This window comes from Maridesulfovibrio ferrireducens, from assembly GCF_900101105.1.
Classification (GTDB): domain Bacteria; phylum Desulfobacterota; class Desulfovibrionia; order Desulfovibrionales; family Desulfovibrionaceae; genus Maridesulfovibrio; species Maridesulfovibrio ferrireducens.
Genome location: NZ_FNGA01000002.1, coordinates 359,928 through 475,270, shown reverse-complemented (window position 1 = coordinate 475,270; position 115,343 = coordinate 359,928). Strand labels below are relative to the sequence as shown.

The 115,343-nt window shown below is 43.6% G+C and carries 110 protein-coding genes (1 of these 110 only partly in view); 70 read left to right on the top strand and 40 right to left on the bottom strand.

What is annotated here, in order from left to right; genetic code table 11:
* The 23 genes from rpsC to BLT41_RS06835 all read left to right on the top strand — a co-directional run.
* A protein-coding gene (gene rpsC, locus BLT41_RS06945) for a 30S ribosomal protein S3 (RefSeq protein ID WP_092159614.1) crosses the window boundary here: on the top strand, positions 1-318 show its end. It extends 324 nt beyond the left edge of the window; only the last 318 of its 642 coding nucleotides appear in the window; its start codon lies off the left edge, out of view; its stop codon occupies positions 316-318.
* Positions 318-731 carry a 50S ribosomal protein L16 gene (rplP, locus tag BLT41_RS06940; protein ID WP_092159613.1) on the top strand — a complete coding sequence of 138 codons (414 nt, stop codon included), beginning with the start codon at positions 318-320 and terminating at the stop codon, positions 729-731. Before rpsC ends, rplP begins: the two co-directional genes overlap by 1 nt.
* Position 732: 1 nt before the next feature.
* Positions 733-927 (top strand): 50S ribosomal protein L29, encoded by a 195-nt coding sequence (rpmC, locus tag BLT41_RS06935; protein WP_092159612.1) that lies wholly within the window; start codon positions 733-735, stop codon positions 925-927.
* A gap of 3 nt (positions 928-930) precedes the next feature.
* Complete coding sequence (gene rpsQ / locus BLT41_RS06930) at positions 931-1,197, top strand: 30S ribosomal protein S17 (RefSeq protein ID WP_031479671.1); 267 nt, start codon at positions 931-933, stop codon at positions 1,195-1,197.
* An 11-nt stretch (positions 1,198-1,208) separates the two neighbouring features.
* Positions 1,209-1,577 carry a 50S ribosomal protein L14 gene (gene rplN / locus BLT41_RS06925; protein ID WP_092159611.1) on the top strand — a complete coding sequence of 123 codons (369 nt, stop codon included), beginning with the start codon at positions 1,209-1,211 and terminating at the stop codon, positions 1,575-1,577.
* A gap of 30 nt (positions 1,578-1,607) precedes the next feature.
* Entirely contained in the window at positions 1,608-1,925 is a 318-nt protein-coding gene (gene rplX, locus BLT41_RS06920; protein WP_092159610.1) for a 50S ribosomal protein L24, read from the top strand.
* A 9-nt stretch (positions 1,926-1,934) separates the two neighbouring features.
* Complete coding sequence (rplE, locus tag BLT41_RS06915; RefSeq protein WP_092159608.1) at positions 1,935-2,474, top strand: 50S ribosomal protein L5; 540 nt, start codon at positions 1,935-1,937, stop codon at positions 2,472-2,474.
* A gap of 9 nt (positions 2,475-2,483) precedes the next feature.
* Complete coding sequence (locus tag BLT41_RS06910) at positions 2,484-2,669, top strand: type Z 30S ribosomal protein S14 (protein ID WP_084153995.1); 186 nt, start codon at positions 2,484-2,486, stop codon at positions 2,667-2,669.
* Positions 2,670-2,684: 15 nt separating this feature from the next.
* Entirely contained in the window at positions 2,685-3,068 is a 384-nt protein-coding gene (gene rpsH, locus BLT41_RS06905; protein ID WP_092159606.1) for a 30S ribosomal protein S8, read from the top strand.
* A 12-nt stretch (positions 3,069-3,080) separates the two neighbouring features.
* A complete protein-coding gene (gene rplF / locus BLT41_RS06900) occupies positions 3,081-3,617 on the top strand; it encodes a 50S ribosomal protein L6 (RefSeq protein ID WP_092159604.1) in 537 nt (178 codons plus the stop codon).
* 9 nt (positions 3,618-3,626) lie between these two features.
* Positions 3,627-3,986, top strand: coding sequence for a 50S ribosomal protein L18 (rplR, locus tag BLT41_RS06895; RefSeq protein WP_092159602.1), 360 nt, complete (start codon positions 3,627-3,629; stop codon positions 3,984-3,986).
* Between the two features lie 16 nt (positions 3,987-4,002).
* Positions 4,003-4,494: a 30S ribosomal protein S5 gene (rpsE, locus tag BLT41_RS06890; protein WP_092160357.1), complete on the top strand. Its 492-nt coding sequence runs from the start codon at positions 4,003-4,005 to the stop codon at positions 4,492-4,494.
* 10 nt (positions 4,495-4,504) lie between these two features.
* Entirely contained in the window at positions 4,505-4,678 is a 174-nt protein-coding gene (gene rpmD / locus BLT41_RS06885; protein ID WP_092159600.1) for a 50S ribosomal protein L30, read from the top strand.
* Positions 4,675-5,121: a 50S ribosomal protein L15 gene (gene rplO, locus BLT41_RS06880; protein ID WP_092159596.1), complete on the top strand. Its 447-nt coding sequence runs from the start codon at positions 4,675-4,677 to the stop codon at positions 5,119-5,121. Before rpmD ends, rplO begins: the two co-directional genes overlap by 4 nt.
* 2 nt (positions 5,122-5,123) lie before the next feature.
* Positions 5,124-6,434, top strand: a complete 1,311-nt coding sequence (gene secY / locus BLT41_RS06875) for a preprotein translocase subunit SecY (RefSeq protein ID WP_092159594.1) — start codon at positions 5,124-5,126, stop codon at positions 6,432-6,434.
* Between the two features lie 5 nt (positions 6,435-6,439).
* Positions 6,440-7,207 (top strand): type I methionyl aminopeptidase, encoded by a 768-nt coding sequence (map, locus tag BLT41_RS06870; RefSeq protein WP_092159591.1) that lies wholly within the window; start codon positions 6,440-6,442, stop codon positions 7,205-7,207.
* Positions 7,208-7,405: 198 nt separating this feature from the next.
* The gene (gene rpmJ, locus BLT41_RS06865; protein WP_005027799.1) at positions 7,406-7,519 is read left to right on the top strand and encodes a 50S ribosomal protein L36; all 114 of its coding nucleotides are present in this window, start codon (positions 7,406-7,408) and stop codon (positions 7,517-7,519) included.
* A gap of 12 nt (positions 7,520-7,531) precedes the next feature.
* Positions 7,532-7,903, top strand: a complete 372-nt coding sequence (gene rpsM, locus BLT41_RS06860) for a 30S ribosomal protein S13 (RefSeq protein ID WP_092159589.1) — start codon at positions 7,532-7,534, stop codon at positions 7,901-7,903.
* A gap of 85 nt (positions 7,904-7,988) precedes the next feature.
* Positions 7,989-8,378: a 30S ribosomal protein S11 gene (rpsK, locus tag BLT41_RS06855; RefSeq protein WP_092159587.1), complete on the top strand. Its 390-nt coding sequence runs from the start codon at positions 7,989-7,991 to the stop codon at positions 8,376-8,378.
* Positions 8,379-8,397: 19 nt separating this feature from the next.
* The gene (gene rpsD, locus BLT41_RS06850) at positions 8,398-9,024 is read left to right on the top strand and encodes a 30S ribosomal protein S4 (RefSeq protein WP_092159581.1); all 627 of its coding nucleotides are present in this window, start codon (positions 8,398-8,400) and stop codon (positions 9,022-9,024) included.
* A 13-nt stretch (positions 9,025-9,037) separates the two neighbouring features.
* Positions 9,038-10,078 carry a DNA-directed RNA polymerase subunit alpha gene (locus tag BLT41_RS06845; protein ID WP_092159579.1) on the top strand — a complete coding sequence of 347 codons (1,041 nt, stop codon included), beginning with the start codon at positions 9,038-9,040 and terminating at the stop codon, positions 10,076-10,078.
* Positions 10,068-10,484, top strand: a complete 417-nt coding sequence (gene rplQ, locus BLT41_RS06840; RefSeq protein WP_092159573.1) for a 50S ribosomal protein L17 — start codon at positions 10,068-10,070, stop codon at positions 10,482-10,484. The genes BLT41_RS06845 and rplQ overlap by 11 nt, the downstream gene beginning before the upstream one ends.
* A gap of 85 nt (positions 10,485-10,569) precedes the next feature.
* On the top strand, positions 10,570-11,472 hold the full coding sequence (locus BLT41_RS06835; RefSeq protein ID WP_092159571.1) for a selenium metabolism-associated LysR family transcriptional regulator: 903 nt from the start codon (positions 10,570-10,572) through the stop codon (positions 11,470-11,472).
* A 61-nt stretch (positions 11,473-11,533) separates the two neighbouring features.
* On the opposite strand, the gene BLT41_RS06830 is transcribed toward BLT41_RS06835, so the two are convergent.
* Genes BLT41_RS06830 through mqnE form a run of 3 tightly spaced genes read right to left on the bottom strand, consistent with a single transcriptional unit; the run spans position 11,534 to position 14,561 of the window.
* Positions 11,534-12,361: a menaquinone biosynthesis protein gene (locus BLT41_RS06830; protein ID WP_092159570.1), complete on the bottom strand. Its 828-nt coding sequence runs from the start codon at positions 12,359-12,361 to the stop codon at positions 11,534-11,536.
* A complete protein-coding gene (gene mqnC / locus BLT41_RS06825) occupies positions 12,354-13,451 on the bottom strand; it encodes a cyclic dehypoxanthinyl futalosine synthase (RefSeq protein ID WP_092159569.1) in 1,098 nt (365 codons plus the stop codon). The genes BLT41_RS06830 and mqnC overlap by 8 nt, the downstream gene beginning before the upstream one ends.
* Positions 13,452-13,469: 18 nt before the next feature.
* Positions 13,470-14,561 (bottom strand): aminofutalosine synthase MqnE, encoded by a 1,092-nt coding sequence (gene mqnE, locus BLT41_RS06820; protein ID WP_170830330.1) that lies wholly within the window; start codon positions 14,559-14,561, stop codon positions 13,470-13,472.
* Positions 14,562-14,651: 90 nt separating this feature from the next.
* On the opposite strand from mqnE, the gene BLT41_RS06815 reads away from it, so the two are divergent.
* Positions 14,652-15,503, top strand: a complete 852-nt coding sequence (locus tag BLT41_RS06815) for a 1,4-dihydroxy-6-naphtoate synthase (RefSeq protein WP_092159567.1) — start codon at positions 14,652-14,654, stop codon at positions 15,501-15,503.
* Between the two features lie 6 nt (positions 15,504-15,509).
* Here BLT41_RS06815 and BLT41_RS06810 read toward each other — a convergent pair whose 3' ends face one another.
* The 5 genes from BLT41_RS06810 to BLT41_RS06790 all read right to left on the bottom strand — a co-directional run bounded on the left by BLT41_RS06810 (position 15,510) and on the right by BLT41_RS06790 (position 20,287).
* Positions 15,510-16,415: a DMT family transporter gene (locus BLT41_RS06810; protein ID WP_092159566.1), complete on the bottom strand. Its 906-nt coding sequence runs from the start codon at positions 16,413-16,415 to the stop codon at positions 15,510-15,512.
* Between the two features lie 227 nt (positions 16,416-16,642).
* Positions 16,643-18,127 carry a M81 family metallopeptidase gene (locus BLT41_RS06805; protein ID WP_092159565.1) on the bottom strand — a complete coding sequence of 495 codons (1,485 nt, stop codon included), beginning with the start codon at positions 18,125-18,127 and terminating at the stop codon, positions 16,643-16,645.
* 311 nt (positions 18,128-18,438) lie between these two features.
* Complete coding sequence (locus BLT41_RS06800) at positions 18,439-18,696, bottom strand: hypothetical protein (RefSeq protein ID WP_092159564.1); 258 nt, start codon at positions 18,694-18,696, stop codon at positions 18,439-18,441.
* 86 nt (positions 18,697-18,782) lie between these two features.
* Positions 18,783-19,307, bottom strand: coding sequence for a ribosome biogenesis factor YjgA (yjgA, locus tag BLT41_RS06795; RefSeq protein ID WP_092159562.1), 525 nt, complete (start codon positions 19,305-19,307; stop codon positions 18,783-18,785).
* A 98-nt stretch (positions 19,308-19,405) separates the two neighbouring features.
* Positions 19,406-20,287, bottom strand: coding sequence for a DMT family transporter (locus tag BLT41_RS06790; RefSeq protein ID WP_092159561.1), 882 nt, complete (start codon positions 20,285-20,287; stop codon positions 19,406-19,408).
* Positions 20,288-20,738: 451 nt separating this feature from the next.
* Between BLT41_RS06790 and BLT41_RS06785 the strand changes: the two genes are divergently transcribed.
* Entirely contained in the window at positions 20,739-21,221 is a 483-nt protein-coding gene (locus BLT41_RS06785; protein ID WP_092160355.1) for an Lrp/AsnC family transcriptional regulator, read from the top strand.
* A gap of 156 nt (positions 21,222-21,377) precedes the next feature.
* Positions 21,378-24,416, top strand: coding sequence for a proline dehydrogenase family protein (locus BLT41_RS06780; RefSeq protein WP_092159560.1), 3,039 nt, complete (start codon positions 21,378-21,380; stop codon positions 24,414-24,416).
* A 99-nt stretch (positions 24,417-24,515) separates the two neighbouring features.
* Here the strand turns inward: BLT41_RS06780 and BLT41_RS17430 are convergent, their stop codons facing one another.
* Together BLT41_RS17430 and BLT41_RS06770 are read right to left on the bottom strand one after the other, a co-directional pair.
* Positions 24,516-26,477, bottom strand: coding sequence for a methyl-accepting chemotaxis protein (locus BLT41_RS17430; RefSeq protein ID WP_092159559.1), 1,962 nt, complete (start codon positions 26,475-26,477; stop codon positions 24,516-24,518).
* A gap of 223 nt (positions 26,478-26,700) precedes the next feature.
* The gene (locus tag BLT41_RS06770) at positions 26,701-28,662 is read right to left on the bottom strand and encodes a methyl-accepting chemotaxis protein (protein WP_092159557.1); all 1,962 of its coding nucleotides are present in this window, start codon (positions 28,660-28,662) and stop codon (positions 26,701-26,703) included.
* Between the two features lie 219 nt (positions 28,663-28,881).
* On the opposite strand from BLT41_RS06770, the gene BLT41_RS06765 reads away from it, so the two are divergent.
* Genes BLT41_RS06765 through BLT41_RS06750 form a run of 4 tightly spaced genes read left to right on the top strand, consistent with a single transcriptional unit; the run spans position 28,882 to position 32,591 of the window.
* Positions 28,882-29,997, top strand: a complete 1,116-nt coding sequence (locus BLT41_RS06765) for an ABC transporter permease (RefSeq protein WP_092159555.1) — start codon at positions 28,882-28,884, stop codon at positions 29,995-29,997.
* Between the two features lies 1 nt (position 29,998).
* The gene (locus BLT41_RS06760) at positions 29,999-30,796 is read left to right on the top strand and encodes an ABC transporter ATP-binding protein (RefSeq protein WP_092159553.1); all 798 of its coding nucleotides are present in this window, start codon (positions 29,999-30,001) and stop codon (positions 30,794-30,796) included.
* Positions 30,793-31,938: an MlaD family protein gene (locus tag BLT41_RS06755; protein WP_092159551.1), complete on the top strand. Its 1,146-nt coding sequence runs from the start codon at positions 30,793-30,795 to the stop codon at positions 31,936-31,938. The genes BLT41_RS06760 and BLT41_RS06755 overlap by 4 nt, the downstream gene beginning before the upstream one ends.
* Before the next feature lie 11 nt (positions 31,939-31,949).
* The gene (locus tag BLT41_RS06750) at positions 31,950-32,591 is read left to right on the top strand and encodes an ABC-type transport auxiliary lipoprotein family protein (RefSeq protein ID WP_244512211.1); all 642 of its coding nucleotides are present in this window, start codon (positions 31,950-31,952) and stop codon (positions 32,589-32,591) included.
* On the opposite strand, the gene BLT41_RS06745 is transcribed toward BLT41_RS06750, so the two are convergent.
* Positions 32,588-33,757: a sensor domain-containing diguanylate cyclase gene (locus BLT41_RS06745; RefSeq protein ID WP_092159547.1), complete on the bottom strand. Its 1,170-nt coding sequence runs from the start codon at positions 33,755-33,757 to the stop codon at positions 32,588-32,590. The two genes, BLT41_RS06750 and BLT41_RS06745, sit on opposite strands and share 4 nt — an antisense overlap.
* A gap of 231 nt (positions 33,758-33,988) precedes the next feature.
* On the opposite strand from BLT41_RS06745, the gene BLT41_RS06740 reads away from it, so the two are divergent.
* From BLT41_RS06740 to BLT41_RS06725, 4 genes are all read left to right on the top strand, one after another.
* The gene (locus BLT41_RS06740) at positions 33,989-34,591 is read left to right on the top strand and encodes a DUF445 domain-containing protein (RefSeq protein WP_092159538.1); all 603 of its coding nucleotides are present in this window, start codon (positions 33,989-33,991) and stop codon (positions 34,589-34,591) included.
* 107 nt (positions 34,592-34,698) lie between these two features.
* Entirely contained in the window at positions 34,699-35,655 is a 957-nt protein-coding gene (locus BLT41_RS06735) for a tetratricopeptide repeat protein (protein ID WP_244512210.1), read from the top strand.
* Positions 35,656-35,673: 18 nt separating this feature from the next.
* Positions 35,674-36,696 (top strand): hypothetical protein, encoded by a 1,023-nt coding sequence (locus tag BLT41_RS06730; RefSeq protein WP_092159536.1) that lies wholly within the window; start codon positions 35,674-35,676, stop codon positions 36,694-36,696.
* Positions 36,697-36,811: 115 nt separating this feature from the next.
* Complete coding sequence (locus tag BLT41_RS06725; protein ID WP_092159534.1) at positions 36,812-37,633, top strand: sterol desaturase family protein; 822 nt, start codon at positions 36,812-36,814, stop codon at positions 37,631-37,633.
* Positions 37,634-37,769: 136 nt separating this feature from the next.
* Here the strand turns inward: BLT41_RS06725 and rpe are convergent, their stop codons facing one another.
* From rpe to BLT41_RS06640, 17 genes are all read right to left on the bottom strand, one after another.
* Complete coding sequence (rpe, locus tag BLT41_RS06720) at positions 37,770-38,441, bottom strand: ribulose-phosphate 3-epimerase (protein ID WP_092159532.1); 672 nt, start codon at positions 38,439-38,441, stop codon at positions 37,770-37,772.
* Positions 38,441-38,908 (bottom strand): siroheme decarboxylase subunit alpha, encoded by a 468-nt coding sequence (ahbA, locus tag BLT41_RS06715; RefSeq protein ID WP_092159530.1) that lies wholly within the window; start codon positions 38,906-38,908, stop codon positions 38,441-38,443. The genes rpe and ahbA overlap by 1 nt, the downstream gene beginning before the upstream one ends.
* On the bottom strand, positions 38,909-40,078 hold the full coding sequence (gene ahbD / locus BLT41_RS06710; RefSeq protein ID WP_092159526.1) for a heme b synthase: 1,170 nt from the start codon (positions 40,076-40,078) through the stop codon (positions 38,909-38,911).
* Position 40,079: 1 nt separating this feature from the next.
* Positions 40,080-41,063 carry a porphobilinogen synthase gene (gene hemB / locus BLT41_RS06705; RefSeq protein ID WP_092159523.1) on the bottom strand — a complete coding sequence of 328 codons (984 nt, stop codon included), beginning with the start codon at positions 41,061-41,063 and terminating at the stop codon, positions 40,080-40,082.
* 166 nt (positions 41,064-41,229) lie between these two features.
* Entirely contained in the window at positions 41,230-42,414 is a 1,185-nt protein-coding gene (gene ahbC, locus BLT41_RS06700; protein ID WP_092159522.1) for a 12,18-didecarboxysiroheme deacetylase, read from the bottom strand.
* A 333-nt stretch (positions 42,415-42,747) separates the two neighbouring features.
* Positions 42,748-43,896 (bottom strand): OmpA family protein, encoded by a 1,149-nt coding sequence (locus BLT41_RS06695; protein WP_092160351.1) that lies wholly within the window; start codon positions 43,894-43,896, stop codon positions 42,748-42,750.
* A 160-nt stretch (positions 43,897-44,056) separates the two neighbouring features.
* Positions 44,057-44,392, bottom strand: a complete 336-nt coding sequence (locus BLT41_RS06690) for a hypothetical protein (RefSeq protein WP_092159521.1) — start codon at positions 44,390-44,392, stop codon at positions 44,057-44,059.
* Positions 44,393-44,410: 18 nt separating this feature from the next.
* Positions 44,411-45,427 (bottom strand): zinc-ribbon domain-containing protein, encoded by a 1,017-nt coding sequence (locus tag BLT41_RS06685; protein WP_092159520.1) that lies wholly within the window; start codon positions 45,425-45,427, stop codon positions 44,411-44,413.
* A 91-nt stretch (positions 45,428-45,518) separates the two neighbouring features.
* The gene (locus BLT41_RS06680) at positions 45,519-46,709 is read right to left on the bottom strand and encodes a glycosyltransferase (protein WP_092159519.1); all 1,191 of its coding nucleotides are present in this window, start codon (positions 46,707-46,709) and stop codon (positions 45,519-45,521) included.
* Position 46,710: 1 nt separating this feature from the next.
* Positions 46,711-47,799 (bottom strand): glycosyltransferase family 4 protein, encoded by a 1,089-nt coding sequence (locus BLT41_RS06675; protein ID WP_092159518.1) that lies wholly within the window; start codon positions 47,797-47,799, stop codon positions 46,711-46,713.
* A gap of 110 nt (positions 47,800-47,909) precedes the next feature.
* Positions 47,910-48,455: a flagellar export chaperone FliS gene (fliS, locus tag BLT41_RS06670; protein ID WP_092159517.1), complete on the bottom strand. Its 546-nt coding sequence runs from the start codon at positions 48,453-48,455 to the stop codon at positions 47,910-47,912.
* Between the two features lie 122 nt (positions 48,456-48,577).
* Positions 48,578-50,314: a flagellar filament capping protein FliD gene (gene fliD / locus BLT41_RS06665; protein WP_092159515.1), complete on the bottom strand. Its 1,737-nt coding sequence runs from the start codon at positions 50,312-50,314 to the stop codon at positions 48,578-48,580.
* A 197-nt stretch (positions 50,315-50,511) separates the two neighbouring features.
* Positions 50,512-51,393, bottom strand: a complete 882-nt coding sequence (locus BLT41_RS06660) for a flagellin N-terminal helical domain-containing protein (protein ID WP_092159514.1) — start codon at positions 51,391-51,393, stop codon at positions 50,512-50,514.
* A 213-nt stretch (positions 51,394-51,606) separates the two neighbouring features.
* On the bottom strand, positions 51,607-52,416 hold the full coding sequence (tsaB, locus tag BLT41_RS06655) for a tRNA (adenosine(37)-N6)-threonylcarbamoyltransferase complex dimerization subunit type 1 TsaB (RefSeq protein ID WP_092159513.1): 810 nt from the start codon (positions 52,414-52,416) through the stop codon (positions 51,607-51,609).
* Positions 52,417-53,481, bottom strand: coding sequence for an RIP metalloprotease RseP (gene rseP, locus BLT41_RS06650; RefSeq protein WP_092159512.1), 1,065 nt, complete (start codon positions 53,479-53,481; stop codon positions 52,417-52,419).
* 8 nt (positions 53,482-53,489) lie between these two features.
* Positions 53,490-54,692: a 1-deoxy-D-xylulose-5-phosphate reductoisomerase gene (locus BLT41_RS06645; protein WP_092159511.1), complete on the bottom strand. Its 1,203-nt coding sequence runs from the start codon at positions 54,690-54,692 to the stop codon at positions 53,490-53,492.
* Positions 54,693-54,740: 48 nt separating this feature from the next.
* Entirely contained in the window at positions 54,741-55,544 is an 804-nt protein-coding gene (locus BLT41_RS06640; protein ID WP_092159510.1) for a phosphatidate cytidylyltransferase, read from the bottom strand.
* Positions 55,545-56,042: 498 nt separating this feature from the next.
* Between BLT41_RS06640 and BLT41_RS06635 the strand changes: the two genes are divergently transcribed.
* The gene (locus BLT41_RS06635) at positions 56,043-57,779 is read left to right on the top strand and encodes an HD family phosphohydrolase (protein WP_092160349.1); all 1,737 of its coding nucleotides are present in this window, start codon (positions 56,043-56,045) and stop codon (positions 57,777-57,779) included.
* A 9-nt stretch (positions 57,780-57,788) separates the two neighbouring features.
* On the opposite strand, the gene BLT41_RS06630 is transcribed toward BLT41_RS06635, so the two are convergent.
* On the bottom strand, positions 57,789-58,748 hold the full coding sequence (locus BLT41_RS06630; RefSeq protein WP_092159509.1) for an MJ1477/TM1410 family putative glycoside hydrolase: 960 nt from the start codon (positions 58,746-58,748) through the stop codon (positions 57,789-57,791).
* Positions 58,749-59,104: 356 nt separating this feature from the next.
* Between BLT41_RS06630 and BLT41_RS06625 the strand changes: the two genes are divergently transcribed.
* From BLT41_RS06625 to BLT41_RS06575, 11 genes are all read left to right on the top strand, one after another.
* Positions 59,105-59,665 carry a GNA1162 family protein gene (locus BLT41_RS06625; RefSeq protein WP_092159508.1) on the top strand — a complete coding sequence of 187 codons (561 nt, stop codon included), beginning with the start codon at positions 59,105-59,107 and terminating at the stop codon, positions 59,663-59,665.
* Complete coding sequence (locus BLT41_RS06620; protein WP_092159507.1) at positions 59,584-60,504, top strand: glycoside hydrolase family 191 protein; 921 nt, start codon at positions 59,584-59,586, stop codon at positions 60,502-60,504. Before BLT41_RS06625 ends, BLT41_RS06620 begins: the two co-directional genes overlap by 82 nt.
* On the top strand, positions 60,488-62,572 hold the full coding sequence (locus BLT41_RS06615; RefSeq protein ID WP_244512209.1) for a polysaccharide deacetylase family protein: 2,085 nt from the start codon (positions 60,488-60,490) through the stop codon (positions 62,570-62,572). The genes BLT41_RS06620 and BLT41_RS06615 overlap by 17 nt, the downstream gene beginning before the upstream one ends.
* The gene (locus tag BLT41_RS06610) at positions 62,569-65,406 is read left to right on the top strand and encodes a tetratricopeptide repeat protein (RefSeq protein WP_092159505.1); all 2,838 of its coding nucleotides are present in this window, start codon (positions 62,569-62,571) and stop codon (positions 65,404-65,406) included. Before BLT41_RS06615 ends, BLT41_RS06610 begins: the two co-directional genes overlap by 4 nt.
* Before the next feature lie 98 nt (positions 65,407-65,504).
* On the top strand, positions 65,505-67,331 hold the full coding sequence (locus BLT41_RS06605) for an SPOR domain-containing protein (RefSeq protein ID WP_092160347.1): 1,827 nt from the start codon (positions 65,505-65,507) through the stop codon (positions 67,329-67,331).
* A 153-nt stretch (positions 67,332-67,484) separates the two neighbouring features.
* Positions 67,485-68,768, top strand: a complete 1,284-nt coding sequence (locus BLT41_RS06600) for a GAF domain-containing protein (protein ID WP_244512208.1) — start codon at positions 67,485-67,487, stop codon at positions 68,766-68,768.
* A complete protein-coding gene (locus BLT41_RS06595) occupies positions 68,749-69,810 on the top strand; it encodes a HEAT repeat domain-containing protein (protein ID WP_092159503.1) in 1,062 nt (353 codons plus the stop codon). Before BLT41_RS06600 ends, BLT41_RS06595 begins: the two co-directional genes overlap by 20 nt.
* Positions 69,803-71,323: a GT4 family glycosyltransferase PelF gene (pelF, locus tag BLT41_RS06590; RefSeq protein ID WP_092159502.1), complete on the top strand. Its 1,521-nt coding sequence runs from the start codon at positions 69,803-69,805 to the stop codon at positions 71,321-71,323. The genes BLT41_RS06595 and pelF overlap by 8 nt, the downstream gene beginning before the upstream one ends.
* Positions 71,324-71,326: 3 nt before the next feature.
* Positions 71,327-72,697, top strand: coding sequence for an exopolysaccharide Pel transporter PelG (pelG, locus tag BLT41_RS06585; RefSeq protein WP_092159501.1), 1,371 nt, complete (start codon positions 71,327-71,329; stop codon positions 72,695-72,697).
* Between the two features lie 21 nt (positions 72,698-72,718).
* Positions 72,719-73,678 (top strand): NAD-dependent epimerase/dehydratase family protein, encoded by a 960-nt coding sequence (locus BLT41_RS06580; RefSeq protein ID WP_092159499.1) that lies wholly within the window; start codon positions 72,719-72,721, stop codon positions 73,676-73,678.
* Between the two features lie 59 nt (positions 73,679-73,737).
* Entirely contained in the window at positions 73,738-74,814 is a 1,077-nt protein-coding gene (locus BLT41_RS06575; protein WP_092159497.1) for an HDOD domain-containing protein, read from the top strand.
* A gap of 98 nt (positions 74,815-74,912) precedes the next feature.
* Here BLT41_RS06575 and BLT41_RS06570 read toward each other — a convergent pair whose 3' ends face one another.
* The 4 genes from BLT41_RS06570 to BLT41_RS06555 all read right to left on the bottom strand — a co-directional run bounded on the left by BLT41_RS06570 (position 74,913) and on the right by BLT41_RS06555 (position 79,202).
* Positions 74,913-76,295, bottom strand: coding sequence for an MBL fold metallo-hydrolase (locus tag BLT41_RS06570; protein WP_092159496.1), 1,383 nt, complete (start codon positions 76,293-76,295; stop codon positions 74,913-74,915).
* 26 nt (positions 76,296-76,321) lie between these two features.
* Positions 76,322-76,729 carry a desulfoferrodoxin family protein gene (locus BLT41_RS06565; RefSeq protein ID WP_092159495.1) on the bottom strand — a complete coding sequence of 136 codons (408 nt, stop codon included), beginning with the start codon at positions 76,727-76,729 and terminating at the stop codon, positions 76,322-76,324.
* A gap of 166 nt (positions 76,730-76,895) precedes the next feature.
* Positions 76,896-78,551 (bottom strand): alpha-keto acid decarboxylase family protein, encoded by a 1,656-nt coding sequence (locus BLT41_RS06560; RefSeq protein ID WP_092159494.1) that lies wholly within the window; start codon positions 78,549-78,551, stop codon positions 76,896-76,898.
* A gap of 198 nt (positions 78,552-78,749) precedes the next feature.
* Positions 78,750-79,202: a YaiI/YqxD family protein gene (locus BLT41_RS06555; protein ID WP_092159493.1), complete on the bottom strand. Its 453-nt coding sequence runs from the start codon at positions 79,200-79,202 to the stop codon at positions 78,750-78,752.
* A 226-nt stretch (positions 79,203-79,428) separates the two neighbouring features.
* Between BLT41_RS06555 and BLT41_RS06550 the strand changes: the two genes are divergently transcribed.
* From BLT41_RS06550 to BLT41_RS06495, 12 genes are all read left to right on the top strand, one after another.
* Positions 79,429-80,931, top strand: a complete 1,503-nt coding sequence (locus tag BLT41_RS06550) for an ATP-binding protein (RefSeq protein ID WP_092159492.1) — start codon at positions 79,429-79,431, stop codon at positions 80,929-80,931.
* The gene (locus BLT41_RS06545; protein WP_092159491.1) at positions 80,916-82,334 is read left to right on the top strand and encodes a sigma-54-dependent transcriptional regulator; all 1,419 of its coding nucleotides are present in this window, start codon (positions 80,916-80,918) and stop codon (positions 82,332-82,334) included. The genes BLT41_RS06550 and BLT41_RS06545 overlap by 16 nt, the downstream gene beginning before the upstream one ends.
* 234 nt (positions 82,335-82,568) lie before the next feature.
* The gene (locus tag BLT41_RS06540; protein WP_092159490.1) at positions 82,569-82,985 is read left to right on the top strand and encodes a response regulator; all 417 of its coding nucleotides are present in this window, start codon (positions 82,569-82,571) and stop codon (positions 82,983-82,985) included.
* Positions 82,978-84,705 (top strand): sensor histidine kinase, encoded by a 1,728-nt coding sequence (locus BLT41_RS06535; RefSeq protein ID WP_092159489.1) that lies wholly within the window; start codon positions 82,978-82,980, stop codon positions 84,703-84,705. The genes BLT41_RS06540 and BLT41_RS06535 overlap by 8 nt, the downstream gene beginning before the upstream one ends.
* Before the next feature lie 48 nt (positions 84,706-84,753).
* Positions 84,754-85,185, top strand: coding sequence for a response regulator (locus tag BLT41_RS06530; protein WP_092159488.1), 432 nt, complete (start codon positions 84,754-84,756; stop codon positions 85,183-85,185).
* Between the two features lie 11 nt (positions 85,186-85,196).
* A complete protein-coding gene (locus tag BLT41_RS06525; RefSeq protein ID WP_092159487.1) occupies positions 85,197-85,568 on the top strand; it encodes a response regulator in 372 nt (123 codons plus the stop codon).
* Between the two features lie 16 nt (positions 85,569-85,584).
* Positions 85,585-85,995, top strand: a complete 411-nt coding sequence (locus BLT41_RS06520) for a response regulator (RefSeq protein ID WP_092159486.1) — start codon at positions 85,585-85,587, stop codon at positions 85,993-85,995.
* 26 nt (positions 85,996-86,021) lie between these two features.
* The gene (locus BLT41_RS06515; RefSeq protein WP_092159485.1) at positions 86,022-87,281 is read left to right on the top strand and encodes a sulfite exporter TauE/SafE family protein; all 1,260 of its coding nucleotides are present in this window, start codon (positions 86,022-86,024) and stop codon (positions 87,279-87,281) included.
* Between the two features lie 3 nt (positions 87,282-87,284).
* Positions 87,285-87,995, top strand: coding sequence for a hypothetical protein (locus BLT41_RS06510; protein ID WP_092159483.1), 711 nt, complete (start codon positions 87,285-87,287; stop codon positions 87,993-87,995).
* 44 nt (positions 87,996-88,039) lie between these two features.
* Positions 88,040-90,631 (top strand): PEP/pyruvate-binding domain-containing protein, encoded by a 2,592-nt coding sequence (locus BLT41_RS06505; protein ID WP_092159481.1) that lies wholly within the window; start codon positions 88,040-88,042, stop codon positions 90,629-90,631.
* Between the two features lie 36 nt (positions 90,632-90,667).
* Complete coding sequence (locus tag BLT41_RS06500) at positions 90,668-91,087, top strand: response regulator (RefSeq protein ID WP_092159479.1); 420 nt, start codon at positions 90,668-90,670, stop codon at positions 91,085-91,087.
* Positions 91,088-91,098: 11 nt separating this feature from the next.
* The gene (locus BLT41_RS06495) at positions 91,099-92,745 is read left to right on the top strand and encodes a SulP family inorganic anion transporter (protein ID WP_092159477.1); all 1,647 of its coding nucleotides are present in this window, start codon (positions 91,099-91,101) and stop codon (positions 92,743-92,745) included.
* Here BLT41_RS06495 and BLT41_RS06490 read toward each other — a convergent pair.
* From BLT41_RS06490 to BLT41_RS06480, 3 genes are all read right to left on the bottom strand, one after another.
* Positions 92,731-94,287, bottom strand: a complete 1,557-nt coding sequence (locus BLT41_RS06490) for an NAD(P)/FAD-dependent oxidoreductase (protein WP_092159475.1) — start codon at positions 94,285-94,287, stop codon at positions 92,731-92,733. The two genes, BLT41_RS06495 and BLT41_RS06490, sit on opposite strands and share 15 nt — an antisense overlap.
* A 38-nt stretch (positions 94,288-94,325) precedes the next feature.
* Positions 94,326-96,170: a UbiD family decarboxylase gene (locus BLT41_RS06485; RefSeq protein ID WP_092159473.1), complete on the bottom strand. Its 1,845-nt coding sequence runs from the start codon at positions 96,168-96,170 to the stop codon at positions 94,326-94,328.
* A 231-nt stretch (positions 96,171-96,401) separates the two neighbouring features.
* Complete coding sequence (locus BLT41_RS06480) at positions 96,402-96,779, bottom strand: PH domain-containing protein (protein WP_092159471.1); 378 nt, start codon at positions 96,777-96,779, stop codon at positions 96,402-96,404.
* A 138-nt stretch (positions 96,780-96,917) separates the two neighbouring features.
* On the opposite strand from BLT41_RS06480, the gene BLT41_RS06475 reads away from it, so the two are divergent.
* The gene (locus BLT41_RS06475) at positions 96,918-98,837 is read left to right on the top strand and encodes an ATP-binding protein (protein ID WP_092159469.1); all 1,920 of its coding nucleotides are present in this window, start codon (positions 96,918-96,920) and stop codon (positions 98,835-98,837) included.
* Between the two features lie 3 nt (positions 98,838-98,840).
* Positions 98,841-100,271, top strand: coding sequence for a sigma-54-dependent transcriptional regulator (locus BLT41_RS06470; protein ID WP_092159467.1), 1,431 nt, complete (start codon positions 98,841-98,843; stop codon positions 100,269-100,271).
* Between the two features lie 93 nt (positions 100,272-100,364).
* On the opposite strand, the gene BLT41_RS06465 is transcribed toward BLT41_RS06470, so the two are convergent.
* Positions 100,365-101,705 (bottom strand): ABC transporter substrate-binding protein, encoded by a 1,341-nt coding sequence (locus tag BLT41_RS06465; protein ID WP_092159465.1) that lies wholly within the window; start codon positions 101,703-101,705, stop codon positions 100,365-100,367.
* A gap of 19 nt (positions 101,706-101,724) precedes the next feature.
* Positions 101,725-102,189, bottom strand: coding sequence for a DUF1097 domain-containing protein (locus BLT41_RS06460; RefSeq protein ID WP_092159463.1), 465 nt, complete (start codon positions 102,187-102,189; stop codon positions 101,725-101,727).
* Between the two features lie 690 nt (positions 102,190-102,879).
* On the opposite strand from BLT41_RS06460, the gene BLT41_RS06455 reads away from it, so the two are divergent.
* The 10 genes from BLT41_RS06455 (at position 102,880) to BLT41_RS06410 (ending at position 113,128) form a co-directional block, all read left to right on the top strand.
* Positions 102,880-103,671: an IclR family transcriptional regulator gene (locus tag BLT41_RS06455; protein WP_170830329.1), complete on the top strand. Its 792-nt coding sequence runs from the start codon at positions 102,880-102,882 to the stop codon at positions 103,669-103,671.
* Between the two features lie 443 nt (positions 103,672-104,114).
* Complete coding sequence (locus BLT41_RS06450) at positions 104,115-105,179, top strand: pyruvate ferredoxin oxidoreductase (protein WP_092159459.1); 1,065 nt, start codon at positions 104,115-104,117, stop codon at positions 105,177-105,179.
* Between the two features lie 11 nt (positions 105,180-105,190).
* A complete protein-coding gene (locus BLT41_RS06445) occupies positions 105,191-105,952 on the top strand; it encodes a thiamine pyrophosphate-dependent enzyme (protein WP_092159457.1) in 762 nt (253 codons plus the stop codon).
* Positions 105,942-106,493 (top strand): 2-oxoacid:ferredoxin oxidoreductase subunit gamma family protein, encoded by a 552-nt coding sequence (locus BLT41_RS06440; RefSeq protein WP_092159456.1) that lies wholly within the window; start codon positions 105,942-105,944, stop codon positions 106,491-106,493. Before BLT41_RS06445 ends, BLT41_RS06440 begins: the two co-directional genes overlap by 11 nt.
* A gap of 4 nt (positions 106,494-106,497) precedes the next feature.
* On the top strand, positions 106,498-106,719 hold the full coding sequence (locus BLT41_RS06435; RefSeq protein ID WP_092159455.1) for a 4Fe-4S dicluster domain-containing protein: 222 nt from the start codon (positions 106,498-106,500) through the stop codon (positions 106,717-106,719).
* Between the two features lie 24 nt (positions 106,720-106,743).
* Positions 106,744-108,891 carry an acetate--CoA ligase family protein gene (locus BLT41_RS06430; protein WP_092159453.1) on the top strand — a complete coding sequence of 716 codons (2,148 nt, stop codon included), beginning with the start codon at positions 106,744-106,746 and terminating at the stop codon, positions 108,889-108,891.
* Between the two features lie 103 nt (positions 108,892-108,994).
* On the top strand, positions 108,995-110,317 hold the full coding sequence (locus tag BLT41_RS06425; RefSeq protein ID WP_092159452.1) for an NAD(P)/FAD-dependent oxidoreductase: 1,323 nt from the start codon (positions 108,995-108,997) through the stop codon (positions 110,315-110,317).
* A gap of 123 nt (positions 110,318-110,440) precedes the next feature.
* On the top strand, positions 110,441-110,818 hold the full coding sequence (locus tag BLT41_RS06420; RefSeq protein WP_092159451.1) for a Rid family detoxifying hydrolase: 378 nt from the start codon (positions 110,441-110,443) through the stop codon (positions 110,816-110,818).
* Positions 110,819-110,952: 134 nt separating this feature from the next.
* A complete protein-coding gene (locus BLT41_RS06415; protein WP_092159450.1) occupies positions 110,953-111,519 on the top strand; it encodes a UbiX family flavin prenyltransferase in 567 nt (188 codons plus the stop codon).
* A gap of 265 nt (positions 111,520-111,784) precedes the next feature.
* A complete protein-coding gene (locus BLT41_RS06410; protein WP_244512207.1) occupies positions 111,785-113,128 on the top strand; it encodes an MFS transporter in 1,344 nt (447 codons plus the stop codon).
* 278 nt (positions 113,129-113,406) lie between these two features.
* On the opposite strand, the gene map (BLT41_RS06405) is transcribed toward BLT41_RS06410, so the two are convergent.
* Both map (BLT41_RS06405) and BLT41_RS06400 read right to left on the bottom strand, forming a co-directional pair.
* Entirely contained in the window at positions 113,407-114,285 is an 879-nt protein-coding gene (gene map, locus BLT41_RS06405; RefSeq protein ID WP_092159449.1) for a type I methionyl aminopeptidase, read from the bottom strand.
* Positions 114,286-114,616: 331 nt separating this feature from the next.
* A partial coding sequence (locus tag BLT41_RS06400) for an FG-GAP repeat protein (protein WP_211477653.1) occupies positions 114,617-115,343 on the bottom strand: 727 nt, incomplete at its 5' end.

The following is a 115,343-nucleotide window of genomic DNA, read 5'->3' as shown; positions in this document are numbered from 1 at the left end:
GAAACAGACGCGCAGCTCGTTGCAGAGAATATTGCTCAGCAACTCGAACGCCGTGTAGCTTTCCGTCGTGCGATGAAACGTACTGTAGGTCTTGCTCGCAAATTTGGAGCAGAGGGAATCAAGGTTGCATGTGCTGGTCGTTTGGCCGGTGCTGAAATCGCTCGTACTGAATGGTACCGCGATGGCCGCGTTCCTCTTCAGACCCTTAGAGCTGACATTGATTATGGTGTTGCGAGAGCAAGTACCACTTACGGTGTCATCGGCGTTAAGGTCTGGATCTTTAAAGGAGAAATTCTTGACCACGAGGTGAAACAGTAATGCTTTCACCTAAAAAAATGAAATTCCGTAAACGCCAGAAAGGTCGTAACAAGGGTAAAGCTCAGCGTGGTTCCACAATCGCATTTGGTGATATCGCCATTAAGACTTTGGAGCACGGAAAACTGAGTAACAACCAGATTGAAGCCGCACGTATCGCTATTATGCGACACATTAAACGTGGTGGACAAGTCTGGATCAGGATTTTTCCTGATGTGCCAGTTACTGCCAAGCCTGCTGAAGTCAGACAGGGTAAAGGTAAAGGTTCCGTAGTTGGTTGGTGCGCACCAGTCAAACCAGGACGCATTCTTTACGAAGTAAAAGGTGTAGACCTTGCGCTCGCTAAAGAAGCCCTAGTTCGTGCATCTCACAAGCTTTCTGTCAAGACTACTATTGTAGTTAAGGAGGGTTTGTAAAATGAAGACTAAAGAACTACGTGAACTCGATACTGCTGCTCTAACTGAGAAACTTACTGCTTCTAGACTGGAGCTTTTTAATCTCCGCTTCAAGCACGCAACTGCTCAGTTGGAAAATACCCAGAGACTAGTCGAAGTCAAAAAAGACATCGCCAAGATTCAGACACTTCAGCGTGAAAAGGAACTGGGAGCATAAGCCATGGCAGAGCTTAATTTAAAAGGAAACAGGCGTGTGCTTAGCGGTAAAGTCGTCAGCGATAAGGGTGACAAGACTATTGTCGTCCGTGTTGAGACTCTCGTTAAACACCCCTTGTATAAAAAATTCATTCGTCGTCACACCAAATTCATGGCACATGATCCTGCTAATGAATGCGTTATTGGCGATAAAGTACAGATTGTAGAATTCCGTCCCCTTAGCCGGCGCAAAAGGTGGCATTTGGATAAAATTCTGGAAAAAGCAGTTTAGGGGTATACGCCATGATTCAGACAGAATCCAGACTAGACGTAGCAGATAACTCCGGCGCCAAAAAGGTTCTTTGTATAAAAGTCCTTGGGGGCTCAAAGAGACGTTACGCAAGTGTCGGAGACATTATTGTGGTTTCCATTAAGGAAGCTATGCCCCATTCCAAAGTGAAGAAGGGCTCTGTAATGAAAGCAGTCGTAGTACGCACCAAGAAAGAAATTGGTCGTCCTGACGGGTCTTACATCAAGTTTGACAATAACTCTGCCGTTCTTCTGAACAGCTCAATGGAACCAGTAGGGACTCGTATTTTCGGTCCCGTAGCAAGAGAATTGAGGTCAAGCGGCTTCATGAAAATAGTTTCTCTTGCTCCTGAGGTTCTTTAAAATCCTTATCACGAGAGAAGGTTATACGGCATGAACAAGATACATGTTGATGACAAGGTAATGGTCATCGCCGGCAAGGATAAGGGGAAGATCGGCAAGGTCATAAAGATCAACCGCAAAAAGGACACAGTCCTTGTAGAGCAGGTTAATACGGTTTCTAGGCATACTAAGCCTAATCCGTATGCTAATCAGCCCGGCGGTATTGTTGAGAAAGAAGCCCCTCTTCACATCTCCAACATTCAGGTTGTGTGCCCATCGTGCACAAAAGCAACCAGAGTTGGAGTTCGTGAGACCAATGACGGAATTAATGTCCGTTTTTGTAAAAAATGTAACGAAATCATCGACTAGGGTCTTGCGATGACACGTCTCGAAAAAATATATACGGACAAGGTCGCCTCGGTTCTTAACAAAGAATTCGGGTACAAGAGTTCAATGGAGATTCCTTGCATAAAGGCTATATCTCTTAACATTGGACTCGGCGAAGCAAGCCAGAACGCAAAGCTCATTGACGGTGCTGTATCTGAACTTACTGCTCTTGCAGGTCAGAAAGCAGTTGTCACCAGAGCCAAGAAATCCATTGCAGCATTTAAGCTGCGTGAGGGTATGCCAGTAGGCGCCCGTGTGACCCTTCGCAGGGATTACATGTGGGATTTTCTTGATAAACTCGTTAGTTTTGCGCTCCCGCGCGTACGTGACTTCCGCGGAATTCCTGACAAAGGATTCGACGGACGCGGTAACTTCACTCTGGGAATCAAGGAATTAACCATATTTCCTGAAATTCGGCTTGATCAGATCGAGCTTACCAAAGGGATGAATGTGACTATCGTCACCTCCGCTAAAACTGACAAAGAAGGCAAGATGCTCCTAGAGCTTCTTGGTATGCCCTTCAAGAAATAGGAGGTCGGTGTGGCCAGAACAGCGTTAAAAGTTAAGGCTAGACGTAAGCCTAAGTTCAAGGTGCGCGGTTATAATAGATGTCCCATATGCGGACGTCCACGTGCATTCCTGCGGAAATATGGCGTATGCCGTATTTGTTTCAGGGAAAAGGCCCTCGCGGGTGAACTTCCCGGCGTGCGTAAAGCCAGCTGGTAATATAAGGAGTTTGAAATGCCTGTTGTCGATCCAATCGCCGATATGCTGACCCGCATTCGTAATGCGCACGGTGCTTACCATAAGTCCGTGTTCATTCCCGGGTCAAAAATTAAAACCGCAATCGCCGGAATCCTTAAGGATGAAGGTTATATCGTTGACTTCACTACTGAAGACAAAGATATTACCGTGACACTTAAGTATGTTGATGGAAAATCGCTTATTAGCGGTATGAAAAAAATCAGCACACCCGGAAGGCGCGTATTTGTAGGCGTTGAAGATATTCCCAGTGTCCTTAATGGACTCGGGATTTGCATACTTTCCACTTCAAAGGGCGTAGTTGACGGAGTCAAGGCGAAAGACTTGAATGTCGGTGGCGAGCTCTTGTGCGAAATCTGGTAGAGAGGGTTTAAGATGTCCAGAATTGGAAAAAAACCTATTGATATACCTTCTGGTGTAGAAGTTACTGTCGGAGCTGAAGCAGTTTCCGTCAAAGGTCCTAAAGGATCGATTTCTACTCCTATACACCCCATGGTCAGCTATAAAGTAGCTGACGGTGTGGTAGAGGTAATGAGGTCTGGCGAAACTCGCCAGGAATGTGCACAACACGGCCTGCATCGCACACTTCTTTTCAATTGTATTGAAGGAGTCTCTAAAGGCTACTCCAAAACATTGGAAGTCGTAGGTGTCGGTTATAAGGTGTCCGTTCAGGGCAAGAACATCATACTTAACGTAGGATATTCTCACCCTGTACAGTTCCCGCTTCCTGCTGGCATAGAAGCCAAAGCAGAAGGTAGCAAGCTTACCGTCAACGGGATTGATAAACAACTCGTTGGTGAAGTTGCCGCACAAGTTCGTCGTGTACGTCCACCTGAGCCTTACAAAGGCAAAGGTATTAAATACATTGATGAACAGATCAGACGTAAAGCCGGTAAGTCCGGTAAAAAATAGGGTACAGCCATGAAAATGACTAAAGAACAGGCAAGACGTCGTAAAAAAGTACGTATCCGTAAAAAGATTAGTGGTACTGCTTCGCGTCCTCGTCTTGTTGTTTTCCGTTCAAACAAGTACATCTACGCTCAGCTCGTAGATGATCTGATTGGCAAAACCGTGACCGCTTCCTCTTCTTGCGCTCTTGTTAAGGGTGACAATGCTGTGAAGCTCACCTGCAAGACCGCTGAAGCTGTTGGTAAGGATATTGCTGCCAAGGCTAAGGAATTGAATATCGACAAGGTCGTTTTCGACCGCGGCGGATATATCTATCACGGCAGGGTCAAGGCCCTTGCAGACGGCGCTCGTGAGGGTGGCCTGAAATTCTAAACTTATGGGAATCTCCATGGAACAGAATGATCTGGGTCTGATTGAAAAAATCGTTTATCTCAACCGAGTCGCTAAAGTGGTAAAGGGCGGTAGAAGGTTCTCCTTCAGCGCCCTGGTTGTGGTAGGTGACGGTAAAGGTCAAGTCGGTTTTGGACTTGGTAAGGCTAACGAAGTTCCTGAAGCTATTAGAAAAGCTTCAGAAAGAGCACGGAAAGACATGATTTCCGTACCTCTTCTCGACGGAACTCTTCCTTATGAAGTTCTGGGCCGTTATGGTGCCGGACGTGTTATGCTTAAACCCGCTTCAAAGGGTACCGGAATTATTGCCGGTGGTCCTGTCCGTGCGGTGCTTGAAGTTGTAGGCGTTCATGATATCCTTACTAAGGCTATCGGCACCAATAATCCGCATAATGTACTTCGCGCGACTATCGCCGGGCTTGCTTCTCTGCGTAGCGCAGATGAAGTTTCTCTGCTTCGCGGGAAGAAAGTTGTGACTCCCAGAAAGTAGGAGTACTGAAATGCTTAAAGTTAAACTTATTCGCAGCAAGATCGGTTGCAATCCTAAACAGCGCAAGACTCTTGTGGCTATGGGATTGCGTAAGATCAGGCAAGAGAAAAGCTTTGAAGATAACCTCGTTATTCGAGGCATGATCAATAAAGTTTCGCACCTTGTGGAGGTAACAGAATCATGAGGCTGCATGAATTATATCCGTTCCCTGAGGAACGCAAAAATCGCAAACGCGTAGGTCGCGGTGGTGGATCTGGAATGGGGGGAACCTCAGGAAAAGGTCATAAAGGTCAGAACGCACGTTCTGGCGGTGGTGTCCCTGCCTGGTTCGAAGGTGGACAGATGCCTCTAGCTCGCCGCTTGCCTAAACGCGGTTTCAAGAATCCTTTCCGTGAGGAATATGTTGCTTTGAATATTGGAGCAATTCTTGGAGCCTTTGAAGGTAAAACTGAAATCACTCTTCAGGATATTTATGATCGTGGTCTTTGCAAAAAGACAGCTCTCGTAAAAGTTCTTGGAATGGGTGAAGTCAGTGCAGCGATAACTATCGAAGCACACCGTTTCAGCGCGTCTGCAACTGAAAAAATCACCAAGGCCGGCGGAACGGCCACAGCTCTGGAAGGATAATTGTGGCAACTGCTGGAGTTGACAATCTTTCCCGACTGCCGGAACTGAAGAAAAAAATCCTTTGGACTTTTCTTCTTCTGGCTGTCTACCGGGCCGGGATTCATATCCCGGTTCCCGGTGTAGACAGCGCTGCATTGGCCGACTTTTTTGAGAGTGTTTCTAACACTCTCTTCGGCCTTTTTGACATGTTCTCCGGTGGCGGGTTGCGTAATCTGTCTATATTCGCGTTAGGCATCATGCCCTATATCTCCGCGTCTATTATCATCCAACTTCTTAATGTAGTAAGTCCGGACCTTAAAAGACTTAGTCAGGAAGGGGCTCAGGGACGCAAGAAGATTACCCAGTATACCAGGTACGCCACTGTACTCATTACGATAGTGCAGGGGTTTGGAATAGCCATGGGACTGGAAAGTATGGTCAGTCCTACTGGTGCGCCTGTTGTCCTTTATGCTGGATGGACCTTCCGCTTAATAACCATTCTCACTTTAACAGCTGGAACCGTTTTCTTGATGTGGCTCGGTGAACAAATGACCGACCGCGGTATTGGGAACGGTATTTCAATGATCATTTTTGCTGGTATCGTAGCAGGTCTTCCATCTGCTATTTTTAATACCGTTAGATTGATGCAGGCTGGAGAGATTACTCTCTTTCTGCTTATTTTTATCTTAGCATTCATGATCGCGATTTTAGCTTTTATCGTGTTTATGGAACGAGGGCAGCGTAGAATACCGATTCATTACGCTAAGCGTATGATGGGACGAAAAATGATGGGAGGGCAGACTACACATTTGCCTCTTAGAATTAACACTGCCGGTGTTATTCCTCCTATCTTTGCTTCAAGTATTCTGCTCTTTCCTACCACTTTGGCTAGTTTCTCTAATAACGAGTGGCTGTCAAAGATGTCCGCGCATTTTACGCCGGACTCCATAATTTATAACCTTATATTCATCTCCCTGATCATCTTTTTCTGCTACTTCTATACAGCGATCATCTTTGATCCTAAAGGAATTGCAGAAAATATTCAGAAACAGGGTGGCTTTATTCCTGGTATCCGCCCGGGCACAAAAACTCGCGAGTACATCGACCGAGTTCTTGCAAGGATTACTCTTTGGGGTTCCTTGTATGTTGCCGCGATCTGCGTACTTCCCATGTTGTTAATATCTCAGTTCAATGTTCCTTTCTATTTCGGAGGAACCGCACTGTTGATCGTAGTAGGTGTGTCCATGGATTTCATGGGCAAGATAGAATCTTACTTGATTTCACGTCAATATGACGGACTCATGGGCAAAGGAAGCAAGGTTAAGGGCAGGTAGTAGTTTTGAAGAAGTATAGAGGGATATACCTCAAAAATGAAAAAGAGATTGGCCTCATGCGTGAGGCCAATCGTCTTGTTTCTACAATTCTCGATATGTTAAGCGAAGCAGTTAGGCCAGGTATCAGTACTATGGCACTCGAGGAAATTGCTGATAAAGCTTGTGAAAATTTTGGGGTAGTACCCGCCTTTAAGGGGTATCACGGTTTTCCTTTTGCTTTGTGTTGTTCCGTCAATGAGGAAATTGTTCATGGGTTTCCATCCAACGAGCGAATCCTTAATGAAGGCGATATCGTCAGCATTGATATGGGTGTTGTGTACAAAGGTTTTTACGGAGACTCTGCACGCACTTATCCCGTAGGTTCAGTTCCTGCTACCACTCAGATGTTACTTGACGTGACTCGTGAGTCGCTTATGAAAGGGATTGAACAAGCGCATCCCGGGAATAATCTTTATGATGTTTCCCGTGCGATTCAAGAATATGCAGAGTCATTTGGATATGGAATTGTTCGAAGGTTCGTTGGGCACGGCATTGGCCGTAATTTGCATGAGAAGCCCGAGGTTCCGAATTTTGTTCCTGCCGGATTACCTGGTGTGAATCTCAGAACTGGAATGGTTATAGCCATCGAACCGATGGTTACAGCTGGTACATATGAGGTAGAAGTTCTATCTGATAAGTGGACAGCTGTTACTAAGGACAGGAAGCTGTCCGCCCATTTTGAGCACACAATTGCCATTACATCAGATGGCCCGATTATATTGAGCCTGTCTTAATTTTAGATAATTTCCTGTCAGGGCTTGATTTTTGTAGAATAGTTCTGTATAAATCTTTTTTTTGAATTTTCGTGGCAACGGAAGACTTAAGCATGGACTCAACTGCCTTTTAGCCGGGTGGTTTTGAGACATCATTGGCCCACAGTCGGCTAGCTCCCGATTGGTTAAACTGTTAAACTGCATTATTTGGAGACGGTCATGAAAGTAAGACCATCTGTTAAGAAGATTTGTCCCAAATGCAAAGTAATCAGACGCAAAGGTGTTCTTCGGGTGATATGTGAAAACCCAAGACACAAACAGCGTCAAGGATAGAGAGGTATAACTGTGGCTCGTATCGCTGGAGTAGACCTTCCGAAAAATAAGCGTTTGGATATTGCGTTGACTTACATCTTTGGTGTAGGTCGCACTACCGCACTCAAGATTCTTGATACCGCTGGTATCGACTGGATGTTGAAAACTGATGACCTTAGTGGTGATCAAGTCAACACCATTCGTAAAGAACTTGAAGATAACTATAAAGTTGAAGGTGACCTCCGTCGCAATCAAGTTGCTGATATTAAGCGCTTGATGGACATCGGTAGTTACCGTGGACTCCGCCATCGTCGCGGACTGCCCGTACGCGGTCAGAGCTCCAAAACCAACGCAAGGACTCGTAAGGGTCCACGTCGCTCAGTAATGAGTAGGAAGAAGAAGTAAATAAGACCAATCCGCAGTTTTGGGACCCGGCTTTATCAGGTCTTCGTTCTGCTGGTATAAATTCAACTCATCTGGAGAGAATGGTATGGCTAGACCTCGCCGTTCCGGCAAGAAAAAAGAAAAAAAGAATGTTCCTGTGGGCCTCGCTCACGTTAAAGCAACATTCAATAATACTATAATTACCTTCACTGATTTAAAAGGTAACGTAATCAGTTGGGCTACTTCCGGCGCATCCGGTTTTAAAGGATCTAGAAAATCTACTCCTTTTGCTGCACAGATTGCTGCAGAAACCGCCGCTAGAAAAGCTCAAGACCAGGGTATGCGTACCGTGGGAATCTTTGTAAAAGGCCCCGGTTCCGGTCGTGAGGCTGCTATGCGCGCCATCGGTAACATCGGTATGAAGGTTAACTTCATTCGCGATATCACGCCCATACCGCACAACGGCTGTCGTCCGCCGAAGCGCCGCAGGGTCTAACGTTCGCAGGAGAAAAACCTTGGCTAGATATACAAAAGCAAAATGCAGACTCTGCCGCAGAGAAGGCGAAAAGCTCTTCATCAAAGGCGACCGCTGCTTTACTGATAAGTGTTCATATGAACGTCGTCCCTATGCGCCTGGTATTGCTGGACGCATGAGAAAGAAAATGAGTGACTACGCAATTCAGCTTCGTGAGAAGCAGAAAGTGCGTCGCATGTACGGTATCCTTGAAGGTCAGTTCCGCGGTTATTTTAAGCGCGCTGATTCCATGAAGGGTGTAACCGGTGCGAATCTTCTCATTATTCTTGAAAGTCGCCTTGACAACACTATTTACCGTTTGGGATTTGCCAACTCTCGCAATCAGGCTCGCCAGCTTGTTAGACACGGCATCTTCAATAAAAATGGAAGGCGTGTAGACATTCCTTCCATGCAGGTAAAGCCCGGTGATGTTATTGAAGTTCGCGAAGAATCCCGTAAAATTCCGGTAATTCTCGAAGCTCAAGAAGTTATTGCTCGTCGTGGATGTCCTGAATGGCTCCAGTCCGACGGTGCAGCCTTTAAGGGTGAAGTAAAAGCGATGCCGACTAGGGAAGACATACAGTTCCCTATCAACGAACAGCTGATTGTCGAGCTGTACTCCAAATAAGAAGGATTAGTGCATGCTTATTCAAGACGGTGACAAACTCATCAACACACGCAACTGGGCCGAGCTTGTCAAGCCGGAACAGCTCGTGCGCGATTCCAAGTCCAACGAGCTATATGGCAAGTTCATTTGTGAACCCTTGGAGCGTGGATTTGGCACAACCATAGGTAACTCCCTTCGACGGGTACTCCTGTCTTCTATGCAGGGAGCAGCTGTGGTTGCTGTTAAGATCGAAGGCGTCCAGCACGAATTCACCACCATTGAAGGTGTGATGGAAGATGTCACTGAAGTCGTGCTGAACATCAAACAGATTAGATTCGCAATGACTACTGATGAACCCCAGTTCTTAACCCTTGCGGTTAATAAGCAGGGTGTCGTCACCGCAGCTGATATTCAGGAAAACCAGAACGTCAAAGTCCTCAATCCTGAGCAGACTATTGCGACTCTCTCTGAGAAAATGGTACTCGATATGACTTTCGAGATCCGTATGGGTAAGGGATACGTTCCTGCCGATATGCATGAGGGTTTTGTAAACGAAATTGGTCACATTCAGACTGATTCAAGCTTCTCTCCTATCCGTAAGGTTGCTTACAGTGTAGAGCAGGCTCGTGTCGGACAAATGACCAACTACGACAAGCTCGTACTTGAAGTCTTTACCGATGGTTCCGTCACTCCTGAAGATGCTGTCGCTTATAGCGCCAAAATTCTTAAGGAGCAGCTCTCCGTCTTCATCAATTTTGATGAAATGGGCTCTGAACAAGAAGAGTCTAAGGAAAGCGACCTCGACCTGAACCCGAATCTGTTCAAAAGTATCGATGAACTTGAATTGTCCGTTCGTGCGACTAACTGTCTCAAGGCTGCTAACATTCGTATTGTTGGTGAACTTGTACAGCGTACAGAACAGGCCATGCTTAAGACCAAGAACTTTGGACGTAAGTCTCTTGATGAAATCCGTAGAGTTCTTGACAGTATGGAACTTAAGTTCGGGATGCCCTTAGAGGATTTCGACAAAAAGCATCAGGAATGGCTGAAGAGGAAAGAGAAAAATGAGGCATAATAAATCCGGAAGAAAGCTCAACAGAACAGCTTCTCATAGAAAAGCCATGTTCCGTAACATGGTCCGCTCTCTGTTGACTTACGAACATATCCGTACCACCGAGCCAAAGGCGAAAGAACTGAGAAGTTTTGCTGACAAGCTGATAACTCTAGCTCTTCGTGATGACCTTCACTCAAGACGTCTTGCTTACAAGACTCTCGAGAACCATGGTCTCGTACAGAGGCTTTTTGATGAAATCGGCCCCCGCTTTATCGGCGGAGGCGGTGGTTACACCCGTATTATCAAGCTCGCTGAACCACGTAAGGGCGATTGCGCTCCTATGGTGATCATCGAACTTACAAAACGTGCTGAAGCTCCTGTAGCTGCGGCGACTGAGACTCCTGCTGAGGAAACTCAGGAAGCATAAATTATGCTACTTTAAAAGGGGCGGAATTAATTCCGCCCCTTTTTTTTAATCGAATGTATAGATATTTCTGATGCGAGGTATTGGGATGGACTTACGAAGACTGGAAGCTTTTTGTAAAGTTTACGAATTGAAAAGTTTTTCTAAAGCGGGACGAGAGCTTTATCTTTCGCAGCCTACTATCAGTGCGCATATTTCTACTCTTGAAGAAGAGTTAGGAGTGCAGCTCTTTGACAGACTCGGCAGATCTATTATGTCAACTCAGGCCGGAGAGGTGCTTTATCGAAACGCCAAAGATATTTATGAATTAATCGGGAAAGCTCATTCTGAGATAAATTTACTTCGTGATAAAGTTGTAGGTGATTTAGATATCGGCGGGAGTACGATTCCTTCGCATTATCTTCTGCCTGGAATTTTGTATGATTATTGTAAAAGATTTCCAGATGTACGAGTTCATATGTCGGTTGGCGATACTTCCGAAATTTTACAGAAGATCCGCTCCGGGGATTTGATTCTCGGCATTGTCGGAGCTACCAGCGATTCTCCGAACGTAGAGTTTATTCCTATCATGAGAGATGAGCTGGTAATTGTTGCGCCGCCGGTTCTCGTTAAGAATTATGAAGGTATCGTAGATATCCAGCAATTGGCCGAGTTACCTTGGGTTATGCGCGAAGGTGGATCTGGAACTCGTAAAGCTCTTGAACAGGGTCTTGCTGAGCTAGGTACGAATGTTCGCGACCTGAATGTAACTGTATGGGTTGAGTCCACTCAGGCTGTGGTACAATGTGTTAAAGCGGGACTTGGTATTAGTGTTACATCACGTCTAGCCGCTCAGTCTTTGATAGACTCAGGTGAATTGGTACATATTAGCGATCTTCCACTTAATCTTGAGCGCAGTTTTTATCTCGCTCATCTTAAAGGGAGAGAGTTTTTCCCTGCCGTTCGTTATTTCATTGAGCATGTTAAGAGCAATTCTTTCGACTTCAAATAGAACTTGGTCAATAAAAAAGAGCCGGAGTGTTGTTTAACATCTCCGGCTCTTTTAGTTTTTATTATATTTTAATAAAATTAAGTTCAGGAACTTGTGAGATTTGTCCTTTTTTTTGCAAATATTTTGCGAAAACTTTAAGACCTTCAATTTCTTTTTCCTTCAAATTATAGACAAGTCCTTCAAAGTAAGACTTCATTTCATCAGGCGAAAGAATACTTTTTTCTGCTGTAATTTCTGACATGCGGTCAATATTAGACTGTCCCCATTCTTTACCCTTTATTAAAGTGCGGACGGCCTCTTTTATCTCTGGTTTATCAGCCACATCTTTACGAACAAGCCAGACTCCGAAAATAAAGGGCAGTCCGGTCCATTCCCGCCAAGCTTCACCCAGATCCAATTTGTAAGGATAGTCTTCGTGATGGCGAAGGTTTAGAGCTTCATCGCCGATTGCAAGGATAGCCTCGGGTCTTTCTCCTGCCTCAAGAAGTTCTGTTGCATTGCCTGTTTCATATTGGGGATTTACAGGAATATACTCAGTCAATAAAATTTCAAGCAGGGCTGCCGAGGTATGAGTCTGCGAACTAACTAGAATTTTACATCCTTTCATCTCTGCAATGGGCTTGCGGCTGATTAGCAAAACGGATTGTACTGGCCCGCAACTTCCTATTGCGATGTCGGGAACAAGTTCATACTGTTCAGCGTGGCGTAAATACTCAATTGAAGATGTTGATGAAATATGAAGCAATCCTTCCGCCATCAGCTTATTAAGTTGCGCAGGAGGTCCATAGAAAAAATTAAAATTATTTTCAATCAACTTGGATTCAAGTGGGTAATAGATTGGCAGTACATTTAAATATGAAATCCTGCCGACCTTAATTTCTTCAAACATTACGGCTCTCCATCAATGTGTAATCCATGCTTCGCTGCTTTGGAATGAACCCGGCTTTTGTTATAAGATCAGCTATTTCATTTTCGGACAGTCTGAAACTTACTCCTGCTGCTTTGACAACATTTTCTTCAATCATCGTTGATCCGAAATCGTTGCCACCATAACTCAATGCAAGCTGAGAAATTTTAGGTCCCATTGTGACCCACGATACCTGCACGTTGTCAAAGTTATCGAGCACAATTCTAGAGACAGCTAACAAGCGTAGATATTCAACGCTGGTCATTCTGCGGGCATTTGGAATATTTGTATTGTCGGGCTGGAAAGTCCAAGGAATAAAAGCTGTAAATCCGCTGGTGCGATCCTGTACTTCACGAAGGGCTAAAAGATGCTTTATCCTGTCAGCAGGTTGTTCCTCGTGTCCGAACATCATGGTCGCAGTGGTTCTGATTCCCATGTTATGGGCTGTTTCCATCACGCCAAGCCATTGTTCGGTTGTGCACTTGTTGGGTGCAATTCTGCTTCTCACTTCGTCTACAAGTATTTCCGCTCCGCCGCCGGGAATGGAAGCAAGTCCAGCGTCAATGAGTCTCCTAAGTACTTCTTTTACAGAAATACCTTCAAGTTCACTGAAATAAACTATTTCAGGAGGTGAGAATGCATGTATATGAATCGGATAATTATCTTTTATAAACCGGAGCATGTCTTCGTAATAAGTAAGAGGCAAGTCCGGATTATGTCCACCCTGCATGAGAATTTGTGTGCCGCCAAGATCAACAGTTTCCTGAAGTTTTTGTGCGAGCTCTTCTCTACTGATGACAAAACCGCCATCTTGACCGGGGGCCACGTAAAATGCGCAAAATTTGCAACCGCATGAGCAAATATTTGAGTAGTTTATATTTCTATCAACAACGTAGGTGACATTCAGATCAGGATGTTTAGCCATTCTGATTTGATTCGCTAAGCTGGCTAAATCGAATAAGTCCGCTTTTTCAAGCAGCGTCATTGCTTCATCAAAATTTATGCGTTCACCCGCTGAAACTTTAGCTCCGATTTCGAGTACTTCAGCCGGACTTTGAGTAAGATTTGTCATATTAAATATCCTTTTAACTCAGGAAATTTCATTAAAAGCAGCATCGCGTTCAACCGGGGTAAAACCGCAGCCGATAATCATTTCTTCTAATTCTTTTCTGCCCAGAACTTGCTCTGATGTTGCTCCGGCCATATGCCCGATTTTTTCTTCGACAACTGTTCCGTCAAAATCATCAGCTCCATAATGAAGAGCAACCTGAGCCTGTTTAACAGTGAGCATCACCCAGTAGGCTTTTATGTGCGGGATGTTGTCCAGCATCAATCTGCTTATGGCGATTGTTTTCAGTTCGTCGATTCCGGTCAGCGGGTTGTCAATTTTCAGTTTGCTGTTTTCAGTAAGAAACGGAAGCGGGATGAAACAATTGAAACCGCCAGTGGCATCCTGTTGCTTGCGGAGTTGGTCGAGGTGATCGAGGCGGTTTTCTATTGATTCGACATGCCCGAAAAGCATTGTGCAGTTAGTAGTGTATCCCAGAGAATGAGCTTCCCCATGAATTTTAAGCCAACTGTCACCGTCTATCTTTTTGGGACATATTTTATTGCGTGTTTCAGGTTCGAAAATTTCAGCGCCTCCACCGGGAAGCATTTCAACTCCGACAGCACGCAGTCTTTCAAGTGTTTCGATTGTAGAAATTCCGTCTATTTTTGCAAGATGGGCAATTTCCACTGCTGTGAAACATTTTAATGTTGCCTGTGGAAATTCTTTTTTAATCGCAGTGAAAGTATCTTCAAAAAATGAAAGAGGGATGTCGGGGTGGCAGCCTCCGACCACATGAATTTCACGCGGAGCAACTGGCGCGCTACGTAACTTTTCAAGGATATCTTCTTTAGAGAGCTGGAATGATCCTTCCTCGCCGCGTTCACGGGCGTAAGCACAGAACTTACAGCCGTTAATACAAATGTTTGTATAGTTGATATGGCGATTGAGAACATAGAAAGTTTTGTTTCCATGCATTCTGCGTCTGACTATTGATGCAAGAGCACCCAGTGCTGTCAAATCCGCGCAATCATAAAGGGTGTGACCATCTTCTATAGAGAGTCTGTCACCAGCCAGAACTTTCTCCAGAATGGAGCCGAGTCCTACATTATCAAAATATTTTTTTGAAATCATAAGTTCACCTTTGTTGAACCGTAAATAAAAGTCGGTTCGAACCATGTCAATACTGGATTTCCAATCAATAAAAATATAAAACTCATTTCCATGAGTAAAATACTAAAAATGGGCTATTCACCATGCCCTAACGATACGTTTATATTTCACGCCCTCGCAAGCGGAGCGATCAATATTGAACCTTACACATTAAACATTACTCTCGCGGATGTAGAGGAGTTGAATTCTCTGGCCCGCGCAGGGCGGATGGATATTTGTAAAGTTTCAGTTCATGCGGCCGCGCATATTTTGAATGACTATATTCTCCTGCGAGCTGGCGGTGCCATGGGCAGAGGAGTCGGTCCGCTTTTACTGACTCAGGAACCTTGCACTATAGAGGCCCTTAATGGCAAGCGTATCGCAATACCCGGACGACATACGACTGCAAATTTATTGTTTAATCTGATGTGCCGCGAAGCCGGAATACAGGTTGAAACGGTTGAAAAGGTTTTTGATGAAATTATGCCCGCGATTGTTTCGGGTGAAGTTGACGGCGGAGTGGTTATTCACGAAGGGCGATTCACGTTTAAGGGGCTTGGTTTGTCAAAGGTCGCCGACCTCGGCAAGTGGTGGGAGGATTATTCAGGTCTTCCGATTCCACTCGGTTGTATCGCGATAAAAAGATCTCTCGGAAGCGAGGTCGCCTCCTTAATAAATTCCGCAATACGTAGAAGTTTGACGTTATCATACGTAGACCCGGATCAGTCGTGGCCCTACATCAAAGAACATGCTCAGGAAATGGATGATGATGTGGTCAGTGAGCATATTGATACTTTCGTGACCGATTACAGCATGGATGTCGGAGAAGAAGGGGAGAAGGCTGTTTCCAGACTTCTCCTTGAAGCTGCTCAAATGGATTCGATTGAACTCCCTGCCGGTCCTTTTTTTATTGAGGAAGAATAAATCTGATTATATTAGTTCTGATTTTTTGCGGCTGCGATTATCCTGACTGAGTATTACACCGCACATGACCAGTCCTGCTGCGATGAACTGCATGGTGTTTAATTTTTCGTCCAGTATTGTCCAGCCCATAATCAGGGTAAAAACCGGAATCAGATTAACGTATGCTGTAGTCTGATTCGCAGGTAACCGGCTCATTCCGTAGTTATACAAGCCGTACGCGCCGAGGGTGATACCAATTCCTAGGTATATAATGGAAAAGGTTGCAGCGGGATGAAACGTTGTCGGCATAACAGTTGTCGGCAGTGCTAAAAGGGGAAGATAAAAGATCGCCCCCATAAAAGCTTGGAACGCGGTGATAAAAAGAGCTGAATAGTGGGCTGTCATTTTTTTTAAAATGGTCATGTAGCCGACTGCGCAGCACATCGCTAAAAATTCTAGGAAATTACCCAGCATAGGGTCGGGGGATGCTTCGGTGGAACTGCCGTAAATAGAAAGCCAGATTCCTCCGATTACAGCCATCACGAAACCTATGAGAGTTTTTCTGCTTAGCTTTTCGCCTAGAATAAACCTTGCCGACACAGCCATAAGCAGCGGAAGAGTAGCCACGATCATTCCGGCTTGTGAAGCGGAAGTGTATATCATGGCGTGGCTTTCGAAGACGAAGTACATACATGGCTCACAAAATGCCATGACGAGCAGCCATTTTAGATCGCCCTTTTGAAATTTTTGTTTTCTAAAGGTTGGGATAAAAAAGACAAAACATAGTGAAGCCAGAATCATTCTTCCAAAAATTACAATCATTGGATCGTAAACGGCCAAAGCTATTTTTAGGACTACAAAGGAACTTGCCCATAAAAAAACAGCAATGACAAGGGCTACTACAGGTAGATATTTTGAATCAGAGACAGACATTTTATTTCTCGTAATGGCGATTATTTTACACGGTGTAAGTGAAAAATGAACATTGGGTTGATTTCAGGAAAAAGGGAGTATTTCGCAGATCCGTATTGCGTGGCTGATAGAATTGTGTTGCTCGGATAAATGGAATAGAGATTGTTATTTTGTTTGTCAATGGATTGCTAAGTATGAATTGCTACATGAAAAATGGTCATTAATTGATTGTTTAATTTCGCGTGAAATCATATTTCAAACTGATCGAGTGGGAAAATAGGTCTTGGTACATTGCGATAGGGCAATCGGTCATATCGTGGGGTGCAAAGTGCTCCACTGTCACAGATTATTATTTGTCCAGCAATCGGTTCGAACGCAGCGCGGAAGTGTTGCATCGACTTTAGAGCTATAACCTTCTTGTGTTGCGGATCAATATCAAAGGCTTTAAACTGTTGCAAATCAAGTATTTGTCCGGGGATGGTAACCACCAATATTTCAATACCGCCGACACGGATAACTGCACTGGGGCCGAAACTGCCGCGGAGTCCATGGATCATGGGACCGTCGCCAATAAAGTGTCCGTCGCTCAGAAAAAGGAGTTCGGCCTCAACTGCAAGCGGACCGCCACCGAAATCAGGATCGGTCTTGCCACCAAGTTCAATCTGAACATATTCTCCAACAACTGCTGCCTGCAACGTCTGCACGACGTCTCCATCTACTATGGGAGCAAAACATCCATTGGTCACACCCGCATTGAGCAATTCACGTAATAAATCCGTTGAATCGCCATAGCCTCCGGCTCCGGGATTATCCGCATAGTCGGCAATGACCAACGGCCCTTTGTCGGAATCATAGGCCGCGGCAATTGCGGCTGCTTCTGTCACGTCGAGATAGTCGTTGAGAACTTCAAAGCGCCGGTTCCAGATGTCATCTGCGATGGTTTCGGCGAATGCCGTGTGCGTGGCAAAATCTCCTTGTCCGGTCACCAACACTGTTGGGCCAACTTCTCTGACATCAGCACTGGCAAATCCGGCATTGATGCTTACGGCGAAAACATCCGCCTGTTCTTCATAATTTTGTGCTGCGGCAATGCGCTCGATCATCGGACCGATATCTGTTCGTCCTCCATTGATTTCTTCGAGCATAAGTCGACTGACGCGGATTGTACGTGGTTTGATTTCGCCCGCCATAGTCCGCTGGAGAATTTCGCCAGCTTGCTGACCGATATCACGCATATCGATGTGCGGGTATGTTTTGTATGACACAATGATGTCAGCCAATTCACATATCTGTTTACCGACATTTGCATGTGGATCCAGAGTGATGGCTATCGGCATCTTATTCCCCACCAGACTGCGGATACGCCGAAGCAGTTCACCTTCGCCATCTTCGCAGAAATCAAGCCCCATTGCTCCATGTAGACCGAGAAGCAATCCGTCATATTGATGGTTTTCGATATTGGAAAGAATCGGCTCACACAGCCAGTCAAAAGCTTTGCGCCTGATTTTACCGCTAGGTCCGGCAGCGGCACTGATAACATGAGTGACCTGCCAATCATGCGCACGGCCTATATCAAGAAAGCCAGCAAGCGTTGTGTTTTCTGCCCCTCTCTCAGCAACAGCAGCGTCACCCATTAGCGCATAGCGGGCCATGAAGGCTCGTTTCCCGGTTTTGTGGAGGCTAAACGAATTGGTTTCATGAGAAATTTCGGCAGTCATGACATTGAAAGTCATCAGGCAAATCCTTGCATAAAAAGTAGAGGGTAAAAAAAATATTCAAAAATGGGGAGTTGGTACTTGCCATTAAGTGTCGGAAAATACTCGGTTCATGATATTTCCTGTGGAATAATGCAATTACTTTTTTTCATCCTGGTGAGCAGGGCTGTTTTTTTATAGAGAGTCAGTGTGATATTTAATTATCTGCAACAAAATTTGAGCGGTTTAAGCCTGATTTTAAGCGTCGGCAAATATTCGGTTTAAAAAACAAGAAAACCCCGGAAGAATTTCTTCTTCCGGGGTTTTAGTAATTTTAAAGAAGATTCAGACTATTTGCACCATGCAAGCAGGTTGAACGGGGTATATTTGTTATCGGGATTTTCTGCGTAACGGCAGCCGAGGTTTGAGTCCTCGCGTTTGTTAATGATGTCTGAATCAGAACCCACAAAAAATGAACATTTGTTATTATTACAGACAACAATAACTCCCCATCCTGATTCAGGAGGAGCAATCCACGGGGAAAGAGGTTCGTTGCAATGAGGGCAATTTCTTTCTTCTAATTCTACACCGCTATAAATATAAGTCATGGCCTGTCTCCTTGGTATATACAAAAACAGATTGATGATGTGAATTAATTCACAACAAGCATAAGATAGTGATCGTTACGAGAACGTCAAGAGGCTGATTCAATTACTTCGCGTAAAGCCTTGAAAAGAGCTTTGGAAGATTTGGGAGGTTTTCCTGCCTCTATTTCTTTTTTAGCATTTCTGGCAAGTTGCGCGATTCTTTGTCTTTCGGCATGTGGATGAAGTTCCATAATCTCATCAAGCGTTGTCTGATCGCCTTCGAGCAGTTTTTCTCTCCACTTTTCAAGTTGATGAAACCTCATGTTCTTTTCACTGTTACCGAATTCGAGGTCGTTCAGAAAATCGATTACGGGTTGCGTTTCAATTTCGCGCATCAGTTTGCCGAGATACTGAGTCTGACGTCTTTTTGCTTCGTGCGCTGTGATGGCTTTGGCAGTCAGGACTTCATCAATGAAGTATTTAGGGAGTTCCGATTTTTTTATTGCTTCAGTACCTACTTTCATCAACTGTTCGGCCAGTTTTTGTAACTTAGTCATATCCCTTTTTTTCTGGGAGCGACTGGGTCCTGAATATTCCTCTTCGTCATCGTATAAATCTTCGGTGTTATGCATAATTTTGTTGTTTTGTAGTTATGGATAATCATAATAAAATGATGTTTTAGAAAAAAGGCATCATCTACTTTTTTACGAAGAACCACAAGCTAAGAAATTTAGCTTCGATTAGTGAGCCAAACCCCGGAAATAGTAAGAGTACCGCCAATAATCAGTGACATCCCAATTTGCTCATCAAGAATAATAGCTCCGAGAAGGATGGCGGTGATCGGTACCAGATTGATAAAAATACCTGTTTTTGACGGACCTATTTTACCGATAGCTTCACAATACCAACTGAAAGCCAGACTTGTACCGAGAAAAGCAAGAAACAGGAGGCAGCCCAGGTCCAGTAATGACATGACCTTAACTTCAGCAATCAGGCCGTGTGAAAAAGCCGGAATCGAGAGCATCATGGCTCCGAATAAACATGACCAGAATACTGCGTTGAGCGGGGAAACTCTTTTCATTACGGGCTTTCCAGCCAAAGAATAAGCCGTCCAGCTGAAAACACAGCCGATAATACAGAGATCTCCGAAGCTGATTCCTTTAGTCAGAATAGCAAGAGGGTTTCCATCTCCGACAACGGTACTTACCCCGATAAGAGCAATTAGAAATCCGGCCGCTTTTGACAGAGTGAATTTTTCTTTAAATATGATGGCGGAGCCGATGGCTATTACTGTCGGGACAGCCGCAATAATCAGGGCGGCTCGCCCGGCTGTAACAGTTTGAAGTCCGGTAAAGAACATTATGTTGTATAGAGCGACTCCGGTTATACCCAGAAATATTAATGGAAGTACGTCTTCTTTGTTGCACTTTGGAGTTTTTCCGGTTGCTCTGCATACGAGTATGAACATAAAAAATGTTGCGAATAGGAAGCGGAGAAAAGCCGCCGAATAAGGAGTCATATCTCCGGCGAGAATTCTTCCGGCAATCCATGTTCCGCCCCAGAATATAACAGATGCGATCAGTTTGAGATAAAGAATGCTGGATGATGACATTTATTTTTAGTGCTCTCTTTAAGTAGTTTGAGGGAGACAAGGTCTGTAGCTTTTTAGATTTAAAGAAGAATTATTTTGTTGAATGAAATGTGTCAAGGAAATGTATATGTGATTTGTACGAAAATGCTGGAGTTCTTGGTAATACTGTTTTACGAATATTATGCTGTAAATACTTCCAATTGACTTCCAAAAGTTCTAATGATTATCAAGATTAGGGTTTTTTTAGTGGATTATTGTGTATAGTGGTTATTGTGCATTCATGATTTTTCACTCTTAAGATGAATGTTTAGTTGCTGATTTGTGTTCTTTACTTTATTGACGTTGAAATATCTTGGTCTGATTTATGTTCTTAAAAAACAGGGTTTAGCTAAACTTTAGTCTGTTTAGAGTGGTGTGTGGCGTCTTTTATCTTGACAAAATCTTTAAAATTGAATTTTATTCGTATAAACACATGAGTAAGAGAAAGATTGACGAAACTGACAGAAGAATTCTGACAATACTTCAGAATAGTGGAAGGATTTCTAATGCCGATATCGCAAGAAAAGTCGGAATGGCACCTTCTGCTGTACTTGAACGAGTGCGCAAGCTGGAAAGCAAGGGCATACTTGTCGGATATGAAGCCATTGTGGACCCTAAATCTGTAGGCAGATCGCTTACAGCTTTCATTTATGTTAACGCAAGTGAAGGGGTAGGGGCTACAAAGACCGGCGCAGAATTAGCCAATGTTCCTGGAGTATTGGAAGTTCATTATTGCGCAGGGCGGGACAGTTATCTGATTAAGGTCCGGTGCGAAGATACTGACGGCTTGGCTATCATGCTTGGCATTATCGGGCGCATTGAAACCGTAAGAGATACTAATTCCACCATCGTTTTAAATACGATTAAGGAATCCCGTGCTATTCCTCTGGGCGAGGATATTGGTGATGGTTTTTAGCAGGCCGGAGAAATCTTCTGCCGAAATTTCGTAGCATAGTTTGAATTGGAGATGTGAACGCTCCAGTTCTTGAAAGCCGCGAAACTTCGGTATGATTTTTAATCAGTCTGCGAAAAGTTTTTCAAAGACTAACATTAAAAATCATGGAGAAGATTTATGAGTGTAGAAATCTCTACCCTTGACCCTCAGGTTATTGAGCGCGGTAAAGTCTTTTTTAAATCCATTTCAGGCGAAGCTCCATCCGTTTTTAATAAAGGGTGGTGGACTGGCAAGGTTATGGACTGGGCTATGAAGAATGAAGACTTCAAAGTTCAGATGTTTCGCTTTGTCGATGTTCTGCCCTACCTGAACACCTCAGAATCTCTTTCAAGACATATTGAAGAGTATTTTGCCGCAGACGATAGTAACATCCCGGATGTTTTGAAATGGGGCGCTACTAAAACCGGATTCGGCGGCGGACTTGTTGCAAAGGTTTTGAACAAAACCATCCGTTCAAATATTGAAGGTATGGCTCGTCAGTTCATTATCGGACAGAAGGCTAAAGAGGCTGTAAAAGGAATTCGCAAGCTGCGTAAAGACGGTTTTGCTTTTGTTCTGGATCTTCTCGGCGAGGCTACCGTCAGTCAGGAAGAGGCTCAGGCTTATCTTGATGGATATCTTGAAGTTCTTGATGCCCTTGAGGGTGAATATAAAAAATGGGACGCTCTTGATGCTTCCGGCGATCTGGACTGGGGAAGTGCTCCTAAAATTAACGTAGCAGTAAAACCTTCTGCCTTTTATTCACAGTCCAAGCCTGTTGACCTTGAAGGGACAGTGCAGGGAATGATAAAAAGCATCGAGCCTGTCTATCAGAAAGTAATGGGTATGAACGGGTTCATGTGCATTGATATGGAAGCTCTTAAGTATAAAGAACCTACCATTGAAATGTATAAAAGGCTTAGAAAGAAATATCCTGAATATCAGCATCTCGGAATAGTTTTTCAGGCTTACCTTAAGTGCGTTGACCATGATGTCAAAGACTTGATCGATTGGGCTCGGGAAGAAAATCTACCCATATCTATCCGTCTGGTTAAAGGCGCTTACTGGGATTATGAAACAGTCATTGCCAAGCAGAATGATTGGGAAGTCCCGGTGTGGACTCATAAGCCGGAGTCCGACATGGCTTTTGAACGCGTTTCCAAAATGATTCTTGAAAATCATGATATCTGTCATTTCGCCTGTGCTTCTCATAATATCCGTTCCATTTCAGCTATAATGGAAATGGCCAGTAAGATGAATGTTCCAGATGAAAGATATGAATTTCAGGTGCTTTACGGAATGGCTGAGCCTGTTCGTAAAGGACTTAGAAATGTTGCTAAGCGCGTTCGTTTATATTGCCCGTATGGTGATCTGATTCCCGGAATGGCTTATCTTGTTCGCCGTTTACTTGAAAACACAGCCAACGAATCTTTCTTGAAACAGACCTTTGCTGATGAAGCAGACATAAGTGTTCTTCTCAAGAATCCTGAACTGACTCTTGAGAGTGAACTGGCGAATAAACCTGTTGCCAAACCAGACAAAAGAATTCGCTATAAAGGCGTTGACGGAGAACTTGAACCGTTCTCTAATTTCCCTCCTTCAGATTTTACCGAAAAAGAACAGCGCGACGCATTTCCTGTTGCGATGAGTAATATCCGCAAGGAATTCGGTAAGCAGTATCCTCTTTATATTAACGGACAGGATGTTGTTACCGGAGACACTCTTGATTCTTATAACCCTGCGGACCCTTCCGAGATTATCGGAACAGTTTGTCAGGCCGGAGTTGCCGAGGTTGATAAGGCTGTCGGCGTAGCTAAAGAGGCTTATATCGACTGGCGCAACGTTGAACCGAGAGTGCGTGCTCAATACTTGTTGAAGGCTGCTGCATATTGCAAAGAGAATATTAATGATCTGTGCGCCATGCAGGTTCTTGAAGTTGGCAAGCAATGGGAGCAGGCTCAGGCGGATGTAGGTGAGGCTATCGATTTCATGGAATACTATGCCCGTGAAACTATCCGCCTCGGTGAGCCTAGACGTATGGGGAATTCACCCGGTGAATACAGTCAGTATTTTTATCAGGGCAAAGGCGTTGCCGCCGTTATTGCTCCTTGGAATTTCCCTCTGGCAATCAGCGTCGGAATGGTTTCAGCCGCCATTGTCTGCGGTTGTCCGGTTGTCTATAAGCCTGCGGGAATTGCTTCTGCAGTAGGGCACGGACTTGTTGATATGTTTAAAGCTGCCGGCCTGCCGGATGGTGTATTCAACTACATTCCCGGTCGCGGGTCAGTAATGGGAGATCATCTTGTAGATCATCCTGATATAGCTGTAATAGCCTTCACAGGATCAATGGAAGTAGGTCTGAGGATTCAGGAACGAGCTGCAAAAGTTCATCCCGGACAGGAACACTGTAAAAAAGTTATCGCTGAGATGGGCGGCAAGAATGCAATCATTATTGATGATGATGCTGATCTTGATGAAGCCGTGCTCGGAGTGCTTTATGCTTCTTTCGGATTCCAGGGGCAGAAATGTTCAGCATGTTCCCGCGTAATTGTGCTTGATTCCATCTACGACAGATTTGTTCATCGTTTGAAGGAAGCCGCTGAATCCGTTAAGCTTGGACCGGCCGAAGATCCTTCAAATTATATGGGACCAGTTGTCGATAAGGCTGCACAGAAGAATGTACTTAATTACGGTAAAATTGCTGAAGAGGAAGGAAAGGTTCTTGTTAAGCTTGAAGCTCCCGCTGAATACACATCAAAGGGCGGATGCTATACTCCTCTTCTGATAGTAGAAGGAATAACGAAAAATCATCGCATCGCGCAGGAAGAAGTCTTCGGACCAGTACTTGTTGTTATGCGGGCAGCGGACTTCTCCGAGGCCGTAGACATTGCTAACTCAACACGATTCGCGTTGACCGGAGCAGTTTACTCCAGAAGCCCTAAAAATCTTGAATATGCCTCCAAAGAATTCAGAGTCGGTAACTTATACCTGAACAAACCAAGCGTTGGCGCTCTTGTTGAAAGACACGCCTTCGGTGGATTTAAAATGTCAGGTGTCGGATCAAAATCCGGTGGCCCTGACTACTTGTTACAGTTCATGGACCCACGGTTAGTTTGTGAAAATACCATGCGCCGCGGATTTGCTCCAATTTCTGAAGACGATGATTGGGTAGCATAAAGAGTACTGGTTGATTAGAGAATATTGAAAAGGGGACTGCTTTTGCAGTCCCCTTTTTTTGTGAGTGATGTGTGGGTAAATCTTACAGAATAAGATTCTTTAGCTGTTGCAATTATTAAGTTTTCCTATCAACGAGTGGAGAGATCCTGCAAGAGATTTAATGCTGTTAACAGTATGAATTGATTTATCAACGCTTTCTGATGTTTCAGAAGAGATGGTGTTGATCTCCATGGTTGCTACGTTTATCTGTTCGCAGGCTGCGGACTGTTCTTCTGTTGCGGTTGCAATAGAACGAACCTGGTCAGCGGATTCATTAACGATATCCACAATCGCTTTGAGAGATTGCCCTGCATCTGTGGCAAGTACAGAGCATTGTCTTACAGATTCTTCAGTTGCTTCCATTATAGAAATACTCGAAGCTGTGCCGGTTTGGATGCGGGAAATTGCACTACCGACTTCCTGCGTGGCAGTCATCGTCTTTTCAGCAAGTTTGCGCACTTCATCTGCAACGACAGCAAAACCTCGTCCCGCATCACCTGCACGGGCTGCTTCAATTGCGGCATTTAATGCCAGCAGGTTGGTCTGGTCGGCAATATCAGAAATAACTCCCATAATTTGACCTATTGCTTCCGCTTGGTGGCTGTGTTCAGCAAGGGCATTTTTTAAAGAAGCTGTGTGATCCTGAACTTCATCTGTGGAGGTTACAACCTGTTCTACAATTGTAAAGCCTTCGTCCGCTTTTTGGCTGGCTTCCTCTGTTCCGTTCGATGCGCTTGCTGAATTGCTTGCAACTTCTAAGATTGTGGCATTCATTTGCTCGATAGCTGTAGCTGTTTCATGGGTGCGGTCTTTTTGATTGTCGGCACCTGTTTTTATTTCACGGCTCTGTTCGGATAGTTCTTCGGTCGCTGTATTCAGATCAACAGTAATAGTCTCAATTTCTCCTGAAATTATTGACATTTTATCAATCAGAGATGTTGCGTATTCTTTTTCTTTATGTGCTTCCAGCATGGACTGCTCAGCTTTTTCGGCTTGTGCATTAGCTTCGACACTTTTTTGCTGAGCTTCCTTCATGCTCAGTTCGAGCTTCACAATCATTTGGGCCATGGTGAAACGAAGCGATTCAAGTTCTCCTGTAAGCTCCATTTCGCTACAGGCTTTATAGTTGCCTTCACTTACTTCTAGGGCGCATCTTTCAAGTGCATTAAGAGGTTTAAGGATTGATTTTATAATAAGTGTTATCACAAGGAGTAGTAAAAGAGTTGTCGCAATTTCAACACTTATTATAATTGTTGAGATTAGACTTTGTTGACTTTCAAGAAATGCGCTAGCCTCAGTTGCCAGTCTTTTTAGAATCGGCTCCATTTGGCGTGCTATTTGAATAAATTTAACGTCATCTTTTTTAATTTTTATTGTAAGACGGGCATATTCATCCATGTTGCTTTGATATTCATCGAGATGCTGTAATAATTCTTGTTTTCTTTCTGCTGTAAAATATGATCCGTTTATCTTAGAAACCAGATCAGACATAATTGATTTAAAGTTTTCAAGTTGTTCGACTTCTCCCCACATCATGAAATTCTTTTCATAGCGGCGCAGCATGTTAATGGAGGCTTTAAATGAATTGCCTTCTTCAAGTAAGTCTTTTTCAACATTGCGGATTGCATCACGCAGTTTACCTTGTACTCCCTCTTTATGTGTCAATCCAAGGCTTATATAATCTTTTGATATTTGAGCGAAGGCAGACATGTAGACTGAAGAGTGTTTTATTCCTTCGGTTGCAATTTTTTGCAAATTGGGATCGTCAATTTTTTTTAGATACCCTACCATGACTTCGGAATTTGAATTCATTCTATCAAGGTACAGAGTCTTTTTGCGCATTAGAAAATTCTTTTCCTGTCTGCGGGTTTGCAGCAAATAAATATCTGCGTTAACTGCATTTTCTTCAAGAATCATAGCCTCATTAATTAATTTTTCTCCAACATAATTAATTGTGAAGATTGTTATTAATCCTAAGATTGCTAATAAACCTATGAGCCATAATTTTATTCTAATTGTCATCAATTATTCCCTCTTGCTATGCAATTGGCGATTCAGATGTCAGGAGAATAAAATACAAGCTGTTAAACTTCAATACTAATAATATAATAATGTCACTTAGAGTTAGAAAAAGTATAGTTGATGGTTGGGTTTTAATTTACTTGTTAAATAAGTGGGGTAGATTCATAAAAAAAGGGGACTGCTTTTGCAGTCCCCTTTTGAGTTAGATGGGTAATGAATGTGTCTATTTTTGACAATTGTTTAATTTTTCAATTAATGAATGAAGGTCAGAGGCCAGCTTTGTGATGTCTTCAACTGCTTCAATAGATTGATCAACACTTGCTGATGTTTCAGTGGAGATGGTGTTGATTTCCATAGTAGAAACATTAATTTGTTCACATGCCGCAGATTGTTCCTCGGCAGCGGTTGCAATAGATTGAACCCGGTCAGCTGATTCGGTTACAAGATCAACGATTGACTTAAGGGCATCTCCTGCTTTAGTGGCCTGTTCAGCACAGACGGTTACAGCAGTTTCAGTCTTTGTCATTATGTTAAGGCTTGAGGTTGTACCGGTTTGAATACCGGTAATTGCTGTGCCGACTTCTTGAGTCGCAACCATGGTTTTTTCTGCAAGCTTGCGGACTTCGTCTGCAACAACCGCAAAGCCACGTCCTGCATCACCCGCGCGAGCAGCTTCAATTGCGGCGTTTAAGGCAAGCAGGTTGGTCTGGTCTGCAATGTCGGAAATAACACTCATGATTTGACCTATAGCGTTAGCTCGTGTGCTTTGCTCTGCCAGTGCATTTTTCAAATCTTTCGTGCGCGCTTGTACTTCTTCGGTGGAGGATACAACTTCTTCTACTATTGCGGAACCTTCCTGTGCTTTATTTGAAGCTTCTATTGTTCCGGTGGAAGCATCGGATGAGTTGCGGGCCACTTCCAGAATGGTGGCGCTCATTTCGTCCACTGCTGTTGCTGTTTCTTGAGTTCTGTCTCTTTGGTTATCAGCTCCGTCTTTAATCCCTTTAGCCTGCATTGAAAGTTCTTCGGCTGCCGAGTTCAGGCTGACTGCGATAGTCGCGGCCTGATCTGAAATTGTAGACATTGTATCAAGCAGAGATGTGGCATATTCTTTTTCCGAATGTGCTTCTTTCATTGCTTTTTTAGCATTTTCAGCCTGATGATCAGCTTCAATGCTTTTTTGGTCAGCTGTGTCCATACTTTGCTTTAATACGACAACCATCTGAGCGATGATATTGCGAAGCGTTTCAAGTTCACCCGTAAGCTTTATCTTTTCGCAGGCTTCATATTTTCCTTCGCTGACATCCCGGGCACATTTTTGCAGCAAGTCAAGCTGGGTGAGAATTGATCTTATAATGAGAGCTATCGTAAGAAGTAGTATAATCGCGGTTACAATCTCAACTCCGAAAATCGTGTATGTGATCTGGCTTTGGCGAGCGTTGAGGAAAGATTCAGCCTCGAGTGCTAATTTTTCAAGGATGGGCTCCATCTTATGAACCGTTTTTCTGAATTTATTTTCGTTACTCTTAATTTTTAGAGACAACTGAGCATAATTATTCATGTCATCCTGATATAAGTTCAGGTGTTTCAGCAACAGTTCTGTGATCTTTGGTGAATAGTCAGATTCATTAATGCGAGTGGTCAGAAGTAATATGTTTGATTTGAATTTATCAAGATATTTGCCATCTTGCCGCATTATGAAATCTTTTTCGTTTCGGCGTAGTTTGTGGACCATGACTTCAAGAGAACTATCCTCTTCGAGGATTACCTTTTCAACAAGATGTATTGTGTCGCGTAGTTGCTTTTGTAATCCGTCATTTTCTGAAAGACCTAATCTTATGTGATCCTCTGTTACTTTTAAAAAACTGTCCACATACATTGAAGAATAATTCAATCCCTCAATAGCAAGTTCATTAAGGCTGGACCCTTTAAGAGCTTCAAGATCAGTCTGCATTGTCTTTGAGCTTTCTTTAAATATAGAAATATATTTTAGATCTTTTCGCATCAGGAAATCTTTTTCTGATCTGCGGCTTTGCAGCATGCTTATTTCAGCGTGGAATGCCTTTTCTTCAATATTCATAGCCTCTTTCATGAGATTTGACCCAACTATGTCTACAACAAAAATAGTGAGTAATCCTAAGATCGCCATTAACCCCATTAACCAGAGTTTTTGTTTGATGGTCATGCCTTGTCCTCTTTAAAAAATTTTATAGATGAAATAAGAGACGCTTAGTAGTAGATGTGAGTTAAAATTGCAATAACTGTGGCGTGATTATGTTTAATTTATAACACAAAAAAATGTTATTCAGTTCTGTAGGATATAGTATTTCACGCTTTCCTTTCCTTCGAGCTCCTGTTAAATAATTAGGTTGATGATTAGAAAAAATTAAACCACGAAGGGTATATGGGGTCAGGTTTCATTAAACTTGAAAAATCAGGTGGCAATATTAAGCTTTCAGGGAGGCTTGATGCTGAGGGTGCAGGTAAAGTCTGGGAACAGGCTCGTTCCGCTGTTTCTTCCGGCGCAAGCTCTGTTGACTGTTCTGATGTTGAATATATGGATGGAGGCGGAGCTTCCCTTTTTATGATGATGGAGGCTGCTTGCCGTGATAGAGGTGTTTCTTTAAACATCAATGGCCTGCACTCTGAATTTACAAAGTTTCTTGAACTTTTTGATGTTGAAAAAGCTTCACCGCCTAAGACTTCCGAGGCTAAAAGAGGCGGCATATACGGCTGGATTTATTCTATAGGAGAATCAGGTCAAATAGTTGCGAAGGATATGAGGCAACAGGTCGAGTTTGCCGGTAATTGCGTACTCGCTTTTTTCGATATAGCTACCGGGCGTCGCCGTTTACGCTGGCCGGATTTTTGGCTGACAGCTGAAAAAGTAGGATCTGACGGACTGCCGATTATTTTGCTGATCGGTTTCTTGATGGGACTGATAATGTCATTTCAATCAGCTGTCTCTCTTCGTCGTTTCGGCGGTGAAATTTTTGTCCCTAACATGCTCGGTCTGGTCATGTTCAGAGAGTTGGGACCTATGGTTACCGCTATTTTACTAGCCGGTAGAACCGGCTCTGCATTTGCTGCTGAAATCGGGACAATGAAGGTAAATGAAGAGCTTGATGCTCTAAGCACAATGGGGCTTAATCCTGTAAGCTTTTTAGTTGTCCCGAGAGTCCTTGCTACAATTTTAGTTACACCGCTTCTCACTTTATTTTTTAATTTTATGAGTCTTGTGGGAGGAGCTTTGGTCATGCTGTCCATGGGCTATCCTCTTGCTACCTTTTGCGGCAGAGTTTTTCAAAATGTGCAGTGGATGGATTTTTCCGGTGGAATGATGAAAGCTTTTGTATTCAGCTTTCTTGTTGCGGGAATAGGGTGTCAACGCGGCCTTGTTACTAAGTCCGGAGCCAGTGCTGTCGGTGATTCCGCTACGAGTGCGGTGGTCAGCGGAATTGTTTTGATCGCTGTTTTTGATGGACTTTTTGCCGTAATATTCTTTATGGCGGGTATTTAAATTGAGCCAGCCATTCAAAAATATAATAGAGGTAGAAAATCTTACCTGTGCATACGGTGAGTTAGTTATAGTAAATGATATTTCATTCGGAGTTCAGAGCGGGGAAATATTTGTTATCCTCGGCGGGTCTGGATGTGGTAAAAGTACAGTGCTGAAGCATCTGATAGGCCTTTTTCCACCGGCACAGGGAAAGATCTTTATTGACGGTGACGATATCGGTTCCGCTCATGGTAGCGACAAGCTTGATATTTTACGCCGTATCGGGGTGATGTATCAAACAGGGGCTTTGTTCGGCTCCATGACATTGCTTGAAAATGTGCGGCTTCCGCTGGAAGAATTTACCTCCATGCCGCTTGATGCCATGAATTATGTTGCCAGAATGAAGCTGTCACTTGTGGGGCTTGAAGGTTCTGCGGAAAAGATGCCATCGGAACTATCCGGGGGAATGATTAAGCGAGGGGCAATTGCCCGCGCAATGGCGCTTGATCCTAAAATTTTATTTCTTGATGAACCGTCAGCGGGTCTTGACCCGATTACATCTGCAGAACTTGATGAATTGATACGCAGTCTTTCGCGCTCGCTGGGGGTTACTTTTGTAATTGTAACTCATGAACTTCAATCAATATTTTCCATAGCGGATAGAATTATAATGCTTGATAAAGGTACAAAAGGCATCATTGCCGAAGGTGATCCCCGTAAGTTGCGGGATGAATCTGATATTCCGCTAGTCCGTAGTTTTTTTCACAGAGAACTGGCTGATAAGACAAGTAATGCAACACCGGTCATGGAGACAATATGAGCCGTAAGACAAATCCCTTCAGATTGGGACTTTTTGTAATAATTGGAACTCTTTTGTTTGTAATTGCACTTGCAATTTTAGGCGCAGGACAAATATTTGAAAAAACAATTAAAATGGAAACCTATATTAATGAGTCAGTCAATGGACTTGAAGTCGGCTCTCCCATAAAATTTCGCGGTGTAAAGATCGGGTCTGTCAGTACTATCGGTTTTGTTACTGATGAATATGTAACAATAAATGAAAGTGAATTAAGATATGTTTATATCCTTGGGGAACTTGACAGTAAGATGTTTAATTCTCTCGAAGGGGAGGATATGATAGAATCTCTGAAAATAGAGGTTCAGCGCGGCCTTCGTGCCCGTCCGGTTTCACTTGGCCTGACCGGTCAGCTATTTCTTGAAATTGACTATGTTAATCCCCAAAGAAATCCGCCACTCCAGATAACTTGGAATCCTGAATACCTTTATGTTCCTTCAGCTCCTTCTATGCTCAGCAGGGTTGAAGGTGCTGTTGCTTCGATCAGTGAAACTCTGGAGGATATTAATCAAGCTCAGATTGCTGAAGCTATTGATGATGTCCGCGCAGTAGCACAAACTGTAAATGGATTTTTAAAGAAATCCGATGCCGCAGAAATCAGCAAAAATCTTACTGGAACATTGGCTCAGGCAGAAAAATTTATTGCTCGTATAAATGTTCTGCTGGCAGATCCTAAAGTTGATCATTTGGTGCCGGATGTTGCTTCTGCTGCACATAAATTAAAAATTATCATGGATTCTACTTCCGGAGATATAATCGGAGCATTGAAAGATATTCGCAAAGCCTCAGCAAGTGCTAAAAATGTAACCGGTGACATGGAAGGTTATCTGGAAAGTCCCGAGGGAAAGAAGACCTTAAGCGATTTGTCAAAGACCCTGAACAATATAGGACAGGCGTCGGATAAAATTAAGGACGCTGCAACCAGATTTGAAGGAACTCTATCACGGGTTAATGTTATGGTTGCAGGACAACAGGGAAACATTGAAGCTATTTTAGACAATGTACGAAGACTGGTAGAAAATTTACGAGAACTTAGCAGTGAAGCCAAACAATATCCTTCCGGAGTTCTTTTCGGAGATCCTCCTAAGAAAGGGCTGGTTAAATAATGGAGTGGACTGTGAAAGATTATATTTCAAAAAAAGCGTTAATACTGTGTTTTGCAGCAAGTCTTTTAATTGTTGCTGTTGCCGGATGTGTAAAACTTGAACGGCCTTCGCTGGATCGTAAATATTATACGTTGTCGGCAGCCCGAAGTGGGCAGAACGTATTTACGAATGGTACAACAAAAAATTTGATTGTCCGTCGTATTAAAGTTTCATCCCGGTATGAAGATAGAGATTTAGTGTATCACGTTTCTGAAAATGTATATGAAGCGGATTATTATAATGCGTTCTTCGTACCTCCTGCATCGATGCTGACACAGGAGCTGAAAGTATGGATGGCTGATTCCGGTATTTTTGCCAATGTACTGGGGCCGGAAAGTATGGGAACCGGCGAGTTCTTGCTGGAGGGTGTAGTTAATTCTATTTATGGGGACATCAGCGGACCTTCGCCGAAGGCTGTAATCAATATGCAATTCTTTATGCTTGATAATTCCAGCCCGGAGATGCCGATAATTTATTCGCGTAGTTTCAATAGGGACGTTGTTGCAAAATCAGCTACCGCATCAGCGCTTGTCGTGGCAATGAATGAAGGTATCACCGATATTTTTAGTGAACTTGAGAAAGATATAGCTAAAGTCGTAAACGTTAAGAATTAGGAAGCAGGGGCGCTACCAGTCTCACATGAAAAGTAGACTCTGTTTTTACCTTTTATTTTAGCCTGATACATGTTGTCATCCGCTCGTTTAAGCATTTTATCAAGACATTCGCCCGGCTCATATTCAGCAACACCTATACTAATGGTTTTATGAACAGGTGCTCCTTCATTAGGGGTGTACTGTTCTTTTTCCATTGCTAAGCGGATTTTTTCGGCTGTAAGTATAGCCTTTTTGCATTCCGTTTCAGGTAAAAGAATAATAAACTCTTCTCCTCCGTATCTAAAGGCTCTGTCTGAGTCGCGGATGGATTGTCGGAGGAGCTTGCCTACACGCTCCAGAACTTCATCTCCTGCGGAATGTCCGTAGGTGTCATTGAAATTTTTAAAGTCGTCTACATCCATTAGCAGGGCGCATAATGGTTTGTTATCGCGCTTGCAACGGTCAAATTCTGCGTGTGCAACGTCTTGTAGGTGTCTGCGGTTGTAAAGTCCGGTCAATTGGTCTGTGATGCTTAGACTTTTGAATCTTTCTTCACTTTCCCGTAACTTGTTTTCCGCTTTTTTCCTTTCAGATATTTCTTTTTTGAGTTTTAAATTTTTATCATCAAGTTCATGAAGCAAGAGGTTAAGTTGTGCAGAGTTGTCTTCCTGCAGTTCTTTAACTTCCATGAGTTCTTCGATAAGTTCTTCTTTACGAAGTTCGCTTTCTTTTTCTTTGGTGATATCTTTAAATATGCATATTGAACTTTTGCATGAATTATTGTCGTCAGTGATGTTTTTGACAGACATATCTACCCAAATTTCGTCATGGTTTTTATGCACCATGGGGAAAATTAAGTTGGTACTATATTCAGAATTTGAAGAAATGGTTTTTATGAAATTAGTTGTATCCAGATCAGAGGATAGCATAATCTGATGAATTGGATTTTTTAAGGATTCTTCTTGTGAAAATCCGGTAATATCATTGAAACTTTTATTAGTGAAAATTATATTGCCGTTCTTATCGAGAACAACAATAGCACACGCGGCGTGTGCAAAAAGTTCTTTAAATTGGGCCTGTTCGCATTCTGGACATTTTTTTGAAATTTTATGTTTGAGTGTTTCATGCTTTTCACGCAGGAGTACCAACTCAGACGAAATCGATTTTAAGTCTAATTCATTGTTCATATCACCCCTCCTAATACCACCCTTCGTATTATTGAGAAGAAACTTACGCTTATTTTTTCACTAATCAAGCTTTTTCTGTTGCTTATAATATAATTAATTAGGGGTTTAGGGAAAAAGTAATATAATTAAAGTGGTTGGTATAACCTTGCACTTTTGTAATTTTTAGACAACTATGTCGACGCACTTTGCAGATAAAGCAAGGCAGTAAAATAGTTAAGGGAATACAATACAATGATTACAATGAAGCTTCTTCTTTCGCCGATTATATGTGCGTTGATCGGTTGGGTCACAAATTTTCTTGCTGTTAAAATGCTTTTTCATCCGTACAAACCGATTAAAATCGGTCCATTTGTTCTTCAGGGGATTTTTCCTAAAAGACAGAAGGAGCTGGCGGAAAGTCTCGGTAAAATGATCGAGCGGGAACTGATATCTCATACTGATATCAAAAACGTTATTCATGATCCTGCTTTTGTTGAAAAACATAAAGGGGTTATTCTTGAATATCTTGATGTCTTTTTTAGAGAAAAACTGACAACTCTTCACCCTATGGTCGGAATGTTTCTGAATGATGAGAATCTTAAGACTGTCAAAGTGATGCTTTCCAAAGAACTTGATGAGATGTTGCCTAAATTGATTGAAACAACGGCTTCGGAACTTGAGTGCTCGCTAGATTTTAAATGTCTGGTTCAGGATAAGGTTGAATGTTTTTCCATGGAACAGCTGGAAGCAATTCTTTTCGGCATAATGAAGAAAGAATTCAGGTTTATAGAGGTTATCGGCGGAGTACTTGGATTTATTATAGGACTTATTCAGGTTGTTATCTTTATTTTGTAAATAATTTTTATAGAAATTTGCTATGCCCATCATTATGAATTATCATTAATGATGGGTTTTTTTATTGGGGGCCGGGGTTAATTGCGAAATGTCCGCAGGAGGTTCTGGTGAAAAAAATTATTTCTGTAGTGCAAGTCATGGTGCTGCTTACGATGGCATCATGTGCTCAGCTTACAGGTCCTTACTACCTTGAACAGGAAAAATACGATCAAGGAATTGCTGTTCTCGGCGAACAACTGAAAGAGAATCCTGAGGATGCTTCTTCAGCATATTATGTCGGGCGGTATTATCTTGCTTTGGAAAAACAGAAACAAGCTCAGCCTTATCTGCAACGCGCAGTCAAACTTGATCCGGAAAATGCCGACTATCATTTCTGGCTTGGGGTAGATTACTGGGCGTTAAAAGATTTTAAAAAAGAACGCGTTGCTTACGGGCGTGCGCTCACTTTAGACCCGAAGCATATTTCAGCAAATCTTTATCTCGGGCACAGTTACCTTGATAAGGGGAAATGGGCTGAAGCTCTGGTTCAGTATGATAAAGTTATTAAGTTGGATAAATATAATCCCGAAGCTTTATATAACCGGGCAGATGCTTTGAAACACTTAGGACAATCCTCTGAAGAAATTACGGCTTGGAAAAAGTTTCTAAAATATTATCCTGATGGAATTTTGGCTATGCGTGCTACCGAAAATCTTAATTTACACGGAGATTTTACCTACCGTAATTTTATTTTAGGTAAGCGTAATGTTACATTAAAAACAATGAAATTTAAGACTGGATCAGCTCGTCTTGATGTTGCCAGTAAAAAATCGCTGCATGTGTTGGCTGCGATGCTTGAATCAAATAAAAAACTTAGTTTTCATATAGTGGCTTATAAGAAAGGAGACGCTGCTTTGGCTAACAAGCGCGCCAAAAGTGTCCGTGATTATATTATGGGAGGCCACCCGCGGTTAGACTCTAAAAGAATGGAGCTGAGTTGGTTCGGTTCTGATGAGCGCATTAAACGGGGAGGCAAAACCTTCTCCATTGATGACTCCGTTCAATTTATTACCGCTGTTCAATAGAACCAATAGGAAATTATTATGAAAAAATTATTTAAAGTAGTCTTTGCCGGTTTTGCCGTGCTGACTCTTTGTGTCTTTTTGGTAGCTCCTTCCGCTTTAGCTCAAGAGGTTACTGCAACGGATGAAGCGGGCACAACTGAAACGACGACTGACGACACGACAACGACTGACGACACGACGACGACTGACGACACGACGACGACTGACGACACGACAACGACTGACGACACGACAACGACTGACGACACGACAACGACGGACGATACGACGACGGATGAAGGAACTGAAGAAGTTTCGGCTCCTTCGTTTTCAAGTCCGGCTCAGGCAGCAAAAGCTGAAGCTTTAGCCGAAGCCGCATCTGCCGCTGCTGCGGAAACAAGTGCCGAAGAAATTGCAGAAGCAGAAGCTGCCGTGGATACAGCCAAGTCCGCTGTTGATGAAGCTCAGGCTGCTGTTGATGAAGCAGTTGCAGCAGAGGATGAAGAAGCCTTGACTGCCGCTGAGGCTGATCTTGCGACTGCACAGGAAGCTCTTGAAGCCGCACAGGGCACCGCTGATAATGCTCTTGCCGGAGCCGCCTCCGTTGATGTTGATACTATTGCTTCCATGCGTGCTTCCGGTATGGGATGGGGCGTAATTGCTCAGGAGCTGGGAGTTCATCCAAGTACTTTGGGTTTAGGGCATCAAAAACAGGCTCGTGCGCGTGAAGCCCGTGCCACAGCAAAATCCACTAAAAGTAATCGGGCCACCGGACGTAATACTAAAGAAGGTGTATCAAAGACCCCTGGAGTTTCTGGCGGTAAGGGTGACAAGTCCATCGGCTTGAGCCGAGCTTCGAGTACTGCGAAGAGTGGCGGTAAAGGGGCTAAGTCTTCCAAAGACAGTTCAGTCTCAGGTGGCCGCGGTAATTCCGGTTCACAAGGGTCAAGTGCTGGAAACACTGGAAATGCCGGTGGTGGAAACAGCGGTAAGAGCAGTGGTAAAGGAAACAATGGTAAGGGCGGCGGAAATAGCGGTGGTAAAGGTGGCGGTAAAAAGTAACTGACCACTGTTTTTCTGTTTGTTAATAAGATAGTAAAAAAAGCGTCTCTGGAGTAATCTTCAGAGACGCTTTTTCAGTTGTGAAACATACCGTAAGAGGTGATGGAGATGCTTAATGGAATGGGGTGAAGTAATCAGGGTAACCCTTTTTCTCGGGACGGGGCTGGGTCTTGCCTTATGGGAGAAAGCCGTTCCTCGCCGTAAAGGTTTGCCTGATCGGGGCTGGAGGTGGAGTAGTAATCTGGGGATGGTGGTAATTTCAGCTATCCTTGTCCGGTTTATATTTCCTGTCCTGCCTGTTGCCTTGGCTTTTATTGTCATTAAAAATGGCTGGGGCTTGATTCCTTTATTGGGATTGCCTTTCTGGTGGGAGGTTGTGCTTGGTTTTGTCCTTCTGGACTTGGCAATCTACTTTCAGCATCGGGCCTTCCATTTTTGGCGCCCTCTGTGGTTGTTGCATCGTATGCATCATGCCGATACTTTTTATGATTTTACAACGGGAGTCCGCTTCCATCCTTTAGAATTCATTTTGTCCATGATCTTTAAACTGATTTTGGTCGTTGTGTTCGGTATCCAGCCGTTAGCTGTGCTTTGTTTTGAAGTGGTTTTGAACTGTCTGGCTATGTTTAATCATGGCAATATCCGGCTTCCACAGAGGGTGGACGAGTTTGTCCGTTTATTTGTTGTTACGCCGGATATGCACCGGGTGCATCATTCTACAGATATGCGCGAGATGAATCAAAATTTCGGTTTTAATCTTCCATGGTGGGATCGGATTTTTGCAACTTACAAAGCTCAGCCGGATTTGGGGCATGAAAAGATGGTTATCGGGCTTAATATTTTTAGAGATAAAAAATATCGTTCCCTACACCTGATGCTGGCGATGCCGTTTCTTAAAACAGGAGTAGGGAAGCTAAAAGTAGAAAAGCCAAAGTAGGAAAGATAAATAAAGATATTAGAGCAGGGCGAGTAGAACAGATATATATTAAGTTCTGTATAAGTCGGTTAGAAATAAAAAAGCGTCCCTAGATTAAAATCCGGGGACGCTTTTTGTGTTTTTATGGAAACCAGAGTTATTTTCCGGCGCAACGTTCCAAGAATAATTTGTGACGTTCTGCATAAGGAGGGAAGTTAAAGAAAGCTGATCCTGAAACAAGCACATCTGCGCCCGCTTCAACCAACTCTCTGCAATTATCAATGGTGACTCCACCGTCGAGCTGAATAAGAGTATCTGCTCCCTGTTCAGTAATCATTGCTTTTAAATCCCTGACTTTGTCTGTGCAGAAAGGAATATATTTCTGCCCACCGAAGCCGGGGTTAACACTCATTATGAGAACCATGTACAACTGCGGAATCAGATACTTGATTGATTCCAGAGGAGTTGCCGGATTGAGGGCAATGGCTGGTTTCGCACCTGCTTCAACGATGGCGGCAACAGTTCTTTCAAGGTGATTTGTAGATTCAGCGTGAACGCAGATAAGATCTGCACCGGCATTTGCAAACTCAGTAATATATCTTTCAGGCTGTTCAATCATAAGATGACAGTCGAAAAACAGATTGCATTCTTTACGCATGGACTTGATGACGGGCGGACCGAAGGTGATGTTAGGCACGAAATTACCGTCCATAACATCAAGATGAGCCCATTTCAGTCCTGCTTCTTCAAGAGCCTTAAGTTCGTTTGCCAATCTGCTGAAATCGCATGAAAGCAGCGAAGGTGAAATTATGGTTTCTTTTTCAGCCATTAGTCCTTCTCCTTGCTGTCGTCGTCCATGTTAAAATCTACTTTGATTTTAAACAGAAAGCTTGCGGGCAGATTTAGGATATCAATTCCTGTTTTATCAGTGATGGACTGGAGTGTGTTTACAACATTATCCCAGTCCGGGCCGATGTAAGTGAACCATATGTTGAATTTATTTTCACGAAGATAATTATGAGTAACACCTTTGTGTTTATTAACTTCGGCAACGAATTCTTCGATTTTTTCTTCGGGTACTTTAGCCGCGCAAAGGGTTGATTCCCAGCCAAGCTCTCTTGACCCGAAGTTTGCTCCAATCCTGCGGATGACACCGTCTTCTCTAAGCTTAGCCACTCTGCTTAAGGCTTCATCTTCGCTAATCCCGACCTGTTCGCCTATGACAGCATAGGGGCGGGAGGCGATAGGAAATCCTGATTGGATGATGGCAAGTATTTGCTTATCTAAAGCGTCCATTTAGGAGTCCTTTTTCGGTTTTTTCTTTGGAGTGTATGAACACAGCGGTTCAGGTCCGAGATAGTTGCCTTCCATTGTGGCAGCGCGGGCGCGGCAGCCTCCGCAGACTTTTTCAAATTCGCAGTATCCGCATTTACCGTCATAGGTTGCCGGATTTCTGAGATTTAAAAACTGCTGAGATTTGCTCCAGATCTGCGGGAAAGGAATGTCGCGGACGTTTCCGCAATCAAGATCAAGGTAACCGCAAGGCTGAACTTGTCCGGTGTGAGAAATAAAACAGAAACCGACTCCGCCGAGACAGCCGCGGCTTACTGCGTCGAGGCCGAAATTCTCGAAATTAACTGGGATTCCGTCTTCTTTAGCACGTTGTCTCAGGATGCGGTGATAGTGAGGAGCACATGTTGCTTTAAGCTGCATGTCAGTAGTTTTCTGGAAGTCATAGAACCAGTTCAGCACTTCTTCGTACTCATCTGCACTGATAACCTGCTCGCCAAGTTCAGAAGCTCTGCCTGTAGGAACCAGTAGGAAAATATGCCATGCCGAGGCGCCGAGGTCTCTGGCAAGGTGGAAGATTTCCTTGAACATGTGCAGATTGTTACGAGTTACCGTGGTGTTGATCTGGAACTCGATTCCTGCATCTTTAAGGAACTGAATGCCGCGCATTGATGAATCATACGAACCTTTTACACCTCTAAAATCATCGTGAAGCTCAGCTGAAGCTGCATCGATTGAGATTGAACAGCGTTCAATTCCGATTTCTTTGAGGGTCACGGAGTTTTCAGCGGTAAGAAGTGTTCCGTTAGGTGCCATTACGCAGCGCAAATCTTTTGTCTTGGCGTAGGCTACCAGTTCGAAAACATCTTTTCTGAGCAGAGGTTCTCCGCCTGTGAAAATAATGATGGGGTTTCCAGTTTCAGGGAAAGTATCGATGAGAGCTTTTGCTTCATCGGTGGAAAGTTCACCGGGATAAGGTTCCGGATGGGCTTCCGCGCGGCAATGCTTACACGCAAGGTTGCATGAACGGGTTACTTCCCATGCAATCAGTCGCAGAGGCGGTGATCCGTCAGCGTTTGGCTGAGGAATTGGATTAACGCCCGGATGACCGCCGGGATGTCCTTTAGGATGGCCAGCAGGATGTCCGGCTGGATGTGAATTATTATTATCACTCATATTATTTATTACCCATGTATTTGAGTACGTCTTCTGTGAAGTAGGTCAGGATTAAATCTGCTCCGGCACGTTTAAGCCCGATAAGGGATTCCAATACTACAGCTTTTTCGTCAATCCAGCCGTTTATTCCGGCTGCTTTGATCATCGAATATTCGCCGCTGACTTGATAAGCCGCAACAGGTAGATCAAAAGAGTCGCGGACCATGCGGATGACATCCTGATACGGTCCTGCCGGTTTGACCATGAGAATATCTGCACCTTCGATAACGTCTGCGGATGCTTCGCGAAGTCCTTCGCGTGCGTTTGCAGGGTCCATCTGATAGGTTTTGCGGTCGCCGAATTGAGGAGAGCTTTCTGCCGCTTCTCTGAAAGGACCGTAGTATGCAGACGCGTATTTAACCGCGTAAGACATTATAGGAAGTTCTTCAAATCCAGACTCATCAAGCAACTCGCGAATGGCGGCAACGCGCCCGTCCATCATGTCGGAAGGGGCGACGATGTCCGCTCCTGCTTTTGCATGCGAGAGAGCTGTTCTTGCAAGAAGATCAAGGGTTGGATCATTAAGAATTCTACCGTCCTTGATTAATCCGCAGTGCCCGTGTGATGTGAATTCGCAAAGACAGACATCAGTACAGACAACGAGGTCCGGCCAGATCCCTTTAATCATTTTAACAGCCTGCTGAACAATGCCTTCTTCAGCATAGGCCTGTGAACCTACGGGGTCTTTTTCTGCAGGAATTCCGAAAAGTATCAGGCTTTTAAGTCCGTTTTCAACCGCTTCACGGACTTGCAGTTCAAGCTGTTTAAGGCTCAGTTGAAACTGGCCGGGCATGGAAGAAATAGGTTTTTTAAAGTTTTGATCGTCTGTTTCAACGACAAAATAAGGCATCATTAAATCAGCGGGGGAAAGGGACGTTTCTCTGACTATATCGCGAATTACAGCGGTTCGTCTGAGTCTGCGCCCTCTGTGAAAGTCGAATACCATAGCTTTCTCCGTTATAAACGGTGAAACGTTGCAGAAATCCGGTAAGTGTTGGCCGGAAAAGCTTTATACCGCAAATCCCGGCGGACCTCAAAGAAGGCCGCCGGGATTAATATATCGTCGTCTGGGCGACTACTGAGTGTCTGTTGTGAGCAACAGAATGCAGCAGCTAGTCTTTTTTGATTTCTTCGTCGGTGAGGTAACATGCCGGGTCTTGAGCCCAAATGTCATCGTAAACAGCTTCAGCTCTGGCGCGGAAGTTACCGGCACAGATGTTGAGGTAACGACATTCTGCACATCTACCGCCTACGTAAGGCTTTTTATCTTTAAGTTTGTGGAGCAGTTCAATTTTTGGATCGGTCCAAATTTCGGAGAATGGGCGTTCAAGCACGTTTCCGAAAGTATGGTTACGCCAGAACTGGTCTGCGTGAACCTGTCCGTCCCAAGATATACAGCCGATACCGCGACCGGAGCTGTTTCCTTCATTGTACTGGAGAAGTTTAAGAACTTCTTTAGCTCTTTCAGGATCTTCTTTAAGCATACGCAGGTAAACGTATGGTCCGTCAGCGTGGTTGTCTACAGTCAGGATCTCTTTAGGAGTTCCTGCATCAGCCATGGCTCTTGTTTCGTCCATAATCAGATCGACAACCTGACGTGTTTCTGCGTGAGACAGGTCTTCTTTGATCATTTCAGAACCACGGCCTGAATATACCAGATGGTAGAAACATGCTCTTGGAACTTCGAGTTCTTTAAGAAGTTTAAAAATAGTCGGAACTTCTTTCCAGTTATGTTTGTTGAGTGTGAAGCGCAGACCTACTTTAAGTCCTTCAGCTTTACAGTTTTCAACACCTTGAAGAGCTTTTTTGAAAGATCCTTTTACACCGCGGAACTTATCGTGAGTTTCTTCTCCGCCGTCGAGGGAGATACCTACGTAAGAAAGGCCGACTTCTTTTAGTTCTTTAGCCTTATCTTTGGTGATGAGAGTTCCGTTAGTAGAAATAACAGCTCTCATGCCCTTGCCTACTGTGTAATGAGCAAGTTCAACCAAGTCTTTGCGGACAAGTGGTTCGCCGCCGGAGAAAAGCATAACTGGAGCACCGAATTGTGCAAGGTCGTCAATTATGGTTTTTGCCTGAGAGGTTGAAATCTCATCTTTACCCTCAGGATCAACTGCCTGAGCGTAACAATGAACACATTTAAGGTTGCATCTTCTGGTCATGTTCCAGACGACAACAGGTTTTTTATCTTCGGAAAACTGGAGAAGATGAGAAGGGAGTTTTGCTGAATCACGTCCGTAGCGCAGGACATCAGAAGGTTCAACAGCGCCACAGTAAAGTTTTGAAATACCAATCATTTAAAAAGTCCTCACTAGCCGGGGAAATAGTTTCCGTGCCAGGTTATTGGGTTAGAACGATTTTTTTCAGGGACGGAGGCCTATTCATTAAATCTCGATTCCGTCGACTCGTGAAATTATCGATTATTCATACTGAATGAGTGGTTTGGATTACCACAAATGACGACAGGGGAAAAGTCGAAATTAAGTGTATTGTTTAATATATGTAATTATTTGAAATTAAAGTAATATTTGTCTGATATGATATGTTTTGAGAAGGTGGGCCCCAAAAAAAACATCCTCCTTAGGTTCTAAACTTAAGGAGGATGAGTGATACTTGTAATTATTTTAAAGCTAAGGTGTAATTGAGACTTGTACTCTGCGGTTCAAAAGTTTGTTATATTTAGTGCTGTTGGGGACCAGAGGTCTCGATTCTCCAAATCCCGTGGTTGCGATGCGGGTTGCGGAGATAGGGAAGTTGTCAGCAAGATATTTCTTAACGGCGTCGGCTCTTTTTTTGCTCAAGTCCAAATTATATTCTGCGGACGCGTCGGAATCTGTGTGTCCGGCAATAATGACGCTTTTATCTTTTAGCTTATCACTGATCAGAGCTTTTCCTAGTTCGTTTAAAAGAGGATAGGATTCCGGTTTAATTGTCGCAGAATCTACATCAAACTGAACAGCCAGATTAATCGATTTGGCTTTTGGCGGAGAAACTGGCGCACGGGTCTGTGCAGGAGCTATCTCGTTTTTGGGTTCTTGCGGAGCGACTTGTTTGTTTGTTGAAGAAGGTGCGTTCTGCTCAGGATTGTATGACTGTATTTGAGGTTTATCCGCTTCAGCCATAGCTGCAGAAAGTCCGGCTATAATACCTTTGTTGGTGTTTTCATAACGTGCCCATGAAGTCAGGGGAACAGCCATGTCAGTGGCAATAGTTTGAACTATTTCGAAAAAGGCTGAATCAGGCATGCGGTGTTCACGTTTAACAAGGATAAAATCATCATCCATGCGTTTTGGTACGCGCCCGGATTGTTCGAAAGAGCAAACCATATGTCCGCGCTTTGTCTCATAAATTTTAACTTGAAGAGTTACCGCTGAGTCGTCCATTGTATGCCCTAGGTAGAGATACGGAACAAAGCCGACTACGAGTAAATCGAATCCTCTTGCACGCGCTGTAAACATGGCATCATCCAGTCCGCGATATACAAGTCTTTCATCAAAAACCATTGAAGGAAATATTTGGAGGCTGGTCCAGTTTTGCCAGACATTTTTACCGATGAGTTTGCCCCAGTCTTTTCCGTCGTTCATAGTCTGAGTCACATGATACGGATAGAATAGAGCTGAAAGTGGCCCGTAATGCGGTTTTTCCGGTCTGGAATAAACCATAAGCTGAGATAACTGCACTTTCGCATCTTCGTAATAGACGGATTGAGCTGTCAGCTGAGGTTCAAATTTTGTGCATGCAGATAACAGCAAAACTAATATTATCAGATACTTTTTCATTATATATATCTTAGGTGAAAGGTTTCGCTTCATTGCGTCCGAAAAATGACTATACTCCGTATGTCTGAAGTAAAGCAATATTCATGCCGCATGATCGTCGTTTTCTGAAAAGAGGATAATAAAAAATGAGCGACCCTTTTGGGAAAGGATCGCTCATTTTTTATTGAATTAGTTTTGTCGGGGAAGGAGCCGTCTGCATTGATTCCAGAATTTGTTCTCTGGATTGAATCAGGCTTTCACGCAGTTCAAGTTTTCTTTGTGTGGATAGTTTTTTAAATTCAGGCTGCATTGTCAGCTTGGTAAGCTGTTCCATTTCATCCTTTATTCTTTCCACCCGTTGCAGAACATTACCTTCCGGCTGACATACTTGTGAGCAGGCATCGGCAAGTTCGGATATTTCTTTTGCCATGCTCTGGAAGCTTTTAGGATTAATATCTTTTGCTAATTGTATTCGTTTTTTAGCTTGATAAATAAGTTCGTTAATCCATCCAAACATATGTATGCCCTCGAACTGTTATATTGTCGGTTGGCTAAAGTGTGAGAAAAAACCAAGTATGACTAACATTAACATTACAGGCATGATCATTGAAAGAACAACCCGTAAATATGATGTGTTGTGTATGTTTTTATATGCAATAATAGAAATAGCCATACATGCAACAGCTCCGACCATATCACCGATAACGGGTATTATGCAAAGGACTATGGGGGCATATGAGTATGCTGTTGCTCTGAAAGTTGCTTGATATCCACGATCGCCAGCTCCAAAGATCATAAGCATTACGTGAGTTATCCCGATAAGAGGAAAACTCATACCGGCTAATAACAGTGGATATATAAATAATGACATCAAGCCTGAAAGACTGCCTTCGGCGAGGGAGCTTGCGATCATTGAATCATTCATAATCTGACCGACGTCGGAACCAATGGTTGTATCAACTCCGGCTGTGGCCCATATGAAATTACAAATTTCTTGAAATTCTGCTAAAAGGATGAAGAAAATAAGAGGCTTGATGAATCCAGTAAGAGGCATGTCTTTAAAAAAAGTATTAGGAGAAAGAAAAACTTTTTTTATTGTAAGAAATAGAGCCGGGAAAAATCCGTATTTTTCCATGAATTCAAAAGGGACTTCGTTGTCCGCAGGCTCCTCGTATTTATCTTTAACTTCTTCACTGGTGGAGCTTTCATCGGGAGACATGGAATTAAGGCTTTTCCATATGTCGGAATCCGTTTCTGTTTTAGTTTCTTCCTGAATGTATTCCTGTTTATGCTCAATTTCCTGATCCGAATCATCATCTTTCTGTTGATACATGTGTGCGGACTCGGCTGGAGCCTGCTGTGGAGGAAAATTATTTTCCTCGTGTGCTTCCGGTTGCTGTATCTCTTCAGAATCGATATCCGGATTCTCATCCAAAGATCTGAATTTGAATTTTATTTGGCATCTGGGGCAGGTTGCAAGCTGTGCGTTTGCTGGTATTTTATCATCCGGAATTTCACTGGTGAAATTACACTCGGGGCAAATAACTTTCATATTAATTCCTTAAGGCTGATTGTCTGAATAGTTTGGTCAGACCTAATAAATTTTATATTGTAAGGCAATGGTAATTGTTCACGAACATCATCTATATAATTATTGAGGGAAGAATTATAGGCAGTAGTGGAACATTTTTTTGCGGTTTAAGTAAGTCTGAAGCTAGCTTTGGAAATTCAGAACCTAGTTTGTGGTTGAATTTCCCGGCTGTCGCGTTATTGAAATTAGCTAGTTTCGACTCAATTTCATCTCGATTTTTAATCAGATGGGTAAGGTGCCTGATAGGCGACCCCGCAATTATTCCTGTTTGTCCTTCCAGTCCGACAATCTGTTCATGAACTTTGTTGATAAATTTAATTTTAGAAGATTTGCGAAAGAATCGAAGTTGCAAATCCGGCCAAAGTCCGTATCCCATCCGACAGTAATCTTTGTCGGGGTAAAAGGTTAAGCGCGGAAAATACCATCCCTCACACTGCTTATATGAGGCAACTTTTTTTAGTAATTCCCAGTCTTCATTTAAAAAACGTTCGTCTGCATCCAGATAAATAATCCAGTCACCGCGGCAGTGGCTTAGCATTACATTTCGCTGCGAAGCAAAATCATTATTCAGCGGGTTGCAGATATTTACGATTTTTATGTCCGAGTCGCAAGAGATTCCGGGAATATCTGAATAATTTGTACAGTCCCAGATAAGAACAAGCTCGTAAAGCCATGCGGGAAATGAAGAAATAAATGAATTAAGGTCTGGCTCGTCGGGGCTGACTATTGCTGCCGCAGAAATTTTTACGTCTGTATCGAAATGTTCAGGAGTCTGAATGTGATTACATCCTGAAAAAAGTTTTTGTAAAGATTGGTGCTTTTTTTTGCTTTCGTCCTGAATGCAGGGATTAAGAATCAGGTGACTTTTTCCTGCTGTGAATCCGTACTGAATCAGAAGCATAAAAATTGCCCATATTGATGAATCAACAAGCAGGTGGGTGTTGGAGTTGTTTGCATCCGGAGCAAAATTGCTCTCTCTGAGTTTTTGGATGTTTTCAGGGTAAAGTTCGCAAATGATTAATTGCATCCATTCAGGTTTATATTTTGCGAGATCCTCAGCAAGGTCACCATCTCCAGTTCCGAAAAGAATAATTGATGATGAACCGGACTTTGCAGCAAATTGGAGGTGTTTCTGGACAATTGCTTCTGTTTTGCAACTTTTTACAACAGCATTGTCCTGCTTTTGTCCTTCAAGTTTAAAGGAAAGGATTTGTTCTGAATATAGATCAAACGGATGTTTCATATTATTTTTGAAAGCCTTTAGATTCTAGCAATTCAATATAAATATTTCCGAGTTTTGTTGCAACGTCCTGCGCTCTGAACAGTTTAGATGCTTTGTTTCTTCCGTTTTCTCCCATTTCTCGAGCTTTATCTGGATGGGTGAGAAGAAATTTGACTGCTTCTGCGTATTCTTGAGCGTTATTGGCTATCAACCCCGTTTCACCGTGATCGACAAGCTCCAACTGGGCATTGTCACGTAATTCTTTGCATGGATGAGTGATTACAGGGAGGCCCGCCGCCATTGCTTCCGCGATAACTAGACCGAAAGATTCTCCGGTATCATTTGCATGGGCTAGAAATGAGATAGAGTTAAAGAAGTCCGAAAGTTCTTTGTCCGTTAAAATCGGTGCTAAGAAATTAACATACTTGTTGAAGTTGTTTTCTTTTACGAAATTTTCAGCTTCGGGAATTCCGCCGATAATATTGTAATTGAAAGGAGCGAGTTCTTTCTTTTCCACCATTTTATGTAAATTGGGTAATATTCCAAGTGCAAGAGTGGACCATTTGCCGGGATCAGCACGAGAAATACGCCCGAATGTGTGCGGCGGGAAGTTACGTTCAGCGGGGCAGTGAGTGGCGAAGAAATCTGTATCAACCGGATTATAAAGTACGGAGTATTTGGGAGGTAACGCTGGAATGGAATTTATTTTTTCAAACCGTTCCGCGCAAAAGTGAGATACGAACAGGTGTCGGTCAATTATCTTTCCGTCCGGGCTGGGATCGTGATGACCGAATACGTTGGTTTCAACAATAACGGGTATGCGGGCAAGCTTAAAAGGGCGTAAATATCCCGGTTCGGCCCATCCGGCGCGGTGCAGATGAACCACATCCGGTCGAAATTTTTCAAGAAGGGGCAGAATATCGAGTCCTATGAATGTTTCTATACCGGAATCTCGCAACAGTTTTGCGCGCGCTCCGTTGGTCGGGGAAAAAACTGCCGTATAAAATTTCCCTTTATCAAGGTTGGTGACAAATGATTGCATCACCTTTTCTGTGCCTCCAAGTCCGAGCGAAGAGGCTACGTGCAGTACTTTAATTTTTTCTTCTGCCATGATTAATATTAAGTGACAGATAAGAGATTGGAAGTAAAGAAATCAGCATTAAAAAAGCCCCTGAAAACAGAGGCTTTGAGAGTTTATTTGTTGATAGTCGTCTTAATTGCTTATCGGCTGGTACCGTAGGCATTGGCTGCCTTTTTAAGGCGCATGGAATTCGGGGCAGGCATGTTTTTGGACGCTGTGGGAAGTCCGTATCCTGGATCATTAACGAAGCTGGCATTGATGTTTGTTGATCCGCTTGAAGACGTGGAATATGTCTGTAAGGGGACAGCATTCTGTGCTTCCATTGTCGGAATGATCTCTCTGTAGGCAGAGGCAATTCCGTCAATTATTCTGACAACTTCATCTATTTTTTCATTGTCCATCTTTAAATTTGCCTGCAACAGTCTTGTGTTGCAATAAATATAAAGCTGGCTCAGATTTTCAGCGAGTTCTCCGCCTTTTTCCTTGTTAAGACTTGCGGTCAGCTCTGAAATAACTTCAATAGCTTTTGAAATAAGAATACCTTTGGCAGCGTAATCCTTTTCGTTAATCTTAACTTTTGCCTGCTTCAAGAATTTAATGGCGGCATCGTAAAGCATCAGGAGAAGTTCTCCCTTGGAAGTGGTATGTACCTGTGTGGAAAGATATGCTTGTGCGGCTTTATGCATTTATTGCTCCTCCTGCCATATTAATCGGTATGTTTTTTAAAAAACATTAGAGGTTAATTGTATTATTCTGTTAATACTGTTGTTTATTTGTTTATTAAGAAAATATTTTAAGATTTAAGTTCTTAGCTGCCGGTACCTAACTGTTTGATACTTGAGGTTAATTGAGCCTGCATACCTTGATATTTACCGAGCAACGCATCAAGTCTGGCATATTTGTTAGTCAAGTTCTTTTCGTAAAGTTCAATTCTGTTTTCTTCATATTCGATTTTTTTATCGATGCTGCTAATGATGCTTTTGTAGTTCTTCTCAAGAATGCTAAGTGGGCCTTCTTCGCCGGTGATGTCAGTAATGGCTCCGGACATTTCTCCGGCCTTACCCAGCTTGATATGAACTAGAATCGCGTCATCCGCTTTGCTGCTCGCATTTCCGTAGGTTCCGTCATTATGGTTTTCAACCCGAATAGCTAAACCTGCTTCCGGGTGACCACCGTCACCGGTAATTTGCCATGTTGCGGGATCTACCAACGCTGTGTTTCCGTTGATAGTTGCGGAAATCAGCTGACCCCCGGATATCTCATATTGAACATTATAGTCGCCTGGATCTGTCACACCAGTAATGTGTGAAAGATATTCAACATTTGGAGAATCGCTCTCCCCTTTGTTGTTGGCTGCAAAAAGTTCTGCAACAGCATAAGGATCGTCCAGTAAGGCTGCATTCAACTTCTCGCTGTCAATCTCAAGAAGCCCCATTTTATCGCCGCCGGATTCTGCGTTAGTCATGATTCCAAGCTGCGAGAGAGCTGAATATTTATCCCCTGTGAAGTCTCCGCTGGGCAATTGTTCATACCACGAAAAGCCGACACCTTTGCTGGAAATAATATCCTTTAATCTCTGACCGATTAATAGTTCAACACCGTAGTTACCGGTAAGGAGCGACCCTTGAGCTTTTTCAGAGCTGGTATCAACCTTTGTCAGGTCTTTTATGAGGGTTCTTACAGTATTTACTTGATCAACAAATTTTTGGACATTTTCAACCATACCGGCTGCGTCGGTGGTGATACCAACATTAATAGTAGCACCAGGATCTGTAGTCTTTTTAAGGTTGATGGTTACTCCGTCTATGACATCATTGATGGAGTTGGTATCCCGTTCAATCCAGTCGCCACCCCCCGGAGGGAATCCGTCTACTTTGATTTTTGAATTTTGAGCTTCCTGAGTTTGTCCGAAATCTCCGGCATTGAAAATCATTCCGGTCGTATTGGAAATTATGACCTGATTGTCGGCTCCAAGATCGAGACCGTAAATTTGTAGATGGGTGGATGTTCCATCATTAATAGTCGTGGCTCTGATTTTGCTACGCGAGTCCGCATGGGCGTTTATCATATTGACAAACCCTTCCATGGTGGTCCCTGCGGCAATGTTGCTGAGGGTTACGGATTCACCTTGATACGAAAAAGTAAACGAGCCGGTCGAAGTAAATATTGGATCTTTAATGGAGCTGGCGCCTGAGGCTGTAACATGGATATCATTTTGTGCCAGCTGATTGATTTCAATTGCGTGAGTTGTAACTAATGCTGCACTTGTTGCCGTGGCTGTGAGTGTATCCGGGTCGGAGGTTGAAACAGCTCTGGTCATGAACTCGTCAAGAGTGTCCATGGACTTAAGTGTAGTCTGTAAAGATAGCAGTGAAGTATTAAGTTCTTGAAACTTATCAATTTTCCCGCTCCAAGAACCTCTCCAGTTCTCAAGACGGTTAATATGCATGCGCTCGACCTTCACCATACCTTCGATCATGGCTTTGAAGTCCGTGCCACTACCGAGTCCGGCGAAGTTGATATTTCCAGAAATTGAGTCAGCCATTTTTATCTCCGGGAATAATTTTCCCTAGGTTCTTTACGTATCTTATGGCTTGCAAAGGTAGTGCCAAGTTATCCTGTGTTCTTTTTGGCAGAAATTTTAAATTTTGGAGAAAAAGCCGGGCCGAAATTCACGACCCGGCTTTTATCATTAATCTGACTTTTGTCAGAATGGAGTATGTCAGATTAAGCGGTTTTTAATTAACCGATCAACTGCATAGCCATTCTTGGCATGTTGTTCGCCTGCGAGAGCATTGCTACAGCAGCCTGAGTCATAATCTGGTTCTTGGTGAACTCGGTCATTTCTGTTGCTACATCAACGTCAGAGATGCGGGATTCCGCAGCCTGAACATTTTCAGCCTGAATGGACAGATTGGTAATTGTGTTTTCCAATCTGTTCTGGGTAGAACCGAGGTTAGCGCGAATCTTATCCTTGGAGATGATCGCGTTATTCAACTTATCCAGAGATGCCTGAGCAAGAGCCTGAGTGGAGATTGAATTGCTTGCCGCAAGTCCAACACCAAGAGCTGATGCAGTAGCTGTGTTAATGGAAACATAGTAGTAGTCTTCTGCGGAGTCGTTGCCGGATCCGAAGTGAACCTTAACCGGACCAGTAGAAGTCAGACCGCCACCGCTGTGCGCAGAATTTGCTCCAGACAAGTTACCATTAAGCAGGTGAATTCCGTTAAAGTCAGTTGCGTTAGCAATACGAGTGATTTCTGATGCCATTGCCTGATACTCGGAGTCGATGATCAAACGCTGGTCAGAGTTGTAGGTACCGGTTGAGGCCTGTGTTGCAAGTTCCTTCATCCTGATGAGCTTTTCATCGATAACTGACAGCGCGCCGTCAGCAGTCTGGATCATGGAAATTGCATCGTTAGCGTTACGAATACCCTGATTAAGTGACTTAACATCAGCACGCATGATTTCGCGAATTGCGAGACCAGCAGCATCGTCAGCCGCGGTTCCGACACGAAGACCTGAAGACAGGCGACGAGTTGAAACAGCTAAGTTGTTATACGAGTCCGAGAGGTTACGGGTCGCATTCATTGCCATTAAGTTGTGGTTAATTACTAAAGCCATGTTTTCCTCCTTGAAGTGATATTGGCGTCCTTGCCAAAAACATTGCTCTGGAACTCAGGTTCACAAAGCTATCTGGTCCTTCCGTGCTAATCTGATCGTCTACTCTTTAGATTTCTTTAGAGGAACAGCGGTTTTTTGTTTGTTAAATAAAAAAGAGGATCTCCAGTAGATACTGGAAATCCTCTTCGTAAAATACAGGTTGGTTGTGATATTTTAAACTGGAGAAATGTCTTTTAGCAGCTTGCGGGCAACCTCTAAAGGAATGCCGAGTTTTTTTGTGATAGCTTCAAGGTTGTCTTCTGCGTCAGATCCTCTGAGATACATCGGAAAAGGCATTTCTGTTCCGAATTCAGCCGCGTCCGCCGCGGAAAGAATATCTTGAAGTGCCGGTCTGTTGAACCGTTTAGGAAGAGTCTTAAGTTGCGGATTAGCGGCTAAAAACTCGTCAAAAAAAGCTTTGTTTTTTAGCAGCCCGCTTCCCATAATGACAGCTCTTTCCTGTTTGTAAGATTCGATGATTTGAACTGCTTCCGTGACCGGAACCGGAAGAACCGGCGTCAGTGGCTCGGGGTTTTTATTCCCTTCAATCATTGGTTCAAATCCTTGAATGTACACTTGCATTCTGCGCGAATGGGTCACAACCCAAAGTGGATGCCCGGTAAATTTAGCCGGGCCTGCGGCAAGCAGCGGGAGATATTCCAGCCCGGTAATGAGGGCCTTGTTCCCGGAAATAATACCCGCGGCAGCAGAAAAAGTCAGCCGTAGACCTGTGAAACTTCCGGGGCCGGCAACGCAGGCCAGATGTGTTATTTCTTTTGCTGAAAAGCCGAAAAGGTCCAGTGCGTTTTTAATGGCCGGAACCATAAAAAACGCAGATCTTCCCGGGACTACCAAAGTTCGAGCGTCGAGGAGTGAGAATGGTTCCTCAGGCTCCTCGCGTTTAGCAAGAATTATCTGTAGAGCTTCTTCTGTTCCGTCGAGGGCCAGCAGAAGCTCTATTTTATTATCTGAAAGTAGATTCATTTATTTGAACGTTCGGACTAAATCGTTAAAGATAGCAAAGGCCATCAGGGAAAAGAGCAAAAGCAGGCCTATACGGGTTGCCGCGTTTTGAAGTTTTTCATTGAGCGGTCTACGTAGAATTGTTTCAAGTCCGAAGAACAGCAAATGTCCACCGTCGAGTACAGGAATAGGCAGCAGGTTCAGCAGTCCTAAGTTTATGCTGATGAAAGCCGTAAACTGGAGTAACTCAAGCAATCCGCGTTCAGATTGCTGTTTGATAGCCTGCGCTATCATGATTGGTCCGCCTATTGAATCCATCGGCACAACTCTTTCGACCATTTTAACAATACTTGTGCAGATCAGTTTTGTTACAGTCCAAGTTTGTACGGCCGCGGCTTTTGCTCCTGATACCCCGTTAAGCGCAACAGTTTTGGTTTTGCCGGAAGCAACAATACCCACAACCGGGACACGGATTGTTTCTCCGAAAAGATTTTTTAATTCCTGAACTTGCGGTGTAACAACAATATCTTTTTGCACACCGTCTCTGGATATAACTAAATCAAGAGATTCGGTTTTACTGTTTTGAATGGTTTCTGCCAGATCACTCCAGAACACAATCTTTTTTCCGTTTATAGAAAGAACATTGTCTCCAGCCTGAATTCCGGCTTGAAGTGCAGGACCGTCAGGTTGCAGTGAGCCTACTTCGGGAGTCATACCCATCTGACCATGTGTCAGGATAATTCCCCAGAAGATGATCCATGCCAGAATAAAGTTGAAAATAGGTCCAGCAGCAACAACAAGCATTCTGTGCCACGGAGGACGATTCATGAATAATTGTTTGGAGTTGAAACCGGAATCATTGTCCATATCACGTTCTTCACCGGCAAGGCTTACATAGCCGCCGAGGGGGATTAATGACAATCTGTAGTCGGTATTTCCCAGTGAAAATCCCGCAATCCTTGGGCCGAAACCCAGAGAAAAGGTTTTAACTCCTATTCCGAGTAAGCGGGCGACAACGAAATGACCTAACTCATGAAAGAAAATTAAGCCGCCGAGAACCAGTAGGAAATCAAATATCCATGTCATATTTTGCCTTAAGCGATAGAGTTCATAACATCGCGTCTGGTTTTGACATCAAGTTCCAGAACCGCTCCTGCTTCACTTACGTCGCAGGATATATGTCGTTCCAGAGCTGAGTCTATTATTGAAGGGATGTCCGTGAATCCTATTTTTTCGTGCAGAAAGAGATCAACAGCTACTTCATTAGCAGCATTCAAAACGATAGGGTGGCTTTGTCCTGCAGAAAAAGCCTCAGCCGCCAGTTTCAGGCAGGGGAAAACTTCAAGATCCGGTTTTTCGAAAGTTAAAGTTCCTATTTCTGCAAGATTCAGAGGTTTTAAGTCCAGTGGAACTATCTTGGGGAAGCAGATGCTGTATGCAATTGGAATCTGCATATTAGGAAGTCCTAAATGGCCTAACTGTGAACCGTCAACATACTCTACAAGCGAATGGATAATACTTTGCGGGTGAACAACAACATCAATCTGTTCCGGCGGCAGGCCGTATAAATGACAAGCTTCAATAACCTCGAGCCCCTTATTCATAAGGGTTGCGGAGTCAATGCTGATTTTTGCGCCCATGTCCCAGTTGGGGTGGTTCAGAGCCTGTTCACGGGTGACAGTTTTCAGAAATTCTTTACTCTTGCCGCGGAAAGGTCCGCCGGAAGCTGTGAGAATCAGTCTGCTTACATCCGCGCCGTTATGGCCTGCAAGGCCTTGAAATAGGGCATTGTGTTCAGAATCTACGGGTAGAATTGTTGCGCCTGTTGCATGGCAGGTAGCGCGGATAATGTGTCCACCCAGAACCAGAGATTCCTTGTTGGCGAGGGCAATCATTTTGCCTTTTTTAGCCGCTGCAAGAGTCGGCTCAAATCCGGCGGCGCCGACGATTGAAGAGAGAACAAGTGAGACTTCATCAAGAGATGCCAAGGTAACGTAAGCCGAAGGCCCTGTCAGAATTTCAGGTTTGTAATCAGCGGGAAGCAGTGCTTTGAGTTCTTTGGCTATCTCATCCGTAAGAACAGCGAGATAAGCAGGGCGGTGCTTGATAGCCTGTTTTGCCAGTAAAGAAGCATTTCTTCCGCCGGCAAGTGCTGTGATTTTAAAAAGATCTGGATGCTGTTCAATTACTTTTAGAGTGCTTGTTCCGATTGAGCCTGTGCAACCCAGAATAGAAATAGTTCTCGGGAACGCTGGAAGTTGCGCAGTTGCAGGCCATGGAGATATGTAAGTTTTCAAAATCTTAATTCCGTCGTGTTTTGTGAGCTGAAAGTTTTTAGGCTCTGTTTAGAAAAAGGCGTGTAACTGTCTTGCCAGAATATACACGGGGAGCGCAAGGACAAGACTGTCGATTCGGTCTAAAACTCCGCCGTGTCCCGGAAGAATTTTTCCTGAATCTTTAACGTCGAGCTTCCGCTTGAGTGCGGATTCAAAGAAGTCTCCCATTTGAGAAGCTATGTTTAAAGACGCAGCAAGGATAACCCATGAAAGGATTGATGCGTTGCCTAAATATCTTCCGTATACAGTGCAACAGATAATACAGGCAATAAAGCCTCCGATTGATCCTGCCCATGATTTTTTAGGACTGATACGCGGCCATATTTTTTTCTTGCCGAAATAAGTTCCGGCGTAAAAAGCCGCGGTGTCAGAGGCAGAGGATGAAAGGAGAACAAAAAGTATTTCCCAGCTGTTCATGGAAGTTAAAAACTGAAGAGTTAAAGGGATGTATATTAGCCCGGAAAAAAGAATCAGGGAGTCGCTGTATGAGGCTCTGCCCGGTGTGGCGCTGTACGAGAAAAGAAATTTTAAATTAAATATCCAGAAAAGGCCGATTAATAAAATTATTACCCATGTGGGGGAAGCTAAAGCCGCAGTCAAAATTATTGCGGCTCCTGAAATCATGCCGATTATTTTTGAAAAAGTGCGGGAGTTTTCCTTCCAGAACATGGAATAAAATTCGTGGAGCGCCACAACTGAGAAAACAGTCACTGCTCCCATGAGGACGTATCCTCCTAAGTATAATGCGAGAAAAAGTGCAAAGACAAGAAGTACTGAGGTTATAATCCGCTGCTGCAAGGTGCTTAAGGTCATGAAATCCTCTGTTAAAATTTCCAATGAATTCGTGCTGGAAAGATTATTTTTGTATTGTTTTTTGGGATATTATTTGCATTTAAGCGGTTTTTTTTATGTATCAAAAATTAAAAATTAATCAGTTTTTTGGTGTTCAAGTTCGATTAACATTCATAAAAAACTGCATAATTATAATTCATTAATAGGTATCGGGCAACCCGTAGAACCTCCTTTTTAAAGATTAGTTAGAGCATAATGAAAATAAAAATTTTAATAGCAGCTAAATCTGATAGAATCAGGTGTGTTTATATTGATTAACGTAAGTAGATTGCATCTATATGAATAAGTTTAATAAAAGTTTACCAGCTATCTATACTAAGTTATATGATCGCGTAAATATTTATGATATTTTAATCATATAATAAAAAGAGTTGAGTAGCTGGTTTCTATGCAGTATGTTTACGTATTAGCTGATGACTTTATGTTGCTGCACAGGGGTATACCAGCGTGGGGGATGTTTTGAAAAAGAAGATTGCCAAAATAAATGTGACGGGCGCTACAGCCATTGAGAAACTTCTTAATGACATGATAGTAGAGACTCAGTGCGTCACGTGTCAGAAAGCGTTGAAAGATCTTACTAAACCCGTTCTTTCAGCTGTTTCAAGTATGTTCGGGGAGCAGATGGACCTTGTGGACAGGCTTACTGAGATAGGTCTGGCTCTTTCCGGGGAAACAAGGCTTGAGCGTCTTTTAGAAATGATAGTTGATGAAGCCCGTGTTTTGACAAAGGCCGATGCCGGGACTCTTTATATTGTGGATAAAAATAACCGGAAGCTTGAATTTTCCATCCTTCAGAATGACACTATGAATGTGCGCATGGGCGGCAGCAGCGGTAATGAAATAACTTTGCCGCCTGTTCCTCTTTATACCTCCGGCAATACACCTAATAAATCTCACGTTTCCGCTTATTGTGCCCTGACCGGTGAAACTGTCAACATTGCAGATGTTTATGAAGCTGAAGGGTTCGATTTTACCGGGCCGAGAAAGTATGATGCCGCAACCGGATATCGTTCAAAATCGATGCTTGTTCTGGCTCTAAAAAATCACGAACAGGATATAATAGGTGTTTTGCAGCTTCTTAATGCTCTTGATAGTAACGGAAAAGTCGTTGAATTTTCAACAGATGTTGTAGATATCGTTGGTTCTCTTGCTTCACAAGCCGCCATTGCTCTCACAAATGCTCAGCTCATTCAGGGCCTTAAAGATCTTCTTTATTCTGTTATCCAGAGTATTGCCGCGGCTATTGATGCAAAGTCTCCTTATACGAACGGGCATATTGAGCGGGTTGTGGATCTTACCATGATGATTGCTGAAACTGTCAATAATGCAACTGAAGGCAAGTTCGCAGATATGCAGTTTACCATAGATGAACTTGAAGAATTGAAGCTTGCAGCCTGGATGCACGATGTAGGAAAAATTTCTATTCCTGAGCATGTGGTAGATAAGTCTACTAAACTTCAGACTATTTATGACCGTTCAGAGCTCGTAGACAACCGGTTCAGGTTGATTTCGGAACTTGTGAAAAATAGGCAGCTTGAAGAAGTTGTTCAAGTTTTGTCCAACGGGTCCGGGCCCGATAAAATTTCTGCAATTGAAATGAAATATGCTGTTGAACTTGAGCAACTCGAAGATGATAGGAAATTTATTGCTTCCTGCAATATTCCTAATGAGTTCATGACTGATGAACGGATTGCAAGAGTTTGTGAAATTGCGGCGCGTACTTACGAAAGCGGAGGAGAGTCTTTTAACTGGTTGAGTGATGATGAAGTTACCAATCTGTGCATACGTAAAGGGACTCTGACAGATCGTGAGCGCAAGGTTATAGAAAGTCATGCTGCGATTACATTTGAAATGCTTTCAAGGCTTCCTTTCCCTAAGAGGTTGTTGCATGTGCCTGAGTATGCCGCTGGACATCATGAAAAAATTGACGGTTCAGGATATCCGAAAGGACTGGCGGAAAAGGAACTCTCATTGCAATCGAGAATTATGGCGGTAGCCGATATCTTTGAAGCTCTCACAGCTAAAGACAGGCCATATAAAAAACCTATGAAGCTTGCTCAGGCAATCAAAATTCTCGGTTTTATGGAGAAGGACAGGCATATTGATTCTGATGTTTATAAGCTTTTCCTCGATTCGGGGATATATATGGAATACGCAAAAGCTGAGCTGGATCCCTCACAGATTGAAGAAGATTAATTCAGATTGTCAGTTGCCGTTTTCTCCCCTGCGATATCTATCAAAATCAGTCAGTGTGTCGAGAGCTGCGTCCGGCGTTGCCCCGTAGGGAATGATTGGAAAGTTCAGAGCTTTAACCTTTTCCAGATAATCCGGGTATTCTTTTTCTTTGACGTATTCCACATCAAGAATAGTTATTCCTGAATCAGAAAGTTCTTTTGCCAAACTAAGTCTGTAACTTTGATCTTCTTTACTGAAAACATTGGTCAGCAGACTTTCTAGACCGACCATGTTTACTGTTTTGAAATATACATCGCGGTAGACAGGTGAACAGTCGGCAATTATTCCCAGTCCGTTCTGAGGACATATAATAAAATCTTTACCTGATTTTGCGCGGCAGTAGTCAGCAATTCTTTTAATTAGTTTGACCATGTCATCTGCTGCGGATTCTATGTCTACACCCTGTTCATGCCAGAACCAGTATCCATCTATAATGTCTAAATAAACTCCGTCAAATCCTGCTTCTAAGATGCGGTCCAGATATGGACGCAGTCCTGTTTCCCACCAATCCTCGCGCCAATAGCGCACTTTATAGTTTGCAGGCCAGTCCGGGTTTTCCGGTCCGAGAAAATTCGGAGGATTATCCTTCCATTTATTCTGCCAGTAGAATCTGTATTCTTCAGCTTCACCAATGGAAAAATAGCAGAGGACTGTCTTGTCGAATTTGTGAAGAACGGAAATGTCCTTGGCTGTGAATTTTTTGTTGTCGGTTCCATCTGCCGAGTAATCCATCACAATTAAATCATATGGCGATTCTGCCAGCGCAGCAATAGATGGAGCTTGCAGCCAGTAAGCCCAGCTCGTAATATCTTTTTGTGCCTTGTGAATAGTTTGCTTCAAGGGTGCCTTTTGGGGTATTTCAGGTTGCTTTGCTGTGCATGAAGTTATTGTCAGAAGTATAAGTGCAGTAAATAGGTATTTAAATTTCATAATGTTATGTTGATTCCTGCTGTTATTCTACATGGAGCTATATTTATAATTTGATATTGTAGAAAAATGTAGCATTTCATTGTGGAAAATAAAAGTAAGATCCTTGTTGCTTCTTTATAAAAATGAGATGGAGAGGCTTAAAAGATTGAAAATTTCTTTTCATTGTAATCATTAAGGTTTATTAGTTATTACAAAGTTTATATTTCCTTGATTAAATTATAAGTATCACTTTATTGGTATTAGTTAGAATGTTTGGCAGATATTTTATGTAAGCAGTTCTTTTTATTAAAACATATTTTAATCTCATAAGAGATTCTAAATACTTAATCTTTGACTTGGAGTTAGGAGGGGTAAAAGTGAAAAGGTCTTTATTTGCCGTGATGTTTTTGGTCATGATTCTTGCGGGGTGTTCCGGATCATACATGAAAGGATATGTTCAGCCTCAAGGTATTGCGAGTGAAGCTCGTCATGCGGCTGTTCTTCCTTTGGTTAATTTAACCACTACACCGAATGCCGGGCGGATGGTCGGTGATTTGCTTTCAACTGAGCTGTACTCTTCCACGAAGTTTGATCTGATGGAATCTACAGACATGCTCAAACGCGTGAAAGGCGAAGATGATGATCTGGAATTTGTAATGGAAGATGTTGTGGCTCAAAAAGTCGGAACCCGTCTTGGTGTTGATACCATTATTTATGGTTCAGTGTCTGAATATCAGTACAAACGCGGCGTAAATCAAAGCCCAACTGTTGGAATAAACCTCAGAATGATTGATGTCTCTTCAGGAAAAGTTCTTTGGGCTTCATCTGTATCTAAGAGCGGAGGTTGCTTTTTCGGATGCACAGAATCTTTAAACAGCGTAGCTCAGGAAGCCTTGACAGAAATGGTCGCTTCAATGGCCTCTGTTCCGGCTCAATAGTTTTTCTCGTGGCGTTAATATCATTTTCTTTGTTCGGCAGCACTTTTGCTTTCGGTAAAAGCAAAAATCAGGTGTCGACATGGAGTTGTTATTATGGGCAGCAGGATAAGACTGAGGAATTAGCCCGGTTCGATCTTGTTGTTTTAGCCGTTGGTGGTCAAAATCCGGTTCCTTTGCGCAAGGCCGGTGTTAAATGTCTTGTATACTTGAGTCTTGGTGAAGTGCATGCGGACAGTCCTTATTACGCTGAGGCCGCAAAATCAGGATTGCTTGTCAGGTATAATGAGAATTGGAATTCATGGGTTGTTGATATCCGCCGTCCTGAATGGAAAAAAATGCTTTTTGAGCAGATTCTCCCTGATGCGCTCAAGGCCGGATATGACGGTCTTTTTTTTGACACGCTGGATTCTCCGATTGATATGCAGAGGCGAGACCCTGATACCTATAAAGGGACTGAGCGTAGCTCGGTGGAATTGATAAAAGAGATTCGAAAGCATTATCCCAAGTTGCTTCTTTGTCAGAATCGCGGATTTGAAATTATTCAGAGATCCGGACCATATGTTGATTATTTTTTGATTGAAGGGCTTAGCAGTTCCATAGATATAGGTACGCAGGTCAGAAGTGATGTAACTGAAAAAGATCGTGATTTTTTGATTTCCAAGGCACGAGCAGCCTTGAAAAATAATCGTAAACTTGTGGTTCTGAGCTTGGATTATGTTCCTTTTGATGATGTGAAGAATATTGATAAGGCCTATGACTTTTCACGCAAACAAGGATTCGTGCCCTATGTCAGCACCCCTGAACTTAATCAGGTTAATACCTATGCGCCTGCTCCTTAGTTTTATTCTTCTTATGATTTCTGTTTCTGTCGCGGTTCCGGCGAGTTATGCGGCTCCGCTCAAGCGCAAAGTTCTGGTTTTTTATAATAGCGTAGAGGAGCGGGATGCTCGGTCAAATCTTTTTTTAGAAGGATTTGCCATGCCGCTTAATTATTTCGGAATTCTATACGAGATTCGCGATGTAAATAAGCGTCCGCTTCCTGATGAGAAGGAAATGGAACAATATCTGGGAGTTTTTACAACTTTTTCAGATGAGATAATGGTGGAACCGGAAGAGTATCTGAATTGGCTTATTAAGCAGCAAAAAAATAAGCGCAAAGTTATTATTGCAGGTAATATTGGTGCGGGGCGGGATCTTAATGATAAAACCGTTGATTCTGCTTTGATAAAGAGAGTTTATTCAAATTTAGGTTTTTCATGGCAGGGCAATGCCACCAACGCCCGTACTCGCCTTTTGTACGATTATGTTGATCAAAAGCAGATGAATTTTGAACGCAAATTACCTCTTTTCCCTTCCAGATATATTCCTATTGTTCCCGCTGATGAGCAAGCCAAATCGTGGGTGACTGTAAAGATAAAGGGTAAGCCTGGTTCTGAAGGCTGTGTTGTAGGTGTTAGTCCGACCGGAGGTTTTGCTCTTGATGGATACATACGCTGGCAGGATCCTGTTAATTATCTTAAGCAGTGGTATTTAAATCCTTTTGAATTCTTAAAACAATCTTTGGATCTTACTGGATTACCTGCTCTGACTCCTACTACTCTTAATGGTCTTAGAGTCGCATTTGCTCATATCGATGGCGACGGTTTTGCCGGGTATACTGAAATTGATAAAAACAAGAATTGCGGTGAAATAATAATGGAGCGAATTTTTGCCCGTTATGACTTTCCGAATTCAGCATCAGTAATTGCCGGAGAAATTAATCCCGATGTCAGGGGAAGTCCGGCTAATGTCGAGTTGGCGCGAACTCTTTTTGAGATGGAGAATATTGAACCGGCTTCTCATTCATATACTCATCCTTTTGCTTGGAATGAAAAGTTGAGAGATTCTCCTGACTACGCCGACAGCTTTGTTATCGGGCAGTATGAGAAAGACGGGTATAAGTTTAATGCAAAGTATGAAATCGTAGATTCCTGTGAATATATTTCTACTGATCTAGCTCCACCTACGCGTCCTTGTAAGACACTTTTTTGGTCAGGAATGTGTGATCCAACCGAGGATCAGGTTGCAATTGCCACGAAAGCCGGAATTCTTAACCTGAACGGCGGCGATACTGTTTTTGATGCCCGCCGTAATTCATATTTCGGCGTGTCTCCTCTTTATAGAGAGCTTGGTAAGGAAAGTCAGATTTATACAGGGCAGGCAAATGAGAATATCCTGACGAATTTGTGGGAAGGTCCATTTTTCGGATTCCGCAATATTGTGGAGACCATGAAGCGGACCGGATCACCCCGCCGGATTATGCCGATCGATATTTATTATCATTTTTACAGTGGTGAAAAATTCGCATCTCTCAAAGCGCTGGAAGATGTTTACGACTGGGTTGTCGCGCAGGACTGTGCGAACATTTATGCGTCGGCCTACATTAAAATGGTCGAAGGGTATCTTTCTGGCAAAATTGAAATTATAGATGCCGATAGTTTTTCTGTAACAGATTACGGGAATTGTCTTTCCCTGCGACTGGGCGGAGCTGATAAGGTTCCCGATCTTTCCAGATGTAAAAATGTTCTTGGGTATGATGTTCAACCGGAAGGGATATTTGTACACTTAAATCCGGGAAAAGAACGGGCGGAAGTTGTATTATCTTCAAATCTTAAAGTGAATTCAGACTTTGCATATATTAAAAACGGTTCAGGTTGGATAAGTGATTTACAGCATTTTCAAAGAGGAGCGCGGTTTATATTTGAATGTTTTGGAAATGGTAAAATTGTTGTAGGCGGCCTTAAACCTGATCAGACATATAAAGTTGTAGGGAATAACTTTTCGGGATTAGAGGTTCGCAGTAATAATGGCGGCGAGGTTGTTTTACAGGATGTAACGTCAGGACCGTTGGAGATTTCGCTGATTTGAATATCAAGTTATGGCGAATACTTTTATTTGCGCTCATAATTATCGGAGCCACCGTTCTTATCTATCCTTTCCCGAGAGATATGGTTCCGCTGTATCTAAAAAGCGGTGAAATAGCTAAAGCTTCTGATTTAATTTCGACACTTTTGGATGAAAATCCTGATGATCTGCAACTGCTTACTATTGGTGCGGATGTTTATCTTGTCCGTGGATTGCCGGATAAGGCTATTGCCAGTTTAAATAGAGTTCTTGAATTTAAGCCGGAGGATCTTGCTGTCCTTGAAAAACTGGTTCAGTTTTACGAGTGGAATGTTATGCCTCGTGAGGCTTTGCATACATGGGAGAGGATCTCAAAAATAAGTTCAAAACGTAAAAAGCCATTTGAGCAAATGGTTATGTATTATCGTTTCTACAACATGATTCATGATGAAGTCGGGGCGATTATAAAGTTGAATCGTTTACAGTCAACTCGTGAAATTGCCGATGTTTTTCAAAAAGGGATAAATCTCGAAGTTGCCCGGCTTTCTGATAAGTACGATGAACAAAAAGAAGATCCCTATCAGGATTATCTTATCAGGCATATTTTTATAGTAGGAGAGCAGTTCCGGGTTGCTTTGGCTAATAATGAGAAAATTAATTACTTAGAGTTTGTTACTTATGCTCTTGAATATTATGTTGAAGTTGACCGTGTTGAAGAGGCGTTATCCTTTGCTTCTTATATGGATAATGAAACGGAGAAGGGATTAAGAAACCGTATTCAACTTGTTAAAGTTCTTGGCTGGTCTCAACAATATACTGCTGCTCTGGATTTGGCGGAAAAATTATATAAGCTTAAGCCGGATAGCACCATATTGCTTAAAGAAATGGTCTGGTTGGCTCAGAGTTTAAACAGATATGATCTTGCTGAGTTTTCATTGGAACAGTTGGTGCGCATTGAACCTGATAATAACCAGCATCGTGAAGATCTGGGAAATATGTATATGCAGACCGGAAAATTCGGTCAGGCCGTGGCGCTTTTTCGTGATTTGGCAGATAAAATCGGTAATTTCTTTAAATATGCTCACAACATGTTAAGAGCTGCTTTATATAGTTCTGATACACAGTTGATGGCAGAAGTTGTGGCAGAGACTGAATCTCTTAATATTTCTGATCCTGAATACCAGCGTACAAGGGCTGAACTTCTGCTCGGGCTTAATCGTCCTCGCGAAGCCTATGCGATGCTGAGGGCAGTAGCTGAAGGGCCCGGTGGAGAGATTGAGGATTATGTCAGACTTTTGGACGCTGCCGGAGCAACAGGAGATGATAAGCTTGTTGCAGAGACTATCGATTTAGCCTTACGTTTTAAGCCGGATGATATTTCACTCATGCGCCAAGGGGCCGAGGCTTGGATGAATGCCGGTAATCCTTTAAAATCATATCAATTATATAGTAAAGTAGTTCGCAAAGAAGGGCAGGAGAAAGACGTTATAGGTATGCTGCTTGCCGCTGCGGAAACTCAGAAAATTAAAACCGCAAAAGAGGCTGCCGGATACGCAACTAAGGTGTTGCCCGATAATATTAAAGTTCTGTCTCAGGCCGGAGAGATCATGCTTTGGCTGAATTCTCCGGTTGACGGTTACCCTTATTATAAAAAGGCTGCGGTCCTGACCGGTGGAGAGAAAGAAGCTGTTATGAGGCTTATGCAGGTGGCGTCTTTTACTGCTGACAGCAAAATTTTTAGAGATGCGGCTATAACTGCCGTTAAATTAAGACCTTATGATGAACAGGTTGCAATGCTTGCCGCAGGAGTCTGGGCTGCAGCCGGAGACGTGGAAAAAGCGAAACAGTTGATAGTCCGGTTTGCAGATAGAAAGGGCGAAACGTATGAAATGCTTCTTCAATGGGCTGAATTTGCAGATAAATCAGGACTTACCGAAGAAGCTTACAGGCTTTATGATCAAATTTATTCGTTGAATTTTAAAGATAAAAAGGTCCGCGCAAACTTGGCAAGGCTTGCAGGCTGGACGAATCGTCCAAAGGTGTCTGCAAAGCTTTTTGGTGAGATGTCTGATGAGCAGCCGGGTAGTTTTTCTTTGGCAATACAGGCTGCAAAAGGATATTCTGACTCAGCTGAATACGCAAAAGCCGTCGGTTATTATGAACGGGCGTTATCTCTCAAAACGAGTGACACTGATTTAAAGCTCGAATTGGCTCTTAATTACGGTCTTGCAGGAATGAATGCGAAGCGGATCATCCTGTTGCAGGATTTGTATGTACAGGGAGTGCTTCCACAGGGTGAAAAGATAGAATTGGCCAGAGCATATCTTGAGGAAAAAGATCCGCAAAAGGCTTTGGAAATTCTTGAACCTTATGCGCGTCTTAAGACTCTACCAAGGTTTGAAGGGTTTTTGCTTGCTTCCGCTTATGATCTGGCAGGACGCGGGCGCAATGCTTCTGATATTTATAAGAGGCTCGGACGTGAACATAATAAGGACGGAATTTTTATGGCCAGGCTTGGAGCTGAGGCCCTCTTTAATAATCATATAGCTGAGGCTTTTTCTTTGTTTGAATCAGCTCTCAGAGTGGATAAAAAGAACCAGACTGCGCTAAAGGGGATAGCCATAATTTATACTGAACGAAATGAGTATAAAAGGGCTATCGCTAAGTTTAAGGCATATAACAGAATTGTACCGGATGATGCCGATGCTAGATTTCAGCTTGGAGAGATATATTTGCTGGTTAACAGAGAGGGTGATGCTGTAAGGGAGTTTAAGAAAGCGAAGCGAATATTAAAGAGACAAGGGCAAGTTCAAAAGAATCTATCCATTCAAGCTAAAAAGATAATCGACAGGGAATAATTTTGAAAAAGGTCAGTGACTTAAAATTTTTTATTTTGGCAGTAGCATGTTTGCAACTGTTAATCTTATCATCTTTTCTTCAAGCTGAAGAGAGAGTTGTGTCATCGACGCCCGTAACTCAAAGTAGTCCTTTTGTAAAAAAATACGGTTCTAATAGAGTGTGGACCGTTCGAATCTCATCTTTTTTGAGCGCAGAGAATGCTTGGAATTTTTATTCATATCTTCAAAAGCTAGGATTTAAGCCTGTAATGGTCAGGCTTTTTGATTCAAAATATCGTTTGTGGAATATTGTTCAGATCGGAGATTATCCCACACGCAGTCAAGCTAAAGCTTCCGGACGTTCTTTTAAGAAAAAGATGAATCTCGATTATCAGATTAAGAGTATGAATTTAGGGTTTCTCGCTGCAAGAAAGGCCACCTCACCTGATACTCCTTTGCCTCTAAGACCTGATAAAACATTCGTAAGTGATCCTGTCAGAGCTAAGATCGTTAAAACTGATCCGGTGGTTGGGAATATTCCAGAAGATTTGAAGGGCGGGACAGAAGAATTCTTTTATGAAATTGATCAGGATGATGTGTTGCGGGCCGTTTCTCAGCGTCAGCGTGAAGTTATTTTGGCGCGCATAATGGTCCGTCGCGGCTATGTAGACGATGGAATCAGATTGTATGAGAAGCTTGTTAAAATTTATCCTGAAGATATGGATTTGCGCGAAGAGTACATTTCTACCCTTATTGATAATGAAGAATATAATAACGCCAGCAGTCTGCTTCAAGGCTGGCTTGAAGATGACCCTGTCGCCGCAGGGGCTTTGCGTCAAACTGCGCGGCTTAAATTGCTGACAGGGGATTATGCTCAGCAACAGGCATCCCTTAATTATATTTTACAACTGCGCCCCGGAGATACTGATGCGTTGTCTTCCAGTGCATATGGGCGTCAGGAAGGCGGAGACTGGCTTGGAGCTATCGAGAGTTTTTCAGAATTGATTGACCGCGAGCCTAATAATGTTGATGCGCGTCGCGCTTTGTCCGGTCTTCTAAAGCGGCGCAGACCTCGCTTAACCCTCACTCCGCGAGTTTATTTGCAGACCAATGACACAATTACAACTTCAATGAAGACGAATTTTTCTATGCAGCTAGACAGCCTGACGCGGGGCGAATTTATTTATGATTTTGCGCAGATTTATCGTCCTGAAGGAGATGGCATCGAGAAGGTTGATAAAACAATCAACCGCGCGGCCTTTTTGTTTCGCAGAGATTTTTCACGTAAATTTACCGGAATTTTAGGTATCGGTGCTTTTGAGGGGACAGCAGAAGGGGTTACCGGAGCGCTTGGTTTTGACTGGTTGGTTCACGATTCCGGTCCTGTTTCATTTATGGTTGATTATAATAATCCGTGGATTGATGAGCCTTCCGCAGCAAACTATAAAGGTCGCTATAATCAGGTTTCGCTGACGTATGACGGGTTCTACAACGATACTTGGGGATTGTTTATGAACGGACAGGTCCGCCAGTATGTTGTGGATAATGACAGGTTGTATGGAACCAAAGGTATTTATAATGTTATTTTAACAAGAAAGCTTTTGAATAATCCGGAACTGTACGTATCCTATTCATACTATCGGTCACATTTTAAATACGAAGATGAAAATTATACCCCGATCACATTGGTACAAAATGAGAGTATTCATACTTTGAGCACAAGTTTCAGTAAGTGGTTTTGTGAGACCATAGGTGTTCAGGTCGCCGGAGGTATAAGGCAGGATGAGTTTAAAAGTTCTCCGAGTTACTTCGTTTCTCCGAATTTTATTGTGAGACTTGGCGAGAGATGGGAATTTAACACAGGGTATGAGTATAGCAGTGATTCCGGGTTAGCTGGCGGTGGCGAAAGTCAGGCTATTACTGGTGGCATCAGTTATGTTTTCTAATATTATTTATTCAGCGGGTTGCAAATAATGCTTAAGGTTCATGCTGTCGTAAAAAAATATAAGCTCTCAAAGTATTTTGAAGTGTTAACAGGGGTAATTGCACTTACTGTTATTAATTTGATTTTTTTTCGCTCTGATCTAGGTTTTATTAACGTGTCCCCTCATCCCTATTGGATTATCGTGTTGCTTACCGCTTCCCGTTATGGGTTCGGTGGCGGTGCATTTGCAGGATTTATCACAGCAGTAGCCTATTTTGGATTTGTATTGCTTTCAATTCCGGATCTTGCTCTTGTTGAATTTAAAAGTCTTTCTATGTGGGGAAAGCCTGCTTTGTTTTTTATTGTGGGTGTTGTGATTGGCGAAATGCGGGAACTTAATATCAAAGAATATAGTTCGTTAAGTGAAGAGCGCGATGCCTATAAAGAAGCCTTCAATAAAATAAAAATAAAATTTGATGTCTTAAGTGAAGCAAAGCAGGAAATTGATACCAGAATTATTTCTCAGGAAAACACCTTGGGAACTTTGTATGAGGCTGCGCAAGGTCTTCGTACTTTGAGTCAGGAAAGTATTTTTCCTGCGGTTCTTGAGATTCTTATAGAATTCATGAGTGTCGAAGATTGTTCCATTTATACCCTCGAGGGTGATGAATTTAAGCTGAATACCGCGATAAGGCATGGGAAAAGTTCGCTACCTGACAAAATTCCTTATTATGAAGGTTTAATGGGATTGGCAGCTGAAGATAAAAAAACTGTTTCGATTAAAGAAGTGGCAGATTCTGAAAGCATGCCGAGCGGTATAATTATTTCCGCGCCGATTTTAGCAGATAATCAAAAACATGTTATCGGCGTCCTGAATGTCGAAAAAATGCCGTTTATGAAATTTAACAGTGATTCAGTGCGAGTTGCCGGACTTGTTGCCGACTGGTGCGGAAGCAGTATGGAAAACGCGACAGTATTTCAAGAGACTAAAGATAAGCTTATCGCAGATGAATTGATTGATGCTTATACGTATGATTATTTCAAAAAGAGATTGCGTGAGGAGTTTGTCAGATCCCGCAGGTATGAACTGGATTTATCACTGATTTTATTGGAATTTCCAAGTATGGAAAATGCTTCGGATGATGGTAGAGAAGAAGTTTTGATGGCTTTCAGTATGATTTTGAAAAATCAGATTCGCGAAATTGATATTTTGTTTTTGAATGATAAGCCCGGTTCTTTTTTTCTGGTCTTGCCGACAACTCCGGCGGCAGGTGCAAGGGTTGTCGTTAAGAATATTTTGAATGCGTTTAGAGCATTAAGTATGATGGCATTTGAGTCCGATGAAAGTCTGGTTGAGATTCGTGCCGGAGTGTCTGGCTACTCTATGGGTATGGAAGATCCTATGGACATGGTTAAAGCCGTAGAAGAGGATGTCGTCAGTGTTTTATTCACGGAGTAAAATAATCCTTTCAGCGCGGCTTTGGTTCGCTGCCGCCTTTTTATTTGCATACTTGTTTGAAATTGGTGCGTTCTGGTTTTATGTGAACAGGTCTGAATCTTCCTATTTTGTCTACGCTGCGGTTTTGGCTCATATTTTTGCAGCATTATCTTTTTTTATTACGAGGCCGAAGCCCAGAGCTTTGCCGGGGGTCGGATATTATTATCCTCGCTTGGCAGCTCTTTTTACTTTTTTCATGCCCGGTATCGGACTTTTGGGTATTTCAATGACTTTGTTCATGTCCAGAATTTTTATGACAAGTCACGGTCTTGCCGAGGAGTATAAAGAAAAAGCTTTTGAGGGAAGCGGTATAGATGTTGATCTTCCCGAAGATATCAATGTTTTTTTGTATGAAGAGTTGGATATTCATCCTATTGCGGATATTCTTGCCGGGGATGATATCCAAATGAAACGCGGCGCTGTCAATCTGCTCAGGCGGATTGGTTCGTCAGAGGCTGTTTCATTACTTAGAAAAAGTCTGTCAGATGAAAATGCAGAAGTCCGTTTTTACGCGCATACTGCTCTTGCCCGGTTGGAAGAAGATTATGCTCAGTCATTGGATAAAGCTGAGATTCGCACTAAAAAATATGGTAGTGCACAATCTTACGCAGAGCTTGGGTCCGTCTATAGAAATTATGCTCAAAGCGGTCTTCCTGAAATCAATATTCAAGAACAATCAATGAAGTTTTCTTGTGATCACTGGAAGGTTGCTTCTGAAATGGTTCCTGAGAATACAGACTATCTAATGAGGCTGGCAGAAATTTATATTGAGAGCCGGAGGTTTTCTGAGGCTGTTGAAATATATAAAGGCACTAGGAATAATCCAACGCTTGAACTTGAATCCCGTTTGGGGATGTGCAGAGCTTATTTTGAGATGGGTAATTTTATTGCGTTGTTCCATGAAGTTGAGAATCTGCGGGCGAAACCGGTTTTAGAATCTGCTGATCCATTTAAAAAAGTTGTGTATGATTTTTGGATGGATGGAGAGTCTGCATATGAATAATGAATATGATAAAAATGAAAAAGAATATGACGTTTGTCTACTTCTTGAGGGGACTTATCCATTTGTTTCCGGCGGAGTATCAAGCTGGATTCATAATTTAATTAAGGGAATGCCCGAGCTGACTTTTACAGCAATCTGTATTTTGGCAACATCTAAGGAAAAAGCAGAGTATAAATATGAAGTTCCTGATAACTTCGTAGACCTTAAAGTTATTTACCTTCATGATCCGATTGATAATAAAAAAAGCCCGTTTAAGAGTATTTCCAAAAAAAATATTCAGAAGATGAGGAAATTCCATTATAGTCTTGATAAGTATGATATCGGTTTTATGACGGAAATTGTTGATCTATTTCGTGAGGATAAATATCCGCTCAGTGAGTTGATGCATGGTAAAAAAGCTTGGGATTTACTTGTTGAGAGATATAAACCTGATATGAATAAAGAGTCTTTTATCGACTATTTCTGGACATATCGTTTTACACATCTTCCTATTTTTAAAATGCTTCCGTTAGAACTTCCTAAAGCAAGAGTTTATCACACTATATCAACAGGTTATGCTGGGCTTTTAGGCGTTATAGCCAGAGTTACAACCGGTCGCCCTCTGTTGCTTACCGAGCATGGAATTTACGTGAAAGAACGTAAAATAGAAATTTCGCAGGCTGAATGGATTTATCACAAGAAAGATGAAAGATTTCGAGTGGACAGCAAGCTCGGAGCAATTCAAACTTTTTGGATTCGCATGTTCGAACAACTTGGAAAAATTTGTTACGATTATTCTTCAGAAATATACACTCTTTACGAGGGTAATAAGCAACTTGAAATTCTTGAAGGGGCTGATCCTGCCAAAATCAAGATAATTCCTAATGGAATCAGTCTTGATAATTTTCTTGGATTAAAGCCGGAAGATCATGATTACAAAGGACAGACAGAGTTCGCCATTGGTTTTGTAGGCAGGGTTGTGCCTATTAAGGATGTTAAGACTTTTCTCAGGGCTTGCAAGATCGTTGCTCTTAAAGTCGAGAAGTTTAAAGTATATATAATGGGGCCGACCGAGGAAGACGAAGAGTATTACGAAGAATGTCTTAACTTAGTAAAACTGCTTCATATTGAAGATGTAATTGAATTTACCGGTAAGGTTAAAGTTACAGACTATCTGCCTAAACTTGATGCAATTGTACTGACAAGCATAAGTGAAGCTCAGCCGCTTGTAATAATGGAAGCCAATTGCGCTGGAGTGCCGGCAGTAGCATCTGATGTCGGTTCATGCCGGGAGTTGATCGAAGGACGGACCGTCGCCGATAAGGCTCTCGGGCCTTCAGGGATAGTAACAAAAGTTGCAGATCCGATTGGGACAGGGGAAGCTATTCTGACTATTTTACAAAAACCTGTCCTAAGAAAGAAAATGTCATTGGCGGGCATTGAGCGGGTAAAAACTTTCTATAAAGAATCTGATTTGAACGAAACATATTTGAAGATTTATCATAAGTATATGAAGATGGAAGACCTGGAGTAACTGATGGCTGGAATAGGATTTGAATTAAGAAGAATGCTGGGCAAAGACAGTTATTTGTCTGAAATGTCGGCCTACCTGTATGCTGCGATGGTTTCATCCGGGCCGTGGCTTATGAGTGTTCTTTGTTTATCTATTCTCGGGTTGTATTCATATTCCGGTTTTTCTCGTCTCGATCAGGAAATTTTCAGGACAACTATTGTTTATGTTTATGCTTTTACGCTGGTTTACGTAGGATATATTCAGCTTGTAGTAACCCGTTATCTTGCGGATAAATTTTATCTGGGTGAAGAACGGATTACACTCACAGCTTTTTTTTCAAGTTCTATTCTTGTGCTTATTGTCGGTTCTATTATCGGGATTGGAGGGCTTTGGACCTTTGAACTAACTATAACATATAAGATTATAGCTGTTGTCCTTTTCCTGATTGTCGCAATGATATGGCTGGCCATGATTTTTCTTTCAGCCGTAAAAGATTTTCGCAGTATAGTGCAGGCTTTCGCCATTGGTACATCGATCAGCGTAGGAGCAGCCTTTCTGCTTTATCCAGTGATGGGTCTTAATGGGTATTTACTCGGATATACTTTTGGGCAGGCTGTTATTTATTTCTGGCTTCTGGCAAGGCTTCTGGCAGAATTTCCGGCCAGACGGGTGTGGGATTGGGGGATGTTGTCTTATTTTTTAAAATATTGGGAACTTGCTTTAATCGGCATGCTTTTCAATCTGGCAATATGGATAGACAAAATTTTATTCTGGTTTGCTCCTGATTCAAGAATGGTGGTTCCTTATCTGCGAACCCATGATATGTATGAAGGACCGATATTTTTTGCTTATTTAACAATTGTTCCGACATTAGCTATTTTTTTGGTCAAAATTGAAACTAAGTTTTACGAGCATTATCATGATTATTTTGCGAAAATAATTTCCAAAAAAAATCTTTCCAGTATTTTAGAAGAGAAGAAAGGAATGGTTCTCATGCTCAAGGAAAGCTTGCGTGAGATTTTAATCGTTCAGGGATCGTTAACTCTTCTATGTTTGTTCATGGCTTCCGACTTCATTGAGATTGTTGGGCTTTCTCCTATTCAAAAGCCACTCTTGCAGATAGCCTTAATAGGCTCCTTAATGCAGGTTATGTTATCGGTTGCTGTGATTATTTTATTCTATTTTGATTTGCGGAAAGAGGTTTTGCTGATAACTTTGATTTTTCTATTCAGTAATGCGGGCCTTACTCTGTTAAGTATGAAATTAGGGTTTACTTTTTACGGATACGGTTACTGCTATTCCTGCTTTATCTCTTTACTGTGTGCATACTACTTTGTTTCAAAAAGTGTGACGGATCTGGAATATATAACTTTTGCTGGGCAACCGATAATTTAAAATTATGAAGGAGTCCGCTCTATGAATAAAAAAACATGTCTAGTTACAGGGTGTGCCGGTTTTATAGGAAGTCATCTTACCCATCGATTGCTTGATCTAGGTCATTCTGTTGTGGGTGTGGATAATTTATCTTCCGGATATGTGCACAATATGAGCGGTTTTTTGGATCATCCTGATTTTAAATTTCACGAAGTCTCTGTCGCTGAAGAAGGGTTGCTTGAAAGTTTAAAGGAAGCATATCCAGCGCTTGATGTAATATTTCATTTGGCGGCTATAGTGAGTGTTCCTTATTCGATTGAGGTTCCTGAACTTACAATGGCAGTTAACTTCGAAGCGACTAAGAGAATGCTTGAGTCGTCCGCAAGTCTAGGGTTATCAACTTTTGTTTTTGCCGGATCTGCCGCAGAATACGGCAATGAAGGGCGGCTTCCTGTCCGTGAAGAATATGCGACTGATGAGGTTGTGCCCTTAAGTCCATATGGAGTTGCGAAGTATAAGTCTTCTTCGCTGATCGAAAAAAGCGGGTATGGATGTTCTTTGCGTTTCTTTAATATATTCGGGCCAAGGCAGGACCCTACAAGTCAGTACAGCGGTGTGATTTCAAGATTTGTTGATTTCGGTCTGGCTGGAAAAAACATGGTTATCTTCGGCGACGGCACTCAGTCTCGCGATTTTTTATATGTATCTGATGTTGTTGATTCCTATTTAATTGCTGCCGGACTTGACCTTGAGGGGCGTGGTCCTCTTACCGGAATTTACAACGTAGGAACTGGACACGGGATTTCAGTTTTGCAGTTGGCCGAGACTGTTTCCAAGCTGACATCGGCACCTTCTGAAATAGTTTTTAAGCCTGAAAGGGCTGGAGATATTAAACACTCCCGTGCAGATATAAGCAAAATTTCAGCAGTGGGATTTAGTTCTTCTGTCTCTTTTGAAGAAGGTTTGAAAAAAACTATTGAGTGGGCAAAGTCCTGTAAATAGTTTTAAAAGTTTACTGTCTCAATAAAGAATAATTATATCAAAGAGTAAAGGTTTATAAAATGGCTGAGAGTAAAGTTGGATCAGAAGTAGAAGTTCCTGTTAACGCCGAAGTTAAGGAAGCTGCCGATGAGTATGTTGAAAAACTGTTCAGCAAGTCTAATAACGATTTTGAGCTGGTAGCATTACTTAGAGAACTGGCTTGCAAAAGAGTTTATCATGATATGATCAGCAACCCGGATGAATATAAATCTAAGCCGCAGCTTGCTTCTGTCGAATCTTGGGATGGGACAAAGCCTGCCGGTCCCAGAGATTTTTTGAAAAAGAAAGTTGTGCTCCCGTCTTTGCCTCAGGTTTTGATTCAAATTCAGAATGTTCTCAATGATCCTGATAGTTCTGCGAATGATCTTGCTGAAGTTATAAGCATGGACCCCAAGCTTGTTGCGGCAATTTTGCGGCTTGCTAACAGTGCTATGTATAGTTTCAGAACTGAGGTTGATACTCCTACAAGAGCGGTTGCTCTTTTGGGCTTTAAGCAGGCTGGGTCTTTAGCTGTTGGAACAGTGTCGCTTAGTTTGTTTAAAAGATCTAAGATCTCAGTTCTTGAACTTGAAAAATTTTGGAAACATTCGATTGCCTGCGGAATTATTGCTCAAGAAATTGCACGTTTGGCAAACCTCGGTGATCCAGAGCGATTTTTTGTTTCCGGGCTTCTCCACGACATAGGACTTTATGTTATTTTTGAAAGCGAGAAGAGTCTTGCTGTTGAGTTACTGCGTATAGCAAATCAAGAAGGAAAAAGTCTCTATGGTGCAGAAAGGAAATTGTTAGGCTTTGATCATGCCATTCTTGGTGGAGTTATTATTAAAGATTGGAGCTTTCCGAAAACTCTTGTGGTTGCGGCAGCGGGTCATCACAATCCTGAAAAAGCTAAAAACGATCCCGACGCCGGAGTCGTTCATATAGCTGATTATGTTTCCAGAGCTTTAGGATATGACCTTGGGGTCTCGCCTATTCTTGGGGCGGTTAGTGAAGGTGTATGGGATAACCTCGGGATAACTTTTGACCAGTTTAAGGAACTCATACCTCAATTTGAATTACTTATTGATGACATTTTTGAAATATTAAAACCTGAGTAGACCATAAAAGTTTCAGTTTTATATTATTGATACGATTAATTAAAAATGCCCGGCATGAATCATGTCGGGCATTTTTTTGTTATTGTTCTAAAGTCTTTTTATTTGACCATTTCGTTTCCTGAACGACTCCAAGCTAAAGCTCCTCCGGCAAGTGAACAAACTTGTTTATGTCCATTGTTATGGAGATAGCTGCCGACAATGTTAGAGCGATATCCCGAACCGCACATTACAATTACCGGAATATCTTTGTCTGTCTTCAATCCTTCTTCGAGCACCTGTGTAAGGGGTTTATGAATTGCTCCCTTGATATGTCCTGCATCCCATTCCCCTGGGGTACGAACATCAAGTAAAAGGAATTCGCGGTCATCCTGCATAGCTTCCCGCAAGTCCCCGGTGGATTTTTGCGCAAGACTTTTTACAGGATAGCCGGCAAGCAGCCACGAACTGATGCCGCCGAGAAGGTAGCCGAATATGTTGTCATATCCAATGCGGTGCAGTTCAAGGCACATACGGTCATAGTCTGGTTTTGAATTGACTACTAATAGTAAGTCCGCATTTGGTTCAACGACCATTCCTACCCAGTTCGCAAGTTGTTTTTCAAGACCGATATTGATGCTGCCGGGGATATGGAATCCTCCGAATCCGGCTGCGTCGCGCACATCTATAATCGTGGCGCCGTTGTCCATTATCTGTTTGAACCTTTCAGGGTTCATGGCTTTGTCCAAAGGACACCTTTCAAGAAGAGGCGCGCCTTTGAAGTTCGTTTCAATTATGTGGCTGAATGATTTTGGACGGGCCGGAAATGATTCCAGCACCACCTCTTTAAATTTTTCAAAAGATTCAAATTTCAGCATGGGGTTGTTGCGTCGTTCATAGCCCAGAGTTGTACTGGGTTTGGCGCTCATTCCCTTACCGCAAAGGGAACCTTGTCCATGCGCCGGAAAGACTTCCAGATAATCGGGGAGTTTTCCCAGTTTTACGTAAAGGCTATGGTAAAGGTTCTCCACCTGCTGATCCAGAATTTCATTTCCGGGTAGATCCGGGCGACCTATGTCGCCGACAAAGAGCAGGTCTCCGGTAAGAATCATCCACGGATCAGTTCCGCGCATCATGTCCGTTATAAGAATAGATATCGCATTAGGTGTGTGTCCCGGAGTATGTAGAAACTCGAGTTTGGCACTGCCTATAGTGATGGTATCGCCTTCTTTAAGCGGAGTATGAGGGTACGCTACCTTTGCATTTTCATGTATGAACAGCTCCGCTCCGGTGATTGATTTAAGCTCCTGTTCTCCGCCTACATGGTCAGCGTGAACGTGTGTGTTTATCACATGAGTAATTTTCATTCCCTCTTCACGAGAAATATCCAGATACTCCTGCACATCCCGTTTGGGATCAACAATCGCCATCTGTCCTGCTGTGGGACAGCCTATTACATATGAATAGCAACCAAGCCCTTCGGTGGTTATCTGTTTGAAAAACATTATTAAGTATTCTCCTGCATTACCTGTTAAATTTTAAATTTTTCTACCCATAAGTCATGAAGATTACAGAAGCTTGTTGCATAAAATTTCTTTCCTTTTGAAGGGCGCGGATATCTGGACACAGCGTATTTATCCGTTGGTGCAAATGTGTGAGCTCCAATCGGGTTGCCTTTGGAATCAACAAGAGTGTGTCGCACAATATAATGGCTTTCAGACATTGGATGCGGCGTGGTTATAATAATTTCCGTATCAGTGACTTCTATTTCGGGAACATGGCTTCCGGCTTTACCTTCCCAATGACCTTGGTGTTTTTTGGTGAAGGCTACATTGTATGGAAACTCGAGTTCGTCGTCCGCTGATGCGCTTCCGCCAGCCAGAAGTGTTCCTGCTACTGCCGCCGCTGACATTGCCATAAACTTTCTTCTTGAGGTCATTTGTATACTCCTTTTAGAGGTATTAAGACTCATTTTCCAGACGAGGATAACCGCCATCATTGAAGTTTTGAAATTTTTATACTTTTTCTGCTGTGAAAGTTTCTTCCAGTTTATTCTATAGATATCGGCTCTTGTCAAGAATAGTTACTGTTAGTGGTAATTTATTTTACTTTTTCCACCCTTTGCCTTTGAGCACAATTCGGTTGAGTGCAAGAGCCATCTCTGATGCGGCCATTTTGTCGGTCACTATTTCAATATAAGAACCGCTATCCGCGTTTGCTGCTATATCTAAGGCCTCATCCAGTTGTTGATTATTTACGACCTTTGTTGTGAACCAGTCTGTCATACCGAACGCATCAGGGAGTTTGCTATAATTCCATTGTGCTAAATCATTGTAATATATGTATGGATCTTTGCACAGCATGCGTTCGATAAGGTAACCGTCATTGTTCAGGCAGAGTATTACGGGTTTAAGGCCGAACCTGCCGAATTGGCTTATTTCCTGAACCGTGAGTTGATGCGCTCCTTCGCCGGTTACAAGAATCACTCTGCGGTCTGGCGCTGCAACTGCTGCTCCGAATGCCGCAGGAGTTGCCCAGCCAATGGAACCCCATAAGGTCTGGTTATAAAATGTAGTTTCGTTAGGAAGTTTTGCTGTGATGAGTCCCATAGACGCTGTGCCTGTTTCAGCCATGATGATGTCGCCGGTGCGGAAAAACTTTTCTATTCGAGGGTATAGCGATTCAGGAGTAATTTCAGCTGTAGCTGCTCCTTGCGGATTTCCAAGACCTTGGATCTGATGTTTTTCTTTAATTTCCCGCGATTTTATTTTTTTCCCTAAAGCTGTGATTACATCTTGTATGAGCACATTTTCATAAGTTGCGCGTCCCACATGTACATGATCAGGATGAATATTTATTTCGCCGATAGGATTTATTTTTATAGTGAAAGCCCCGGTGTTGATATCAGAACGGATAGTTCCGAAGCTGATAACCAGATCACTGTCTTCGACAATTTTACACACGTCCTCAGCAAGAAGGTCACCGCAGTAAACTCCGATAAAATTAGGATGAGATTCTGAAAGAGTTCCTTTTCCCATAAACATGGAGGTGAAAGGCAGTCCCGCTTTTTCTATTATCTGCTGTGTTTCACTGCGCAAATCATAACGACCGATTAATGTTCCAACCACTGCAACAGGGGATAGGGCATTATCAATTTTATCGATGATGACTTGAATTACTGTCGCAAGAGTTTCAGCGTCGCTTGTTTGTTTAGTGATTGGATGCGGTTTGGAGCAACCTATCTCCATCAGTGCAAAATCAGCTGGAATCCCAATGTAGACGGGCTTCTTTTGAGTTAAAGCAGCGTTTATAAGCCGTTCGATTTCTGAAACACTGTTTTCGGGGGTCAGGATTGAACTTGCACAGACAACGGGCTGAACCATCTTGTGGAAGAGATCAAACTCCCCGTTACCGAGGGTATGATGCATAATGTTATTCCCTTCAAGAATGGAATGTTTCGGCATATCCACGATGTGGAATATCGGCAGATGTTCTGCGTAAGCCCCGGCAATGCCGCCGAGGGCATTAAGTTCGCCGACTCCATAGGTCGTGCAGAGGGCCGAACATCCCTTGATCCGGGCGTAGCCGTCCGCAGCAAAAGAAGCGTTAAGCTCATTACAGCAACCTATCCAGTTCAGTTCCGGATCATTGCATATGGCGTCATTAACGGGGAAGGCGTAGTCACCCGGAACCCCGAAAATGTCCGTGATTCCGGTTTCTTTCAGACGTTGGAGCAGGTGCGATATGACTGTTTTGGACATGGCGGTTTCCTCAGATGAATGTGGTCTTGTTATAGCGATATTATTAGCTAAAACAATGACACCTCATAAAGGTCATGTCCATATTTTAGTGAAAAGTTTTGATACCTATAAGGGTATTTTTGTTAATTTGCTGAAACTAAGCTCGATTATAAAAGTTTAAGCTGGAACTTTATAATATTTGAGTTCTTTTCATGCTTATTAACTTTTTAGATTTTGAGTCAGAAATTTATCAAGCTGGTTTGTAAATTTCTGTTTATCCTTGGGGCCGAGAGGGGCAGGGCCGCCTGAAGCCAGACCTCCGGTACGAAGTTCTTCCATCAGGTTGCGCATACTTAATAATCCTTTGATATTCTCCACCGTGTATAGCTCGCCTCTGGGATTTAAACCGATAGCACCTTTAGTCACTATTTTATCGGCCAAAGGGATATCTGCGGTAATAACGAGATCACCCGCTTCTGTCAGTCTGGCAATTTCATCATCGGCGACATTGAACCCGGCTGAAACTCTGATTGAATCTATGAGCGGCGATGAAGGTGTGGCGACAGATGTATTAGCAACCAGTGTCATCTTAATTTCGCGCCGTATGGCTGTTTTGAATAAAACTTCCTTAATAATATTGGGGCAGGCATCTGCATCAACCCATATGTGCATATTGGTCCTCTTTAATTTTTATAGGCGGTTGGTTTCCGTCCTACGCGAGTTGATCTAAAATATTATTAGAGTCTCTGCAACTTGCTTTACGTGGCGAAGCTGTCGCAAATTAACTTCTTGAAGTGCTATGAATATTAAAGCTATAAGAAAGACGTTGACTGTGTTTGTGTGCTGATTTTAGTTCTCAATAATTGCAAATAATTAATTTGTGACAAGTGTAAACACTATGGTTGATAAAACACTCTCTAGTTCGCGCCGTTTTTCATTGCGCGCAAAACTATTATCGTTATTGATAGGCCTTGTTGTTGCGACGTTAGCTGTAGCCGGGATGACGCTGTGGTATGTTTATGCAACGCAGGATATTTTCCAGCATATGGAAAAGTCTGATATTAGCGCTTTGCTTTCCGCGCAGGGGCTTGAAAAAGAGTTGATGGCTCAGCAGGGGCTTACAACTTACTATTCACTGGATCATAACGAGCAATGGCTTGTTCGCCTCGATAAACATAACAAGCAATTTGAAGCTTTGCTCAGTAAAGCCAGAGATACAAATTATCTGGATGAGGGAAGGACTATTTTAAATAGTATTGACTCCGACTATTTACGTTATATTCATTCCCGAAATGATGTTATCGATTTATATAAGAAGAATCTTAATAAGGAAGGAGTAAAACTGCATCGGCAAATTCGTACCCGTTTTCAGTCAATTTATGATCTGTGCGAGCAATACAAGCAACTGCACCAAAAACGGATTCGGCTTGCTGCAGTCAATTACAAAGAGCAGGCAAAAGTATTAACTGTTTTGTCTCTTGTCGCCGTTCCATTGTCCGCTCTATTAGCTGTATGGATTGGTTTTATCCTCATCAAGCGTATCCTTGATCCTATTTACCGCTTATCCAGACTGGAAGAAAAAGAGATGCCGGATCTTCTTTCAGGTGAAATGGGCGCGTTGTCCGAACGTATGCAGAATTTAATTGATGATGTTGAAAACGCTTACGATATGCTTCAACATAGTCGCGATCAGGTTGAGCAGTCGGAGAAAATGGCCACAGTGGGCAAGCTCGCAGCAGGGATGGCACATTCCATTCGTAATCCTTTGACCTCGGTGAAAATGCGTCTGTTTTCGCTGGAGCGCAGCCTTGATCTTGATGTGATTCAAAAAGAAGATTTTGATGTTATTTCCGAGGAAATCAGGCATCTGGATACAATTATAAGAAATTTTCTGGAATTTTCCCGTCCTCCTAAACTTCGTCCTCAAGTTGTCTCTCCGTCTGAACTGGTTGACAGTACCTTGAATTTACTTAGTCATCGGCTGGAATCTTGCGGTGTTGTTGTAACTGTTTGCCGCCGGGAAAAATTGCCCATAGTGAATGCCGACCCTGAACAGTTCAAAGAAGCTCTTATGAATTTGATTCTTAATTCCTGCGAATCAATGGTTGATGGAGGTAAAATATCCATCACAGAAGACTCTATGACGATTGCTCCTTACGGCAAGATGGCAACTATAACGGTTGCGGATAACGGTCCCGGAATTCCTGCATCGTTCAAGGATGATATTTTTAAGCCGTTTTATTCTACTAAGGAAGAAGGGACTGGGCTGGGCTTATCGATTTCCAATCGCATTATGATTGAACATGGCGGATGGTTACATCTTAAAGATTCGGAATCGCAGGGGACTTCCTTTGTGATGGCTTTACCCCTGAAGGAAGCAAGTACATGGCTGAGATCTTAATTGTAGATGATGATTCGCAACTGCGTCAGAGCTTTGAAAAGCTTTTGAAACAGGAAGGTCATTTAGTGCGTGTAGCCTCCTCCGGTGAAGCCGGTGTGGCGGCAGTAAACGAGTCGGTTCCTGATTTGGTTATTATGGATATGCGTATGTCCGGTATTACCGGTCTTGAAGCGTTTCGGCAGATGCGTGAAACCGCTCCCCGTATGTCCGTGATAATTATGACTGCTTACGGCACAACCGAAACAGCTATCGAGGCCACCAAAATGGGGGCCTATGATTATATTTTAAAACCGTTTGATATCCCGGAAATGTTAGCCTTGATTCATCAGGCCCTGGAAACGTCTAGGCGAAGCAAAGAGCATACGGCAACACGGGAACAAGTTTCATCGTCAACGAATCAACTGCTTGGCAGCAGCCGTGCGATGCAGAAGGTATATAAATCTATCGGACGGGTTGCGGCAACAGATGCGCTGGTACTTATCCGGGGGGAATCCGGCACAGGAAAAGAGTTAGTGGCTCAGGCTATTTATAAGCACAGTCTCCGTCAGGAAAAACCTTTGTTGATTATTAACTGTGTAGCCATTCCTGACACTTTACTTGAATCTGAACTATTCGGTTATGAAAAGGGCGCGTTTACCGGAGCGAACCGGAGCCGCGCAGGACGGATTGAGCAGGCCGCAGGTGGAACAGTTTTTCTTGATGAAATCGGAGATATGCCGCTAAATATTCAGGCTAAAATTCTTCGTTTATTACAGGAGAAACAGTTGGAAAGGCTGGGCGGCGGAAGTTCAATTCCGGTTGATGTTCGTATTCTGGCGGCAACGAACCGTGATCTTGAGAAAGCCGTGGCGGATGGGGAGTTTCGCGAAGATTTATACTACAGACTTAATGTCGTGACCATCAGACTTCCTAAGCTTTGCGAACGGAATGATGATGTGTTCGAACTAGCTAATCATTTTTTAGACCGTTTGAGTGCTGAAATGGAAATGCACAATCCCGGATTATCAGAAGACGGCAAAGAGTTTCTTGTAACTCATGAATGGCCCGGCAATGTCCGTGAACTTTCAAACGCGATACAGAAAGCCTTAATTTTTAACCGTGGCGCACCTATAACGAGGGATGAGCTTACACAGGTTGTAGGGCTCAGTTCTGACAGGCATGCTCCTTCTGATGTTTCAGATGATGCTTTCAAGGCGGAAATTCGGCAGGTGCTTACAAAGCATGCCGGGGAAAACGGGTTTGAAATGCTCATGGATTACGCAGGGCGTCTTGTTGTCGGGGAAGCTTTGGAAATTACCGGAGGCAACCGGACCCGTGCAGCAAAATTGCTTGGTATGTCACGTCCTACTTTGAGTGCCCGGATTGATAAATATGGTTTGAGAACTCATATTAAAGTTAATTAAAAAGTTACCAATATATCTGCTTAATAGAAGCCGTCGTCCATGTCTGTGGGCGACGGCTTCTTTTTCGTGTTGTAAAAAAAATGGACAGTTGCAGTGTGTTTTATCTTGTTTAGCCTTCCTCTGTTTATTAAAATATACAATTAATTAAATATGTTGAAAGTGTGTAGCTCTGCGTGAAATCTTGGCACAACTATTGCCTTTACCATTCCAGAAGTAAACCTGTTGGAGGAATGGATGCAAAGGACTGAAGTCAGAATTCTCATTGTAGAACGTAACCGCCGCATGCGGGACTTTTTGCGTCGGGAATTTTCAAGACGAAATTTTATAGTAGAAGATGCAGGTAACGGGAATGAGTTATTTTCGAAGCTCGATTCAGATACCCCGACTCATCTCGTTGTGCTCGCTGTGAACACTCCTGAGGGTTTGGATGGTGGGTTGCTACAGCAGCTTGTAACCAACTATCCCAATATCCCGGTTATCTTGCATAGCTACCTTGAAGAGCTGTCAGAAGATCCATTTCTCCAAAAGGTAGCCGCTATGGTTGAGAAAAGCGGTAATCCGGAAAATTTGACTCGCATGGTTTCTGTCGTGTTGAAGCGATATTATCCGGATTTAATCGAGGATGATGAGCCGGAGAATAGTTATGTCTAATCATTACTATCATGGCTTGGCGAAGAGTATGATGTTCACGATTATTCTTGTGTCGTTTACTCCGTTACTCATTATCGCTCTTTTGGCAGGCTATCAATACAGCGTCGCTTATAAGGGCAAAGTCGTAGCCCATTTGCGGGAACTTGTTCTCAAACACGACCAAAACGTTGATTCCTACCTTAAAGAAAAAATAGCTGAAATACAGGTTCTGGCGGATGTGGAAGGCATAGCCAATTTAAAAAGCGAAGCACGTCTTGAAGCTTTGCATAATTCTTTGCTCCGTCATCATAGAGGGGATTTTGTTGATCTCGGACTGGTGAACAGTAAAGGCATTCAGGTTGCGTATGTTGGACCGTTTAATCTTCGGGGCGCGAATTATGCCGAAGCAGACTGGTTTAAGAATGTACAGGAACGCCAAGTATACGTCAGTGATGTCTTCCTCGGTCTTCGAGGGGTTCCGCATTTTATTATAGCCGTTCTTATTGAGTCGAAAGGTGAAAAGTGGGTGCTGCGCACTACTCTTGATTTTATCACGTTCAATAAGCTGGTGGAAGATATTCGCATCGGTGAAACAGGGCTGGCTTTTATTATTAATCGTAGTGGTGAGTTTCAGACTACGCCGCGTAAAGATCTTATAAAAGAAGTTCCTTTTTTGAAGGAATTGGCCGCTGGAAAGAATGAATTTTCAGGTTTGGCGCGACGTCGGGCTTCCATCAGTACGGAAATAAACCCTGCGACCGGCCATGAGACAATTTTTGTGATCAGCTCGATCAAGAACGGCGACTGGCTGATGGTCTATCAGCAGGATGTAAGTGATGCTTTTTCCGATCTTAATCAGGCCAGAAATCTTGCGGCAGTAGTTATCTTGCTCGGCGGTATAGCTATTATTGCAATGGCTTACCTCATGTCTAAGCGGATGGCGCGTAAAGTGGAGCGGTCTGATCTTGAAAAGGACATGATGAATGAGCAGGTTATAGAGGCCGGTAAGCTCGCTTCCGTTGGTGAGTTGGCAGCCGGAATAGCCCACGAGATCAATAATCCCGTAGCCATTATGGTTGAAGAGGCCGGGTGGATTCAGGATTTGCTCGAGGAAGGGCTGTATGTTGACGATAATGAACGTGAAGTGTCGCGGGCGTTGAATCAGATTCGAAGTCAGGGTTCGCGCTGCAAGGATATAACTCATAAACTGCTTAGTTTTGCGCATAAGATCGATCCGACCATTATACGGGTTTGTTTAAATGATTTGATCCATGAAATGGCTGAATTGTGTGAACAGCGCGCCAAGTATGCCAATGTTAATATTGAAACCAGTCTGGCAGATAATTTGCCGGAAGTTGCCGCCAGCCCATCCGAACTACAGCAAGTTCTTCTAAATCTCATTAATAATGCCATCGATTCAATGGACCCCGGAGGAGGGGAGCTTGATATTGCAACTCGCTTTGAAAACGATGTTGTGGCGGTGTCTATTGCCGATACGGGATGCGGCATTCCAAAATCCAATCTTTCTCGAATTTTCGATCCCTTTTTTACTACCAAGCCTGTGGGCAAAGGGACCGGACTCGGGTTGTCCATAATCTACGGTATTATAAGTAAAATGAAGGGCGAAATCACTGTGAAATCCGCTCTCGATAAGGGAACTGTTTTCACTCTCAAATTGCCTTTAGCCGGACTTGAATTGGAGCAGGATGAAAAGTCTGCAAATTCTGGATGTGTGCTTTGATGAGTGTTTTTTTGTGAGTAAAAAATAAATAAAATAGGAGGTTATGTCATGTTAGCTACCATTCTTCTTATTGATGATGAACAGGGCTTTGTTGACACTATGTCAAAGCGGCTTAGCAAGCGGAGTCTGACTGTCTACACGGCTTATAACGGTCAGGAGGGGCTTGCGGCTCTTGCGAAGTATGGCGCTATCGATGTTGTCGTTCTGGATGTCAAAATGCCCGGTATTAACGGAATTGATGTTCTTAAAATAATTAAGACAGAATACCCGTTGGTAGAAGTCATTATGCTCACCGGACATGCCACGGTTGAAAGTGCCATTGACGGCATGAAGAACGGAGCATTTGATTATATGTTGAAGCCTTGTGAGATGGAAGAGCTTCTTGCAAAAATCAAAGATGCCTATCTGAAAAAGCAGTCTCAGGAAACTAAGATTTATGAGGCCAGAGCAAGGCATATTGAATTGCGCAGAGGTGACTAAAGGGAGTTGCTATGAATACTGAAGTGATCCGGGTTCTGCTTGTAGATGATGAAACGGGGTTTACCGAGGTTTTACAAAAACGTCTTGGGAAACGCGGTTTGGATATTCTTACTGCAGTCGGTGGCACCGTCGCAATTCAGATTCTAAGGAAGAATGATTTTGATGTCGCGATTCTGGATCTCAAGATGGAAGACATGGATGGCATTGAGGTGCTTAAGATATTCAAAAAGATGGACCCGGACATGCCTGTAATTATGCTTACAGGGCACGGTTCGGAGAAAGCAGCAAAAGAGGGCGTGTCATACGGTGCTTTTGATTATCTTTTAAAACCTTGTGATCTTGAAGAGTTGCTCGAAAAAATTCATCAGGCTGTTAATCGTTAAAATGGAGAAAACTGCAATGTGCTCCATCAATGTGCTTCTTGTAGATGATGAGGGAGATTTCCTTCGCACACTGGGCAAAAGGTTGAGTAAGCGGGGAAATACCGTGGAACTTGCCGCATCGGGAGAAGAGGCTCTGAACAAGCTTGAAACTTTTGAAGCGGATGTTGTTTTACTCGATGTTAAAATGCCCGGGATGGACGGTCTGACACTTCTTAGTTTGATCAAGCAACGCTGGCCGCTCATTGAAGCCATCATGCTTACAGGGCACGCCAGTGTCGAGGTCGCCATTCGAGGTATGGAACTCGGTGCATTCGATTATATGATGAAGCCGGTGAAATTTGAGAGGCTCTACTACAAATTGGAGGACGCCTTCAGACGCAAAATGCATCAGGAGGAGAGAATAATGGCAATGGTCAAAAATGGGTAAGCAAAAATTAAAATAAGGGTAATCTTATGAATTTCGCACGTAAATTTTATGCAGCGATGCAGGAGGCAGCCATAGCTCATGCAAGATGGGATTTGGAGGTTTCCACCAGCATTATTCGGGACAAACGCAAGGTTTGGCTTATTGCCATACTCACCGCGTTGGGATTGATGGTTTCTCTCGCATTTGCGGATGAACTCAATTTGCCGGAAATGCTTGGCGGTAAAAAGGCCTATACTCCCGCTTTTTATACAACAGGTATCTTTCTGGCCTCTATAGCCATCGGGCTGTGTGCAGGTTTGATTACTGGTTGTATCGGGGCTGGTGGTGGTTTCATCATTACTCCTGCTTTGATGTCGGCTGGTATTAAAGGGATTCTGGCTGTTGGTACCGATCTGTTCCATATCTTTGCAAAGGCAATCATGGGAACGGCTGTACATAAGAAACTTGGTAATGTTTCAGTTGGACTGGCGGTTGCCTTCCTAGTGGGGTCAGGAGCAGGTGTTCTCGGGGGCGGTATTTTGAACCGTATGATCTACGAGGCCAATCCTGTTGCATCTGATGCTTTTATTTCAGTTATCTATGTAGTTTTGCTAGGATTTCTTGGAATATATGCAATGTCTGACTTCCTGCGGTTGCGTAAAGCCGGAGGCGGCGGTGATGCGCACGGAGGCGGCGGCGGAACAGGCGGACTTCCTGCTAAGCTCCAGTCTGCGAATATTCCACCAATGATTTCTTTTGATGAAGATTTGATTCCCGGTGGTAAAAAAATCTCAGGTCTGTTTGTTGCTCTCTGTGGTTTAGTCGTCGGGTTTATGGCAGCGATCATGGGTGTTGGCGGAGGCTTTCTTACCTTCCCAATGTTTGTATACGTCCTTGGCGTAAGTTCTTTTACAACTGTTGGTACTGATATTTTCCAGATCATTTTTACCGCTGGATTTGCTGCAATAAGTCAGTACGCAATTTATGGTTTTATCTTTTATACTTTGGCAATGGGGATGTTACTGGGGTCGCTGCTGGGTATCCAGATAGGCGCACTCGTAACCAAGCTTGTTCCCGGATTATATATCCGTGGTTTTTACGCTCTGGCTATTTTGGCCGGTTTTGTAAACAGGCTGTTTGCTATGCCGGGTAAGTTAAATGATATGAAGTTCATTTCCATAAGTCAGGACTTGTCCGGGTTGCTAGCAAATATAGGTAACTGGCTATTCTTCCTGACCATCGGAGTCTTTGCAGTGTGGGTAATAGGTACGTTCCTATCCAAAACCAAGGAACTGAGAGAGGGCTAAGCTATGTTGGTACGTAATAAAAAAGCATTTTATCAGGGGCTGACTCTTGCTATAGGTTTTCTGGGCGTTCTCTATTATATGTTTACCCCGAGTTTTAATGGCATGAATGCATTCCATGCTTCAGATGACCTGTTTAATTCAATATCCAAGGGCTCGACTTATTATATTCCTCAAGTAATGGAAGGAATTAAAAAGTTTGATGGGCAAAGTTTTGAAACAACCATTTTTAAAGATCAGCCGAAGTATATTCCATATGCTACGACTTTGTTGGAAAAAAATGGTTTCGATGTTGCCAAGGCAGAGCAGGGTATCGCCGTTTCCGGAGATATCGGGAAGCTTATGACTAGTGTAACTGAAGATTCGGATGTCATGTTTCATAATAAAGGCCAAGTCCTTGTAGAAAAATATGGAATGGATGCCAGACAGGCTTTGTATGTTTGGTGGCAGACTATGAAAGAAGTGAAAGCTTCTTTGGATCAGCAGAAAGCTTTTCCTCCGGCAACGTTCATCGGTAAGAATGTTATTAATCGAGCCATAGAAGTTGGTTACAACTATTATGGGATTGAAGGACAGCAAGCTTCTGAACGATGGGGCGTCATTGCTTTCTCACTGATATTCTACGTTGTTTACACCATGTGGTGGGGGTATGCTATATTCTTCATGTTCGAGGGAATAGGCTTGGAAATGACGTCTAGTAGAAAGAAAGAAGCGTAATTTCCATGTTGGATAATAATTAATAATAAGCGGGTTGCGAACATATGAGCTTCTTTGACTGGCTTCCTTTCAGGAAAAAACAAGCCGAGAAAACACAAGAAGATCTGGCTGAAATACGCCGGACGTTCGCGACCCGCTATGATCATTTCAGGTTGCTTATTCAGGCTAACTCCGAAACTCACGAATTGATGGCTGAGCTTGAAGAAGCTCTTCGTGGGTTTCAGCCTTACGGAATGCATTATGTGCGGGCTTTATGTACTCGCATTTCTACATCAATTTTCCAAATGATAAGACATCTTAATGAACTTGATCAGGGTTCATATGAAAAACTTTATGCTCAGTTTTCCGTCATTCAGGAAAAAATTTTACCTCACCTTGAATCTAGACAACACAACGGAGAAGGGGAGCTTGTTCTAGCTCTTTCTGAGGTAGGGCGGGATCAGGCAGATCTGTGCGGGCCTAAGATGGCAACCCTTGGTGAAGCTGGAAATAAGCTCGGGCTTAAAATTCCGGCAGGTTTTGTTGTAACAACTGCTTCCTTTCGCAAATTTATGAAAAAGGAAGGGTTGGAGGAAGAGGTCGATCGGCTGATTCAAACTACTGATGCTGATGATAGTGAAGCTATGTTTCAGGTTTCATCAAAGATCATGCAGTTGATTATTCATTCTGACCTGCCGGATGATGTCGTGACGGATATCTTGGAGGCATATGATTTTTTATGTGCCAGTCAGGGGGGAGAAGTAAAGGTCGCGGTCCGTTCAAGCGCTTTAGGTGAAGACAGTGAAGGGGCCGCTTTTGCGGGCCAGTATCGTTCTATTTTAAATGTAGATCGCAGTTCTCTGATTTTAGCCTGTAAAGAAGTCATGGCTTCCAAATATTCTTTGCAGGCGATGGCTTACCGCATCAATCGGGGCATCCGGGATGAGGATGTTGCAATGAGTGTCGGTTGTATAATGATGGTTGAAGCTGCCGCAGGCGGAGTTGCATATTCGCGGAGTCCTATGAATATCCGCGATGAAAATATTTCAATTTATTCCGTGTGGGGATTGCCGAAAGCTGTTGTTGACGGTTCTGTGGAGGCTGACGAATTTATGGTCGGTCGAACGGTTCCCATGCAGGTTATCGGTCACCATATAGCAGATAAGAAAGATAAATATGTCTGTGATACCGGAGAGGGTGTTTGCAGTGTACAGCAACTTACCAGTCGGAGAAATGAGCCTTCTTTAACTGATGAGCAAGCCGTGATCATTGCAGAACAGGCCGTTCGCATTGAGGAACATTTCGGCCCTGCTCAGGATATTGAATGGGCAATTACGAAAGAAGGCGATCTTTATATTTTGCAATGTAGGCCTTTAATGCAGCTTGAAGATTCCCCTGAAGGAGTGTTGCAAAACAGTTCGGTGTTTATTCCAGAGCTTTCGGGCGGAAGAACTGCCAGCCCGGGGGTTGGAAGCGGACCAATTTTTCATGTGCGTAAGGATGCAGATACTCTTCATTTTCCGGATGGCAGTGTTTTGGTTCTCAAGCAGGCTTTACCCAGTCGTGCGGCACTTCTGAGTCGATGCAGTGCTGTGATAACTGAGCAAGGCGGTATTGCCGGACATCTAGCCAATGTATCCAGGGAATTCGGAGTGCCTGCACTGTTCGGAGTGAAAGGTGCTTTGACCAGTTTTGAAGAAGGACAAGTTGTAACTGTGGATGCGGATGGGCGTGCAATTTATGACGGCCGGATTACCGAGTTGCTCAAAGAAAAACCAAGGCACCGGCTTATGCGCGGGAGTGCTGTTCAGGCTACACTCAGAAAAGCTGCAAGACATATTGTGCGGCTGAATCTGACCGATCCTGATTCACCTAAATTCAAACCTTCACACTGTAAAACTTTGCATGACATTATGCGTTATTGCCATGAGATGGCTGTTCGCGAAATGTTCGAGTTCGGTACTAAAAAGGAATTTGTTCAGGCCGCATCCCGCCAGCTTATCTGCAATGTTCCGAAACAATTCTGGATTCTTAATCTCGGTGACGGCATTGCTCCCGAAGGGAGAAAAAGACCGGATAGATGCGTTCTTCTGGAACATATAAATTCTGCTCCCATGCGCGCTTTATGGGAAGGCATGCAGGCTGTCCCATGGGAAGGTCCTCCGGCTGTGCATACCAAGGGATTGTTGTCTGTAATGTTTGAAGCAACGGTTAATCCTGATCTGAATACTACCAGCGCTTCTCGTTTTTCTCAGAAAAATTATTTCATGATTTCGGAAAGATATTGTTGTCTGCAATCACGTTTCGGTTTTCATTTTTGCGGAGTGGAAGCTTTGCTTGGCGACCGGGTAAGCGAGAATTATGCAAGTTTTCAATTCAAGGGCGGAGCCGCTAATCTGGAGCGTCGTATTCTGCGGGCAAAGTTCGTCGGTGAAATTCTCGATGAATTTGATTTCAGAGTGAGGATCAGGGAAGACAATTTGAATGCCCGCCTTGAGGGGCTTGAACGTTTGAGTATGGAAAGACGACTTAAAATTTTAGGTTATCTCATTACTCACACACGTCAGCTTGATATGATCATGACCAATAGTTTCGAAGTTGAAAAATATAAAAAGAAATTTTTCGAAGATTTTAAGCTGTTTCCTGCTGTACAATAGAATTACGACTAAACTTGTTAATGAGAGGTTAATAAAATGTCCGTGAATGTACTTCTGGCCGATGATGAAAAAGGTTTTGTCGATGCTTTAGATCGGCGTCTGACAAAACGCGGTTATACTGTGCAACAGGTTAACAGCGGCAAAGCGGCTGTCGGTATCCTTGCAGATGATTCGAGTGTAGATGTGGTTGTGCTTGATGTTCGGATGCCGGAACCTAACGGGCTGGACACTCTACATCTTATTAAAACTAAGTATCCTGCTGTGGAAGTTATAATGCTGAGTGCTCACGGAACTCCTCTATGTACGATGGAAAGTATTCGCTGGGGAGCATTTAAATTTCTGACCAAACCTGTCGAGTTGGATGAGCTGGTTAAAACTATTGATGAAGCCGCTAAAGTAGGGCGTTTTCATCGCCAGAAGATTAACGCTAAAGAATTGCAAATGGATCAGGCCTAAGGAGAAATGTCATGAAAGCTGGCTTTAAGCCTACCGCTTTGCGGGGTGATGTTTTCGGAGGTCTGACTGCGGGTATTATTGCTTTACCCCTTGCTTTGGCTTTTGGTGTGGCAAGTGGCGCAGGAGCTGCCGCCGGTCTTTACGGTGCAATTATCCTTGGATTTTTTGCAACCATATTAGGTGGTACTCCTACTCAGGTTTCAGGGCCGACAGGCCCGATGACTGTGGTTACTGCTACAGCCGTAGCTGCTTATTCCGGGGATTTCCAATCTGTCTGTATGGTCATTGTTCTGGCGGGAGTCATTCAGATTCTTTTCGGCGTGTTCCATTTGGGAGGATTTGTCAGGTTTATCCCTTACCCGGTTATATCCGGTTTTATGACAGGTATCGGCGTAATTATTATTTTGCTTCAAATTGAGCCAGTGCTGGGTTGTGTGGGGGCTGGTTCTCCGTTAATGGCTCTCGCTCAAATGCCGGAAGCTCTGGCAAATGTGTCTCTTCCAAGTCTTTCTCTGGCTGTTGCAACCATGATCATTGTGTTTATGATTCCTCCACGTATCACGAGGGTTGTTCCGTCTCCTCTCATTGCTCTGGTGGGTATGACTGCTGTTGCATGGACTTTTCATCTGCCTGTGCCCACCATCGGAGAAATACCTTCGGGATTGCCGGAATTTAATTTACCATCCATCAATTTATCACAGTGGAGCAGTATCGCCGGAACAGCGTTTGCTCTGGCTTTGCTAGGAACAATAGACTCCTTGTTGACTTCTATAGTGGCGGACTCCGTAACCAAGGATCACCACGATTCAAACAGAGAGCTTATAGGACAAGGTGTAGGTAATGCTTTGTGCGGCTTTATGGGAGGTCTTCCCGGCGCAGGGGCAACCATGCGTACTGTCGTCAACATCAAGGCCGGAGGCCGGACCAGATTGTCCGGTGTTATTCATTCTATGGTGCTCTTGGTGATACTTTTAGGTGCGGGCCCATTGGCTGCACATATTCCGCTTGCTGTGCTTGCGGGTATTTTAGTCAAAGTCGGGGTTGATATCCTTGACTATAGACTGCTCCGTCTCGTTCGTAAAATCCCGCGCGAAGATTTAATGGTGATGGTAACAGTTTTCGGAGTTACGGTTTTCGTAGACTTGATTGTTGCTGTGGCTCTCGGAGTAACTCTTGCGGCGATTATGACTACGTGGCGCATAGCCAGTCAGACACGCATAAGTATTCTGGGTGCAGGAAAGTGCAAGGATAAGTCTTTTTCTGATCGTGAGATTCAGGAAGGCAGTAATTTCCGTATTCGTGTAGTCACCATAAACGGTCCGTTCTTTTTCGGTACAACTTCTCAGATGATGGATAAAGTAGAGCGCTTACTTGGTACGCGCATTGTTGTAGTGGACTGTATGGAAGTTCCCTTTATTGATATATCCGCAGTTTTTGCATTAAGCGAAATGGTTGAAAAACTTCGCGACGTAAACATCCGGGTTGTTCTCGCGCTGGAGGACGGCATGTATCAGCGCATGAAAGAACTTGGACTCATCAAGATTGTGGGCGAAGAGAACATTTTTAAAAGTCATGGCAGTGCCTTGCAAATGGCGCAGATGCTTTTAGATGAAGAAGATGAGACCGGACATTTTTTTCCTCACTCAGCCCCCTGTTAGTGAGTTAACTATTGCCTGAGCGCATTTTTCCCCGTCCATGGCTGCTGAAATAATTCCACCGGCGTATCCCGCTCCCTCGCCGCATGGAAAGAACCCTTTTACACTGACATGTTCAAAGGTTTCACGGTCACGGGGAATGCGCACAGGTGAGCTGGTGCGTGATTCTACAGCCAGTACTTTGGCTTCATTTGAATCAAATCCTTTGAATTTGCGGCCAAGTTCCGGCAGAGCCATGCGTAAACTTTCGGAAACTACAAAAGGCAGTAGTTCGTGAACTGGGGCGCTGTAAATTCCGGGAATATAAGATGTCTTCGGAAGTTTTGAAGATATGCGTCCCGCAACGAAATCTCCGACGCGCTGAGCTGGAGCTTTCTGCGTCACGCCGTCACCTGCTGCGAACATTGCTTTTTCGACTGAAGCCTGAAAATCCAGAGCCGCGAGTGGATCGTTACCTTTGCCTACATCTTCCAGTCTGATTTCAGCAACGAGTCCGGCATTGGCGAAAGGTGCGTTTCTGGCGGCAAGGCTCATACCGTTGAGCACAAGTTCACCCGGAGCGGTGGATGCTGGAACAATGTATCCGCCGGGACACATGCAGAAGGAGAATACTCCGCGCCCTTCAACCTGTGTTGCAATCCGGTAGCTGGCGGCAGGAAGATTCTCATGTCGCGGGGACTGATGGTAGAAAATTTTGTCGATGATAGGCTGTGGATGCTCGATGCGGACACCGAGGGCGAAGGGTTTTGCTTCGACCTTTATTTTGCGTGCGACAAGAGCATGGAAAATATCTCTGGCAGAATGTCCGGTTGCCAGCAGGACCGCATCGGCGGAAATGGTTTCCGAACCATTAATGCGGACACCCGTCATGCGATTCCCATCCAGAATAAAGTCATCCACGTGAGCATCAAAACGGATTTCTCCGCCGCAAGCTGTAATATCTTCACGCATTTTACTGACGATTTTGGGTAAAACGTTGGACCCTAGATGCGGGTGTGCATCAATTCGAATGTCCGATGGTGCTCCGTTGGCGATAAACAGATCGAGAATCCTGCCGACATTGCCGCGTTTGGTGGCGCGGGTGTAAAGCTTTCCGTCAGAATAGGTTCCGGCTCCGCCTTCGCCGAAACAATAGTTGGAGTTCGGATTAATTAATCCTTCGGTGTATATTTTTTTGAGATCTTTGCGCCGTGCATTTACGTCTTTACCACGCTCAAGCACTATCGGACGAATCCCGTTTTCAAGAAGCGTAAGGGCTGCGAAATATCCGGCTGGACCTGCTCCGACTATAATAACCCGTTTGTCTCCAAGGGGGGCAGGCTGAAAAACAGATCCTTGCGGTTCTACTGATTCCGGGTCGCCAATCGCAACTTGAAGCACATAGAGCGGTCTTTTGGAACGCGCGTCTATTGATCTGCGGACAACGCGAGTGGAAATATTCTGATCATCGGGAAGTTCCGCCTTTTTAAGCGCGGCTTCGCGGATTGCATTTGCAGTATTAATTTTATCCGGGGTGACTTTTATTTCTACAAGAACTGGCTTCATGGTAATCTCACTTATGTATATTTTATATAACAGTTTTTTTAAATAATTCCGTGCAGTGGCCCACCGGCAGCACCAAGTGCGTCAACCCGTTTTTCGACTTCGGGGTCTGCTTCGAGAGCAGGCGCATGATATGTTTTTAGTCTGGCATCAATGATAATTGCTGTTTCTGCGCCCCAGTGCTTGGCGTGGGTGAATGCATTTACTCCGTACATATCTGTTGCCGGATCAGAGCGAGTGAAAGTCACCCATAAAAAGTTGTCCCAATCTTTGGCAGTGAAGTTTGCATCGTCCGCAACTATTATCATTGGGAACCCTTCAATGCCCTTGGCTGTTTTTAACGCTTCGCCCAGTCTGTCCAGTTGCGAATCCTGCTGATCGCGTTTCATCTGGTGTCTGGTCCCTTTAATGATGAGGATGCCCGGTGCGAATATCTGCGCGTCGCTAAATCCATCAGGCAGGTTGATATTTGCGGGTAGTTCTGTGGATAGTGTACGTTTTTTTGAACCTGCGGCGGCAAAGACCAGCTTGGACCCTTGATTCAGGCTGATGCCGGAATAATCCAGCGTATCAATGGTTGTTCTGGTGATGAAATGAAGATCGCGGGTCAGATCGGCACGCTCCAGCATATGGCGGAAGAAGGCCGGTATGTCATGACATGATTCATCTGAGCGCATGTCTTCTTTAGCCGCAATGAATACATATTTTGAAAGTGAAGTCTGTGTGTTCCCCAGCAGTGACATTGCGTTGGTGAGCAGTTCCTGCGGCTGTCTTTCTTCGGCATACGGAACGTAACGTTCGCTGCCTACAGCTAGAAGCAGAGGGTGCACTCCCGCCGCGTCTACCGCATGAACTTCATGAACTCCTGAAAATACAGACGGAACGAGATCCGCTGTCAGCTCGTGTATGAATTCACCGAACATGGTGTCTTCTTGTGGAGGGCGGCCTACTGTTGTAAACGGCCAGATTGCATCGTTGCGGTGGTAAACTTTATCTACTTTCAGGACTGGAAAATTGTGGGCAAGGCTATAGTAACCGAGATGGTCGCCGAATGGGCCTTCGGGTTTTCCTGATCCGGTGACAATGGAACCGCTGATGCAGAAATCCGCTTCGGCAGGAATGGGCAGATATCCTTGACGGGTAACCATGGGAATACGGTGTCCGCCGATTGCTCCGGCAAAGAAGATTTCAGCTAGTCCTTCGGGCAGAGGCATGACTGCGCCCATAGTCATGGCAGGTGCGCCGCCGACAAAAATGTTCACTTTGAGCGGAACGTTATTTTTGATTGCCTGTGCGTGATGATGTCCGATTCCTCTATGAATCTGGTAGTGCAATCCGACTTCTTCGTCAGGAATAAAGTCGTTGCCGGAGAGCTGTACCCGATACATGCCGATGTTGGAACCGCCGTAGCCCGGAGCTTCAGGGCTTTCAGAATAAACTTGCGGCAGGGTCACATATCCGCCGCCGTCCATAGGCCATGATACCAGTTGCGGTAGTTTGGAAACCGTGGTTTCGTTTTGCATGATCGGGCCGGTGGAAACTTTTTTGGGCATGGTATGCCACGCCGTTTTGGGGGCACCAAGATAATTCCACGGCTTTTTGAGTGCTTCCATCGGGCTGAGTTTAAGTTTCATCAGCTTTTCGACCATCTCAATGGTGTCACGGAAGATGAAATTCATTCTGTCTTTGGTGCCGTAAATATTTGCAGCCATGGGGAACTGACATCCCTTCACATTTGTGAAGAGTAAGGCTGGCCCTCCGGCCTGAAATACCCTGCGCTGGATTGCTCCTACTTCGATGTTTGCATCGACAACCTGATCTATGCGCAACAGTTCGCCGCGTGTATCAAGTGCATTGAGGCATTCCCGTGTATTTTTATATCCCATGTGTAGTTCCCTTATTTATATGAAAAAAAGCGGGATTAACCCGCTTCATGCTTTTCTTTCGTACAACCTGTTTACAGGTGTCCGTTTTGCATAATTAACTGTTTTGATGTTTTAGCAGCGGAGAGAGAGTTTTGCTAAAAAAAATGCGTATGAATTCCTTGTATTCAAATGAATAGTGGTGGTCAAGAGCCTGCGTTTGCCGCAGACTCTTGGGGGATTAAAAAGGAAAGGCTAGGGAAGTATTTTATTTGCCAATAATTTTTGAATACCTACAACATCACTGCCTTTTTTAAGTTCTTTCTTAATAGGATCGTGCCTGCCGGAAACCCAGAGAGTCAGCTCTGAATCCATGTCAAAATGGCCAGCTGTTTCAACTGAGAACGAGCTTATAGATTTGTATAGGATAGAGAGATATTCAGTTTTCTTGCCTGTAATTCCCTGCTTATCTATAAGAATAAGGCGTCCGTTGGTGAAAACATACATATCGCGAACAACTTTGAAGGCTCGTTCTACATTTTCATTATCACCAAGAATCGGCGAAAGTTCTTCTTCGACGTCTGAAACTTCTACTTCAGTAGCATTTCCTAAGAGTCCATCTAATATTCCCATAATATCTCCCGTGGTTGTTATTTAAGTATACTTCGGGCTACACGAATCAACTGCTAATAGGAAGTTTGATCTTGCTCTCTTTTCCTTTGGTTTGACACTTGGCAGAAGGCATGAAATTCTGAGTTGGAGGTTGTAACAATGTATAATTTCCAGATCATAACCCTCTCCCGTCACACATATAATAACGTTTGCAAACATATGTTTGCAACTGTGATATTTCTTATGTTTTCCGTACTTGTTGTTTTGAGTTGTAGCCAAGCGGCTTCAGCTACAGGGAAACTTATTACAGAAACAAAAAATGTTATTTATATAAGCAACTTCAGCTCACAATACGCTTGGAACCAAGAAGTTAAACAATCTCTCCGTAAGGAATTTAACAAATTAGGTTTGGAACTTAATTTTTATGAGGAAATTCTTAACATCAGACGCATGCCTGAGGAATCAAGGACTCGGGCTTTTTCGACATTAAGAAAACTTTATGCTGATAAATATCGCGGTATAAAGATTGATCTGGTGGTGAGCAGTGATGATTCTCTTTTGGGAGATGTGGGTAGAGAACTTTTTCCTGATGCGCCGTTTCTGTTTTGTTATACTCGAAAAGACCGTCTCGACGAGCTTAAAGATATGGATAATGCCTCAGCCACTATCGACGACAGAACACCGGAAACTTTAATCAATATGGCATTAACTTTGTTTCCTAAAACTGAAACAATTGCTGTCGTAGCGGATAAGGCAGAAGTTTCCATGTTTTTTTCAAATAAAATTCGCCAAATAGCACAAATATACCCTCAAAGAACATTCCGTTTTATTCATCCTGAAGACCGCACTGATCTGGCCCGGCAATTGCGTTCGCTGGAACCGCGAAGTATTATTATTGACGTCAGCTACTATTCTGCAAGGTTCGCCAAAAATTTTGCCTCCCCTAAATCCATAGTCTTTGAATCTTCAGATCTTCCTGTTTTCAGCCTATGGAGCGATCCGGTTGGAAACAGTGGCTTGATTGCCGGGTTACAATTAGCTCCTTCCATTCATGGCTTAAAAGCGGCCCAGATGGCTATCCAAATAATGGAAAAAGGTAGCGCAGAAGGAGTTCTCCCAGAAATAATTCACCCGGAAACATTTGTTGCTGATTATGAAATGCTTCAATATTTTAAGATACATCCTAAATACTTTCCGCAAGGAACAATTTTTCTTAATAAACCGCTTACTTTTTTTGCCCGCCATAAAAGCGCTCTTCTGATCAGTGCAATGATTTTCATCATGCTTTTCTTTGTGATTATCCTGCTGCTTGAGGCTTTGCGCCAAAAAAGACGGGAAAAGAAAGTTCTCGAAATTGAACTCGAAGCAGAAAGTAATAAAGCTAAAATATGGGAACAGATGCAACAGGCTAAAAGAATGCAGTCTCTTGTGACTTTCTCTCTTGGGATAGCCCATGATTTGAACGGCGTGCTGGCAAGTATTGGGATTTGTTCTAAATTGGCAGAACAAGAGGCGGCAAACAACATCACTTTGCGTGAGGACTTGCAGCAAATTCAAAAATCCGCAGAGCGTGGAACCCAGATTTTATCTAAAATTTCTATGCAGAGAACTTTAAAGCGCAATAAGCCAACGTTATTAAGTGAGGCTGTTAATGAGTCCATTTCAATTTTAAAACACCAGATTCCTAGCGAAATTGAATTACAATTGTTCAACCACGCAACTGCTGGCTGTAGTGAATTGGACAAAAGTGAAATTCATCAGATTATACAGAATCTCTGTTTGAATGCGGCGCAGGCAATAGAAACCACAGGATTCATCAGAGTTACGGTTAATGATAATAACGAAACAGGGCAGGCTTCTATTGAAGTCACTGATTCCGGTCATGGCATTTCGGATGAGGTGAAAGGGCACTTGTTCGAACCATATTTTACAACCCGGAAATCCTGCGGCGGAACCGGGCTTGGACTTTTTGCAGTTCATTCGATTTTGACAGCCGCCACAGGCAGTATCAATGTCAGCTCCCGGACGGGGCATGGAACAACTTTTTCAATATTAATACCAATGGTTAGCGGCGAATAAATTATGCATACAATTTTGATTATTGATGATGATCTGGGCTTTCAATATGTTCTCAAGCGGTTGGTTGAAAGCAAAGGGCATGAAGTCCTGCTGGCTGAGACTATTCAGCAGGGACTGCAACTTGCCGCTGATCATGAACCTGCGGCAGTTTATCTTGATATCAGCCTGCCTGACGGTAATGGCGTTGATGATGCCTTACCTGAACTTTGCCGTTTACCTAATAGACCCGAGATTATAATGATCACGGGGCTAGGCTCACAGGAAGAAGCAGGAAAAGCTCTACAGCAGGGCGCATATGACTATATTTCTAAAAACACTCCGGTCGAGGAAATTCTGGCAGTTCTCACTCAAGCTCTTGAATTGTTTCAGTCAAGGACAGCCAAGAGCGATGCGATTCATAAGGGTGAAACGTTCAGCCATTTTGATCGGTCACGACTGGTTGGAACAAGTGAACCGTTTCTAAAATGTATTGAATTGGCGCGGCAATTTTCCGGTACTGATTCAAATGTGCTTCTGCTGGGTGAAACAGGAACCGGAAAAGAATTATTTGCCCGGACCATTCATGAAAACAGCCACCGTAAACATAATTCTTTTGTCACAGTTGACTGTGCAAGCCTGCCTGAAAAAATTGCTGCAAGCATTCTGTTCGGACATATCAAAGGGGCTTTTACCAGTGCAGAATCAACGCAGGAAGGATTAGTTGCTAAAGCTGACGGAGGTACATTATTTCTTGATGAAATAGGTGAACTTTCCTTAGATTTGCAAAAACTTTTTTTGCGGGTGTTGCAGGAACACTGTTTCCGTCAAGTGGGTAGTACTCAGGAAAAACCATGCGATTTTCGCCTTATAGCTGCTACTAATAAAGATCTTTATCAGCTCTCTCAGGACGGTAGTTTTAGAAACGATTTATACTATCGGCTCCAGACTTGCGTTATCAATTTGCCGCCTTTGAGTAACCGGGACCATGATATTGTAGAACTGGCGGAAATGTTTTTAAAAAGTTTTTGTAAAAAACAGAAACAGCCTTTGAAATCATGTTCCGAGACATTTCTGCAAGCATTAACGGGGTATGTCTGGGAAGGAAATGTCCGGGAGCTGGAGAATGCTATTGAATTCGCCCTGTCTGCGGCAGATGCTGAGCCAGTGCTTTGCGTACACCATCTGCCTCCGGCAATACGTATTCAGGTTGCAAAAACAAAATTTGCAAGAGCTACCGCCGGAGAAAATCAAGATACTATAACTTTTTCCGCAGAGGCTGAAAGCGATGGATTCCCGAGTTTTACAAACTATAAAGAAGTTATGGGAACTCAATCTGAAAAAACATACATCAGCAAAATATATGAAATGTCCGGCGGTAATATTCATAAAATGATGGAGCTGAGCAACCTTTCACGTTCACGTTGTTATGCGTTGATCAAGCAGCATTTGAAATAATTTTCAGCCTATCTGACAAAAATAAAAAAGGTTACTCAGAATAATTTCTGAGTAACCTTTTTTATATGTGGAAGCGAGATTCGGGAGAGTTAATTATTTTTCAAGGCATTCTTCACAGGGCTTTTCGCCGCCGGGAAGAATAATTTCGTTCATGTTGAATTTCAGAGTATCAGACTTACTGTCCAGCACACCAACGGGTTTATAAACAATGTTAAGAGAACTAGGATCTGTAATTTTGCGCAACCAATGGTTGAAATAACCATTCTCGGGATCAGCATAGCCACGCAGATTCATGATATCGAGATCCATTGAAGCTCGGTCATTTGTTTCCGGGCGGATAGTAATATTACCACCCAAACCGTTATAATTAATTTTGCGCAGATATGGCATTAGTTTTTCACCGGTAAGCTCGGTAACACCGTCATCTTTAGCGAGTTTTATTGCATGTGCTACGGCCCAGGCATTGTCGTAACCCATTACTCCCCAGTAGAAGGTGACATCGTTAGGGTCGATTTTTTTACCTACGTTTTTACCGAGCTGCATGCGTAGTTTATTAATTTTATCGCCTTCTGGCATACGGGCTTTAGGAGCAAAGCTGCCTATTGCGGCGTAAATACCTTTTGGCGGGTTATCAGCAGATAGCATTTCAGAAGAGTAATAATAGTAGTCTGTTGAAACCATACCCAGAGTTTTTGCTGCCATGTAAACAGTATAAGTGTCAGGGACAGGCATGATGATAACAAAATGCTTGATTCCGGCAGCTTTTCTCTGTCCGAGCCAAGTCAGAACATTAAAGAAGTTGGTATTTCTTGAGTAACCACAGGTATCAATTTCAAGACCTTGTTTATGAGCTTCTTCGGAAGCAGCCTCCATTCCGCCTTTTCCCCATGCATCAGTAGTATGGAAAATACTGATTTTTTCTGCACCGAAAACTTTAGCGGAACGAACAAGACTGGTATCAATGACTGAACTTGGAGAGACTACGCGGATGAAGTATGGGAAATCCTTTACAGAACTTAAACTTTCCGCGTTTGCACCGTAAGAAATCGTAGGTATTTTATATTTTTCGCCAACGCGGGCAATTTTTACTGCCGGCCCGGAGCAGTCAGCACCGATAAGGGCGAGAATATCTTTTTTCTTAAAAAGTTTCTCAGCGATAACGTCACTGCCTTGAATTCTGCAACGATAGTCGGTGATATTCTCGTCTTTCATGACAAGTGTGTCTTCGCCGAGAATTCCCGATTTATTAATATCTTCAATTGCAATCTTTGCTGACTGCAATGCATAGTTTCCCCAGTCAGCCTTAAGGCCGTTGCTGTAGCTAAGGGAAAACATTCCTGCGATATTATAATCACGGGCAAACGCCTGCCCGGCAAACATCAGACAGAGTGTGCAGGTCGTAAAAACAATAGTTTGTATGTGTTTATGAGTCATGATTTTCTCCTTTCGTACATTATTGAACGGAGGAAGATTTAGAAGTCTTGTTAACCAGAACAAGGGCTGCACGTTCAGCAATAAAGCCAAGAGTGATACCTACCAGCAGAGAAACAGTAGTTTCCAGCAAAAGCGCTCCGGAACCAAGAAATGCTGCACAGCCGATGAAAGCACCCGGGACGAAAGATAGAAAAGGAATCATTCCGCAAGCGAACATAATAAAAACACCGGCGGTCAAAGGAAGCAGCATAGGGTTGCTCATGCCGGTTGTGGAGGCAACATATACAACACCGCAACCTATAAGCATTCCCCAAAGAGTTGTAATTAAAGTTTTCTTTGCCCCTTCGATGCCTGCTCCTGCCGCAAAAAAACATGCCCATGAAGCAAATCCGATCCATCCAAGCATTCCCCAGTCAGCTGAAAATTGTCCGAAAACTCCAGCCAGCAGGCAGGATGTTAATGCAACTGCAATATGATAATTCATTCTTCTTTCCTCCAAGGTTAAAAAGGTAAAATTTTTTCATATGAAATATGTTTCATTTGAAAACCCCTCGATTGTGACAGCCTTCACATGGAGGATAGCAACCTGCATGCCATTTTCTGTTGTGAACATAGTTATTTGATTTTATTGAGTTTTAAGTAAAATTTGTTTTTAGAAGTAATAAAAAAATCCTGACAGGCAGGACTTTTAAAAAAATAAAATAAACTGTATTTAATAAAATCAAGAAAAGTCCTGACGCGCAGGACTCCGGCTTGCTGATTGATTTTATTTTCACTTAGTGGAGTAAAAGGTCACCTCAAATATCGCGATTGTAAGGTTGGAAAACTTTTTATGACGGTGGATTGGGTTTTCTAAATAATCTAATATTCGATATTTAAATACAGATTGTATATTGTATAACATTAATCAGTTATATTGGTTGACATTTGTACCAAATTGCGTTACGACATCTTGAATGAAATGTTGTATTTATATTTATTCGCAACTCTTTTTTGAGTAATATCCGGATGGTTTGGATTGGGAAAAAAGTGTCGAGCTATGTATAGTCACAATATATTTTTTGCCGTTGCAGGGATGTTTGCAATGTGAATTAAGTTTGATTGCCGAAATGGTGGACGTTTAGCTGTCGCCTGCAATCGTAATAATGATAAGTGAAGTATGAATGGAGCAGATATGGCGAAAGACGCATATTATACAATTGGATCTGTGGTAAAGGTGTTTGCTGTTATTGAGCAGATGACGAAGCAATCTAAATGGGAACTTGCAGAATTGAGTAGAGCTGTCGGTATCCCCAAAACAACGGTTCATCGATTTTTACTGACTTTGCAGGATCTTGGCTATGTTATTCAAAGTGATGAAGAAAGCGCGTATGGGCTTACATTCAAACTTTTTAAAATGGGAAGCCTCGTGACGGGCCATACGAGTATTCAGGACGTTGCCAGGCCATATGGTAAACGATTGCTTGAGGCTGTTGGGGAAACAGTCAATCTTTGTGTTTGTTCCGGCACGGAAATGGTTGTTGTCGACAGGCATGTGACAAAGCAGGCGCTGCGTCAGGATTCAATTGTTGGTCATTCGTTTCCAATATATCTTTCTGCTTCCGGGAAAGTGTCCCTTGCCTTTATGGATTCTATGAAGGCCGGTTCACTGTTGGAGAATATTCGGAAAGAATCGGATGGAAAAATTGGTCCTTCTGAAATGGCTGATTTTATAAAAGAAATTGAAGCGGTGCGGGAAAATATTATTGGGTATGACAATGAAGAAATATATCAGGGCGTTTGTTGTACAGCTGTCCCTGTGTTTGACTGTAATGATGATCTTGTTGCTACCTTTGGTGTTTCTGTGCCGAGCGCGCGTTTTACCCCTGGTAAGCGAGAAATGGCCAGCCGCGAATTATACAAGGCTGCAGAGCAAGTCTCGTTGCGGTTAGGCGCCAGCAGTTATCCACCTGTTAAGGGGAAATAATAAATCTGCCATCATGATTGAAATATGTATGAGTTGAATTTATTTTGACTTGTATACGTCAGCAAATTTTAAAAGCAGCGACCTTGAAAAGGTCGCTGCTTTTTTTTGTCTTTTTTTCATAAGTCCTTTGCTTGTGGGTCGCAGCGATTTTTTCACGGTTTTATGGTGGTTTACTGGAAATTGAGTAAGCCCGTCAGTTGTGTTTTGGAATATATCCACAAAACAATGAAGAGTAATATTGTAAAAACCGCTTGACGAATTGTTTTCGAGGAGCTATTTTTTTTCGGAACGCCGCACCACAATGCGGTACGAAATAGATAATAACTTGTTTATACAACATTTTTTTGGCCCGTTATAGTGGTATGGCATAGTTTAATACGGTACAGCCTTGCCGCAGATAATAAAAACGGTCGAACCTCAAAACAATTGCAAGTGAGGGTTACATGAAATCAGAACCTTTGTTCCTGAAAAACGCGCAGACATTTGCTGAAGCAATGGTGCGTTGTGGGGTGCGTTATCATTTTGCATACCCCATCACGCCTGCGACTGAAGTTATGAAGCATACTGCGGTTATTCTTCCTCAGTACGGCGGACGTATGGTGCAGATGGAAAGTGAACTGGCTGTTTCCAACGCTTTGGCTGGCTGTGCTTGTACCGGAAAGTTGGGCGCAACGTCCACATCCGGCCCTGGAATGTCACTGATGCAGGAAACTATGTCCTACATGGCTGCCGGCGAATTACCTTGCATCATGCTTGACGCAATGCGCGTAGGGCCTGGTGACGGCGATATCGTTGGAGCACAAAGCAACTATTTTCAGGCTACACGCGGCGGTGGTCACGGCGACTACCGTGTTATCGTTCTTGCTCCGGCAAGTGGTCAGGAAATCGTTGATATTATGCCTGATGCTGTGAAATTGGCTTACACCTACCGCACTCCTGTGTTGTTCGTAATCGACGGTGTTACCTGCACCATGACAGAATCCGCTGTTTTCCCTGAAGCACACGATTATGCGTCTGAATTCGACACATCTTCATGGGCCTTCACTGGTACTGGCGACCATCCCAAACGTTATCTGCTGACTGGTAGCTACACCCATTCTCAGGGTGAAGAATTGAATGAAAAGCTGCTCGCCAAGTATGAAGTTATCAAAGAAAAAGAACAGCTCTGGGAAGAAATTGAAGTGGACGACGCTGATGTAGTGCTGGTTGGATTCGGCATTCACGGCCGCATGGGGCAGGACTTGGTAGCCAATATGCGTGCGGAAGGTAAAAAGGTCGGCCTTATTCGTCCTATTTCCTTGTGGCCTTTCCCGGACAAGGCATTCGAAGGATTGTCTGAGTCTGTGAAATCCTTGCTGGTGGTGGAAATGAATCATGGACAGATGGTTGACGACGTACGCCTGGCGGTGAACGGTCGCATTCCTGTTCATTTCCTTGGCAAAACCGGAGGCGACATGCCGCTGTGCACGCTTGCCGAAATGACCGCTAAAATCAACACGTTGCTGTAAGGATAGACGATATGCAAGAACTCGCAAAAATTTATGGTGAAACACTGCTGCTGGATAAGAAGTTCAGTTACTGTCCCGGTTGCGGTCACGGTATTGTAACGCGCCTTGTTGCGGAAGCTATTGAAGCTCTAGGCATTCGTAAACGTACTGTCAGTGTTGTCGGTATCGGTTGTGGTGGGTTTTCTCATCATTATCTGAACATCGACGCCATTGAAGCTATGCATGGTCGTGCTCCTGCTGTTGCAGTCGGCTACAAAGTCGCGAAGCCTGAAAACATCGTCTACACCTATCAGGGAGACGGAGATTGCAGTGCTATCGGTCTAGCTGAACTGTTGCATACAGCTAACCGAGGTATTCCGGTTACTTGTTTCATGATCAACAACAACCTGTTCGGCATGACTGGCGGACAGATGTCTCCTTCCACACTTGAAGGTCAGGTTACATCCACTACACCTAATGGCCGTGATGTGCTTCAGCATGGTTATCCTCTGCGTGTCCCTGAAATGATGGCGGATATGCACGGTGCCAAGTATGTCGCTCGTGAATCCGTTTGTGACGCCAAGAGCATCCGCAAAGCTGCAAGCAGCGTGCGTAAAGCTCTGGACTGTCAGATGAAGGGTCTTGGTTTTTCCTTCGTTGAATTCATTGTTCCTTGTCCGACTGGCCTTAAGCTTTCTGTGCCGGATTCTTACAAGTGGAATAAAGAAAAAATGGTGGAATACTTCAAGCCACAGATTTTCAAAAATGAGATGGAGCAGAATGATGAGAACTAAATGTACTTTTTCTGGTTCAGGCGGCCAGGGATCAGCTCTGCTTGCAAAGTTGATTTGCAAAGGCGCGATGAAGCAGGGACTACAGGTCGTGATGACTCAGACATACGGTATTGAGCAGCGTGGCGGAGACTCCACCGGATACGTTGTAGTATCCGACACTCGTATCGGAAATCCTCTTGTGGAAAATGACGCCGACGTGAGTGTCGCTCTTAGCCCCACCATCTATGACGGTTGTCTTGATGGTTCAGCTATCGGAGGCCTGGTGCTCGCGAATAGCTCCATGATCATGGACACTCGTGAACGTGAGGGTGTTAAACAAATCCTGATTCCTGCTTCGGATATTGCTGCGGAACTTGGCTCTGTGAGATGCGCGAATATCGTCATGCTCGGGGCTGTGTTGGAAGCTACGAATGTACTGGAATTTGCGACTGTGGAAGAAGTGTTGCGGGATCTTATGGGCGCTAAGAAGCCCGCCCTGCTGGAAATGAATTTGAAAGCCCTCGAAAAGGGCCGCACCCTCTACGCCAGCGCTGCGGAGTAAGAAGATGAAAGCAAACAATAAAAAGCACGTTATTAGCGCCGAACGCTGCAAATCATGCGGTTTGTGTGTTGATGCCTGCCCTAAAAATACTCTTGCCATCGGTCACACCCTGAACGGTCAGGGCTACAGTGTCGTTGAGCAGGTTCGTCCTGAAGATTGTGTCCTGTGTGGCCTGTGCCGCATCGTCTGTCCTGATGTCGCTATCGGCGTCATTGTGTTGGACTAACCCGTAGATACAGGAAGGAAAACAATGTCTGAACTTAAGACTCTGTTTCGCCCTCGCAGTGTAGCACTGATCGGTGCTTCGCGCGACACAAAGAAATATGGATATTGGACAGCTAAAAGCCTGTTCGAAAATAAATATAAAGGTGATGTCTATTTGATTTCCCGTTCAGGCGGCGAAATTCTTGGACACGAAACCTATCCGGATATCCTTGCCGTGAAAGGTGACGTTGATCTCGCCATCATCGCTATTGCACCTAAGTACATTCTTCCTGTTATTGAACAGTGTGTGGAAAAGGGCGTAAAAAGCGCCATAGTTGTTTCCACCGGCTTCGGTGAAACCGGTGCTGAAGGCAAAGAAATCGAGCGGAAGATGCTTGAGATTGCCCGCAAAGGCGGCCTGCGTATTCAGGGCCCGAACTGCATGGGTACTTACAGCGCCGCTGTGAATATGAACGCCAGTATCATTGATCTGGCTCCCGGACCCATGAGCCTCGTACTGCAAAGCGGAAACTTCGGTATTGATCTGAACTTCAACGCTAAGGCCCGAAATCTGGGTTACAGCTGTTGGGCTACCATCGGTAATCAGATGGACCTTCGTTTTCACGACTTTGTGAAATACATCGAAGAAGACGACAGCACTAAGGTTCTTCTTCTATATATGGAAGGATTGCGTGTTGAATCGGAAGAAGACGGCCGCAAGTTCATTGAAGCTGCTCGTAAAACAGCCCTCAAGAAACCTGTCGCTGCAATCAAAATTGGGCGTAGTGCTGCAGGCGCAAGAGCTGCTGCATCGCATACCGGTTCTTTAGCCGGTAGTGAAAAAATCTTTGACGCAGCTCTCCGTCAATCCGGTATTATCCGGGTGGACAGTCCTAACGAGTTGTTGGACGTCGCTGAAGCTTTTTCCAAGTGCAAGCCTGCTCATGGTAAGCGTATCGCCATTCTTACTGATGGTGGTGGTCATGGTGTCATGGCTACAGATTCAGCTGAAAGCTTTAAGCTGGAAGCTCCTGTTCTTTCAGATGCCACACAGGAAAAATTGAGCGCTATTCTGATGCCTCATTGTCCTATCAAAAACCCTGTCGATCTTGCGGGTACCCCTGAAGCCGATATGTGGGTTTTTGATCGTTGTCTTGATGTGCTTTTGAATGATCCTGATGTTGACGGTGTTGTGATCGTAGGACTCTACGGTGGCTATGCTGATCTTTCGGAAGAATTCCGTGAGAAAGAAATGGATGTGGCCAAAAGTATGGTCGCTCGTGTGCGTGTTTCTGACAAACCTGTTGTCATGCATTCCATCTATGCTCCTCAGCGTCCCGAATGCCTCGCCTATATCAGTGATAGAGGCGTACCAGTGTTCGATTCCGTGAAAGCAGCCATGCGTACCATGGGTGCGTTGGTGAACTACGATGAAGGCCGCAAGGCTTTGCTGGAAGAAGTTGAAGCTCCAGCTCCGACTCTACCTGCCGATCGTAAGGAAAAGACTTCCGCCATTTTTGATGCAGTACGTGCGAGTGGTCGCATCAATTTGGTTGAGACTGAAGCTCGTGACGTGCTGAGTGCTTATGGCTTGCCTCTTGCTGAATGTCATCTTGCCCTTAATGCGAATGAAGCCGCTGAAAAATATGAAGCTCTTGGCGGCAAAGTCGTCATGAAAATCGTATCCCCTGACATCCTGCACAAAACTGACGCTGGAGGCGTGATGCTGAATATTGATTCAGCTCAGGCCGCTCGTGATGCTTTTGAGCGCCTTGTTGATAATGGTCTTAAGTACAAATCTGACGCTGATATCTTTGGCGTTATGCTTACCCCCATGCTGCCCGGCGGCGTGGAATGTATCATCGGTGCCAGCTACGATACTACCTTCGGCCCCACAGTAATGTTCGGTCTTGGCGGAATCTTCGTGGAAATTCTTAAAGACATCTCTTTCCGTGTCGCGCCTGTAAACATGCCTTCATGTCGTCAGATGATACGCGAAATCAAGGGTCACAAATTGCTGGAAGGAGCTCGAGGCTCTGCCCCTTGTGATATAGAGGCTCTGGCAGAAACGGTATGTGTGATCTCGTACATGGTAAATGAGCTGCGGGAAGTCGCTGAAGTTGATCTGAATCCTGTGTTTGCATGGGAGAAAGGGCTGGCTGTGGCGGATGCACGTATTGTGCTCCATCCCTAAGCTTAGTCGATAGGGTGGCGTTGCAACGCCACCCATACAATAAAGTTTTTTTGTCAGCTGTTTTTTTGACGGCATTCACCTGTAATTAGAGGGAAGTATCATCATGCGCGAAGTAAAACTATTTCCAACGACAACCGGGCAGAGCTGGCTTGAAATGTCTTCTTACAAGGATCACAGTTTTAAGTCTCCTGCCGATATGAGTGATAAGTACGATTATATTATTGTTGGAGCCGGTTACGGCGGTTATGGAACTGCCAGCCGTCTTGCAGAGCTGAATCCTGATTCAAAGATAGCTGTAATTGAGGCCATCAAAATCGGTGATAATGATAGTGGTAAGAATGCCGGATTTATTATCGATGTTCCTCATGATTTCGGTGATGCCGGCGGTTCCTCCTTTGAAGACAACAAGATGTATTTCAAGTTGAACACCAAAATTATCGCCAGAATGCGCGATACAATCAAGAGTAGCGGTATCGATGTAGACTGGCGCGATAGCGGTAAGTACGTTTGCTGTTGTAATCCCCGCAGTTACAAGATGATCGACACTGAAGTGCATGATCTTGATAAGATGGGCGTTCCTTACAAAATATACGAAGGTGAAGAGTTGAACCGTCGCCTTGGTACTGAATATTACACCAAGGCTCTTTATACATCAGGTTCCACATTGGTGAATCCTGCCGATGTACTTCGTGGTCTTTTTACCACTTTGCCTGACAATGTAGAAGTTTTCGAAAATTGTCCTGTCTTGCGTGTTGATGAAGGCAGCAACATGGTTGTGGTTTTGCAGAATGGCAGAGCCATCACCGGTGGAAACGTTATTGTTACCGGTGGTCCGTTTATTGAACAATTCGGCATCGTCAAGAACGTATTCTGTCCTGTAACTTCTTTCGGCGCATTTTCCCGCAAACTGACCGCTAATGAGTTGAAAGATTTCGAAGGCGTTGAGCCTTGGGGTTGCACAGCCGGTCATCCTGCTGGAACCACTGTTCGTTATACTGCTGATCAGCGCATTTACGTGCGTAACGGCTTCTCTTTCAATTCACAGCTGACCACATCACATCAGCGTATCCACCAGTCCATTCCAAAATTACGCAAGGCTTTCGAAAATAGATTCCCAAATCTTCGCCATGTGAACTTTGAGTTTGTCTACGGCGGCATGATCAATATGACCATGAATTATCGTCCGTTGATGATGCAGAAATCGTCCAATTTGTTTGCTTCCGCATGTGGTGAAGGTGCCGGTGTCGCGAAAACATGTCTGATGGGTCACTACATTGCTGAATGGATCAGCGGTGTTCAAAGTGAAGATCTCAACTTCCTGCGCCGTATCGCCAAGCCTAGCTGGTTGCCACCGGATCCTTTCCGTACTGCTGGAGCACGCGTCCGTCTTGCTTGGGAAGAGTATAACGCCAAGCAGGAAATCTAATAAAAAAAGGGTTTGCGGCTGTAGTCAGCTTCCGCCTTCAGCAAACGTTGCTGTTGTTGACCAGCCGCTTGTCCCAAAAGTCGGAATAGCTGCGCAACTCACAAATATACAAAGGAGATTGTTTTGGAATTTATACATGCATCCAAGGCCTGTGCCTCAGTAGGACCGTATTCCCACGCTGTGAAAGCAGGAAATACATATTACCTTTCCGGGCAAGTACCTTTTCATCCCGTAAGTGGAGTTGTTGTCGGGGCAAACATGGCTGAGCAGGCAGCTCAGACACTTACAAATTTGAAAGCAGTGCTTGATGAAGCAGGCTTGAAAATTACCGACCTTGTTAAGACTACTGTTTTCCTTGCTAATTGGGGTGATTTTGAAGCTTTTAACGAAGTCTACGGCAACTTTTTAGGTGATCATCGTCCAGCTCGTGTCTGCGTGGAAACCAGTAATCTTGCCGGCGGATGCCTGATCGAAATGGATGCCATTTGTTTCGTTGAATAAAGAATAGAAACAAACCCTTATTTGCCGAATGCAGAAATGTTTGTGTTGAAACGGTGCAGCAATCGAAAATGATTAAGAAGTTATAGGGGTCGATCTCATTTTAAATTGATTCTGTAATTAGGACGGGAGGTTATATGCATCGTATTGTTGTTGGAGTGACTGGAGCAAGTGGTATGCCTCTGGTTGAAAATCTCTTACGTCTTTATGCCGGGATAAAGGATCTGGAAGTCCATTTGATTGTTTCTGCCGGGGCTGAAGTTGTGATGCAATCAGAATTTCGTGGCAGTGATTTATCATTGGTAAAGCATGTCCACACGGTCCATTCCATAAAAGATATGACTGCGGGGCCGTCTAGTGGGTCATGGCAGCATGACGGCATGATTATCTGTCCTTGCTCCATGAGTTCTCTGGCTTCCATTGCCAGCGGTGCCGGTGTGAATCTTATTCATCGTGCGGCCGATGTGACTCTGAAAGAACGTAAGAAACTTGTGATCGTTCCAAGAGAGACTCCTCTGACAATGATCCACCTACGCAATATGCAGACCGTAACAGAGGCTGGTGCTGTCATAGCTCCTTTCTGTCCAGCATATTACGACTCTAAAACAACAATTGAAAACATGATGCAGCATTTTGCAGGCCGTCTTCTCGACCAGTTACGCATTGAGAATTCACTCTGCGCACGCTGGAGAGACAACATGTAGGCAATTTTGAAATAGTTAAGGCTTTTTTTGGGGATCATATGCGTAACGAATGAACTCATAAAAGGTATTACATCTAAACTAAAGGAGAGGGGGGATTGATTTTAATTCGACTGATCGGTTGTAGACATAACAGCATCGTTACGCTGCTTAAAAAAAGATGCTGTGTATGTGGATCAATAAAGAAAAAATGCCGTTTTATTTGAGATGATCTCTGTTGGTTTGGAACAATAATTTGTAATCAGAATAATTGTAAAAGGTGATAATTATGAACGACATGCGAGACCCTCAAGGTATAAGTTTTGAAGATGCTCCATCTTTTCCAATTCATCGTAAACTTGCCGCTGGTGCCTTCATGGGCCAGATTACCGATGGATATATTTTAGGTGTTGTTGGTATTGCGCTTAGCTATGCGACGGTCCCTCTTGGACTGACCAGCGTTTGGCTCGGTATTCTTGGAGCTGCGTCTCTGCTAGGAATTTTGTTTGGAAGTTTTATTACCGGTTCTCTAGCTGACCGTTTTGGCAGAAAGCCTTTTTTCGGCACAGTCATGTTTCTTGCTGTTTTATTGTCCCTTGCGCAGTTCGTTGTTACCGATCCGATGTTACTGGCGATTTTACGGTTTGCGCTTGGCATGTGTATCGGTGCAGATTACACCGTCGGCATCGCTTTGTTGAGCGAATGGACACCTGCTAAAAAACGTTCGGGTTTTCTCGCTTGGCTTCTTGTCTCTTGGACAGTCGGGTATGTTCTTGCTTACATAGTAGGCTTTTTCATGGACGGACTTGGTGATAATGGCTGGCGTTGGGTGCTCTGTACATCTGCTATTCCGGGAGCTATCACATTGTTTTTTCGTTTTGGTGTTCCTGAATCTCCTAGTTGGCTTGCAGGTAAAGGTCAGGTTGAGAAGGCGCTGGAAAACATTCACAAGCATCTTGGCCCGAATTACTGCCTACCGAAGACTGAAGAGGAGCCTCCGTCTGCATCCTGGTTCCGTCTGTTCAGTCCTGAATTACGTTACAATACAATAGTATCATGTGTCTTTTTTTGCTGTCAGGTGTTGCCGTTTTTCGCCATCAGTATTTTCCTTCCGCTTGTTCTTTCGAATATGCATATTGAAAATCCGTATGCGTCCGGTGTTATGTACAACGGCTTTACCATAGTCGGCGTATTGGTAGGTACTTGGCTTATCGATAGAATCTCCCGCAGAGCTTTCCTGTTGTGGACATTTTATGGTGCAGCCGTGATTTTGACGATTATGACAGTTTGGACGGATATGCCCGCTGTGCTTTCTTTGACAATGCTTGCAGCCTTTTCAACAGTGCTTGCTATATCTATTGTTCTTGAATTTGCCTATCCGCCAGAGCTCTTCCCTACGGAATTGCGTGCGTCCGGTATTGGCCTGACAATCGCAATGAGTCGTGTCGGTGCTGCCAGTGGTGCTTTTCTACTTCCCATTGTCAATGAACACTACGGTATTTATGCAGCCCTTGGCGCGTGCATCGCGACGCTGGCTATAGGTGGTATCGTCTGTCACGCATGGGCTCCAGAAACTTCTCCTCAGTTTTCTTCTAAGAAAGTGAAAACTGTCGCAGCAATGGCTAATTTATAAATCTACCCCTTAGACTCACCGTTCATAACGGCCCCATCAACCATGGAACGTGAGCATAAACAAGTATGACGCCAGGCGTGCCCCGTCTGGCGTCATCATGTTTTTTTTAGATAAAATTCTACTTTTCAGAACAATTAATTCGGGGATTAACTACTTGGGCAACAGTAGGACACTCATTGACCCAAATTGATTTTTTAATCGAAAAGTATTTCAAATAATAAAACCGGCTAATCGCATCGCGATTAGCCGGTTTTATGACGTTTTTATAATTAAGGTTCTTACAACTCGAACGGCGTTAAGCTTTCAAACCCGTTTTCAGTGATGACGATGGTCTGTTCGAACTGAGCGGAAAGGGAGCCGTCTTTGGTTATGGCGGTCCAGTCGTCATCGAGCACCGTAACTTCTTTATCGCCGAGGTTTATCATCGGTTCGATGGTAAAAGTCATGCCCGGTGTAATGGGGACATTGCCCCAGCGAGAGCGGAAGTGGGGGACATTCGGGGCTTCATGGAAGTCGAGGCCGACGCCGTGGCCCATGTATTCGCGCACCACCGAGCAGCCTTGTCCTTCGGCGTAGGTCTGGATGGCGGAAGATATATCGTTGATGATTTTTCCGGGTTTGGCTTGTTCGAGGCCTAGGCGCAGGCTCTCACGGGCCACGTTAACGATTTTGCGCGCATCCGGGGATGGTTCTCCCACGAAGAAAGTCTGGTTACAGTCGGCGTAGTAACCATTGAGGATGGAGGTGATGTCTATGTTGACTATGTCGCCGTCCTTGAGGATATATTCGCCGGGAATTCCGTGGCAGATAACTTCGTTGGGAGAGATACAGACACTTTTGGGAAAGCCGTGGTAATTCAGCGGGGCGGGAATTGCGCCGTTTTTGATGGTGAATTCGTGTACTGCCCGGTTGATTTCATCGGTTTGTATGCCTGGCTTGATCAAGTCCTTGACGGCTTCGAAAGTTTGCATGACCAGCTTGCCGCAACGACGTATGCCTTCGATCTGTTCTGGTGTTTTCAGACGGATATTGTAGCGTTTAAGGAAGGTCTCGGGTAAATTAAGGCTCTCCGCATTTGCCGTACCCATGCAGCACTTCTTGTATTTTTTACCACTGCCACAGGGGCAGGGATCGTTCCTTCCGATTTTAGCGTTCATCAATGGTCTCCTGAATATATATATTGTGGCGGATTTGTACCCGTCGGAAAGCGCTTATATTGGCAAAAAGAACGGCGATTGAAAAGCTTTATCATGAATAAAAGTACTGGATTATATCTTAAAAAAATGATTCGGACTGGTAATTATGAATACTTTGGTAAGCGTCCAGACGGCTGCATCTTCCATTAATTTTCTCACATGACATACTTCCTCCCATTCAAGGAGGATGAATATGACAAGCAATGTCTCTGGAAAAAGCGCAGGTATTTATCGTTCTGGGCGCAACCGACATGCGTAAGGCCATCAACGGGCTCTCGGTTATGGTCGCGGATCATATAAAACTAAATTTCTTGCGCAGTGCAGGTATTCGCAACAGAGCCGCTAATAACGCGACAATGAACAGCCCTGCTAGTTCCATAGAACCGTTGCCATTAGGACTTAACACGCAACCTCCATCGCCACTTGAAGATGTGCCGGGAACTACCGGATCAGTAATTTTACCAAGGATGGCATTGGCGTCATAGTCTCCATTATCTTTTACGGAATAATTTATGGTATAGGTCTGGGCGCCGGTAAGAATCATATTGGGGTCCATATACTGACCGCTATTGGCCTCATCGGTAATCCAGAAATATCCCTCTTTGGATGGAACTTTGTCCTGACTATAAGTAAATTTCTTGCTCGCCTTATCGGTAAAAAGCTTAAAAAGGTTTACGTCTCCGGCCTTACGTTCACCAAGGCTGGAGCTGTTAAAACAAAAGTAAGCAACCTTGCCGGAAGTTACTGTGGCATTAAATTCATAAACTTGTGAGCCGAGCATGGAGTCCAAGCTTACGGAACGATACAAGTCTTGGATTTCCGCTTTAGTTCGAACTTTTTTGGTACAGCAATCGATACTCACAACTGTTCCGGACGGCTGAGTATCTACTACAAAAACACTTTTCCCGGAAGAAGTAACATTGTAAAGATAGGCCGCGCCTGCAGAAGAGCCACCTTCATCTTCACCCTCAGCCCCCATTAGAGCGATATCACCGGAAACACTGACCGATTTACCAAAA

Excerpts from the sequence above, each read along its gene's own strand:
- rplP (WP_092159613.1), top strand. The coding sequence starts at position 318 with ATGCTTTCACCTAAAAAAATGAAATTCCGTAAACGCCAGAAAGGTCGT.
- rpmC (WP_092159612.1), top strand. The coding sequence starts at position 733 with ATGAAGACTAAAGAACTACGTGAACTCGATACTGCTGCTCTAACTGAG.
- rpsQ (WP_031479671.1), top strand. The coding sequence starts at position 931 with ATGGCAGAGCTTAATTTAAAAGGAAACAGGCGTGTGCTTAGCGGTAAA.
- rplN (WP_092159611.1), top strand. The coding sequence starts at position 1,209 with ATGATTCAGACAGAATCCAGACTAGACGTAGCAGATAACTCCGGCGCC.
- rplX (WP_092159610.1), top strand. The coding sequence starts at position 1,608 with ATGAACAAGATACATGTTGATGACAAGGTAATGGTCATCGCCGGCAAG.
- rplE (WP_092159608.1), top strand. The coding sequence starts at position 1,935 with ATGACACGTCTCGAAAAAATATATACGGACAAGGTCGCCTCGGTTCTT.
- rpsH (WP_092159606.1), top strand. The coding sequence starts at position 2,685 with ATGCCTGTTGTCGATCCAATCGCCGATATGCTGACCCGCATTCGTAAT.
- rplF (WP_092159604.1), top strand. The coding sequence starts at position 3,081 with ATGTCCAGAATTGGAAAAAAACCTATTGATATACCTTCTGGTGTAGAA.
- rplR (WP_092159602.1), top strand. The coding sequence starts at position 3,627 with ATGAAAATGACTAAAGAACAGGCAAGACGTCGTAAAAAAGTACGTATC.
- rpsE (WP_092160357.1), top strand. The coding sequence starts at position 4,003 with ATGGAACAGAATGATCTGGGTCTGATTGAAAAAATCGTTTATCTCAAC.
- rpmD (WP_092159600.1), top strand. The coding sequence starts at position 4,505 with ATGCTTAAAGTTAAACTTATTCGCAGCAAGATCGGTTGCAATCCTAAA.
- rplO (WP_092159596.1), top strand. The coding sequence starts at position 4,675 with ATGAGGCTGCATGAATTATATCCGTTCCCTGAGGAACGCAAAAATCGC.
- rpmJ (WP_005027799.1), top strand. The coding sequence starts at position 7,406 with ATGAAAGTAAGACCATCTGTTAAGAAGATTTGTCCCAAATGCAAAGTA.
- rpsK (WP_092159587.1), top strand. The coding sequence starts at position 7,989 with ATGGCTAGACCTCGCCGTTCCGGCAAGAAAAAAGAAAAAAAGAATGTT.
- BLT41_RS06845 (WP_092159579.1), top strand. The coding sequence starts at position 9,038 with ATGCTTATTCAAGACGGTGACAAACTCATCAACACACGCAACTGGGCC.
- rplQ (WP_092159573.1), top strand. The coding sequence starts at position 10,068 with ATGAGGCATAATAAATCCGGAAGAAAGCTCAACAGAACAGCTTCTCAT.
- BLT41_RS06835 (WP_092159571.1), top strand. The coding sequence starts at position 10,570 with ATGGACTTACGAAGACTGGAAGCTTTTTGTAAAGTTTACGAATTGAAA.
- BLT41_RS06830 (WP_092159570.1), bottom strand. The coding sequence starts at position 12,361 with ATGTTTGAAGAAATTAAGGTCGGCAGGATTTCATATTTAAATGTACTG.
- mqnC (WP_092159569.1), bottom strand. The coding sequence starts at position 13,451 with ATGACAAATCTTACTCAAAGTCCGGCTGAAGTACTCGAAATCGGAGCT.
- mqnE (WP_170830330.1), bottom strand. The coding sequence starts at position 14,561 with ATGATTTCAAAAAAATATTTTGATAATGTAGGACTCGGCTCCATTCTG.
- BLT41_RS06815 (WP_092159567.1), top strand. The coding sequence starts at position 14,652 with ATGAGTAAAATACTAAAAATGGGCTATTCACCATGCCCTAACGATACG.
- BLT41_RS06810 (WP_092159566.1), bottom strand. The coding sequence starts at position 16,415 with ATGTCTGTCTCTGATTCAAAATATCTACCTGTAGTAGCCCTTGTCATT.
- BLT41_RS06805 (WP_092159565.1), bottom strand. The coding sequence starts at position 18,127 with ATGACTTTCAATGTCATGACTGCCGAAATTTCTCATGAAACCAATTCG.
- BLT41_RS06800 (WP_092159564.1), bottom strand. The coding sequence starts at position 18,696 with ATGACTTATATTTATAGCGGTGTAGAATTAGAAGAAAGAAATTGCCCT.
- yjgA (WP_092159562.1), bottom strand. The coding sequence starts at position 19,307 with ATGCATAACACCGAAGATTTATACGATGACGAAGAGGAATATTCAGGA.
- BLT41_RS06790 (WP_092159561.1), bottom strand. The coding sequence starts at position 20,287 with ATGTCATCATCCAGCATTCTTTATCTCAAACTGATCGCATCTGTTATA.
- BLT41_RS06785 (WP_092160355.1), top strand. The coding sequence starts at position 20,739 with ATGAGTAAGAGAAAGATTGACGAAACTGACAGAAGAATTCTGACAATA.
- BLT41_RS06780 (WP_092159560.1), top strand. The coding sequence starts at position 21,378 with ATGAGTGTAGAAATCTCTACCCTTGACCCTCAGGTTATTGAGCGCGGT.
- BLT41_RS17430 (WP_092159559.1), bottom strand. The coding sequence starts at position 26,477 with ATGACAATTAGAATAAAATTATGGCTCATAGGTTTATTAGCAATCTTA.
- BLT41_RS06770 (WP_092159557.1), bottom strand. The coding sequence starts at position 28,662 with ATGACCATCAAACAAAAACTCTGGTTAATGGGGTTAATGGCGATCTTA.
- BLT41_RS06765 (WP_092159555.1), top strand. The coding sequence starts at position 28,882 with ATGGGGTCAGGTTTCATTAAACTTGAAAAATCAGGTGGCAATATTAAG.
- BLT41_RS06755 (WP_092159551.1), top strand. The coding sequence starts at position 30,793 with ATGAGCCGTAAGACAAATCCCTTCAGATTGGGACTTTTTGTAATAATT.
- BLT41_RS06745 (WP_092159547.1), bottom strand. The coding sequence starts at position 33,757 with ATGAACAATGAATTAGACTTAAAATCGATTTCGTCTGAGTTGGTACTC.
- BLT41_RS06740 (WP_092159538.1), top strand. The coding sequence starts at position 33,989 with ATGATTACAATGAAGCTTCTTCTTTCGCCGATTATATGTGCGTTGATC.
- BLT41_RS06730 (WP_092159536.1), top strand. The coding sequence starts at position 35,674 with ATGAAAAAATTATTTAAAGTAGTCTTTGCCGGTTTTGCCGTGCTGACT.
- BLT41_RS06725 (WP_092159534.1), top strand. The coding sequence starts at position 36,812 with ATGGAATGGGGTGAAGTAATCAGGGTAACCCTTTTTCTCGGGACGGGG.
- rpe (WP_092159532.1), bottom strand. The coding sequence starts at position 38,441 with ATGGCTGAAAAAGAAACCATAATTTCACCTTCGCTGCTTTCATGCGAT.
- ahbA (WP_092159530.1), bottom strand. The coding sequence starts at position 38,908 with ATGGACGCTTTAGATAAGCAAATACTTGCCATCATCCAATCAGGATTT.
- ahbD (WP_092159526.1), bottom strand. The coding sequence starts at position 40,078 with ATGAGTGATAATAATAATTCACATCCAGCCGGACATCCTGCTGGCCAT.
- hemB (WP_092159523.1), bottom strand. The coding sequence starts at position 41,063 with ATGGTATTCGACTTTCACAGAGGGCGCAGACTCAGACGAACCGCTGTA.
- ahbC (WP_092159522.1), bottom strand. The coding sequence starts at position 42,414 with ATGATTGGTATTTCAAAACTTTACTGTGGCGCTGTTGAACCTTCTGAT.
- BLT41_RS06695 (WP_092160351.1), bottom strand. The coding sequence starts at position 43,896 with ATGAAAAAGTATCTGATAATATTAGTTTTGCTGTTATCTGCATGCACA.
- BLT41_RS06690 (WP_092159521.1), bottom strand. The coding sequence starts at position 44,392 with ATGTTTGGATGGATTAACGAACTTATTTATCAAGCTAAAAAACGAATA.
- BLT41_RS06685 (WP_092159520.1), bottom strand. The coding sequence starts at position 45,427 with ATGAAAGTTATTTGCCCCGAGTGTAATTTCACCAGTGAAATTCCGGAT.
- BLT41_RS06680 (WP_092159519.1), bottom strand. The coding sequence starts at position 46,709 with ATGAAACATCCGTTTGATCTATATTCAGAACAAATCCTTTCCTTTAAA.
- BLT41_RS06675 (WP_092159518.1), bottom strand. The coding sequence starts at position 47,799 with ATGGCAGAAGAAAAAATTAAAGTACTGCACGTAGCCTCTTCGCTCGGA.
- fliS (WP_092159517.1), bottom strand. The coding sequence starts at position 48,455 with ATGCATAAAGCCGCACAAGCATATCTTTCCACACAGGTACATACCACT.
- fliD (WP_092159515.1), bottom strand. The coding sequence starts at position 50,314 with ATGGCTGACTCAATTTCTGGAAATATCAACTTCGCCGGACTCGGTAGT.
- BLT41_RS06660 (WP_092159514.1), bottom strand. The coding sequence starts at position 51,393 with ATGGCTTTAGTAATTAACCACAACTTAATGGCAATGAATGCGACCCGT.
- tsaB (WP_092159513.1), bottom strand. The coding sequence starts at position 52,416 with ATGAATCTACTTTCAGATAATAAAATAGAGCTTCTGCTGGCCCTCGAC.
- rseP (WP_092159512.1), bottom strand. The coding sequence starts at position 53,481 with ATGACATGGATATTTGATTTCCTACTGGTTCTCGGCGGCTTAATTTTC.
- BLT41_RS06640 (WP_092159510.1), bottom strand. The coding sequence starts at position 55,544 with ATGACCTTAAGCACCTTGCAGCAGCGGATTATAACCTCAGTACTTCTT.
- BLT41_RS06630 (WP_092159509.1), bottom strand. The coding sequence starts at position 58,748 with ATGAAATTTAAATACCTATTTACTGCACTTATACTTCTGACAATAACT.
- BLT41_RS06620 (WP_092159507.1), top strand. The coding sequence starts at position 59,584 with ATGCACAGAATCTTTAAACAGCGTAGCTCAGGAAGCCTTGACAGAAAT.
- BLT41_RS06615 (WP_244512209.1), top strand. The coding sequence starts at position 60,488 with ATGCGCCTGCTCCTTAGTTTTATTCTTCTTATGATTTCTGTTTCTGTC.
- pelF (WP_092159502.1), top strand. The coding sequence starts at position 69,803 with ATGAATAATGAATATGATAAAAATGAAAAAGAATATGACGTTTGTCTA.
- pelG (WP_092159501.1), top strand. The coding sequence starts at position 71,327 with ATGGCTGGAATAGGATTTGAATTAAGAAGAATGCTGGGCAAAGACAGT.
- BLT41_RS06580 (WP_092159499.1), top strand. The coding sequence starts at position 72,719 with ATGAATAAAAAAACATGTCTAGTTACAGGGTGTGCCGGTTTTATAGGA.
- BLT41_RS06575 (WP_092159497.1), top strand. The coding sequence starts at position 73,738 with ATGGCTGAGAGTAAAGTTGGATCAGAAGTAGAAGTTCCTGTTAACGCC.
- BLT41_RS06570 (WP_092159496.1), bottom strand. The coding sequence starts at position 76,295 with ATGTTTTTCAAACAGATAACCACCGAAGGGCTTGGTTGCTATTCATAT.
- BLT41_RS06565 (WP_092159495.1), bottom strand. The coding sequence starts at position 76,729 with ATGACCTCAAGAAGAAAGTTTATGGCAATGTCAGCGGCGGCAGTAGCA.
- BLT41_RS06560 (WP_092159494.1), bottom strand. The coding sequence starts at position 78,551 with ATGTCCAAAACAGTCATATCGCACCTGCTCCAACGTCTGAAAGAAACC.
- BLT41_RS06555 (WP_092159493.1), bottom strand. The coding sequence starts at position 79,202 with ATGCACATATGGGTTGATGCAGATGCCTGCCCCAATATTATTAAGGAA.
- BLT41_RS06550 (WP_092159492.1), top strand. The coding sequence starts at position 79,429 with ATGGTTGATAAAACACTCTCTAGTTCGCGCCGTTTTTCATTGCGCGCA.
- BLT41_RS06545 (WP_092159491.1), top strand. The coding sequence starts at position 80,916 with ATGGCTGAGATCTTAATTGTAGATGATGATTCGCAACTGCGTCAGAGC.
- BLT41_RS06540 (WP_092159490.1), top strand. The coding sequence starts at position 82,569 with ATGCAAAGGACTGAAGTCAGAATTCTCATTGTAGAACGTAACCGCCGC.
- BLT41_RS06535 (WP_092159489.1), top strand. The coding sequence starts at position 82,978 with ATGTCTAATCATTACTATCATGGCTTGGCGAAGAGTATGATGTTCACG.
- BLT41_RS06530 (WP_092159488.1), top strand. The coding sequence starts at position 84,754 with ATGTTAGCTACCATTCTTCTTATTGATGATGAACAGGGCTTTGTTGAC.
- BLT41_RS06525 (WP_092159487.1), top strand. The coding sequence starts at position 85,197 with ATGAATACTGAAGTGATCCGGGTTCTGCTTGTAGATGATGAAACGGGG.
- BLT41_RS06520 (WP_092159486.1), top strand. The coding sequence starts at position 85,585 with ATGTGCTCCATCAATGTGCTTCTTGTAGATGATGAGGGAGATTTCCTT.
- BLT41_RS06515 (WP_092159485.1), top strand. The coding sequence starts at position 86,022 with ATGAATTTCGCACGTAAATTTTATGCAGCGATGCAGGAGGCAGCCATA.
- BLT41_RS06510 (WP_092159483.1), top strand. The coding sequence starts at position 87,285 with ATGTTGGTACGTAATAAAAAAGCATTTTATCAGGGGCTGACTCTTGCT.
- BLT41_RS06505 (WP_092159481.1), top strand. The coding sequence starts at position 88,040 with ATGAGCTTCTTTGACTGGCTTCCTTTCAGGAAAAAACAAGCCGAGAAA.
- BLT41_RS06500 (WP_092159479.1), top strand. The coding sequence starts at position 90,668 with ATGTCCGTGAATGTACTTCTGGCCGATGATGAAAAAGGTTTTGTCGAT.
- BLT41_RS06495 (WP_092159477.1), top strand. The coding sequence starts at position 91,099 with ATGAAAGCTGGCTTTAAGCCTACCGCTTTGCGGGGTGATGTTTTCGGA.
- BLT41_RS06490 (WP_092159475.1), bottom strand. The coding sequence starts at position 94,287 with ATGAAGCCAGTTCTTGTAGAAATAAAAGTCACCCCGGATAAAATTAAT.
- BLT41_RS06485 (WP_092159473.1), bottom strand. The coding sequence starts at position 96,170 with ATGGGATATAAAAATACACGGGAATGCCTCAATGCACTTGATACACGC.
- BLT41_RS06480 (WP_092159471.1), bottom strand. The coding sequence starts at position 96,779 with ATGGGAATATTAGATGGACTCTTAGGAAATGCTACTGAAGTAGAAGTT.
- BLT41_RS06475 (WP_092159469.1), top strand. The coding sequence starts at position 96,918 with ATGTATAATTTCCAGATCATAACCCTCTCCCGTCACACATATAATAAC.
- BLT41_RS06470 (WP_092159467.1), top strand. The coding sequence starts at position 98,841 with ATGCATACAATTTTGATTATTGATGATGATCTGGGCTTTCAATATGTT.
- BLT41_RS06465 (WP_092159465.1), bottom strand. The coding sequence starts at position 101,705 with ATGACTCATAAACACATACAAACTATTGTTTTTACGACCTGCACACTC.
- BLT41_RS06460 (WP_092159463.1), bottom strand. The coding sequence starts at position 102,189 with ATGAATTATCATATTGCAGTTGCATTAACATCCTGCCTGCTGGCTGGA.
- BLT41_RS06455 (WP_170830329.1), top strand. The coding sequence starts at position 102,880 with ATGGCGAAAGACGCATATTATACAATTGGATCTGTGGTAAAGGTGTTT.
- BLT41_RS06450 (WP_092159459.1), top strand. The coding sequence starts at position 104,115 with ATGAAATCAGAACCTTTGTTCCTGAAAAACGCGCAGACATTTGCTGAA.
- BLT41_RS06445 (WP_092159457.1), top strand. The coding sequence starts at position 105,191 with ATGCAAGAACTCGCAAAAATTTATGGTGAAACACTGCTGCTGGATAAG.
- BLT41_RS06440 (WP_092159456.1), top strand. The coding sequence starts at position 105,942 with ATGAGAACTAAATGTACTTTTTCTGGTTCAGGCGGCCAGGGATCAGCT.
- BLT41_RS06435 (WP_092159455.1), top strand. The coding sequence starts at position 106,498 with ATGAAAGCAAACAATAAAAAGCACGTTATTAGCGCCGAACGCTGCAAA.
- BLT41_RS06430 (WP_092159453.1), top strand. The coding sequence starts at position 106,744 with ATGTCTGAACTTAAGACTCTGTTTCGCCCTCGCAGTGTAGCACTGATC.
- BLT41_RS06425 (WP_092159452.1), top strand. The coding sequence starts at position 108,995 with ATGCGCGAAGTAAAACTATTTCCAACGACAACCGGGCAGAGCTGGCTT.
- BLT41_RS06415 (WP_092159450.1), top strand. The coding sequence starts at position 110,953 with ATGCATCGTATTGTTGTTGGAGTGACTGGAGCAAGTGGTATGCCTCTG.
- BLT41_RS06410 (WP_244512207.1), top strand. The coding sequence starts at position 111,785 with ATGAACGACATGCGAGACCCTCAAGGTATAAGTTTTGAAGATGCTCCA.
- map (WP_092159449.1), bottom strand. The coding sequence starts at position 114,285 with ATGAACGCTAAAATCGGAAGGAACGATCCCTGCCCCTGTGGCAGTGGT.